The following is a 115,343-nucleotide window of genomic DNA, read 5'->3' as shown; positions in this document are numbered from 1 at the left end:
TTCCTCGACATGATGTATTTGCTCGAGCGACACATGCCCTCGCGTATGGTAACGACGGCGAATACTATTGATCCCAATTAAATAAAAATGCTCGGTTTCCAGTACATTTTCCATGGCACCAAAAAAAAGTTGATAACGTGCAAAAGGGCTAAAAACACGGTTCCATAAATGATATAGCGGAATATCATGATTCCCCGGCACAACGATATAAGGCAGCTTTAAGCTTTCTAAAAATTGCTTACATGCATAAAACTGACGATAACGCGCACGTTGGGTCAAGTCTCCACTGGCAACCACGGCCTCGATACGCTGTTCACGACAAAATTGCTGAATAGCGCGCATACACTCTGGCTTTTCAGTGCCGAAATGCAGATCAGACAGATGCAGTATCATGTGGCACCCGTATCTTTAAGGCTTGTTTTTGCACTCGAATTTTAAGCGGCGGTTTCATTTCTACAATCTCACCATCCACAGCAACGGTCATTTTTTTTCGTTGGGTATGTATGGTGACTTCATCAGCGGCAAAACTATACACATCTGGTGCATTGTCGATATTGCCACGGATCAATTGCCATAAAATTTTAAATAACGTTTTCTTATCACTTTTTGCGACCACCACACCTGCAACTTTACCTGCCTCTGCATCCTTAGCAATTTGCAAGTTTAAATCGGCCAATTGCAATTGATTATTGCCAAAAAAGATCAAGGGCGTTTTGACTGGATAAATATGATGATCCACTTCTATTTCCAATTTCAGCTCTTTACGATCTCGAATCAGCACATCCAAACCTGAGGTATAAGCATGCAATGGGAAACGCCCAAACTTTTGATTATAAAATTCTCTTTTTTGTATAAATAAAGGATACAAGCCCAAACTGGCATTATTTAAATAGATATGTTCATTGATTTGCGCCACGTGCACCTGTCGATTATTGCCTGTCGCAATCACCTGTGCCGCTTGAATTAAATCGAGAGGAATATTGAGTACCCGCGCCACATAATTAAATGTGCCCAAAGGTAAGACCCCCATAGGAATATCGGTATGCATCAACTGATGAGCAACAGCATTTAAGGTTCCATCACCACCTGCAGCAACCACAACACCCAAATTATCAGGGTCTTGATGGCGTGCAAATACCTTGCTCATTAAAGTATCAAAACTCGCTTCCTGCCCAAGCTCAAATGACTGTATTTCGAAATTATGATCGGATAATATCCGCACAAGCTCCTCGTAGACTTCATCTTTATTTGCAGCATGAAATCCTGATTTTTTATTATAGATAATAGATAAAGGCTTGGCTTGTTTAATCACTTTTTATACATCTTGGCCGCTTAGTATTGTATTTTGTCGAATTTAACAGCAAATAATAGCGCCTTTATGTAAAAATCGAATTACCACCATTTATTTAATCAATAATAATTCTCAAATATCAATTACATGCAACTTTTTGTTTTTATTAAAAATAACTATATAAAATATTGTCCATCACGTTAATAAATAAAGTTAAAATTCACCATATAACATGTTAAGTTATTGTATTTTATCTATATTTAATATAAATAGCATTAACTACCAAAAAAAATCTACCACTTCTTTAGTCTTATTTTTTTTATGATTTTATGCTTTAATACAGCCACTTTTTTTTTCATCTTTTATCTGCATGATGTATCCCATGATGCAGATTATACTTTGTACGGTTAGTACATTTTTGAGATAGGCCTCACCATGACCCAAGTGAACGCACCAGAATTCGTTCGTCACCCTAAGCTCATTGCTTGGGTGGAAGAAATTGCCAAATTAACCAAACCAGCAAAAATCGAATGGTGTGACGGTAGCGCAGAAGAATATCAACGTTATATCGACTTGATGATCGCTAACGGCACTATGCAAGAACTTAACCAAGAAAAACATCCTGGTTCTTACCTTGCTAATTCTGATCCTTCTGACGTTGCTCGTGTTGAAGGTCGTACTTACATCTGTTCTGAAAAACAAGAAGATGCAGGCGCAACAAACAACTGGGAAGCTCCAGCTGAAATGCGTGCTCGTCTGAATGGTTTATTTGACGGTTCAATGAAAGGCCGTACTTTGTACGTAGTTCCTTTCTCTATGGGTCCTTTAGGTTCTCATATTGCTCACATCGGTATCGAACTTACTGATTCTCCTTACGTTGCTGTAAGCATGTCTAAAATGGCTCGTATGGGTAAAGCTGTTTATGACGTACTTGGTACTGACGGTGACTTCATTCCTTGCGTACACACTGTTGGTGCTCCGCTTGAAGAAGGTCAAAAAGACGTTGCTTGGCCTTGCAACCCTGAAAAATACATCGTTCATTATCCAGAAACTCGTGAAATCTGGTCTTACGGTTCTGGTTACGGCGGTAACGCATTGTTGGGTAAAAAATGCCTAGCTTTACGTATTGCATCTTCTATGGGTCGTCAACAAGGTTGGTTAGCTGAACATATGCTCATCCTTGGCGTGACTAACCCACAAGGCGAAAAACACTACATCGCAGCTGCATTCCCTTCTGCTTGTGGTAAAACAAACTTCGCAATGTTGATTCCACCAGCGGGTTACGAAGGTTGGAAAATTGAAACTGTAGGTGACGATATTGCTTGGATCAAACCAGGTGAAGATGGTCGTTTATATGCAATCAACCCTGAAGCTGGTTTCTTCGGTGTAGCACCTGGTACAAATACCAAGACTAACCCGAACTGTATGGCGACTCTTCATAAAGACGTAATCTATACCAACGTTGCTGTAACTGACGAAGGTGAAGTATGGTGGGAAGGTCTGACTAAAGAAGCGCCTGCTAACTTGACTAACTGGAAAGGTCAACCACACACCGGCGAAGAAAAAGCAGCTCATCCAAATGCTCGTTTCACTGTTTCAGCTGGTCAATGTCCTTCTATTGATGCTGACTGGGAAAATCCAGCAGGTGTTCCAATTTCTGCGTTCATCTTCGGTGGTCGTCGTGCAGACACAGTGCCTCTAATTTCAGAAGCATTTGACTGGGTTGACGGTGTTTACAAAGCTGCAACTATGGGCTCTGAAACAACTGCTGCTGCTGTTGGTCAACAAGGTATCGTTCGTCGTGACCCATTCGCAATGCTTCCATTTGCGGGTTACAACATGGCTGACTACTTCTCTCACTGGTTAGAACTTGGTGAAGAAGTTGCTGCTAAAGCTAAAGCTGCTGGCAATAAACTTCCTGGTATCTACAACGTGAACTGGTTCCGTCGTGATGCTGAAGGTAACTTTGTATGGCCTGGTTTCGGTCAAAACATGCGTGTTCTTGAGTGGATCATTGACCGTTGTGAAGGTCGTGCAGACGCTGTTGAAACACCTATCGGCCTTGTTCCAACATACGAACAATTGAACTGGACTGGTTCAGACTTCACTAAAGAGCAATTCGAGCTTGTAACTTCTCAAGATAAAGATCAATGGATCAAAGAACTTGAAAGCCACACTGAATTGTTCAACAAACTTGGTGATCGCTTACCAAAAGCACTTAAAGTACGTCAAGACGAACTTTTAGAAGCTGTAAAAAAATCTGCTTAATCGGCCTTTAATTTCCCTCCATTAAAAGAGGGATTAAGAAAGATTTAAAAGACCGCCTTGCGCGGTCTTTTTTATATCAACTAAGCCACATCTTGAGCTTTTTGCTTTATTCGTATTGCCATTAAGTACTCGTCCAAAACATCAACTTCAGATGCACTGAATTGCAAATATAAGTTTGTGCGTCTTTGCAAAATATCTTCAGAGCTTCTCGCCCACTCATGCTCAACCAAATAATCTACTTCTTGAGCATACAAGCCATGCCCGAAGTTTTGCCCAAGCTCATCAATCGAAGTTAAATGATTCAGCAAAATCCAGACACGTGTTCCATAAGCATGCGCCCAACGACTTGCTAGACTGCTTGAAACACCTTTAACATTTTGTTGGATTTCAACTATCAACTGCTCGATTGATTCTAAATTTTCCGCACCAGGCAATGCTGTATTAGCAGTCCAAGGCTTGGATCGATGATGAAAAACAGTTTTAAGCTGATCTAGCGCCGCTTCTGCGAGTTTTCGATAGGTGGTGAGCTTGCCACCAAAAATTGATAGCAATGCTGCACCTTCTACATCTGTCAGTGCCAAAGTATAATCTCGCGTGACTGCTGCTGGATTATCTGATTCATCATCACACAGCGGACGCACACCTGAATAGGTTGAAATTATGTCCGTTTGCGTCAATTGAGTTTTAAAGTGATCATTTGACACATCAAGCAAGTAATCGATTTCTTCTTGGCTTATCTTTACTCGATTTGGGTCTGCATGATATTCACGATCTGTCGTGCCGATCAAGGTATATTGTTCTAAATATGGGATCGCAAAAACAATGCGATGATCATCATTTTGCATAATAAAAGCTTTATCACCATCAAAGAGCTTTGGAACAATGATATGGCTACCTTGTATCAGCCGTATACCATAAGGTGACTCTTGCTTTAAACCCTGTTTTATAAAGTCAGCAACCCAAGGACCTGCCGCATTCACCAATACTTTAGCCTGCGCATTTTGCAAACCCTTAGCATTTTTTAAACACACCTGCCAAATGCCACCTTTACTATATGCATTTAAACATTCTGTTCGAGTCAGAATCTGTGCACCATGTTCTCGTGCTTGTATTGCATTGAGTACAACCAAGCGTGCATCATCCACAACGCAGTCGGAATATTCAAACCCTCGAGTAAATCTGGGTGCTAAAGGACTAACTTTCACATCAAATTCAATACCATTGGAGCCAGCAAGCTGTTCTCGCTTACCCAAATAATCATAAAAGAATAATCCAGTCCGAATTAGCCAAGCCGGACGTAAGTGCGGTTCATGTGGCATGATAAAACGCATAGGTCGAATAATATGAGGGGCTTTTTTTAGGAGAACCTCGCGTTCTGCGAGTGCTTCACGTACCAAACGAAATTCTTTATGTTCTAAATAGCGCAGACCACCATGAATTAACTTGCTGCTTGCAGATGAAGTATGGCTCGCGAGATCGTCTTTTTCGCAGAGCAAAACACTTAACCCCCGCCCCGCTGCATCACAGGCAATACCAACACCATTGATTCCACCACCAATGACCACCATGTCATATATTGATTGTTGTTGTGTATTCATCGCTCCCTCCCGCTATGCCTTTTTTATTCAACAATTCATCGTTTTCTTTGCTTTATTATTTTTCTCATTGATCATCATTTTTTGATCAAGACACCTATTTTAGTCACAACATCCTGACACTGAGTTTTTGTATCCTTTATTAAATGAGAAGTTATATTTTAAATGTACGTTTAAAAGACTGCTGGCTCAAGCATGAAATTAATCATTTTAATGTCCAAACCCTTATTCAAAGCAAAATTCATGACAAGCCGTTGATTTGTACACTTTTTCAACAAAACCTCTTTTTTAGTTTACATTTCATGCTTTTCGATACGCATAAGATATTTTCACACAATAAAAAAAGATGGATTTTAAAATGACGGAAGAAATTGTTACTCAATCAAATTTAGATACAAAGACCCGAGTGAAATCCATTCTCGGTGGTTCAGCCGGTAATCTTGTTGAATGGTACGATTGGTATGTCTATGCAGCATTCACCCTCTATTTCGCCCATGCTTTTTTCCCTCAGGGCAGCCAGACTGCACAGCTTCTCCAAGCTGCGGCCATCTTTGCAGTCGGTTTCCTCATGCGACCCATTGGTGCATGGATTATGGGGATCTATTCAGACAAAAAAGGTCGAAAGTCAGGTTTAACCCTCTCCGTCACACTCATGTGTATCGGCTCATTGATGATTGCCATTTCTCCAACGCATGACCAAATTGGTATTTTGGCGCCGATTATTCTTGTGGTTGCACGACTAATTCAAGGTTTAAGTGTCGGCGGTGAATATGGCGCTAGTGCGACCTACCTCAGTGAAATGGCTGACCGCGACCGTCGTGGTTTTTTTTCAAGCTTTCAGTATGTGACACTGATTGCAGGTCAGTTGACTGCACTGTGCGTACTACTTATTTTGCAATGGGTGCTGACCGAAGAACAATTGCATGATTGGGGCTGGCGTATTCCATTCTTTATCGGTGCGTGTTTAGCGGTAGTGGTTTTCCGTATTCGACGTGGCCTACTAGAAACCCAGTCCTTCAAAAATGCACAAGAGCAAAAGGACCAGCCTGAATCAGGCTTATTTTCTCTATTTAAGCATTATCCGAAAGAAGCATTCACGGTGTTATTTTTAACAGCTGGGGGTACATTGGCTTTTTATACCTACACCACCTATTTGCAAAAATATCTGGTCAATACCTCTGGCTTTAGTAAACCTGAGGCCACGCAAATCACCACTTTAGCACTGTTTATTTTTATGTGCTTACAACCACTAGCAGGTGGTCTATCCGATAAAATTGGTCGTAAGCCTCTAATGATCGCCTTCGGGATCTTAGGGGTGCTGTTCACCTATGTTCTATTTAGTGCCTTAGGACAAACTCAAGATTATTGGACTGCATTTTGGCTCTGTCTCGCAGGTCTAGTGATTGTCACGGGATACACCTCGATCAATGCGGTTGTAAAAGCAGAAATGTTCCCTGCGCATATTCGCGCATTGGGTGTTGCACTGCCTTATGCTCTTGCAAATACCATCTTTGGTGGTACGGCAGAATTCTTCGCGCTGAGTTTTAAAGAAGCTGGTCACGAGTCATGGTTCTTTATCTATGTGACCATCATGATTTTTATTTCGTTATTGGTCTACGTCTTTATGAAAGACACCAAACACCATTCCAAAATTCAGGAGCATTGATCAGGGTTATTTGAAGATGAGTTATTGATCAATCTGATCAAAAACAGCATGTTTTCCCCATCAAAGCCTCAGTCTATGAGGCTTTGTTTTTTTCATTTAGTCGTGAAAAATGTATCTGGTCAAAAATATCGCATTTTATAGACTAAAGTCGCATGATTTTCTGCGACAACAGGAGTATAAATTAAATAAATATAGTTCCATCTCCCATTTCGACAAAATATATTGATTTAAACTTTTCCCAAAGAGTTTAAATGGATATGTTTTGCATTCATTCCTTGGAGAATGATGTGTCAAACTCATCTGAGCCTGTTGTTCCTGAACAATTGGATAGAAAAACTCGTGTCAAATCTATCCTCGGCGGATCTGCCGGCAACCTCGTTGAATGGTACGACTGGTATGTCTACGCTGCCTTTACCCTTTACTTTGCACCGCAATTTTTCCCTGATGGTGACAATACTGTAAAACTCTTACAAGCGGCTGCAGTCTTTGCACTCGGTTTCTTAATGCGTCCAATCGGCGCATGGGTCATGGGTATTTATGCTGACCGTAAAGGTCGTAAAGCAGGTTTAACGCTGTCTGTATCGTTGATGTGTGTCGGCTCACTGATGATCGCATGTGCACCAACCTACGATTCTGTAGGGATGCTCGCACCCGCTATTCTACTTTTAGCGCGTTTACTCCAAGGCTTAAGTGTTGGTGGTGAATATGGCTCTAGTGCGACCTATTTGACTGAAATGGCAGGTAAAAACCATCGTGGTTTCTTCTCAAGTTTCCAATATGTCACACTGATTTCAGGTCAGCTATTGGCTCTTTGCGTTTTAATTATCTTACAACGCAATTTCTCAGAACAAGCTTTAACTGAATGGGGCTGGCGTGTTCCGTTCTTCATCGGTGCATTACTCGCTATTGTGGTGTTCTGGATTCGTCGCGGTTTAGTTGAAACTCAATCCTCTAAAGAAGCTCAAGAACAAGCTAAAAATGGTGGTCCAAAATCAGGTGCTTTAGCGTTATTTACCAAATACCCTAAACAAGCCTTCACTGTGATCATGTTGACTGCCGGTGGTACTTTAGCGTTCAACACTTTTACCACATATTTACAAAAATATTTGGTCAACACGTCTGGCTTTGAAAAAACCACAGCAACTGAAATTACCACTGCTGCAATTTTCATCTTCATGCTTTTACAACCTGCTGTCGGTGCGCTTTCAGATAAAATTGGTCGTAAGCCAATTATGATCGCCTTTGGTGTGCTTGGTGTGCTGTTTACCATTCCTATTTTCAATGGTATCGGTTCAACTACCAGCCCAACCACAGCATTTATGCTTTGCATGAGCGGTATGGTGATTGTCACTGGTTATACTGCGATTAATGCCGTAGTAAAAGCAGAGTTGTTCCCTGCACACATCCGTGCCCTAGGTGTTGCATTGCCTTATGCCATTGCAAATACACTCTTTGGTGGTACCGCAGAACTTGTAGCTTTGAGCTTCAAAAATGCAGGCCATGAAAACTACTTCTTCTACTACATTACATTCATGATTGGTTTATCTTTAATTACCTATGTCTTCATGAAAGATACTAAAAAACATAGCATGATCACTGACGATTAATTCGCTCAGCCCTGCTATTCCACTTAAGCTCATCAAAGCCTATTTTGATGAGCTTTTTTTATCTCCATTTCCATCTACTCATCGTTTCGGCTGCATCAAAGATTTAATCAAACTTCTTTGGCTTTCTTTGTTTTCGCCATCGAGTCGACAGACGGACTATGGCATACTGAGCATACAAATAAAGACGGCGAATGAATGATGAAAAATATTTACAAAGTTTTAAGTTTGAGTATTGTTGCAATGTCGATGGCTGCTTGCCAAAGCACTCCACGTGCTTTTAATGGTCAAACGGGCTTTCAAATAGAGTCCAAATCTGCAGATAGCGCAACACTTGCATATACTTTAGCGGGTCGCCAAAACCAACAACTGGATGCCAATAAATTACAACGTGCTTGCCAAAAAGTATTAAATACGCAAAAGACCTATAAATTACAAATCTTAAGCGTGAACGAAATTGCAAATCCTGCTTTGGAAAATACCCAGTACGGCCGTCAAATTGGTAATACACGTGCGAACTTCGGTCTATCAAATACTCCTGATCTACGTAACTCTGAAAACTTAGGCGCGCGTGATGCACTCGATGCTCGCCCTGCAACCTTACGTGTGGTTCGCTATACTTGTTCTTAATCAAATTTGCTGTTCAAAAGACAAAAATAAGACGCTTAAAGCGTCTTATTTTTTATGGGTTCAATATTTATAGGGTTTTATAAAAACTCACATTTCGAAACTCAGGTGATTCATCCAAATCAGGCCATGTTGTTGCGCTACGTTCATCGAGTTTTTCATATTTAGGATGACTAAAGTTTTTCACACGACTGTCTGCCACCCACACCTCTGGAGCAAACTTTAAAAATTCATCCAAAAAGAAACGATTGCATTGGTCATACAGCACATCGGCAGCCAATAAAATATCGACTTGTTCGGCTTTATACAGATCGTCCAAATATTCAAGTTCAAGATTATTCAGCTCTGCATTGGCACGGCAGGCATCTAGGCTTACTTGGTCGATGTCACAGCAGATCACGCGTTTCGCCCCTGCCATTTTCGCGGCAATCGCCACCACGCCTGAACCTGCACCAAAGTCTAACACCACTTTATCTTTGACATGATGCGGCTCTGCCAATAACCACTGCGCCATCGCAAGACCAGAAGCCCAGCAGAAAATCCAATACGGTGTGTCACTCCATATACGGCGAATGACTTCATCATCCAATTTATCGGTTGGAAATACAGGCGGTATCAACCATAAAGAAATGGGGGTTTCAGGCAACTGTTGTGCATGTAATTCACAATGCGGAATGACTTCATGCAGTGCTTTCAGTAAATGTTCAGGGGCTTTGGGGAATTGGAAAGTACAGCTCATTGGAATTTTATTTTTCGAATATGCAGAGTTTTAGTGTCATAAAAGCCTAAATTAAGATCGGAAGTTCCCTCTCCTTTTAAAGGAGAGGGTTAGGGAGAGGATTATTTATAAAAAAGCACCCTCACCCCAACCCTCTCCCACAGGGAGAGGGAGCAACATAGAATCAATTTGAGACGATCAGTTCCCTATACTTTTAGGAGATGAGAAGCACTGCTTCGCAAGAGAGAGGTCTAAAGATTAACCCAACGCTTTTTCAGCAGCTTCAACAGTTTGACGAATCAACGTTGTAATGGTCATAGGACCTACACCACCCGGAACAGGTGTATAAGCAGAAGCAACTTCTTCAATACCCACCAATTGGATATCACCTACACCGCCGCCATCACGTGGATGAAAGCCAGCATCAACAACCACTGCACCTGGTTTGATCCAATCTTTTTGAATCAATTCAGCTTTACCTACCGCACCCACAATAATGTCAGCTTGCTTAACAAAGTCAGCTAAGTTTTGAGTACGTGAGTGGCAAGTGGTCACTGTTGCATTCGCTTCAAGTAGCATCGCAGACATTGGTTTACCCAAAATTGCAGAACGACCCACAACAACCGCATGTTTCCCTGCGATTTCAATGTTGTTTTCTTTTAAAATGGTCATGATGCCTGCAGGAGTCGCTGAACCATATGCAGCTTCACCCATCGCCATACGGCCGAAACCTAAGCAGGTCACGCCATCTACGTCTTTTTCAAGAGAGATCGCATCGAAACAAGCACGCTCATCAATTTGAGCAGGTACGGGGTGTTGTAACAAAATACCGTGAACATCTGGATTTGCATTCAATTTTTCAATTTCAGCAAGCAATTGCTCAGTTGTGGTTTCTTTAGGAAGCTCAACTTTTAATGAATCCATACCAACACGGCGGCAAGCATTCCCTTTCATACGTACATAAGTTGCAGATGCACCATCGTCACCTACCAAAATAGTCGCAAGAATTGGGGTACGACCAGTTTTCTCTTTTAGCGCTTCTACGCGAGTCAACAAGTCAGCTTCAATTTTCTTCGCCAATGCACGACCATCTAAAACTAATGCCACGGCACTTCTCCAAGTGATGATATGAATCAATTTTGCACATAATACATGATTATTTTAAATTTTTTACCTTGTATGCTGCTTTTATGCTCATACAGATGAATCTGCTATTGTTTTTTTTTCAGAGCTTGCTAATATACGCATCAACAAGACATGGCGGGGTGGCAGAGTGGTCATGCAGCGGACTGCAACTCCGTGTACGCCGGTTCGATTCCGACCTCCGCCTCCAATCTTGTTAAGCCCGAGTGGTGAAATCGGTAGACACAGGGGATTTAAAATCCCCCGCCCACAAAGCGTGCCAGTTCGAGTCTGGCCTCGGGCACCATTATTCTATTGAAGATGGTGTAATAAAGAACCCAGCGATAAGCTGGTTTTTTTATGCCTAAAATTTAGCAACAGATGTTACGCACGTAAAAGTAATTTCACATTATTTACCGATATTTAAATCTACTCGACAGAGTCTTACATCTAGGGATTGAATAAAGGGATTAGCCTTCGGCTGGAGGTACTTTTGTTTCGGCAAAATGAGAAGCGAAGCTTCGCAAGGAAACCATCTTGCGGTGCAATGCACATCACCAACAAAACTCGTTCACTAGCGTCTACTTATTCAAAGTATTGCAAAAACATTTTTGATTAAAAACAACCCTGTCTCAAACACTTGCGGATGACCTTACCGCGTATCATTCTTTTATTTGAATCAAATTGTGCTTTTGATGTTACTGCGTCAAATCAGATAGGAATACAATAAAAAAGAGGGACATTGCCCTCCTTAATTATTTTAAAACACCCTACAAATACAGCGTGTTTTAAAAAAAAACTTTAGATCACTTCAACCACAATCTTACCCACATGCTCGCCTGTATCCATGGCTGCATGTGCTTCTTGAATTTGGTCAAACTTAAATGTTTTGTAAATCATTGGCAGGCATTCACCTTTAGACCATAACGGAACAACATTTTCCTGAATGCCTTTGGCAATCTCTGCTTTTTCTGCAGTATTACGCGCACGCATGGTTGAGCCTGTAATGGTCAAACGCTTCATCATGATTTGACCCAGTTTTACTTCTTTGGCTTTTGCACCACCTAAGAAGGCTATATAGACCAAACGACCATCACGACGTAATAGATTGAGGTTCTGCGCCAAATACGGTGCGCCAACGATATCTAAAATAACATCTACACCTTGCTCATTGGTCGCTTCATTAATCACTTGCTCAAAGTCTTGAGTCTTGTAGTTAATCGCATGCGTGATATCAGAGATCGCTGCCACTTTTTCATCTGAACCGACTGTTGCAAAGGTTTTCATACCTAAAGCATTACACAACATAATCGCTGTAGTACCAATACCGCTAGTACCGCCATGAATAAGTACCGTTTCACCTGCTTTGGCTTTACCCATTTGGAATACATTTGCCCAAACTGTAAAGAACGTTTCAGGAATGGCCGCTGCTTGAGTAAAGCTGACGCCTTCAGGAATACTCAAAGTTTGGCTTTCAGGTACAACACAATACTCAGCATAACCGCCACCATTGGTTAGACCACAGACTTTATCACCCACTTTAAACAAGGTGACATCGGCACCGACTGCAACCACTTCACCTGCCACTTCCAGACCCGGTACTGTTGTTACCCCTTTCGGCATTGGGTACAAGCCTTGGCGCTGTAAAATGTCTGGACGGTTAATACCAAAGGCATGCACTTTAACCAACACTTCATCCGCTTTCGCATCTGGGATGGCAACGCTTTCATACGCCAGTTTATCGACACCGCCCGGTTCAGTAATAATGACCTGCTGCATGCTTTGCTGTGACATTGTTTTTCCTTTTCAATTATTGACTATTCATCTATCTCTGCACTATTTGAACATAGAAAGCATACAGATTGAATAACAATGGACTTATGTATAATTGGCTGACTATTTAGCAAATTAATAATAGGCAGCACATGGTTCAGGTTGTTGAATATAACGAAGATAACGCCAGCGACTATGAATGGTTCGATGGTTTTGCCGTGATTCGTTTCTATGCAGACTGGTGCGCGCCCTGTGTGCAGAACTTCCCTGTATTTGAGCAGTGCGCAAGTCAAATGTCCGCACAGCATGCACAGCTCAAATTTGGCAAGGTAAATATTGATTCCTCACCGATACTAACCTTGCGCTATAACGTTTATGGACTACCTTCAACCTTAGTATTTTATCGCGGGCAAGTCATTCAACGTATTGCAGGTGTCAAATCACTGACTGAATTAACAGCCATCATTCAAGATGCTATGCAGTCACACTCAATACATGACTAAATAGATGTGCCTTTTATTTGGATGCAGCCTCATTCGGCAGACGGACAAACTTCATTAGCGTATTACGCACCAATGGCAACACGATCAAAATGAGCGGAAAGGCCATCATCCACGACATGCTCCATGCGCGCAGCCAAATGCCAAGAAAGCCTTCAACTAAGCCTTTATTCATCAGCATGTTAAAGCAGGAAATTGAACCGCTCATAATGCCGGACAAGATTAAGGGCATCAGCCAAGTCATGTGTTTGGGATGAAATTTTGGGAGTTGATTCATCTGTAAATACCTATTATTCGTCTTGGGCTGCATTCTGGGCTTTTACTGTTTGTTTTAGTGTTTTCATAAACTGGCCGAAATGCGGCATGAAATCTCTAAATAAAGGATGGTCTTTATTTTCCAGCAAAGTTTCACCAAACAGTTTCAGACCCACGGCAAAGGCTTTGGTTTTTTCATCATCTAACAATTGTGCTTTGATCAAATGCTCTAGCACCTTAAACATGTCATCATGGTTGTAAGCATTAAACTGCAAAGCTTCGGTATAGGTCGAAGGATTGCCCTGCGCATCAGCAATGTGTTTGAGCGTGATTTCATATTGATGCTGTTTCATTGTGTCACCTCCATACGGCTGATTTCGACTGCCGCCTGATCGATTTTTTCTGCAATGGCATACACCTGTTCAGGTGTCAGTTCACAGTGCTGAATTTTGATGCGCAGTGATGCTTTTAAGTTTTCCATCGCACGTTTGATGTCGACGTATTGTTCATTGTTATGAATCTGCTTACGGGTATCAAAACGACACAGAATTTTCTCTACTGTGGCTTTTTCGGTATCCAGATGCGCTAAGCCTGACTGCGTAACGCTGTATTGTTTACGGTCTTCCGCATTTAGTTCTGCGTGTATGTATTGCTGTTCTTCTAAGTAATTCAGCGTTGGGTAAATTGTCCCTGTGCTTGGGCTGTAACCGCCGCCTACGATTGCACCAACATCTTTAATAATGTCGTAGCTGAATTTAGGCGCTTGGGAAATAAGATGCAGCACCAATAGTTTCATGTGCCCTGCTTCAAACAAGCGTTTTCGGGTTTTGACTGGACTATCGCTACTGTCGAGAAGGTCTGAATTTGACATTGCGAAGATACAACTTAAGATTAATTAAGATATATCTTAAATTAAGTTTACCTAATTTTCAACCATCCCCATTTAGTACTAAATGGTTAAATTTACAAACAGCTATGACACACTCAATAAAATTTAAATCTTTTTTGACCGATAACCTCAGAATTGCTTAATACTAAATTTAAATACTCTTTCAATTCACTTTCACTTTGTGAAAATAAAAACTGCTCCGATAAATTAAACTGCAATCGGTTCAAATATTGCTCATAAGATTTTGTGACATTAAAGTAACTGCCCAATTCAATAGCTCCAAGAATTGTCATTCCCGGTTTATCATAATTAGGAAATGATCTAGCTTTCACCAATTTTTCCATATGACTAGAGCATATAGCTGCTATACATAAATTTGGACTAATGGGAAAATAAATTTCTATGCCTTTTGATCCAAATCCAATATCAGGATCGCCAAAAACTGGATTAATAGTGTAATTACGTAATACTATTGGTGCGTCACCAATACAAAACCCTGCATCAAAAGAATTTAATAAAAACCACTTTTTATCCAACATACAAGGAAGCAATTCTTTAGATAAAGTTAAAAGATTCATAGTTGTTATTTGTGCAACTCTTGTATTTACATCATCAAATGAAAAATTTTTGACCTCTGGAATACCAAATCCTTTTAATTTTTCAACCATTTTCATAATCAAATCTTTAACTGATTCTCTATGACTCTTAGTTCTTAAATATTGGATACAAATATATTCACTCAAAAATATTTTTTCATCCGTTGACAAGACATTCAGATTTTTATTTTCACTAATTCTATTTAGGATATTATTAATTTTGGGTTCCACTTTTGTTCCAAAATAATCCTCAAGAGTAATAGCCTCTCCATCTATTTCAATATTATAAAAATATCTCTCACTAGCGACATTTTTAATATTTGAGAGATAGATTTTTTTTCTAATTTTATCTAGAACATAAATTTGGTCTTTCTTGCCACTTTTAAAATTTCTTAAAATACATTGCGGAACATAATGCTGTATCGTTGCAACACCATTTATCTTCATAATATTTACTTTTTAATTTTAATACTCATTATAACAATAAAAAGACCCGCTTTTCAGCGGGTCTTTTTTAAAATCAGTACAGTCTTAAAGACGAACCAACTCAACAATTTTCTCAGCTACATCTTCAGCAGTTTCATCTACGTAGCTTACATCTGTACCTTCTGCAACATCAGTCACTACCACTACGCCTGTTTGACGAAGCAATGCAACTTGAGCAACATCTAGACCAGCTTTAGCAATCGCAACCACACCTTGTTGAATCAACAAGCTTTCAATCGCTTGCGCATTTTCAAGTGCTTTCGCAGTTACAGTAACCGCAGCAGGTTTTTGACCTAAACGTGCAGCACGCGCTTCAGCAGTTACAGGCTCGTTGTGTGCAGTCCATTCCACTGCAGACTCAACCATACCCGCACCAACAGTTACGTTGCTTAAACGGTCAATAAAGATGAATGAACCTGTGTAACGGCTGTCTTGGTAACGGTCAAATACCACTGGCGCATCAAACTCGATGGTTACATCAGCAATTGAGTTCAACTCAAGCTCAGACACTTCCATTTTTTCCAATGTGTTTACATTGGTACGGTAGTTGATTTTCGCAACTTTCGCAGGAATAGTTTGAGTACCAAACTTCACGTTATACAGTTTGCCAACCACTAAAGGCGCATCTGTCATCCATACCACAGAGGCACGTGCAGAACGTGAAATTAACGGCTGTTCACCCGCTTTTACCAACACGTTACCACGTGAAATATCAATTTCATCATTCAGTGTTAAAGTCACCGCTTGACCTGCAACAGCATGGTCCAAGTTACCATCAAAAGTCACGATTTCTTTAACCGTAGAAGACTTACCAGATGGTAATGCAGTAATGGTATCGCCAACTTTCACTTCACCAAGTGCGATCGTACCGCAGAAACCACGGAAGTCGAGGTTCGGACGGTTGACATACTGAACAGGGAAACGGAATTCGTGCTTGCTTGTATCATGCGAAATTTCAACAGTTTCCAAAGTCTCCATTAAAGTCTGACCTTGGTACCACGGCGTATTTGGTGATTTGTTTACAACGTTATCACCATTCAACGCAGAAATTGGCGTGAAGATAATGTTCGCAGGTTTACGATCGCCCAGTTGGTTAACGAACTCGTTGTACTCCGCTTGAATTTCATTGAAGCGCGCTTCAGAGAATTCAACCAAGTCCATTTTGTTCACTGCAACCACGATATTACGAATACCTAAAAGGCTCGCAATAAATGAGTGACGACGAGTCTGGGTTTGAACGCCATAACGCGCATCAATCAAGATGATCGCAAGGTCGGCAGTCGACGCACCAGTTGCCATGTTACGTGTGTACTGCTCATGCCCTGGGGTGTCAGCAATAATGAACTTACGTTTTTCAGTAGAGAAATAACGGTAAGCCACGTCAATGGTAATACCCTGCTCACGTTCCGCTTGTAGACCATCTACAAGTAAAGCCAAGTCAGGTGCATCACCCGTAGTACCGACTTTTTTAGAGTCACGTGTTACGGCTTGCAATTGATCTTCATAAATCAATTTTGAATCGTAAAGTAAACGACCAATTAAAGTCGATTTACCATCATCCACGTTACCGCAAGTGAGGAAACGTAGAAGGTCTTTATTTTCGTGTTGTTTTAAATACGCCAAGATGTCTTGGCTAATTAAATCTGATTGATGAGACATTGCTCAAAGCTCCACATATTCTTTTGAAATCGGTTTCTGAATCTTTTTAATCCCTCTAAATCTCCCTTTAAGAAAGGGAGACTTTGCTCCGTTCTTTCTCGGGAGTTCCCCCTCTTTAGTAAAGAGGGTGAGCAGCACTGCTGCGCAAGGGAGATTTCTTAAGATTCTTAGAAGTAACCTTCCTGCTTTTTCTTTTCCATCGAACCTGCTTCATCATGGTCGATCATACGACCTTGACGTTCAGATGTGGTGGCTAAAAGCATCTCTTGGATAATTTCCGGTAAAGTTGTTGCAGTTGATTCAACCGCACCTGTCAGTGGGTAACAACCTAAAGTACGGAAACGCACCGATTTCATTTGTGGCACTTCACCTTCGTTCAAACGCATACGCTCATCATCAACCATGATCAGAGTACCGTTACGCTCAACCACTGGACGTTCAGCAGCCAAGTACAAAGGAACCAATTTAATATTTTCGAGGTAGATGTATTGCCAAATATCCAACTCAGTCCAGTTAGACAATGGGAACACACGAATACTTTCGCCTTTGTTCACTTTACCGTTGTAAAGATTCCAAAGTTCAGGACGTTGGTTTTTAGGGTCCCAACGGTGTTTAGTATCACGGAATGAGTAAACGCGCTCTTTGGCACGAGATTTCTCTTCGTCACGGCGCGCACCACCGAAAGCCGCATCAAACTGATATTTATCAAGTGCTTGTTTTAAGCCTTGAGTTTTCATGATATCAGTATATTTTGAGCTACCGTAATCGAACGGATTCACGCCTGCGTCTTTACCTTCTTTGTTTTGATGCACGATCAAATCAAAGCCATGCTCTTTTGCCATGTTGTCACGGAAAGTAATCATGTCTTTAAATTTCCAACCCGTGTCTACATGCAGTAGTGGGAATGGAAGTTTGGCAGGATAGAATGCTTTTAAAGCAAGATGCAGCATGACCGCTGAATCTTTACCGATTGAATACAGCATGACTGGGTTTTCGAACTCAGCAGCAACTTCACGGATGATATGAATACTCTCAGCTTCAAGCTGTTTAAGATGAGTAAGTCTTTCCTCATTTAATGACATGGACAACACCAGCTTAGAATATGTGTACTTATTACACTTTTAAAGATATATATACATTATAGTGATTAAGCTTTCATAACGATTGCTTGTTTTGTGATATTGATATTCTTATTCGTCATATACAAATTGTCTGATACTGCTTATCAATTTTAATTAATTTAATACGATAGACTTATCAATTTCATTATTATTCTAGTCCGAGATCCGTAAGTCTACGCAATTTTTTATCAATTAACTAATCGCTAAATCCTCTAAATAATCGGTATTCAAACTCGCTCAAACTACCTAAAGTAGCTATATCGCTCTCCAATAGTTATTGATATGCCATATAGTCACTATACGCTTGAAACCTTAAAGTCGCTGATTGAAGCCGCAGGTCTTGCTGGCTATATTTATCAGCATTCTTCACACATGCTCGTGCTCCAAGAAGCCTTGAATGATGACGGCAGCCCGCTGAATAACTTTATACAGCATGAGCTGAGTGCTGACCAAATTGGCCTTCAGTTCGGCCTACGACTTTTGGACAATAAACTCGAATTTTTGATTGGGGTGACTCACAGTAACCAAGATCGCGGCTACGAAATTGGCGCTGGCAATTTAAAAGCCGATCAACGTGCATTTAATCTGCTCTATGCTTTTTATAATTTCCCCAAAGCATTTCACTTAATCCACTTCCCGCTCGCAGCCAATAGCACCCAGTTAGAGGAAGAGATCGAAAAGCAACTGTTTCAACTTGAAAGCATGGGCTTTTTAGACACCGCGATTAAAACCAATCCGATGGGCGAGCAAGTGAAGTGGATGAAAACCTTTATTGTTCAAGCGGCATTAGATATGAAAGTACGGATTCAAACTTCATTGTTATAAAAAGGGTTAAAGCTTACTAAAAAGCGCTCTATTGAACGCCAGTTCAAATCTTCATATGACATCGAAAGTCACGGCAAAGCCCTCAGCACTGCCGTGACGCTTATAAATTTACATTTCCTAACATTGTTTTCTGTGCCGTTTAACAGGCCATTTCTCTCCCTTGAGCACGACCACTTATATATATCTGCAATTAGACTGAAAATTTGATTGATCACAATGACTTAAATCTTAAATGGGTAAAGCAGAAATACTATTAACTTTAGATTTAGATAATCCTGACTTAATTGATCAACTATTTTTAAAGAAAAACTTAGTAATAGCTCACATAAAAGCCGACTTTTTGTTAATCTGATCTGTAATTTTTTTACACAATTTCGACAGATAATGTTATTTTATTTACTGAAAAAAAATTCAGCCAGAATTATTTTTTTGATTTTTTATAAGCATAAATATAGAGATAAATATAATGTGGGAATTGTTTACTCACCCGTCTAACATCGTGTTTAGCATCAGTCTCTGCTTAATGTTCTTGTTTGGACTTTTTGAGATTGTGTTAACAATTTTAGGGGGTGGTTCTCAAGGCTTCTTAGATCAATTCCTACCTGAGGATGTTGGTCATAATGCAGAGCTAGGTGTAGATGCCGATGCAGGTATCGTGACACGTGTGCTCGATTGGTTGTATTTGGGTCGTATTCCACTGTTTGTATGGCTCATCATTTTCTTATGTGTCTATAGTTTGTTGGGCTTTGCTATTCAAGCCATCGTTAACCAAATGACCAGTATGATGTTCAGTGCATGGATTATTGCACCAGCCTGTATTTTTCTGTGCATGCCCTTCGTACGTTTTAGCGCAATGCTCATTGCCCGTATTTTACCCCAAGATGAAACCACTGCCATTTATAGTGATGAATTGATCGGTAGAACGGCCACGATCATTTTGGGTGATGCACGACCCCAGTCTCCTGCTCAAGCCAAAGTCAAAGATCAACACGGATTGACCCATTATATTTTGGTTGAACCTGAACAAGATGAAATTTTCAGCCAAGGTCAATCAGTGGTTTTAACCCAAAAAACAAATGTAGGCTTTCAAGCCACCATGCTCTAAATTTTGAATGAATTGATGCTCGATCAGTTCTTCAAACAACATATAAATACATTTAACGCGTCATACGTTCAGCAAATCTCGAAGTCATGATGAGTCAACAAAATACTGATTTTTAAACCAAACTTGTTAGCACTTTAGAGGGTTAACTTGAACTACAACAAAAGAGATAAACGTCCATGTTAGACATTATTCCAAGCGGTATCCTTGTTTCAGTCGGGATAATTTTTGCCGCACTTATTTTTATTGGTTTTATTATTGCTCGACTTTATCGTCGCTCAAGTAAAGAGATTTCATTTGTGCGTACAGGCTTCGGCGGTGAAAAAGTGATTTTAGGTGGCGGTGCTATTGTGCTTCCTGTGCTACATGAAATTATCCCAGTCAATATGAACACCCTACGTCTTGAAGTACGCCGTGCAGATGACCAAGCGCTGATTACACGTGACCGTATGCGTGTCGATGTGATGGCGGAGTTCTATGTCCGTGTGAAACCAACCGCAGATTCGATTGCTACCGCAGCACAAACGTTAGGTCAAAAGACCATGTCGCCAAATGAGCTTAAAAATTTGGTCGAAGGTAAATTCGTTGACTCTCTACGTGCAGTTGCCGCAGAAATGGCGATGGAAGAATTGCATGAAAAACGTGTCGACTTCGTTCAAAAAGTTCAGCAAGTGGTGTCTGAAGATTTACATAAAAACGGTTTGGAACTTGAAACCGTTTCATTAACTGGTTTAGACCAAACTGGCTTTAAATACTTTAACCCACAAAATGCGTTCGATGCTGAAGGTTTAACTAAACTGACAGAAACCATTGAAGACCGTCGTCGTAAACGTAATGCGATTGAACAAGATGCAGATCTTGCAATTAAGACCAAGAACTTAGAAGCAGAACAAGCACGTCTACAAATTTTGCGTGAAGAAGAATATGCAAAACTGCAACAAGAACGTGAAATTTCAATCCGTCGTGCAGAACAGCTTGCAGAAATTGCATCACAAGAAGCTGCTAAAAAACGTGAAGCCGAAGAAGCGCGTATTGCTGCTGAACGTGAAGTTGACTTAAAGCGTATTACTGCTGCACGTGACGTTGAAAATCAAAATATTCAAAAGTCACAAATTATTCAGCAAGCCCAAGTGGAACAAAAGAAAACCATTGAACTCGCTGAGCAAGACCGTGCAATTGCCATTGCTGAAAAATCTCGTGCTGAATCTGAAGCTAAGGCACATGCCGATCAAGCCCGTGCTCAAGCGGTAAAAGCCGAAGAAGAAGTGATTACCGTTCGTCAAATCCAACAAGCTGAACGTCAAAAAGCTGTTGAATTGGTCTCTGCGAAAGAAAAAGCGGAAAAAGATGCGATTGCCATTACTGTCGCGGCTGAAGCAGGTAAACAAGCAGCAGCAGATGATGCAGAAGCGATTCGTATTGCAGCTGAAGCCGAAGCTGAAAAAGTTCGTTTAAAAGCAAAAGGTGAAGCTGACGCAAAAGTTCTCTTGGCTCAAGCGATGGAAAAACAATACCAAGTTGATGCTGAAGGTACACGTGCAGTGAACGAAGCAAACAACGTACTGTCATCTGAACAGGTTGAAATGCAAATTCGTTTAGCGATGCTGAAATACTTACCAGAAATCATTCGCGAAAGTGTTAAACCAATGGAAAACATTGATGACATTAAGATTTTGCAAGTAAATGGTCTAAATGGTGGTCATGCAGGTTCTTGCCAAGGTGATGCTCACCACGAAGGCAGCGGCAATGTTGCCTTATCAGACCAAGTGGTGAATAGTGCCTTACGCTACCGCAGCCAGGCCCCACTGATTGATAGCTTGATGAGTGAGCTTGGTATCCAAGGTGGCGATATTAACGGTTTAACTCAGAGCTTAAACAAAAAAGCTGGTTAATTCGTTTTACACGCTAAAAAAACCGCAGCTTAATCCTGCGGTTTTTTTTATTGAGATCATCGACAAGGAAGACTTACGAGAGCTTAAATAATTCGTTCAGTACCAAATCATGACTGTAAAATGACGAAATACTGGATCACAACAAAGTGCAAACCAAATCACACTTTTAAGAATAACCCTTCCCCTGCAATCTTGCTACAATCTTCAAATTCATCATATTCTGCTTAGCTGTACTTGCTAAAACGTGCAGCAAAATATGCGATGAAAACATTTACGAATGATAATACGCTCAGTGCAAGTATAAATATGACTTCTTCCTTAAATGCCGTTACTTCCCTACGCCCCTTTAAAAAATTAATAGGTCTAATGACCTGCTTCGGTTTGGTCTTTTCAGGCTGTAGCAGTGCTGAAACGGTACGTATTACCCACCATCCTATACAAGATTTGGTCAAGCAATATGCATCAGCCAATTCTGTACATCAAACCCTGACCAATAATACACAAAAGCCAAGTACTCCTGAACGTATGCGCATTATGCATATCGACTTAGATTATGTATATGATGTCAATCAGGCTCAACAAGAACAAAATATCCGCGCATTGATTGAACGTATCCGTCACATTGAAGCCAATATGATTTTTCTACAGGCTTTTGCAGACCCTGATGCCAATGGTTCGGCTGATGCGGTGTATTTTAAAAATCGCTATATCCCAATGCGCTCAGATTTATTTCAACGTGTTTTGCATGAGATACGACAGCAGACTCAAGTAAAAACCGTATATGCATGGCTGCCTTTAATTGCGTGGGAGTTTCCGAAACAATACCCGTTGCAATATGTAAAAAGCCAAAGTGAAAAAAAAGGTTATATTCGGATATCACCCTTTGACCCGAAAAACCAACAATACACAGCAGAAATTTTTCTAGACTTTATTCAGCAAAATAAAGTAGATGGCATTATTTATCATGACGATATCACTCTCAATGATTTTGAGGATAATAGTGCAGCAGCGCTTCAGACCTACAAAACATGGGGCTTCGATCAACAATTGATTGGACAGCCAAAGCATGCGCAGCAACTTGAATTTTCACGCTACAAAACCGCCTATTTAGACCAATTTGCTGAAGGCATTAGTCAGATTTTAAAACAGCAACAACCTGAATTACATTTTGCTCGCAATATGTATGCTGAAGCTGTGCTGAACCCGAACAGTGAAAAATGGTTTAGCCAGTCCAATGCCAGCACGTATCAACATTATGATTACAACGCCATCATGGCCATGCCCTATATGGAAAAGGCAAATGACCATCGTCAGTTTTATTTAAACTTGATCGAGCGTGCCAAAAAATATGACCCCAATTTGAGCCGTACCATTTTTGAACTTCAAGTGACCGATTGGAATCATCAAAAACCTATTTCCAATCAGGAACTGACTGACACCATCCGTTTACTGGAACAGCATGGTGTGCAACATATTGGGTATTATCCAGATGATTTCGTGCAAAATCATCCAGATGTACAGCAAATAAAAAAGGCATTTGCACCTGCCCTAGCTAAGGACTGATACCAATGCCTACATCATCAGATTTAGAATCTTAGATCTAATAAAGAACGCCTGATTAGCTGTTGATTTTATAGTGTTCTAATTGACCATCATCCGTATAGTGCAAAGTGATATTTTTTGATTCTCGCATCGTGGCTATATCACTGGCTTTTACGTGAAAGCTTTTCGCCAAATCTTCATCTTGAGCATTCTCTGGCGCCTTTCTACGATCTTCCCCATGAAAACGCATCCAGTTATAACTTGCCCAAACAAATAGACAGCAAATAAAGATTCCGATTGAGAAAATCAATTTCATGATCGTTAGACTGGTCATCGGTTGGGACTGATCCATAACCTGTGAATACACCACCGTGCCTTCAAACCACCAAAACACTAGGGTTAATAGCGGTAAAAATAACCACATCCAAAGCATCCAACCGACTGCCATCAGACCATAGCCTGCTGACTTACGTTTGACGTATTCAGGTTTATCAATATATTCAGGTAATTCAAGCAATGATTCATCTTGAATAATTTTAAAATCTGAATCTGCAACCGGCTTCTGATTTTGTAAATTAACTTGGTTCATTGTTTTCCTCCCCTCTAAATCCACGGTCTGGACTGACCCAACGCGCACGCTTTTGGGTTTTAAAAATAGTCTTTGGCAAAGCAACGACCGTGGTCAGCATGGCTAAGATCCAGAAAAATAAGGGATACCAAATCACCCAAAAATAATTTCGCAGTAAGCGTTTTTTGTCGTAAGCGCGATCGATCCATAAACTCACGAGGAACTGGAATAAACAGGTCACGCCTAAAATCACTCCATACCATTGAGGTAAAAGTGATTGAATCGCCCACTCACCCGGTAATGAAAAAAATAGACCATAAAAATACAAGACAAAAATACTGAACATGACATATGCCCAGATCACGCTAATGATAGATTCGAATGCAATCGGCCACATCCGACGTAAACGCCATTTAAATATTTTAGGTAAATAGGCAAATAGTACTTCGATGCCGCCTTGAGCCCAACGTAAACGTTGTTTCCAAAGTCCATTAAATGTTTCTGGCATATAGATATAGCAAAGGGCTTGCGGTACATAGTGCAAATCCCAATGATCAAACTGCAAACGCCATGACACATCAATATCTTCTGTTATCATGTCATCACGCCAATAACCAATGCGGTCTAGTGCCTTTTTTCTGAAACCTGCAATTGCACCTGATACTGTAAAAATACGACCATAAGTTCTTTGAGAGCGCTTGATTAAGCCAATAATCGAAGAAAATTCACCGACCTGAATTTTACCCAAGATGCTTGAACGGTTCACAATACGTGGATTACCGGTTACAGCGCCCACGCGTGGAAAACTGGTCAGATGATGCATCATCCAAAGTGCCGAATGCGGATGCAGCAATGCGTCACCATCTATACAGATCAAGTATTCAAATTGGCTGACCATCGCGCCTGCACGTAATGCATACGCTTTACCCTGATTCTCAGCCAAATGCACCACACGCAATTTAGGATATTCGAGTACCAATTGATCTAGAATTTCAGCGGTTCGATCTTTGCTGCCATCATTCACCGCTATCACTTCAAAATTTGGATATTGGCTCTGCATCGCATATCGAATCGTGTCTCGTACCTGTGCTTCTTCATTAAAGCAAGGCACAATGATGCTACAGCCTTGCTCAGTTGGCACGGGAAGTTCAGGTTGTTTCCATTCACGCTTTAAGTAGAACCACACGCCTCCAGCAATCCAAATCCACGCCATAAACAAGGGATATAGGAAAGCAAAGGCAAAAAACAGATCGTTAAAACTCAGTTCCCATTCTTGCATTACTGACCTCCTTGTATATACGGATCACGGTAAGTCAGTGGACTGCCATTCAAGCTGATGCTTTGATATAGGTGATGTTGAACGCGTTCGCCATCCTGAAGCTGATAATTATTCAGTCCGATTTTTTGAACCGATGCTGCGCGTAAAGCCTGATAGTTTTGCTGATACTGTGTCCAATCTTTCTCGCTCATATTTGGATTGATATCCAAACTGACAATCAAACGTTGCTTTTGCTCTGTATTCAAAGTCTTCAATGCGGACATAAAAGCTTTAAAACTTTGCGGATGCTGACCCGGGTTAATACTTAAATACAGAAAGTCCGATGCTGTTTGTGCACGAGTCACCAACGGTTTTAATCCAGAAAATTGATGTCCAGTTAAATTCACTTTAAGTGCAGTTTGGTTATCATTACTAATATTGGAATAAAAATGCGCTTGCGCCTTACTACGCTCTTTAATTGCAATAATTTTTTGCACTTGCTCGGTACATGCGGTTGACCACTGTGCTGAATGAATTGCACAGTCCAAGCTGTTACCGGTGTTAATAATTAAACCTTCAAGCGAACTATTGTTTTTCAATAGATCTGCCGTTAGGTCTGCTAGATTAATCCCCTGCTGTAGCTCCAAACTGATTGGAAGCTGTGCATAGACTCGATTACCAATTCGTGTACGAGCTTGCCATACGGTACGATTCAGTAAATCTTGCTGCATCGGCAGTTTTGAATTTGGGAAAAATAAGGCATCAATTTTACCGTCACCATCATGATCAACTGCGGCATTTAAAAGCAATGTATTAGTTTTTAACGCATTGACCTGATCTAATAATCTCCCTAATTTCTGATCTGATTGCTCATCCGTTGGCGCTTGTAATTCAGTCAAATTAAAATTCAGGAATGTTTTACGTTGTTTATAAGGCGCACGAGCTTCAACGATAAAGTCTTCCATATTTTGGTGGATAAACTCTGGTGTTGGGTTATCCATAATCAAGGCACGCTGATAGGTATGCACTGAATCTGCCTGACTGACCACATTACCTAAGCTAAAGGACATGGGCAGTCCTGCTTGACGTGCATATCCCTCAATTTCCGGTGTAACTGCACCGTATGGCCAGAAGATTGCCATACTATGAATACCCAGTTGACGATCGAGTTCTTGTTTAGATTTCTTCAAATCTTGCACAATACGCTGCTCAAACTCAGCATCGGTTTCATAACGATTTTGAGCTGGAAAATACTGACGTGTAATCGCAGCAGGTTCCATATTTTTTTGTGGGTTTGCCAAAATACCATGATGCAGATCATCCGAATGCGATACAAATTCGGCATATCCCGACTTTTGCATTTCCCGCATTTGATCCCAATTCATCAAATTACCCACACCATAAGCTTCATAAGCATCTTTGGTATTGCCATTAATCCAACTTGTTGGAATAGCAAAAACTGCAGGAAATTGATATTGCTTTAACAATGGAAATACTTTGCTATAACTACTTAGCGCACCATCATCAAAGGTTAATAACAGCGCCTTTTCAGGTAGCTTTTTCTTTTGTAAGCGAGCCTGCATGACATCTTCTAAACGAATGGGTTGCCAACCTTCTCGTTTAATCCACGCAAAATATTGCCCAAGATTTTGCGTACTAATCGCATATACATCTCGATCACCACGTTTGGCAACATCATCTCGAACATCATGAAAGGTCAGCGTTACAAATTGGTTATGTGCGGTACTTTCTTCAAGTTCAGGCATCGCCAAATTTGCAGTTTTTGGCACATTATTGTCAGCAAAAAGATATGTCGTACTGATGGGCAAAGTCACAGCTAGAACTAAGCTTTGCTTCAACATGCAGTGTATTAATGTATTTTTCATTAGAAGCGCCCCTCAAATCCAACAACTGCATAGCTACGATCTTCATCTTTTCCGTCATACGGATGTGAACCCCAACCTATGCCGTAGTTCAATTTCCACGTGCGTGAGAGCTGCCAATCATGTTGATAATACAAATTATAAATCGGACGACTTGAGTAGCCTTTTTGTCCGAATGTACCGATAGTTGCTGCAAAGTGCTGGTTAAAATGACGTTCATAATCACGCCATGTCATCCAATCATGTTCCAATGTCACTTCAGCGCTATAGCTATGTTCAGGATTAAAATAAGGCACATCAACCGAATCATTTTTTCCGTAATAACCACGCAGTGTTGCCGCAGAAATATGATGCGGGGATTGTTGGAATTGTTGTTTAAAGTATCCAGAGAGTTCTTGGCGTAGATTTCCATCATCAATATCGGTCAATTGATAACTTGCGCCTGCCTTACGTGATTCATTTTGTTGCCAGTTCAGTGCAAAACGATAAGCCTGCCCTTCATGATCCTGTGCCAAAGATTGCAATGGAATATCCGCTTGGCTGTCATAACCTAGTGCATAGCTCCAATGATCATTCAGCCAATGTGACCAATCAAATTGCACACCAAAACGGTCGCCATCGGTGCTTTGAGAGAATAATGCAGATGCAGCTTTACGATCCGAAGCCCACTCTAAACCCATGCCAATCCTTTGGTCTTTTAATTTGCCAGACTCATACTTCGACCAACGATTGCTATGGTCTGCAAAGAGTCGATAATTATCGTAAAACCATGGGCTATTGATACGCGTCCAGTTTTCCTGTTCACGTGAACCTTTCAGGCGATTTTGTACACGAGGATCATCAGACTCACTTTTCGCAAAGGTACTTTGATGTTGAATTGACGCACGATTCCGATCATCCAATTCTTTTTTACTTTGTTTTACGCCCGTATCATCACCGACATGGCTGACCATATATTGATTGAGTTCACGCCAAGCTTGAATTTGACTCAAGGCTTGGAAATTCTGCATGCGGTTAATTTGCGTTCCCTGTGAAATGGGCTCCAAGCTATTCTGCTGTGCCAAAGTGTGCTGGGATTGCTCTGGTTTTTCACGCCAACGTTGAATTAATGCCAAATTATTTTGATACCCGATATTGCCGGGAGCCTTTGCGGTTAAGTCATTAAAGTAACGTTCAGCTTTTTCATGTTCATTGCGATAAGCATAGTTCAATCCCTTCAACGCAATAAATTCAGTACGATCATCGTGTGGCGCCTTATCCACCCCTTTCGCATTACTATAAACAAAGGTCGGCAACTGTTTGTCCATAGTGTCGATTAACTGATTGGCTTGTTTAAATTTTTCTTGTTCGATCAAGCTATAATACAAACCAGCATAGACGTTATAGTCAGCATAATTTTTTTCAGCAAATAAACTCTGATATAAAGGCTCAGCTTTTTCAGGTTGACGTAATTTTAAATAACTGTCTGCCAAAGCATGTCGTACATAAGCAGGCATTTCTTTAGCTGTTTGACCGGTTTTTTCTACTTGTGCCAGCGCCTGCTTTGAAGCATTACGTGCATTTAAGGCATAGATATATTCATAATAAAATTTACGTTTACTGGCTTCATCTGCAGGAAGTGACTCTTCATAAGCACTCATTTCAACCAGAACACGATCTAGTGGTTCAAATGCCGTTGCCCCACGCTTCATATCAAACGCATTTTTTGAGGCTTGAATGCCTTGTTGGATACGCTGTGAGAACTCATTCATCTTAAGCAAATGTTGCAACACTGGCTTAGAACTATTGAGTCCATTGGCCTGAATATAGCTTTGCGCAGTGGCAAAATCGCTATTTTGCAATAGAGCCAATATATACTGTTCTTGGGTATCAGTATTTGGCTGTTTTTCTAGCGCATATTTCGCTGCATTGAGAGATTCAGCAGGCATATCCAATAACCGATAGGCATAGGCCAATTGCGAAAGATAATCTGCACCAAGCGACTGTAAGTTGAGATTTGCCAGTTTTTGTTTTGCTTGATCTTTTTGACCTGATTCTGCCAGCAACACACCCTGCCAAATCAACCACTGTTCCGATTGATCCTGCTGATAAAATTTTTGTGCCCACTGTAAGGCTTGATCATATTGTTTAAGATCACGTAAAGCTTTGATGACACTGACTTTGCCATAATCTGGAAACGTATCTGGATTAATCTGCGCCAAGTAAGTCACATCTCTAGAGCTAAAGGTTGCATTTGCATAACGCAGGAGCGTGTAATCTGCAATGAGCTTCTGATTTTCAGGATGTTGCGCTAATAAAACTTGTAATTGGTTAAATCCCTGATCCAATTTACCGACACTGATATCCGCAACACTTTGTTCTCTTTGCTGATCAATATTATCAACTGCAAATACAACCGTAGGAAGGCTCGAAAAAATCGACAAGAAACATAGACGAGATAAATAAGATTTATAAATCATGATTATTCACGTTAGAAGAGTAATTATTCATCAAATTAAATTAATGTGATGTATTTCACATTATATCATATTTTGACCGATTAAATTTGGTTAATTATTCATACTAAAGTGTTAATAATGAATGAGAATATGCTAATTTTATAGATTTTCTTTACTATTCAACCACTATTATTAAATAAAAATAAAAAAACCCCTCATTTGAGGGGTTTTTATTAACAGAAACTTACCGTACTTAAGCAAGACCTTTAGACTTTAAAACTTCGTACATAGTCGAGCCTAATTCAGCAGGACTACGGGTATAGGCCATACCGGCTTTTTCAAAGGCAGCGAATTTCTCTTCTGCTGTGCCTTTACCACCCGAAATGATTGCGCCTGCATGTCCCATACGTTTACCTTTTGGTGCAGTCACACCCGCGATATAACCGACAACAGGCTTAGTTACATTCGACTGGATATATTCAGCCGCTTCTTCTTCTGCTGTACCACCAATCTCACCAATCATGATGATCGCTTCAGTTTGCGGGTCGTCTTGGAACAGCTTTAAGCAATCAATTTGGTTCATTCCCGGAATTGGATCTCCCCCAATACCGATACACGTCGACTGACCTAGACCCAGCTTCGTGGTTTGCGCTACAGCTTCATAGGTCAGAGTCCCTGAACGCGAGATAATGCCGATTTTACCCGGCTGATGAATATGCCCCGGCATAATACCGATCTTACATTCACCCGGAGTAATAATCCCTGGACAGTTCGGACCAATTAGACGTGCATTGTTACCATAGGTTTCTAGGTAACGTTTCGCTTTTAGCATATCAAGTGTCGGCACACCTTCCGTAATCACAACGATCAGCTCTACACCTGCATCTATAGATTCAATAATTGAATCTAGGACAAATGGTGCAGGTACATAAATCGAGGTTGCCGTTGCACCCGTTTCACGCACCGCTTCTTTCATGGTATTAAATACGGGTAGATTCAAATGTTGTGTGCCGCCTTTACCCGGAGTCACCCCACCGACCACTTTTGTGCCGTAAGCAATTGACTGTTCAGAATGGAATGTGCCGTTTTTACCGGTAAAACCTTGTACCAATACTTTGGTGTCTTTATTAACTAATACGCTCATGATCTCTACTCCCTTAGCCTTTTACCGCAGCAACAATTTTTTCTGCAGCATCAGCCAAGCCATTTGCAGAAATCAATTTCAAACCTGATTCATCAAGTAATTTTGCACCCAACTCTGCATTGTTCCCTTCTAAACGAACAACCACAGGTACAGCCACATTTACTTCTTGAACCGCTGCAATAATTGCTTCAGCAATCATGTCACAACGTACAATTCCGCCAAAAATATTAATTAATACACCCTGCACAGAACTATCCGCCAAAATGATTTTAAAGGCTTCAATTACGCGTTCTTTGGTCGCGCCGCCGCCGACATCTAGGAAGTTTGCAGGTTGACCACCATAGAGTTTAATAATGTCCATGGTTGCCATCGCTAGGCCAGCACCATTGACCATACAGCCAATATTGCCTTCTAAGGCAACATAGTTCAGATCAAATTCTGATGCTTTCAGCTCACGCTCATTTTCTTGCGTTTTATCGCGTAGTGCTGCGATTTCTGGTAAGCGATATAAAGCATTTGAGTCGATACCAATTTTTGCATCCACACATAAAATCTCGCCATTTTCACGTACGGATAACGGGTTAATTTCAAATAAAGCAAAATCATTTTCAATAAATGCTTGATAAGCCGCAGACATGATTTTGACAAATTGATTCACTTGACCATCTTTTAGGTTTAAAGCAAACGCCACTTCACGTGCTTGGAATGGTAACAATCCAACCAGAGGATCAACTTCAACTTTAATAATTTTTTCAGGCGTTTCTTCTGCAACTTTCTCAATTTCAACACCGCCTTCAGTCGATGCCATAAAGGTCACACGACGGCTAGAACGGTCAACTACAGCACCTAGGTACAATTCACGCTCTACAGGATAAACATCTTCGGATACCAAAATACCGCTGACGGGTTGACCTAATGCATCTGTTTGATAAGTGACTAAGCGTGAGCCGACCATTTGGTTCACATAATCAGTGGCTTCTTGTGCAGATTTTACGACTTTAACGCCGCCTGCTTTACCACGACCACCTGCATGCACTTGGGCTTTGAGTACCGCAAACTTACCACCCAGTTGCTCAAAAGCTTTGACTGCTTCTTCTGCGGTAGTTACAAATACGCCTTCTTGGACTGGCATACCATATTTTTTTAATAACGCTTTAGCTTGATATTCGTGTAGATTCATTGAACAACCTTTTACTCTTTCTTCGCTTTGTTATGACCCATTAAAGCCCAGACATCCGTCAAAGCAGCTTTAACCTTTTTAAATCTTAAAATATTTCTTATCTTTATTTTTAGATGATTATTCAAATTAAAACAACCATCTGAAACAAAAAAGAGCGGCCTAAGCCGCTCTTTTTACATCTTATTTACGTTTACGCTGAATCGCGTGAATTGCACGTCCATCGACTGCAAGTGCAGCTTCGTGAACGACTTCAGAGAATGTCGGGTGACCGAAAGTCATTAACTGTAGGTCTTCAACACTTGATACGAACTCAAGTGCGATCATACCTTGGTGTACGATATCAGACGCTGCAGGTCCAATCACGTGCATACCGAGTAGACGATCTGTCTTCGCATCAGCAACAAACTTAACAAAGCCTGCGTTTTCACCAGCAGCCATTGCACGACCATTTGCAGCGAAACCAAATTGACCTGTTTTAACTTCGTGGCCTTTTTCTTTCGCTTGCTCTTCTGTTAAACCAACCCACGCCGCTTCTGGGTGTGTGTAAATTACAGAGATGATAGTGTCATAGTTCACTTGAGCTGCATGACCGTGGATACGCTCAACAGCCATTACACCTTCTTCCATTGCTTTATGTGCAAGCATTGGACCACGTACCAAGTCACCAATTGCGTATACACCTTCAACTGAAGTTGCACACCAATCGTTTACTTCAACTAGACCGCGCTCAGTGAGTTTAATGCCTGAATCTTCAGCCAATAAACCTTCTGCATATGCTTTACGGCCCACACAAACGATCAATTTATCGAAAGTTTGAGTTTTGTCTTCGCCACCTTGAGTGTACTTAACAGTAACTTCACGGCCATTCACTTCTGTACCAGCAACTTTAGCGCCAACACGGATATCAAGACCTTGTTTAGTCAATACTTTTTGGTAGTCTTTTGCCAAAGCCTTATCAGCCATTGGCAAGAATGCATCCATTGCTTCAAATACAACAACTTCAGCACCTAGACGACGCCATACTGAACCAAGTTCAAGACCAATGACACCCGCGCCGATTACGCCAAGACGTTTAGGCACTTCTGGGAACTCAAGCGCACCAGTAGAGTCAACAATAATGTCTTGGTCTACAGGAGCAACTGGAATATTGACTGGCACAGAACCCGATGCAAGGATTACATATTTAGGTTCTAAAATTTGAGTTTCACCTTCGTGAGATACAAACTCAACTTTCTTACCTGCAAGTAATTTACCTGTACCTTTTAACCATTCGATACCATTGCCTTTAAGTAGGCCATCAATACCCATCGTCAATTGGTTAACAATTTTGTCTTTACGATCAAGCAGTTTTGCAAGATCAAATTTCACTTCACCAGTCGTAATACCGTGGTCATCTAAGTGATGAACAGTATCTTCATAGCGGTGAGATGAATCAAGTAATGCTTTAGATGGGATACAACCCACGTTTAAGCAAGTACCACCTAAAGATGGTTTACCTTTATGAATACGTTTTTCAATACAAGCTACTTTAAAGCCTAATTGAGCAGCGCGGATAGCAGCTTCATAACCACCAGGACCGCCACCAATAACAACTAAATCAAATTGAGACATGTGTATCTCCAAAAATGGGCTTAGAGGATCGCTCTAAGCCCATTGCATTATTCTGAAGTATTAAAGATCAAGGATTAGCTTAGCTGGTTCTTCTAACAATTCTTTGATTGTTACAAGGAAGCCTACTGCTTCTTTACCATCGATTAGACGGTGGTCATAAGAAAGCGCTAAGTACATCATTGGCAAGATTTCAACTTGACCATTTACAGCCATAGGACGTTCTTGGATTTTATGCATACCCAAAATCGCAGTTTGTGGCGTATTTAAGATAGGTGTAGAAAGCAAAGAACCGAAAGTACCACCATTAGTAATAGTGAATGTACCGCCAGTCATATCTTCGATACCCAATTTACCATCACGCGCTTTACCAGCGTATGCACGGATACCGTTTTCAACTTCAGCATAGTTCATGCGGTCAGTATCACGAAGAACTGGAACTACGAGACCACGGTCACTTGATACAGCAACACCGATGTCGTAGAAACCGTGGTAAACGATGTCATTGCCATCAATCGATGCGTTTACAGCTGGGTAGCGTTTAAGTGCTTCAGTTGCTGCTTTAACAAAGAATGACATGAAGCCAAGACGTGCACCATGACGCTTTTCAAAAGCATCTTTGTATTGCGCACGCATTTCCATGATTGGTTTCATGTTTACTTCGTTGAACGTAGTCAACATTGCAGTTTCTTGAGTTGCAGCAAGTAGACGTTCAGCAACACGCTTACGAAGACGAGTCATAGGAACACGTTTTTCGATACGTTCACCAACAGCAACGCTTAATGGCGCAGCAGCAGGAGCAGCTGGTTTAGCTTGATGGTTTGCAACATCTTCTTTAGTGATGCGACCGCCACGACCAGTGCCAGCAACGTCAGCAGCAGCAATGCCAGACTCAGTCAATGCTTTACGCACTGCAGGAGCTTGATCAGCAACAGGTTGAGCACGTTCAACAACAGGAGCAGCGCCCGCTTGAGTTTGCGCAGCAGCTTGTTCTACTTTCTCTTCTGATTGAACAGCTTGAGTTTGAGCAGCGCCAGAAGCAGCACCTTCTTCAAAAGTCGCAATCACCTCAGCAGAAAGAACTGTATCGCCTTCGTTTTTAACGATTGCAGAAATCGTACCGTCAGCAGGAGCTACAACTTCTAAAACAACTTTATCTGTTTCAATATCACAAATCACTTCGTCACGTGATACTGCTTCACCTGGTTGTTTGTGCCAAGTTGCAACTGTACCGTCAGCAACTGACTCTGGGAATACCGGTGCTTTAATTTCGGTTGCCATTATTAAGAATCTCCTGTTATTCAGCTACGATAGCTAAAGCATCATTTACGAGCTGAGCTTGTTGTTTTGCGTGCAAATATGGTGAACCACAAGCCGGTGCAGCAGAAGCTTCACGACCTGCATAACTAATACGAACTTGTTTGCCCGCTTTCATCACGTCGTCATAAAGACGCGGAGCGATGAATAACCATGCACCTTGGTTCTTCGGTTCTTCTTGAGCCCAAACCAATTCTTTAACGTTTGGATATTGTGCCAGAACTTCAGCAAGACGTGCTTCTGGATACGGATACAATTGTTCAATACGAACGATTGCTGTGTTGTTCAATTCTTTTTCACGACGTTTTTCAAGTAAGTCGTAGTAAACCTTACCACCACAAAGCACTAGACGAGTTACGTCTGACTTGTTGATATTGTCGATTTCATCGATCACAGTTTGGAATGAACCATTTGCAAGTTCTTCTAATGTAGAGGTTGCAAGTTTGTGACGAAGAAGAGACTTCGGTGAAGTCACGATCATTGGTTTACGGATTGGACGAAGTGCTTGACGACGCATCGCATGGTAAATCTGCGCTGGTGTAGTCGGTGTGATCACTTGCATGTTTTCTTCAGCACATAGCTGTAAGAAACGCTCTAAACGAGCTGATGAATGCTCAGGACCTTGACCCTCAAAGCCATGTGGAAGAAGCATAGTCAGACCGCATACACGTTCCCACTTAGTTTCGCCAGACGCGATGAACTGATCGATTACAACCTGTGCACAGTTTGCGAAGTCACCAAATTGCGCTTCCCAAATGACAAGGCTCTTTGGAAGAGTCGTTGCATAACCGTATTCGAATGCAAGAACCGCCATTTCTGACAATAATGAGTCATAAATAGCTGTACGTGGTTGGTTTTCTTTCAAGTTACATAATGGAATGTAAGTTGAACCATCTACTTGGTTATGAAGTTTTGCATGACGGTGTGAGAATGTACCACGACCAACGTCTTCACCTGTTAAACGAACAAGGAAACCTTCATCTAGAAGAGACGCGTAAGCTAATGTTTCAGCAGCACCCCAGTTCAATGGCATTTCACCAGTCTGCATTTTCAGACGGTCATCAATCACTTTTGCAACCTGACGTTGCATCACGAAGCCTTCTGGAAGCTCGCGCATTTTCGCACCAAGCTCTTTTAGACGTTCGATTGGGAAAGTGGTATCCCATTTGTCTGTGTATTCGTGGCCTAGGTAAGGTTTCCAGTCCACAAACATTTTTGTATTTGGCTCAAGTACCAACGCATTTGCAACGTGTTTACCTGCTTCAAGGTCAGAACGATACTGTTCAACCATTGCATCAGCAGAAGCGCGATCAATAACACCTTCTTGTACAAGCTTGTCAGCATAAAGCGTACGTGTAGTCGCTTTTTTATTGATGATTTGATACATCATTGGCTGAGTTGCAGCTGGCTCGTCGGCTTCGTTATGACCACGACGACGGTAGCAGAACATATCGATTACAACGTCTTTACGGAATGTATGACGGAAATCGTGTGCCAATTGAGAAACAAATAATACAGATTCAGGATCATCACCGTTCACATGGAAGATCGGTGCTTGGATCATTTTCGCGATGTCAGTACAGTATTCTGTAGAACGCGCATCACGTGGGTCAGACGTTGTGAAACCAACTTGGTTGTTCACGACGATATGAACTGTACCACCCACGGTATAACCGCGAGTTTGTGACATTTGGAAAGTTTCTTGGTTTACACCTTGACCTGCAAATGCAGCATCACCGTGAACGATGATTGGTAATACATCATCACCACCGATATCTTTACGACGTACTTGACGTGCGCGTACAGAACCTTCAACTACAGGTCCAACGATTTCTAAGTGTGATGGGTTAAACGCTAATGCCAAGTGAACTTCGCCACCCGGAGTCATTACGTTTGAAGAGAAACCTTGGTGGTATTTAACGTCACCAGAGCCTTTTTTATGAAGTGATTTACCTTCGAACTCACCAAATAGATCAGCCGGGTTTTTACCCATGATGTTTACAAGAAGGTTTAAACGGCCACGGTGAGGCATACCGATAACCACTTCTTTACAGCCTACTGAACCTGCGCGTTGAATAAGTTCATTCACCATAGGAATGAAAGATTCACCACCCTCAACACCGAAACGTTTCGCACCAACGAATTTGTTACCAAGATATTTTTCTAGGCCTTCAGCTGCAGTTAGACGTTCAAGGATATGTTTTTTCTGGTCTGCAGTGTAGCCAAATTGACCACGAGTACCTTCAAGGCGTTGTTGAATCCAACGTTTTTCTTTTGTATCAACAATGTGCATGTATTCAACACCAATCGAAGCGGTATAAGTTGCTTCCATTGCTTGAACCATTTCACCAAGTGTTGCTTCAGACTTACCGATTGCAAGGTTACCTGTATTAAACACAGTATCTAAGTCAGACTGAGTTAGACCGTGCGCAGCAAGATCTAGATCAGGCACGATTTCACGTTTTGCAAGACCAAGTGGATCTAATTTTGCGTTTTGATGACCACGGTTACGGTATGCAGCGATCAACTGTAATACACCGATTTGACGGCGTTCATGCTCAGAACTTACTGCACTTTGCACTACAGGCTGAACACGGCTTGAATTACGGCCTAATAATAGGAATTGCTCACGTACATTGCTGTGTGGTTGATCACCTTTCGGGAATTTATCGAAGTATTCACGCCAATCAGCCTCTACTGAGTCTGGAGCCGTTAGATACTGCTCATAAAGTTCTTCAATATACGCTGCACTGTCAGCGCTAAGTTCAGTGTCAAGACGCAGTGCGTCAGCAACTTCTTGCATTTGTGGACCCATTTCCTATTGCAAAACATTTCAGGATGCTTTTTAAGCGAACCCATGATTAGTAATGTCAAATTGGTAATATGACATTAGTCCCCATTAGGCTTAAGCCTTGAGGCGTTATCACTACATTAGGATTACCCAATGTGATTAATGAACAATAACGCCCTCAGCGGCATCATTACTCATTGAGAAATACCCGACCTAAATCGAGCAATTTTTGCAAATCATCTTAGAAAAAATAAATTTTTCGCAATTATCTTTTCTAAAACGACTTTATTAACATTTATATACCTTCTACAGCGCTTAAATTGTAGAAAAAATGTACCTAATTCAAAGTCATTTTTTACATATAGTGATACTCTAAATGCTAACACGTTCGAGCATTTTCAATTGATTTTTTTGACACATACCTCTCATAAATTAGCGAAATACACTGTTTGTATTTTCATCTATGATATGGTGCTACATATAAAATGATCTTTCAATTAAGACAAAAGTCTACGTTCGATTTTTACCTCATCTCATATACAAAAACAAAAGAGAGCTGACATTCCTATCCTCTCTCTTTTTACTACGTTACATAATAACATCTTCTAATCCTTTTGACAGACTTGAACGAGCGTTTCATCAATAAATAACCATTTATCTATCACTTTATACTTTTAATTCACTACGTTTCTATGAAATCCATTTATAGCACTCTGCAATGACAGCGAATAACTTTCACTATCATCATTTTTATATATGACAAAAAAAAGCGCACCCAATGGTGCGCTTCTTTTTACTGCTAAATCTATTAACCAAGATCTAAAAGCATATTACGGATGTGACCGATTGCTTTAGTTGGGTTAAGACCCTTAGGACATACAGATACACAGTTCATGATACCTTTACAACGGAACAATGAGAATGGGTCGTCAAGACGAGCCAAACGCTCTTGAGTTGCTGTATCACGAGAGTCAATGATGAAGCGATATGCGTTCAACAATGCTGAAGGACCCAAGAACTTGTCTGGGTTCCACCAGAATGATGGACATGAAGTTGAACAACATGCACAAAGAATACATTCGTACAAACCATCTAAATGTTCACGCTCTTCAGGAGACTGCAAACGCTCTTTTGGAGGCGCAGGCTGATTGTTGATTAGGAACGGATGGATTTTATTGTACTGATCGTAGAACTGATTCATATCTACAACCAAATCTTTAATTACTGGAAGACCTGGAAGTGGACGAATTGTGATCACTTCAGGTAAGTCGTTTAGGTTCCAAAGACACGCCAAACCATTTTTACCATTAATGTTTACACCATCAGAACCACAAATACCTTCACGACATGAACGACGGAATGTTAATGATTCGTCTTGAACTTTTAATGCTAGAAGTGCATCAAGCAACATACGATGCTTATCAGTCAACTCTAGTTTAAAAGTTTGCATGTACGGAGCTGCATCCTTATCAGGATCGTAGCGGTAGATATTAAATGTACGAGTACCTCTACTCATCTTACTTCTCCCAATTAGAATGTACGTGGTTTAGGCGGAATAGCATCTACAGATAAAGGCTTGTAACGTACTGGTTTGTACTCAAGACGGTTATCTACAGAGAACCATAAAGTGTGTTTCATCCACTCATCATCACGACGACCGTATGGGTAGTCAGCATGATCAGGTGGTAATTCAAAATCTACCACTGTATGCGCACCACGACATTCTTTACGTGCAGCCGCAGAAATCAGTGTCGCTTTCGCAACTTCATACAGGTTTTCAACTTCTAGAGCTTCAACACGCGCTGTGTTAAATACTTTAGATTTGTCTTTCAAGTGAATGTTACGTACACGTGGTTCGAGCGCAAGAATCTGTTTCACACCCTCTTCAAGAAGTGCAGATGTACGGAATACACCAGCGTGATCTTGAACGATGTCACGGATTGCATCTGCAACTTCTTGAGCATTTTCACCAGAAGTTGATTCATCAAGATGACGAACACGATTCAAAGTTTTTTCAAGAACAGTTGTAGGAAGCGGTGCATATTCATCACCGTGGTGTTTAGTTACATAGTCAACAATATGTTCACCAGCAGCTTTACCAAATACAACCAAGTCAAGCAATGAGTTTGTACCTAGACGGTTAGCACCGTGTACAGATACACATGAACATTCACCAATTGCATAGAAACCTTTCACTGGTTTAGTGAAATCACGGTCACCCGCATTGTGTGAGTACACACCAGTTTCTTTATTGTAGTTCGCAACCAAAGCTTCAGTTTCACGAGATACAGGAACAACCACTTGACCATGAATATTTGTAGGAATACCACCCATTTGGTAATGGATTGTAGGTACTACAGGAATTGGCTCTTTAGTGATGTCAACGTTCGCGAATTTCTTACCAATCTCAAATACAGATGGAAGACGTTTCATGATTGTTTCAGCACCAAGATGCGTCATATCAAGCAAGATGTAGTCTTTCTTAGGACCACAGCCACGACCTTCTTTAATTTCTTGGTCCATAGAACGTGATACAAAGTCACGAGGCGCCAAGTCTTTCAGTGTCGGAGCATAACGCTCCATGAAAGGCTCACCAGCATCGTTACGAAGGATCGCACCTTCACCACGACAACCTTCTGTCAACAATACGCCTGCGCCCGCAACACCTGTTGGGTGGAATTGCCAGAATTCCATATCTTGTAATGGAATACCTGCACGAGCTGCCATACCAAGACCGTCACCAGTATTAATATAAGCATTAGTAGATGCACGGTAAACACGACCAGCACCACCAGTAGCGAACAATGTTGCTTTACCTTGGAATACTGCAATTTTACCTGTTTCTTGGTCAATTGCTGTCACACCAAGCACATCACCCTCTTCATTACGGATCAAATCAAGTGCGATCCATTCAACGAAGAATTGAGTACCCATTTTCACGTTGCTTTGATAAAGCGTATGAAGAAGAGCGTGACCTGTACGGTCGGCAGCAGCACATGCACGTGGAACTGGTTTTTCACCATAGTTCGCAGCATGACCACCAAACGGACGTTGGTAAATTGTGCCGTCAGCGTTACGGTCAAATGGCATACCTAGGTGTTCAAGCTCATATACAACTTGAGGCGCTTCACGAGTCATAAACTCAATTGCGTCTTGGTCACCTAACCAGTCAGAACCTTTAACTGTATCGTAGAAGTGGTAGTGCCAGTTATCTTCTTGCATGTTACCAAGAGATGCACCAATACCACCCTGCGCTGCAACAGTGTGTGAACGAGTTGGGAATACTTTAGTCAGTACAGCAACTTTCAAACCAGCTTGAGCAAGTTGGTAAGAAGCACGCATACCTGAACCACCACCACCAACGATGACTGCATCGAAAGTTAGGTGTGGAATATTTGTGTAATCTTCTTTAGGGGTTATAGCGCCCATGATATTTTCCTATCAATTTGCCCAAAAAATCTGGATCGCCCAGATCGCGTATGCAAATACTGCAACAATTACTGCAGAAGTCAGCACTAAACGCAGACCGTTTGCTGAAGGACCCATTTGACGAGTAGTCACATAGTCAGTGAATACTTGCCACATACCAATCCAAGCATGCGCAACAAGAGATAAGACAGACAATAAAGATAAAATCTTCATTGGTGTTGTCATCATAAAGCCATACCATTGCTCAAAAGTGAATCCGCTATTGCAAAGGATCCAACCCAGCACAACAATAGTATAAACAGCCAATACAACGGCACTTACACGTTGGATAAACCAATCGCGCGAACCTGATCCTGTTAAACCTGTAGCACTTTTCATTAGAGAACAATCCATACAAATGCTGCAACAATACCGATTGCAGACAAGATCAATGAAATAGTAGCTGCGATACGACCACTTTGAAGTTCTTCAGCAACGCCAAGATCTGCAAATAGATGCTTGATACCACCAATAAGGTGATAAATTAAGCCGGCTACAAATACCCATACGACAAAACGCACAATAAAGCTATCAAACACAGCTTGAACTTGCGCAAAACCTTCAGGTGAAGATAAAGATTTGTCTAAAATCCAAAGAAGGACCGGTACGAGTAAAAATACGATAACACCTGATAGACGGTGTAAAATTGATGCAATAGCCACAGGGGATTTTAAGTTTACGTCTAAAACTTGACCCATGGACAAATTGACAGGTCTGTTGCTTTTCACAGCGGGCATCCTGTAAGTAAAAACTCCATCCGGAGTTTGTTGGAATTAATTCGTAGGAAAGCTAGCATAGTCAGACATTACAATATAATAAACTCTGCAGCTGTCTGATCTTATAAACGACAGGGAATTATAAAACGTGAACTTTCAAAACACAAACGAAGACAATTAGGAATTTTGCAAAATATCCTTAAATAAGAATCATTAACAATAACTTTTCTAAAAACAAATACCTTATTTATCTAAGAAAATCATACTATGTTGTTGGTTTTAATCAGTTAAATGTAAATCTCACTTATTGTTTTTGTGTGTATATGGCGATTTAAACTTTTAGACTAAAGATGAACAAATCTAAATCTTTCTTTTCCCATTACATTTTAAAATCTTCCAGCACATTCGCCAAGCCATAATTATAAAAATAAATGTGCATCATTTTCTCAAATGATAAAACTGAAAGATCATGAAACGAAATAAGTACTTAGTCTGTGCATAAAAATCTCAGCAACAGCAAATCTGTTTAATAAAACTCCATTTTTTACCTTTCCAATGACAAAAATGTTCATTTATTGATCTTTTAAAGGCGTTTAATTAACTATTTTTTAACCAAACGAACTTTTTTTTAAGTACGATTAAGTCGTTTTAATTATGAATAAGAAAAAAGCAATTTAGAGCCACAGATGTGTGTAAGTTACGAAAATTATAATAATTTAATGAAATAGCGGTCTTGTAATTCATATTTGTTTCAGAGTTTTTAAGAATTAAAAATTGCTTACAATTAAGGCAATAGGCTTTTTTTAATCTGCACCTCCCCTGCAATTTGACTTATTATACTGCGTCGGCACTGTGATTTTACTCATTTTTTAAGCGGATGAATTGTGCTTCATTTCAAGGAATGATCCTCAATTTATATCCATAAGTATAATTGACAAAATTTCAGTTCCCTCTAATCTTAGAGCAAATTTTTGATCTGTCTGATTCTCGCATTAAAAGATTAGTACTGAGTCAGATAAAACATTCACCAGGACAGGAGATCTATTGAATGTCTGAAGCAACTGGCAAAAAAGCCGTTTTACAGCTTGATGGCAAAGAAATTGACTTACCAATTTACAGTGGCACTCTAGGCCCAGATGTAATTGACGTTAAAGATGTATTGGCCGCAGGTCACTTTACTTTTGATCCTGGTTTTGTCTCAACGGCTGCTTGTGAATCTAAAATCACTTTCATTGACGGCGGTAAAGGTGTTCTTCTACACCGTGGCTACCCAATCGACCAGCTTGCTACTAAAGCAGACTACTTAGAAACTTGCTACCTTCTTTTGAACGGCGAGCTTCCTACTGCTGAACAAAAACAAGAATTCGATGCTAAAGTTCGTAACCACACTATGGTTCACGATCAAGTTGGCCGTTTCTTCAATGGTTTCCGTCGTGACGCTCACCCTATGGCGATCATGTGTGGTGTTGTTGGTGCGCTTTCTGCGTTCTATCACAACGGTTTCGATGTTGAAAACATTGACCACCGCGAAATCACTGCTATTCGCTTAATCGCTAAAGTTCCTACTTTAGCTGCTTGGACTTACAAATACACAGTAGGCCAACCATTCGTTTACCCACGTAACGACTTAAGCTACGCAGAAAACTTCTTGTACATGATGTTTGCTACTCCTGCAGACCGTGATTACAAAGTTGACCCTATTCTTGCTAAAGCAATGGACCGTATCTTCACGCTTCATGCTGACCACGAACAAAACGCGTCTACTTCTACAGTACGTCTTGCTGGTTCTACTGGCGCTAACCCATACGCATGTATCGCTGCGGGTATCGCGGCTCTATGGGGACCTGCTCACGGCGGCGCGAACGAAGCTGTTCTTAAGATGCTTGACGAAATCGGCACTGTAGAAAACGTTGCTCCGTTCATGGAAAAAGTGAAAACTAAAGAAGTTAAACTTATGGGCTTCGGTCACCGAGTTTACAAAAACTTCGATCCACGTGCGAAAGTAATGAAAGAGACTTGTGACGAAGTGTTAACTGCACTTGGTATCAACGATCCACAACTTGCTTTGGCTATGGAACTTGAACGTATTGCGCTTTCTGACGAATACTTCATCAAACGTAACCTATACCCTAACGTAGACTTCTACTCAGGTATCATCCTTAAAGCGATTGGTATCCCAACAGAAATGTTTACCGTAATCTTCGCTCTTGCACGTACTGTTGGTTGGATTAGCCACTGGTTAGAAATGCACAGCGCACCTTACAAAATCGGTCGTCCTCGTCAGCTTTACACTGGCGAAACTCAACGCGATATCCAAGGTCGTTAATTCGAAAGAATTGTGCGAATCTAAAAACCGTCCCTTTGGGGCGGTTTTTTTATGCAGCTAGATTTATTTTGCACTTTAAAAAAGACCCATCTGACTGATTTTCCAACTCAATCATTAGATAAAACGATGCATCACAAACTATAAAGTATGCTGTTTATTGCTGAGTGTATTTTAAATCGCCATTTTCTAGAAAGTCTCACACTGTTTCATCAGATAGCGTCATAAAAAAAGCCTAATTCCACGTAGAAATTAAGCTGTAAACAAAAGGTTTAAATATTGATGATGCTTTATTTTTGCTTATTGAGTTAGGCAACTTTTTAATAAACAATATTTTCTAAGCAACCGTCTCATAGTCTGCCAAGTCCATATGTTTAAGACGCAGCTTTAACTGTTTCAGTGACCACGGCCAAGCTGCGAAATTGCGCCCATTGGCATCTAAGTAATAACTCTTACAACCGCCACTATTAAAGACCGTAGTCTGTAAATGCGTCTGTACTTTTGCATTGTGATAGGCCAATACATTTGGCTTAATTTCAAGCCGTTGTATCTTCTCTTGTTTCATTTTTACCAAAGCATCAACGATATATCCAACCTGTGCTTCTGCAATCCCAATAAATGAGTCATAAACCAAAATATTTGGCCCAAGCACCAAGAAGGCATTAGGTACTTGCGCGATACTGGTACCCAAAAATGCTTCAGGAGAACTGTTTTTCCAAAGTTCTGACAATAACTCCCCTTTGGCATTTTTTACACGTTGTCCAATCGGCGGATGAGAAACTTCAAAACCCGTACCCCAAATAATGACATCGACTTCATGACGTTCACCATTTGCAGCAATAACAGTATTACCTTCTATTTCAACTAAACCATGTGGTACAAGTTCGACATTGGCTTGCTGCAAAGCAGGATAATAGTTATTGGCAAATAAAAGACGCTTACAACCAATAGAAAAGTTTGGTGTAACTTTTTCACGTAATTCAGCATCTTGAATTTGTGTTTTTAACAACTGACGACCCAAATAATTCACAGGCTCTAAAAGCGAAGGATTACGTAGTCCTAAATTAATACCATTTAATATACCGGCCACACTTTTGCGCCAAGTTTCTTGTACTGTTGGAAAGCGGGTAATGATGCCTTTCGCACGGTCATTCAGTGGCAAATCTGCTTTTGGCAATACCCATGGTGCGGTACGTTGAAACACCACCACATTTTTGGCAATAGGTTGAATCTGAGGAATAAACTGAATCGCAGATGCCCCCGTACCAATCACCGCAATACGTTTATCTTTTAAGTCATAGGCATGGTTCCATCGCGCAGAATGGAACATTTCACCTTCAAAGCTTTCAATACCTTTAATTTTTGGAATTTGAGGTTCAGTAATCGGCCCAGTGGAAAAAATTACCGTTCTCGCCGCATACTTACCTTTGCTCGTCTCCAATTGCCATTGCTTTAATTCCTCATTCCATTCCGCTGCAATCAATTCACAGTTGAACTGAATGTTGCGATAAAGCCCATGCTGCTCCGCAACATCTTCTAAATAATTCAGAATCTCAGGTTGCTTGGCAAATAAATGACTCCATTTATGACTCGGCGCAAATGAAAAAGAATACAACGCCGAAGGAACATCACATCCACAACCTGGATAGGTGTTGTCGCGCCATGTTCCTCCCACGCGATTAGCTTTTTCTAAAACCACATAATCGGTATAACCCCGTTCATTCATTTGATGAGCAGCAGCTAAACCTGATATCCCCGCACCAATCACAATGGTATCGTAGACACGCACTTGATTTTCTACGCTTGGTTTTTCTAGGTTAGGCTCTGACTCTGATTGGTCTTGTACTGCTTTTTTTGCTTTGGCAGAAGACGTTACAGTACGACGTACATTAGTTTGCGTTGTTGCCTTTTTAGTTTGAGTTTTCTCTTGATCTAATGCTTTTACATCTTCGTCATGTAATTGTGTCGGCATGTTCATGCTTTTGCTCCCGACTTTTTAATATAGTTGTTAAATAAGGGATAACCCACCCCCAATAAGCGGGTATAGGTTTGCGGGGATAGACGCTTTAACCACCAAAATAATTTGGCATCAGGTTGCGGAATGATATACAACTTCCCTGCATCTAAATTATTCAATGTCAAATTGACGACATCGTGGCTCGTCGTAAATGCATGATTCATCAGCAGTTGATCAGCTAAGCCTGAATATCGATTGGGCAAGCGACCATTTTTCATAATATTTGTTGGCACTAAGGTTGGGCATAGCACATTCACACGGATATTTGCCGATCTGAGCTCTGCCGATAAAGTTTCAGACAATGCCAACACACTCGACTTCGTCACGTTATATGCTGTCATTTCTGGTGCAGCAGTATATGCCGCAGCAGAAGCAACATTAATAATCGCGCCGCCTTGCTTATTTTGTTTCAGCTTGGGTACAAAATAATGGCAGCCATGCACCACCCCCCACAAATTGACATGCATGCACCACTGCCAGTCGTCTAAACTCAATTCATCAAATTTACCACCCAGCCCGACGCCTGCATTGTTGATCACCAAAGTCACAGCATGTCCCATCAACTGCTCAGCTTGCTCTGACAGTGCTTTAACTTCTTCAGCCTTACCTACATCACACTGCACTGCATAAGCATTTGATGAGGTCATGGATTGAATTTGCTCCACTGTTTCTTGTGCTGCCTCTAAATGAATATCGGCACAGACCACTGTTCCGCCACGACGAGCCAACTCCAAAGCGAAACTTCGCCCAATACCACTGCCTGCACCTGTGACCACCGCATAGGCGTTTTCACTTGGCTTGTTCTTTTTTCCAAATAGCCCCATGGTTTTGTCCTTTTATCGTTTTAATGCTGGTGTAAATTCTTTGACAAAATAAGGTGTTAACACGCCATCAACAGGGTTCAGCAAACGCTTTTTGTAATATTCAAGAAATGCAGAAGTGTCATGATCATTCGGGTGAAAACTTGGTCGTAGATAGTCAAAAATATGCCCGAGGCTGCTGCCATAAACACCATCTTTTAACCCAAAAATCAGTTGGAAACTGCGCGGAACATCTTTCCAGTAGCTTAGGCTAATCAAATTTGATGGCTTTCTGTAGAAAGGGACAATCGATGCACCAATTGAAATCAAACCCAAAATGGTAATTAATGCAGGGAAAAAGCCAGCAATACGTAAAGCATAATTACCTGATAATTCTTGATAAACATCATAGGCAATGTCTTTGTGTTCAGACTCTTCCAACATATGCCACATCCAAATGGCGCGCTGCTTTTCATCTATTGAATTAAAAAAGATTTCTTCATGATTCATCATGTATTCCGCAAGCACTGCGGTGAAATGCTCAATTGCTGCCATTAAGGATAACTTCATTGGCTGTGGCATACGTTCAAAACCATAGGCAAAGACGTAGTGTTCTAACTTTCTAAAAAATTGCACAGGCAGATTTCTTGCGCGATACGCTTCATTCATTTCTTCATGCATACGTGAATGAATAGCCTCTTGCCCAATCAACGACGTGACACGTTGTCTTAATACAGGATCTTGAATAAAGTCGCGATGATATCGAGCAGTATCAATCACCAAATCTTCGCCACGGGTTAAGAAAATAGATAAAGATGCAAAATAGGCACTGGCCAATTCTGCATTCATATAAAATTTTGGATCAATTTTTTCTGGTTCGAAATCAAATTTCATATGACGAATAGGAACAACGGCAGACTGTTTTGTTGGGTCAAAGACAGGGCCTGCAAATACGCGTGCTAAAGTTTTTTTTATCGGTTGAAAAGCGCTCATGGTTTTGCTCTCAATTTGGGTGTTTCCCCTTCATTGACTTCATGTCGATTAAAGTAAAAACACATAGATTGAGGATCAAATTAAGTGAGATAGATCACTAGGCCATTAGCAAAACCGACCTCTAGATTTGCAAAAATGCTCAAATATTTTCTTTGTCAGACAATCTTTAAAACATCGGTGTTGTATGGCTCAAAAGCTTGTCATTAAAGGTCATGGCGTATTTTGAGTGAGTGATGATTATTGGATTTTTTGCACTTCACCAGTCGCAGATTGATAGAGCCATTGATGATCAAACAGGCTGTCATCTAAATGATCTAGTTTAAAATTACCAATCGCCACAGCGTAGAATCCATTGCCCTGCTGCTTAAAATGTGTGATCTCTTGCATGAGTTCTTCAGTAAGTTGACCCATAATAAAGTCTGAAATCACTACCACATCGGCATGTACAAAATTCGGTTGTTTCAACATGTCCACGGCATGATTCATCGCAGGGATAATATCGGTTCCACCATGAAATGACTGCCCTAAAAAGTGAATGACATCATCCAAAGCGCTGTTACTCTGTAAATTCAGCGCGGTTAAATTGGTCGAGAAATTCACCAAATACATCGCTCGCTTTTCTTTTAGCGCTCGAATAGATAAATACAAACAAATCGCTTTGGAAATCAGTTCAGGTTGCCCATTCATTGAGCCACTGGTATCTAAGCAGACAATCATCGGGCCTTTTTGTCCGACTCGACGCTGTGTATGGCGTGGGTCTTCGATCACCCGTCCCTGTTGCTGCCCTTGTCGATTAAAACTCATCAGGTTAGATTCTAAATATTTCAAATCAAATAAAACTTGCAAGTCTGGATCGGCTAACAGCGCCAACTCGCTAGGTAAAGCCATACTGAGTTCTTGTGCCAATTTAATTCCAGTAATTTCCTCTTGCGCCATCGGGGTGTGAATAAGCTGCTGTGGCTCTTGTTCTAACTGAGCAGAAATCCGCTTACGTGGCATATTCGGCTGTGCGCTTCCGATCATTTGACATAAACGTTTAAGCGCCCGATCTTGCTCGAGATAATTCGCCCATTGCTCAAAGTTCTGTACATCATGCTCAGTTAATTGCCCTTTGGAATAGTCCAGAAAAATCCCTGTTTCAAACCCGACACTGTCATGGTGCTTGACCATTTTCGACAATGTCGCGAGAAAATCTTTGATTTCATCTAAAAAGGCATCTCGTTGTAAACGGAGCTGCTCAAACTCCCAATGTGCAATGGCTTCGGTCAATTTGCGCTGCCATTTGCCTTTGAATAGCTCAATGTGTAATTGACGCTGCTGCTTGGTCAGCAATGGCTGTTGGCTCTGTTGCCACATTTCAGTGAATTCTGGAATCCCTAAGGTTTGCATGAAGGCGGCATATTCAGTGTGGAATTGAACAAAATCGCCCTGTTCCCAATGCTTTATCGCAAGCCAATGTTCCAATTGCTGCTGGGCCGTTGCATAGGGATGCTGCTGATCTAAACTCGACTTTGCCTGAAAGACCCATTCCTGAATTTTTTGATCGAGCTTTTTTGCAACTTTATGATCATCCAACCAATGTTTTAAGCTGGATTGTTTTAATTCATCATAAAGTTGCGAACTTAATTCATCGAGTGCTGATTGGGTTTGTTGTCGTGACGGTTCTAATTGCGACATAACTGTTCCAAGCGCTCACAATCTTGCAACTGCAATTGATATCTTGCCAATTGCTGCTCAATAGATTGAAATAAATGTTGAATATCCTGTTCAGTGACAAAGACCGATTTAAACTGATGCTTTTGGCTGTTAAAGCGTTCCGTTAACAGATCCAATTCTGTTTGAAAATATGATTTGAGCCGTTGAACTTCGTGTAACAGCTCATATTGGCTTTGTGCTGAAAATGAGCTGCGTGGACTGCCTTTGGTATGTTTTATATACGGCGTCACCACTTCTTCTAAGCCGTAATAGCCACCTTTTAACGTACACACTCTTGAACCATTAAAATTACATACGATTCCACGCACTTCTTCACCGGTATCATCTAAGGCAAAGAAGTCCTTTTTCGTATCCATTTTATCTAGTTCGAGATACAACACTTTATCTTTATAGTGTCGATCTAGATTAGTCACTGCACGCAAGTAGTCAGTGCCATGAATTAAATAACTCTCATACACATCATCGGTATAATAAAAATGATTGAGCACCCGCTGTTCAAGTGCATCCTTCTCTGCCACATGCTGTTCGAATTGCAAACCGTAATTTAAGCCATTTTCAGCCAATACTTCATCTATCTGCTGCGAAACAAAGGCAATGTCTTCAGGCTGATTCCATAAGCAATGTTTTAAAATTAAAAAATCACTCAAAATCACCGATGGACGATCATTTAAAAATGCACAGGTTTTGACTAGATAAGCCACACGTTGCCAACGACGGTCAGAGACATAGACCACGTGATCTTCAAAGTTATGATTGAGTCGATTTTTAAGTTGATCAAACAGATTTAAAATCGATTCGGGTAATTCCACCTGATAAATCTGTTCCCGCCAATCTTGTAGCTCCGCTTTTGTTATTTTTAAGGTCGCATCGACTTCAACACTGACTTGACTCGGCTTGGCCTGTAACAGTGCATGAAAGTTTTCTGCAACAGCAATCGGTGGCACTTCTAAACGCAAAATAAAACGATCATACAAGGCATCTAAGCCTTGATTGGGTTCAGGAATTTCATTCGATGCACTAACCAAAACATTCAATGGAACTTTTTGGACAATGTCACCATTTTTAAAACTGCGCTCATTCACCAAGGTCAGTAAAGTATTTAAAATTGCAGGGCTGGCTTTCCAAATTTCATCTAAAAAAGCAAAATCTGCTCGTGGTAAATAATGTTCTGTTTTACGAATGTATTGATCTTCTTTTAAGGCTTTAATCGATACTGGGCCAAAAATTTCTTCCGGCGTACTGAAACGATTCATCAAATATTCAAAATAGTCATGGACTTCAAAAGCAGAAGCAATTCGACGCGAAATCAAACTTTTTGCTGTGCCGGGCAAACCATATAAAAAGGTATTCATACCCGCAACACCAGCCAACAAACTCAAAGCAATAATCTGCTCGCGTTCATACATATTTTTACTGATTTCAGAAATTAAAGTATTAATCCGTGCTTGCATCTGATTATCTGTTTGACCGAAAACTAAATTGTAACGCCCTAACCGATGTTTCGCTGTAGCAGATGCAAAAATATCGCTTTTTAAATACAGCGCAACAGCGTGATATTGTATTTTCAGGTTATAGTAAAACTACACATCCCTTTGGAACTCTAGAAACTTTTCATCATGTTGCCCTTCTTTCCTACACTCATCCGACTGTTAAAACTTGAAGGTTTTAAATATCGATCCCTCACGGCAGGTGAAATATCCATGTGTCAGAGTGTATTTGGGGATTTGATTCAATATGAGCAAGTGAAAGTGATGAATCACCCTTTTTTGCCTTGGCAATCTGCGCATGTGGTCATGGCGCCTCAGGGGTATATCCATGCACGAAATTTACTGTTTAAAGCGGACTATGCCAAAGCGTCTTTAGGATATCGTGCCCTGTTTATTCATGAGATGGCCCATGTTTATCAATACCAGCAGCAAATCAATGTTTTGGGTCGAGGCGCTGTGTTACAGATGGCGTATTTCTTCAGTTTTAAAAAATATAATCCTTACCGCTATACCCTCAAACCACACAAGGCATTTTTTGACTACAACATTGAGCAACAAGGTGACATTGCTCGTGACATCTATTTAAAGCGAATTAAAAATATTATTTTATATCCAGAACTTGTTCATCAAATTGAGCTGTAAAGCGTCAATGCTCTTTGACGAATATTTATAGATAAATTGAATATCGCCAGATCATTCTATTTCACGCTATTGCTCGACCATTGACGCTATTTTAAGTACAAAAAAACAGCATTAATATTTACTTTATGGCACATAAGCTCAGCTAGGCTTTTAAAAGCTATGAATACCTCTAGTATCTCGCTTAAATTCAGATAAAATAGGTTTACCTTATTTTTTTGCTTTGCATCAAAACAAGTGAATTATCATACGATGATGGTGTTTTGTTTTCGCCTTTCGGCAGTATTTTTCGTATCTAAATACACTCGCTGAATAATCACAATAATACAAATCAGTGTGTTAAGTGTATTCACCTATAGGAATAGGATTTAGTTGGAATGAATAGTTTTAAAATTGCACTTGCTCAGTTCTCTCCGCATATTGGTAATCTAGAATCAAACGCAGCAAAAATGCTTCAACAAGCCAATGCTGCAAAAGAACAGAACGCAGATATTATTGTTTTTCCTGAACTTTCTACAGTTGGTTATCCTGCTGAAGATTTATTATTACGTCCAAGTTTAAATAAACGTACACAGCAAGCTTTTGAACAATTGGCGAACGTTAAGGACATCGTTTTAGTCTTTGGTTTTGTGAATCAAACTGAAGATGGTCAGCGCTATAACTCTGCTGCTGTCATGAAAAATGGTCAAGTTCTCGGGATTTACAATAAACAAAATCTTCCAAACTATAGCGTTTTTGATGAAAAACGTTATTTCAGTGAGGGTCATCAACACCTTGTCTTTGAATATTTAGGTCATAAGTTTGGTGTGTTGATTTGCGAAGATGTTTGGGCTTTACCAACTGTTCAACAGCTTGCTCAGTTAAATGTTGAAACCGCTTTGGTGTTGAATGCTTCACCTTATGAAGTTGGTAAACCACAGCATCGCATTGAAACCATGGGTGCATTGACCAAACAATTGAACATCAATCTGGTTTACTGCAACCAAGTGGGCGGTCAAGATGACCTTGTCTTTGATGGCACAAGCTTTGTGATGAACAATTCAGGTGAAGTTGCGTTGCAAGCACCAAGTTTTGTTGAAGATCTATATATCGCAGAATACGATGCTGAACAAAAAGCCTTTAAAACAGGTGCAATCACGCCTGTATTAAATACCATGGCTGAAATCTACCAAAGCCTTGTGATCGCAACACGTGACTACGTACAACGTTCAGGCTTCCCTGGCGTGATTTTAGGTCTATCTGGTGGTATTGACTCAGCATTAACTTTAGCGATTGCTGCCGATGCGATTGGTGCAGATAAAGTTCAAGCGGTCATGATGCCATATACTTATACTGCACAAATCAGTGTTGAAGATGCGGCTGAACAAGCCAAGAATATGGGCGTAACTTTTGGTATTGCCGAAATCAATCCAATTGTGAATGGCTTTATGCAAACCTTATTCCCTTTCTTTGGCGCTGCACCGACTGATGCGACTGAAGAAAACCTACAAGCGCGTTCTCGTGGTACGTTGCTAATGGCCTTATCGAACAAGTTTGGCAATTTAGTCCTTTCTACAGGGAACAAGTCTGAATTATCTGTTGGTTACTGTACATTGTACGGTGACATGGTCGGTGGCTTTGCAGTTCTTAAAGACGTTTATAAAACGATTGTATTTGAACTAGCAAAATACCGTAACAGCATTTCAGAAACACCAGTGATCCCTGAACGTGTAATTACTCGTCCACCTTCTGCGGAACTTCGTCCAGATCAGAAAGACCAAGACTCATTACCTGAATATGAAGTATTGGATGCCATCTTGTATGCGTATATCGAAGAAGACATGAGCCAAGATGACATCATTGCCAAAGGTTTTGATGCTGAAGTCGTGAAAAAAGTCATCCGTTTGGTTGATCTAAACGAATACAAACGTCGCCAAGGCGCGATTGGTCCACGTATTAGCTCACGTGCATTTAGCCGTGAACGACGCTACCCAATCGTGAATGGTTGGAAACCGGGTATCTAATTACTCGATTCAAATTAAAAAAAGCCCAGTTCTATAACTGGGCTTTTTTATAGGCGCAAAATACGCAGCAGTAAGAATAAAAAATAATTGAGATGTGTATTTCAAAAATTAGGACATCAATTCATAACATCAAAGATTTGAGTTCTCTTTTATTTCTACATTAACATCGTAAATAGATTATTTTATTAGTGCTGTAATTATTTCAATCTATTTGACTTTTTCTAGGCACAAAAAAAGAGACCAAGCTGAGAGCTTGGTCTATAAAAATGGTGGCTATGACGAGACTTGAACTTGTGACCCCCGCATTATGAGTGCGGTGCTCTAACCAACTGAGCTACATAGCCGTAAACTGTGGTGGCATTATCTAGATTTCACACATTATCGTCAAGCATTTTTGTTTGCAATTGTTCAGAGTTTAAACAAGCAAAGTTCAAGATGTTACTATTTAAGCAAATTATGCTATTTTTAGCCCTATTTACTATATTTTTTGATTAAAAATTAGAGTTTTATCATGCAATTCAATTCGATAAAAAAAGCCTGTCTGACCCTCAGCCTTGCCGTCATGACCTTAACGGGCTGCCAAATCGTCTCACCTATTTTTGTTGACTATAATGGTGTGCGACGTGATGTGGCGACTTGGATTAATAAACAGCCTTTATTGAGCATGCAACAAAAGCGCAGCATGGCTCAACTTAGCCGAGCACAGCAACCCATCATTCGACTCGACTTCAATGATCAGGAGAAGTTAGTTAGTGTTGCGCGCGCCAATGAAGCTGCGATGTATTGTGCCAATCAGCATTTATCAGCACGACAGATTCAACGCCTACAAAAACAGATCTTCCCTGAAGATGCGTTGCATAAATTAAGCTTGCTTGAGCAACAAGCGTTGCATATTACCCTGACAGAGCAAGAAAAACAGTGTGATTGAAACCAAGTCCACTGATGGATGAATTCATCTAGGCTCAATTTTTTCAGCACCAAATTGTCTTACAATCTAGACATAGCTGCTTACATTATTGAGCATTTTTGCTATCGCTAAGCATGGTGAAAACAAGTCCATATTTTTGCAATATTTTTATTGCTAATTTCGCAATATCCCCATGAATTTACTTGGTTTTATTCCTAAATAAAAAAGCGTATGATGAAACTATGATCAATGTAAATAGCGCTTTTTTTCAGGTTTTTCCATCCAAATTCAATTGATCAGATAAGGAGAAATAAGATGGCTTTAAATAATATTTTAGTTCCAGTGGACGGTTCAGAAACTTCTTATGCTGCGGTGGCTAAAGCTGTCGAGTTTGCAAAAACTTTTGGCAGTAAAATTACTGTGGTTCAAGTACTGACGCTCGATCCATATATTGCTGCAGAGTATATTTCAGCAACACAAACCAATGATTTAATTGAACGTGCTCGTGCATCGATTTTAAATACACTTGAAGAAGCAAAAGCGAAATTTTCAACTGAAGGTGTCACTGTTGAAACTCGCTTACTTGAAGGTCAAGTGGTGCATACTGAACTGGTTAAAGCTGCAGAAGAAACACATGCGGACTTGATTATCATTGGTTCACATGGCCGTACAGGGATCAAAAAATTCTTCTTGGGCAGCGTAGCTCAAAGTGTACTAGGTGCTTCAGACATTCCTGTTTTGGTTGTGCGCAAATAAGCCATTAGATTTATAGCGTGAAATAAAAAGCCTTCTGATCCTAGAGGGCTTTTTTATTGACTGCGTCATCAATATAAAAAACGCTAAGTTTAAGGCAAGGATTTTTTAGGGTAACCATTGATATTGTTTCAATGAGATGCGTCCATTCACTACAAAGACATTTTCAGCTGCCAATTTCAATTGCTGGATATTTTCACCTTTTTCATTGCAACGCTGCGTGCTGATTTTTCCTTGCGCATTGACCACCCGATGCCATGGGATCGTTGATGTTGCATCTAGATGCTTGAGTACATAACCAACCAGTCGTGCATGCTTCGGTAAACCCGCTAATTTGGCAATTTGTCCGTAAGTGGCAATCTTCGCCTGTGGTATCAATTGAATGACCGACAAAATTTGCGTTGCCAATTCATCACTCTGCTTCATCTGATCTCCTTTGAGCCGCATAAAAAAAGAGAACCCGAAGGTTCTCTTTGATTAATACTTACTTTTGACAGATTAGTACAGTAATTGGTTGTGATCGATTAGATCTTGTAAAGTCACATCGGTATTTTTCAAAGTGAGTAATTCAACTTTATCACCAAATTTAGATCCTGTTCCATCACGATCAATGCTGATCACAGTGTTGCCCTTGCCATCAGATTTAACCGAAACAAACTGATCAATATTCGACTGATTGACATTTTGACCTTGTAACAAGGCTTTGATATTCACTTTATCGCCTACAGACGAATTAAAGTCATTCCAAGTATCATGTCCATTACCGCCCGTTGCATCGGCTTGATCCAATACTTTATAAATAACCGTATCAATGCCCGCTTTGGTGTTGAATTGATCATTGCCTACTTTATCTGTCACAGTGACTTCAATGGTTTCACCATTGGTTAATTAATTTTTAAATTCAACATCAAAATTCCCTGATAAATCCACTGTGCCTGCGCCAATGACTTTGCCATCTTGATCTTTTACTTCTACCGTTGTACCCGGCTCACCTTTACCATGGACATGTTCACCATCATCGGTGATCACCACATCTTTAGACGCGTCAGGTTTAGTCGTATCCTTAGAACCACCAGAATAATCAGATTCACCAACAATAGCTGCACCCAATAAACCAGCACCGGCTGCTCCCGCAATTCAGGGTAAAATTACATCCGTCAATGAATCGTTATAAAGCAGCAGTTTAATTTCTTCTAAAAGTTGATACTGAATAACATTCGCAATATCACCATTGGCTGTTGTAAATTTTGCCCAATACCATGTACCGTCTTCACCCTCAAATACCAAACTATTGTCTGGTGTCGCCTCACTAAAATAGTTTTGTACAGTAATCACTTCCCCATTTTTTTAAGGTGATTATTACGTCAGCACCATTCTTTGTAATTGAAGTAACATCCTCTTTCCGGATTTTGAGTACGATGACAGAATTTTCGATAAGCCCAACTTGATTGGATTCAACTTGATACAAAACTTTATGACTTTCTTTAGAAATGACAGAAATTTACGACATAGGTAAAACCTCATTTATTTGTATTAGGGCCGTTTTTATGTTTTTTTGGTTTTGTAATGAGTTATTGGTGATTAATAATTTCTTTAATTACAAATCATTAAAACCAATTTTTTTAATTGTGTGCGTTATATCATGCTTTGTGTATTTTTTTGCATAATTGTTTGAATATTTTAATATTTTTATCAATACATTTAGATTTTAGATCCATCTTTATGCAAGTAATAACAAACACTTATTTATGTGATGCAAGTCACAATAACACCAATGAATGACCAGTCATAATTCCCCCCCATTTTGATTTACCATGATGAAACATAACGATAAATAATAAAAGGAAATGCTCAAGCATTTCCTTTTTTAAGTCAAACAAAACAGTTTTAGAAGTTTTCAGGGTTCTCCAAACGACGAACTTCTTGCACTTTTTCTGGGTTATGTACAGCAGCAACACCATCATCCGCTTTGGTATCTATTAACGCTTCTGGGTTATAAACCGTAATGGTTTCATTACCATGGATATCTTCACCCACAATATATTGGAAGCCCTTTTTATTCATTTTATGGCACATTCTTTGGTACCAACCTTTAAAGCCTTTGGTTTCTTCATTCGGATTGTAATAAAAAGCATTCATCACAGCAGGTAAACCTAGACCACACACGAGCCCCGACATTAATACCGCAATAAATGTATATCCAATCAAAATACTACTGTATTCACTGAGTTCAGGAATATTGGCAACAGCGAGGATCAAAGCCAATGAAATGCCTCCACGAACCCCACCCCAGGATAAAATCGCAAGACTACCGTTATAGCTTTTTTTACGGAAACTCGGGAAAAATGCGAAAGATAAATAGTTTGCTGCAAAGCGCGATGCATGCAAAATAATAAACGCCACCATGCCGCCTAAAATCAAGCTGATACTTAAATCTAAGATAAATAACTCAAGACCGATCAGGGTAAATAAAAAGGAATTGATGATTCCTTCCACGGTATGCCAGAAATGATTCACTTCCCTGATTTCTCGCTCTTGAAGAATTTCTTTCCATTTATTCCCAACGATCAAACCACCAATAACACATGCGATTGGTGCAGATGCATGTGCGAATAAAGCGACTAGATAAGAACCACTTGCCAACAACGCTGTGGTTAAAATCAAGGATTCCATTTCATGTTTACCACGGAGTAAACGTAATATTCCTAAACCAAATGCCCAACCAATGATGACTGCGACAACAATTTCATATAACAGTGTTTCAAGCGTACCAATGACGGTAAAATGTTCACCTTGCAAAACATTGAGTAAGGTCATAAACACGGCAATACACATGGCATCATTAAAGAGCGATTCGCCTTCTAATTTCACCATCAAATGATGTGGCGCACGTACAGAACTTAATACACCTTTAACCCCAATTGGGTCAGTCGCACCTAAAGCAGCGCCTAATAATAACAACACCAATAAATCAACATGATGACCAATTAAGAACTGATAACCATATAAAGCAACACCAAAAAACACCGCACAAAGCACCAAGGCAATACTGGCCAAAATACTGATCGGCTTCCAATGCAAACGTAAATCGGAAACTTTAAATTTCAAGGCAGATGAGGTCAAAATAAAACAAATCACGCCATTAATTAAAAAGTCATAAAAGTCGATATGACGAACTGCCTCTTCAATATTGTGTAAATTAATCGTCACAAATTGATTGCCATTGAGCAAACTTGCGCCCCATTGCAAAATAAAGACAAAAATTGCAGAAACAATGGGAACACCTATGGCTTGTGGAAAGCCCAAGATACGTTTATTAAAAATCGTGGTTGCAATCGAAAGTGCAAAAATAACGGTAAAAACCTGTAGAAAAAAATAATTTCCCATTTCGTTCCCAATTTTGGTGCTGTGTCGCCTACAGAGTGAGATATAGGTATTTTGAAAATAAATACCAAATTATTTAGTATTTAAAAATAAAATATTCTAACGAATTTTATCTAAATTCCGTGTATCAATTCAGTTTTTTTCACATCTTTTATCAAGATCATTTAACATAGCAAGCCTGCATAAATTTTATGCATTTTCATCATCTACATGATTTCTCCTATGCATCAGACTATTAAAACTGTTTTTCGACTCTTTTTTGCTGCTGTGATTTTTATCATTACGGCGGCCCTGCTCCTCACTTGCTATAGCAAGTCACAGGAAATTTTACGTGCTGACCACTATTTTAGTCAGGCAAAAACGATCTCACTGGATTCAACACCCAAAGAACAATTGGTTTTGGTCTCCAATAATGAATCACCCGATCGTGCGATTTTTATCATGCTGGCGAATAATGGTTATCTTGCCAAAATGAATTGTGAAAACTATGCACAAGATATTTGTCTAGATGAATTTAATCAGCAACACACCCGACAAATTCAACACCTCGATTTGCTAAAAATCGGACAATTTCAATATATCCAAAATGTGAGTTTCACCAATAGCCGCACTGGACAAAAACAACAATTACGCTATAGCGATGCCCAATTAAAACAGTTCTATCAAAACGATATTTCAGGCCTTAAATATACTGTTTTTGGCGTAGCTTTATTTGCATTTGCCGCATTGTATGTCAGCTATCGTATTGTTCGAAACTTTAGATCATTTCTCAACAAATAAGCTTCAATCTATTTTTCAATGAAAAAAAGAGGATGTTTGCATCCCCTTTTTTTTGTTTTAAATGGCTTGATTAAAGGTATCGCAGCTATTGATATTGCCTGATTTTAATCCAGTCTGGAACCATTTCATACGTTGTTCGCTGGTGCCGTGCGTGAAGCTATCTGGGACCACTTGCCCTGTTGCACTTTTCTGTAAATAGTCATCACCAATCTTATGCGCAGCGTCCATCGCTTCTTCTACATCACCCTGCTCTAAAAATTGGGTACGCTGTTGATTATGATGCGCCCAAATACCCGCAAAGCAGTCTGCTTGCAGTTCTTGCATAACCGAATAACGATTACCCTCAGCTTTAGATGCTTGCGCACGGGCCTGCTGGACTTGCTCAGAAATGCCTAAAATCGTTTGGATATGATGTCCAACTTCATGGGCAACCACATAGGCTTGCGCAAAATCACCCGCCTGATCTTGGCGACTCAATTCTGTTTGATTTTGTTCACCCGTGATACCCATTTGCGTACGCATATCTTTAAAGAATGCAGTATCAATATAGACCTTCTGATCTGCTGGGCAATAAAAAGGCCCCATTGCCGCTTGTGCTGTACCACAACCTGAATTGACCACACCATTAAACATAACCAATTTAGGCGCTTTATACTGAGCATTTAACTGTTCTTGAAAGACTGTATTCCACGTATCTTCCGTATCAGCCAAAACAGTGCCAACAAAATCCATCGCTTCTTGTTGTTCCGGTGTTGGATTATCCAGACCTTTGACTTCAGCCATTTGCCCCTGTGATGTCACTTGTTTAGTCGCCTGATAAGCTTGCTGCGGATCGACACCAAAAAACTTCCACGCAACAAATGCCACAACCAAACCGAGAATACTGATCCCACCCGCTTTTGCACCGCCACCACCGCGACGGTCTTCTACGTTTGAACTAACTCTTCGACCTTTCCAGCGCATAGTGATCTTCCTTATATAAAATAGTTGATATCCGTGCGTTTACAGATTAATCCTTTTGCGACTTCGGCCATACTTTTTGAACTAAAGATACGACACACAGCACGATTAAACCTGCAATAAAACCTGTCACTAAATTGATTAAAGTCGGTGTTAATGCACCCACAATACTGCCGACTGTAGGAATATGTTCTGCATAATCTACAGAGCCTTCAATAAAATGGTGTAGCAAAGGTACACCATGGGTAATGATGCCACCACCCACTAAAAACATGGCAATCGTACCGACAATGGTCAATGTCTTCATCAACTTAGGTGCAAATGCTAACAAACCTTGTCCAACGGTCTTTTTCAATTGTGATGCTTGTTGAGTGAGATAAAGCCCTAAGTCATCAATTTTGACAATCATCGCGACAAAACCATAAACACCAACGGTCATTAAAATTGCAATCACCGAAAGCACCATGACCTTGGTCCCAAATGCCGCAGTTGCAACCGTACCCAATGAAATCACCACAATTTCAGCAGATAAAATAAAATCGGTCCGAATGGCACCTTTGACTTTTTCTTTTTCAAAAGTCACCAAATCTGTTTCAATATGGGTCATCTCTTCACGAGCAACTTCTTCTGTTTTGGCTTTTTTATGATGCAAACTATGCAGGACTTTTTCCACACCCTCATAGCATAAGAACAGACCACCAATCATCAAAAGCGGTGTAATCAACCAAGGCGCAACCACACTAATCAATAAAGCAGCCGGAACTAAAATTAATTTATTAACAAAAGAACCTTTGGCCACAGACCAAACAACTGGAAGTTCACGATCCGAACGGACACCACTAACTTGTTGTGCATTCAGTGCTAAATCATCTCCAAGGACACCCGCTGTTTTTTTGGCTGCCATCTTACTCATGACAGCAACATCATCCAGCACAGTTGCAATATCATCAAGTAAGATTAATAAGCTACTCGCCATTATTTTTATCCTTTAGGCATTTTTTAATATTCTAATTCTATTTAACGCTAAAATTGTATTTAGTTTTTTAATAATTAACAAAATATTCACCCATTTTTCAGTCAATTGTGCTGTGTCAGTAACAATCAAAAATAGAATGCCGTACAATGGGGACATTCTTTGAAAATCAGCCGTAGCTTTGACTACCACTTTGGAACAGATAATGAGTATTCAAGATAATCGTCCAGTGATTTTGACTGGCGACCGTCCGACTGGACAATTACATTTAGGTCATTTTGTAGGTTCTTTACGTTCACGTGTAGGTTTACAAGATTCGCATCATCAACATCTTCTTTTAGCTGATGCTCAAGCCTTAACTGATAATGCTGATAACTTCGAAAAAGTTCGTCGCAATATTATTGAAGTCGCAACCGATTATCTTGCTGTAGGAATTGACCCAACCAAAACCACGATTTGCGTTCAATCATGCTTACCAGCATTGAATGAATTGACCATGTTATATTTGAACTTTGTGACGGTTTCTCGCTTAGAGCGTAATCCAACTATCAAATCTGAGATTCAAATGCGTGGATTTGAGCGTGACATTCCTGCAGGTTTCTTATGCTACCCAGTGGCTCAAGCTGCCGATATTACAGCGTTTAAAGCATCTGTCGTTCCGGTGGGCGAAGACCAAATTCCAATGATTGAACAAACCAATGAAATTGTTCGTCGTTTAAACCGTCAAATTGGTCGTGACGTACTTCCTGAATGTAAAGCTTTACTCTCTAATGTAGGCCGTCTACCAGGTTTTGATGGCAAAGCAAAAATGTCTAAATCTTTGGGCAATACTATTGTGCTTGACGCGACTGATAAAGATATCAAGAAAGCTGTTAATGCAATGTATACCGACCCAAATCATTTACGTATTGAAGATCCGGGTCAAGTGGAAGGTAACGTCGTATTTACTTACCTTGATGCATTCGACCCTGATAAAGATGCTGTTGCAGAATTAAAAGAACACTATCGTCGTGGTGGCTTAGGCGATGGTACTGTGAAAAAGCGTCTTGAAGGTGTACTAAAAGAGCTGATCGGCCCGATCCGTGAACGCCGTTTAGAATTGCAAAAAGATCCTGACTACATCATGGATATTTTAAAAACTGGTACCGATAGATGCCGTGATATTACCCAACAAACGTTGGATGAGATTAAATCTGGACTGGGTGTATTCCACTTCTAAATTTAAAAAATTCTATAAAATTAAGCCTTTCCAATGTGAAAGGCTTTTTTATAGGCACTTTTTGTGAAGGTATTCACAAAATCTCCTTAGTTTTAACGTTAGGTAACATCACTTAACGTGAACACCAATGAAATGACTGACCGTTCACTCTATTATCTACTTATGTTTTAGGAATACCTAAATTCATAACATTTCTCCTTTACCGAACCTGTGAAAGCAGATTCGTTGTTATACGCAGTGAACACCCCAATCATTGCGTATTTTTTTGTCTGAAAATTGACAATTACCAATAGAAAAAAGTCCGCTATAAGCGGACTTTTCAATTAATACATCATTTTAAAAACAAATATAAATTAGTAATGAAATAAACGTTTATCTAATGGTAGTTCAATTCCAATTGACGCTCCACCATCATTACCATTTAAATCCGAGTCACTCACCCAACCATTAATTTTTAAAGGCATATCTGGACGTAAATAATGTATCCAAGTTAAGTCTAGAGCTTTCAATTCATCTTTTTCTGGAAATGCTGCATTGTTCAAAGCAGCACGTTCTGTTTCAGAAACTTTTGCAAAAAGTACACGACCATTTAGACGATTTAGTGGATCAATACGTATATTCCCACCCACTGAAACCATTTGAGCATCACCACCTAATGCATGACCAAGTGGATAGCCATGTTGATAGTATCCATCTGTGTAAATAGAGTGATTGTATGAAATGCCTTTGGCATCACCATTAGTTCGCGTATCAACCCATTCAGTATACAGTTGATAAGGCATATTATTTACACTTGAAGAATAATCAACACCTGCAAGATACATGCTTTTTGCCGGTAAACCACCTGCTTCATCTTCACCAATATATTGGCCGTAAAGACTAACTGGAACTTGCACAAGTGGTTGTAAATTCAAACGCGCATCAAAACCCGCGACTTGATTTGATGGATCAGCCTCACCTGTTCCACCATTATCTTTATTACCAATAAAGGCATCCCAAAGTGAACTAAAACTTTCGGGACGACCTTCGCCACCCCATTGTATAGAACGTGATGCTCCCAATTCCAAATATGGAGTAGGTTGTGCAGTTAGTCGAAGTCCAATGAGTTTTGCATCTGGGATAGCAGAATAATCATCTAACTGTCCAGCAAAAGCTTGATACTGCCAAGGGCCGATCCATGATAGCCATGGTGTTTCAAAAGCATTCTGTTGTGCACGCTGTGCAGTAACACCGTACACAGGACGACTCGCATCACCACGGATTAAACTACCGTCATGACCAGGCCCCCAATAAGTCGGAATCTGACCTGCAATTAACCATTGGTTCCAAAGCTTCCCGGCAATGTATGAGCCTTCCACATTTACATCTTGATCATTATTAATTTGCTGCTTATCTTCAGCATTTACACGTAAACGACCATCCCAATTTTCACCACCAACGTTGAGTTCAAGTGCACCTTGATATTGCGCTTTTTGATGATCACCAAAATTTTGCGGTAAATTATTTTTATCTGACTCTGCAAACAATTCTGCTTTTAATAATGCATTTTCGGCAGTCAATTTATTTTGAATACTTTGTAATACTTTTTGTTGTGCAGGTGTCATCACTTTTGCAGAAGTTAATGCTCGCTGTATTTCATCACCACTCATTGGCCATGTTGAGGTACTAATTTGAATAACGCCTTGCTGATTCAACCAATTCAAATCTGCGCGTAACTCTTCATTATTTAATACAATCCCCTGAGCAAAAACAGGAACTGATAATCCAAACAGTACAGCAGCATAGAGTGACTTTCTTAAATACATGCTCTTTTTCTCAAGTTTAATTCACAGCCCACCTTAGATTTTTCAACTCATTTATTCAAGGGTGAAACTGTATCTCCTTTTATTTTTTTCATCATTTAGGTAAAGATGTTCAATAAAAATACAAAATAAAAAACCCGCATTAAGCGGGTTTTTTATTTCAAAAACTAAATTAGTTTTTATGACGCATATGAGGGAATAAGATCACTTCACGAATACTTGCAGCATTCGCAAATAACATCACCAAACGGTCAATACCAATCCCCTCACCCGCTGTAGGAGGTAAGCCATATTCCAATGCTTCAATGAAGTCTGCATCGTAATGCATTGCTTCATCGTCACCCGCATCTTTTTCAGCAACTTGGGCTTGGAAACGTTCAGCTTGGTCAATCGGATCATTTAATTCTGAGAAACCATTTGCCAACTCACGACCACCGATGAAGAATTCAAAACGGTCCGTAATATGTGGATTTTCATCATTACGACGTGCCAATGGTGAAGTTTCCGCTGGGTATTCTGTGATGAATGTCGGTTGACGAAGTTCTGTTTCAACAGTTTCTTCAAATACGATGGTTTGAAGTTTGCCTAAACCAAAACCAGGTTTTACTTGCTCTTTCAGTTCATTTTTAACAAAGTTTGCAAGGAACTCACGATCAGATACATTTTCAGCAGTGAACGTTGGGTTGTGTTCAAGAATCGCATCAAACATCGAAATTTTCTTGAATGGACCTTTGAAGCTATACACTTCATCACCATAAGGCACATCAGTCGAACCTAATATGTCAATGGCCAATTTTTCAAGCATATTTTCTGTCAAAGCCATCAGGTCTTTGTAGTCTGCATATGCTTGGTAGAATTCAATCATGGTGAATTCTGGATTATGACGTGTTGATACACCCTCGTTACGGAAGTTACGGTTAATTTCGAACACGCGCTCAAAACCACCAACGACCAAACGTTTTAAGTAAAGCTCAGGCGCAATACGTAAAAATAAAGGCATATCTAATGCGTTGTGGTGAGTTTCGAATGGACGCGCAGATGCACCACCCGGAATCACATGCATCATTGGTGTTTCAACTTCCATGAAACGTTCATTGCTCAAATATGAACGAATACCTGACACCACTTTTGCACGAATTTCAAAAGTTTTACGTGTTTCTTCGTTCATGATGAGGTCTAAATAACGCTTACGGTATTTAACTTCAGTATCAGTCAAACCATGGAATTTGTCTGGAAGTGGACGGAGTGATTTGGTTAAAAGCTCAAAATGTTCAATATGAACATAAAGGTCACCTTTACCAGAACGACCAATATAACCTTTAATGGCAATAATATCGCCCAAATCGAGTGCTTTAATTGTTGCAAGAACATCAGCATCCAACTCTTTACGTGGTACATAAAGCTGGATACGACCAGTCATATCTTGGATTACGATGAATGAACCACGGTTCAACATCACACGACCAGCAACTTTTACATAAACCTTTTCGCCTGCTTCAATTTCTTCTTTTGATTTTTCAGCGAATTGATCTTGTAGGTCTTGTGCATAGTGTTCACGCTTAAATGTGTTAGGCCACGGGCTAACACCTGTTTCCTTGGCGTGCTCTTTGATGTGCTCTAACTTGGCATGACGCTGTGCAATTAAATCGTTTTCGGAAATAGCTTGTTCAGAAGTCGATTGAGCGTTATGTTGCGTCATCTCTGTCTCAAATAGTTAAAAAACGGAAGTTGCATAGCATAGCAGATTTCCTTTGAATTGAGCAGTAAGCAATGCGCGCATTTTTTTAATAAGTAGAAATTTATCGAAGTAAGATGTTTTAATCGTTATACCTTCAGGTAGACATAGAACCTACCTTACAGATGTGCAGTAGATAAAAATTAAATACTCAAGCTCGAAAACCTACATTTTAATGATATCAGATGATAACTAAAAGCTTTAAAAATACTTATAATTATCAATACATTAAAATATATATCAATAACTTAATTCAACCTTTTAATCTATTTTCTTTAAGACTAAAGTCTTTTAAATGCCTATAAATTAGACCAAAAGCTAAATTCTCTTTTTGACAATTCTATCTACAATGAAGTCATAAAATTGTTGAAAAATAAAATATTCAACACATCCAAAAATGTTTGAAAACAGTGTGTAGAAAAACAATGACTTCCTGCTTATCGAAAATTCTGTTTTTACATGGATTGGATTCTTCCCGTGAATCTACGAAGTTCCATGCCATCAATGCAAAACAAAAATTCTGCATTGAAGTGGACTATCGCAACTTAAATTTTCAAACTGTTGCGGATTTTTACCACGAGAGTATTGAAACCATTAAGCCCGATATCATCGTCGGGCATAGTCTCGGGGCATATTGGGCATTAAAAATGTCGCTGTTTCATCGTATTCCGTGTGTAATTGCCAACCCGAGTCTGCATCCAGACTTTCGCGACGACTACCCTGCAATTAATGAAATGGATTTGGATCACGATATTCCACAAATTGCATATATCGAACGTGGCGATGAAATCTTAGATATGTATGAAGCAGAACAACAACTCGAAGACTATATGCAAGTTCAAGTGATGGATGGCGGACATCATCGCCTTCAATGCCCTGAAAATATTAATGATTTAATCCAACATCTCGAATTAAATTACTTAAAAAATAAATCATAATATTAACATTAACCTTAAGCAGCAACGTCGCTTTTATCAGACATAAAAAAGCCTTGTCATAGACAAGGCTTTTTACATTTTAAAACTGACGCTTAAGCTGCATCTGCTTCAGGACGTGTTTTATCATCTAAAACAGACCAAATATTTAGTCCTAAATCTTTATGCAAGTCAGGCAAATCTAAGAAAATGCTTGCGCCTAAAACTTGGTGTTTACATTTTTCAGCCAATTGTTTCACTGCACGAAGCGTACCGCCCGTCGCCAATACATCATCCACAATAATTACTTTTTGTGATTCTATTTCAGCTGACATTTCAAGACGATCTAAACCGTATTCAAGGCTATAACCCACACCGACAACTGGTGGTGGTAATTTTCCGGCTTTACGTACCAACACCAAACCTTTGCCTGTACGCTGAGCAAGTAAGCTTGCCAAAACAAAACCACGCGCTTCAACTGCAATAAAGCTATCTACTTCTGCCAATTGCTCAGCTGGAATACTTGCAATTAGGGCATCAGTTAACGATTCGATGTTATTCATAAATAACGGCGTAAGGTCAAAGAAACAAATTCCTGGTTTTGGAAAATCTTGGACAGTACGAATGTTAGACCACAATGCCGCAGCAGTAGAATTACTCATAATAGGAGAAAATAAATTAAGGGAGGAATGTGTGAATTTTAACGCGATTTGAGAGAAAAGAACAGCTAACAACCCTCCAAAATGCATATTTAAAATACAGTGAATTCACATAAGCTATTGATTATTAATATTGTATTTATTTAAAAAATATCAAATATATATTTTCCTAATCATAAAATAAAAGATTTTAGAGATTTTTTCTGCAAGACTTTAGTCTATGAAGATAGAAAAAGCGGTATTTAGAACCCAATTCACGGAAATGTATTCGAATACACATATCAATAGGCATAAATATTGTCAGACAATTTTTCCCAGATCTGTGGTTTTGATGATATTTATTGTCCCTCACTGCCATTCTGCTTTTAATTTCACTCATTAAACTCTTAGCCACTTTACTTTATCGTTAGAACTGCGTAAAAATTTAACATAAGAGTCTACTGTATAAGGCTAATTAGCCTTAAGGTATAAACTTATACAGTTATGAAGTATTTACTGACTTAATTTTGTGTCAGTTTTTGGAGAATGGAATGAAAAAGTATCAGTGCATCGTTTGTGGATGGATTTATGACGAAGCAGAAGGCTGGCCACAAGACGGTATCGTGGCAGGAACGAAATGGGAAGATATCCCAGATGATTGGACTTGCCCAGACTGTGGCGTCTCAAAAGTAGATTTTGAAATGGTTGAAATCTAATAAATAGAATCTAAGGCCATCATCGTTATGGTCTTTTTTTTGTCTTTAAAAAATATGAAATGTGTTTGGAGTTGAGTATGCACCCTATTGTCATTATTGGTTCTGGTATGGCGGGATATGCCGTTGCACGTGAATTTCGAAAGTTAAATACTGAACTAGAACTTATTATGATCTGTGCGGATGATGCCATTAACTACGCTAAACCGACATTATCCAATGCGCTCGTTGGTAATAAAACTCCTGAGCAAATCCCTCTAGGGGATGCCGAAAAAATGTCGGCTCAACTCAATATGCAAATCATCAATAAGAGTTGGGTTAAATCCATTGATGCAGCAAAACATGAGCTTACTATTGAAAGCCAAAATGGAACTCAAACACAACTATATTCAAAACTCGTTTTAGCAGTCGGCGCAAATCCAATTCGCTTAGCTATTTCGGGTGATGGCAGTGAAGACATTCACGTCGTCAACAATTTAGATCACTACAAAGCTTTCCGTAAACAGCTTGCAGCACGTGAAGATAAACGTGTGGTGATTTTAGGGGCAGGCTTGATTGGCTGTGAATTTGCCAATGATCTCCAAAATACTGGGGCGAAAGTATCGGTGGTCGATTTAGCTCCGCAACCTTTGGGTCGCCTACTGCCGTCTCATGTTGCCGCTAAATTCCAAAGCAATTTAGAAGAAACGGGTATTCAATTCGTTTTAGGTACGACAGTCGACAAAGTGTCACGTATTGAAAATGGTGACTATCAAGTGAGCCTTGCAAATGGTCAAAGCTTAGTGGCAGATGTTGTGTTGTCTGCGATTGGTCTACAGCCTGAAATTAACTTGGCAAAACAAGCCGGCATTCACACCAGTCGTGGCGTATTAACCAATAAAGGCTTAGAAACCAACTTGGCAGATATCTATGCTGTCGGTGACTGTGCTGAAGTAAATGGTACCCTTCTTCCATACGTCATGCCGATCATGCAACAAGCACGTGCTTTGGCAAAAACCCTCAATGGTGAACATACCGCTGTGCATTATCCAGCTATGCCTGTAGCCGTTAAAACACCTGCAGCACCTTTAACTGTCCTTCCTGCGCCAATTGATGTAGAAACCCAATGGGAAACAGAAGAGCTTGAAGATGGCATGATTGCCCGTGCGATCGATCAAGATGGCGTATTACGTGGATTTGTACTGCTCGGTGCAACTGCTGGGAAGCAACGCTTAACTTTGACTAAGCAGGTTCCGGACTTGATTCCTGCTTCAGTTTAAGGTTTAAATACAAGGACGTCCTGATAATAATAGACGTCCTTTTTAAAGGAAAATAACAATGAATAGTGCCCTTCAGTTTAATATTTCACCTTATGCCTCTTTTATGCATGAAACTCGCGTAGAGTTAGGCAATGGCATTGAACTTCATGTCGAGGTGGGTGGTCATCCTGAAGATCCTGCAATCTTATTGATTATGGGACTCGGCGCACAAATGTTGTATTGGCCTGATTTCTTTTGTAAGTCCCTAATAGACCAAGGTTACCGAGTTATTCGCTTTGATAATCGCGATATTGGTCTGTCGAGTAAAATTCGTAACCCAGGCCCACGTCTTAACACCTTTAAACTGATGGGACGTTTTGCCTTAGGTCTAGAGAATCAAGGTGCGCCTTATGATCTATATGATATGGCAGACGATGTTGCACTGTTAATTGATCGTATGGGACTTGATAAAGTCCATATTTTAGGCGCTTCGATGGGCGGCATGATTGCTCAAATCGTGGCGGCACGCTATCCAGATAAAGTGCACAACTTAAGCTTACTTTTTACCAGTAACATCCAACCCTTACTTCCACCGCCATTTCCAAAGCAATTATTTAGTCTAATTGAAAAACCTGAATCTAACGATGAAGATGGCATTATTAACCATAGTCTGAAAGTTTTTAATATTATAGGCTCTCCAGGCTATATTAATCAGCTTGAAGCGATACAAACTGCACGTAAACTCTATAAACGGAGTTATTACCCAGCGGGTGTACTTCAACAGTTTTTAGCAATATTATGTACAGGTTCCCTGCTGCAGTTGGATAAACAAATTCAGCATAAAACCATTGTGGTTCATGGAGCTCGTGACCGTTTGCTGCCGCCAAGCCATGGTAAGGCCGTTGCAAAGGCTATTTCAGGTGCTAAATTTGAATTAATTGATGGAATGGGGCATGATATCCCACCGCATTTTATTCCATATCTTAGCGGTTTGTTTGCTGATCACTTTAAATCATAAATTAGGACACTATGGCTGCATTACCATCCTTAAGACAGCTGTCATATCTAGTAACACTGTCAGAAACGCTACACTTTACTGAAGCTGCGCGTCGTTCTTTTGTCACCCAGTCTACTTTGTCTGGCGGGATCATGGAACTTGAGCGTTTACTAGGTGGCGTATTGGTAGAACGCGACCGTCAAAACGTGCGTTTAACTCCTCTTGGCGAACAAGTTGTCGGACGAGCCCGAGTTCTATTGGCAGATGCGCAAGACCTAATGCGTTTAAGTCGTGAAATGAGCGAACCTCTAACGGGTGATTTACATCTAGGGGTCATTCCGACCATTGCGCCTTTCCTTCTTGCACCTTTACTTGATGAAGTGCATAAGCAGTTACCTAAAATTCAATTGCATTTACATGAAGCGCAAAGTGAAAAAATTGTTGAGAAACTCGAGCACGGTAATCTAGATATTGTATTACTTGCTCTTCCTTTCGATACACGTAGCTTGAAAGTTGCAGAAGTAAACAAAGAAAAATTGTTCTTGGTGTACAACAAAGCTGACCAAAATGCAGCTCAAGCGAAATCTTTAGACGACCTAGATTTATCTCGTTTAATGTTGCTTGAAGAAGGCCATTGCTTACGTGATCATGCTTTGAGTGCTTGTCCGATTGGTGAACGTAAAAATGACCATCGTTTAAAAGCAAGCTCATTGCCAACTTTGGTTGAAATGGTTTCCGCAGATTTAGGCTTTACCTTATTGCCTGAAATTGCAGTTCATACCAATATGATCAAAGCCAATGAAGATTTGGCTGTGAAAGAAATTGAAGCCAGTCCTACACGCACATTGGCATTGGTAACACGTAAGAGTACACCGCTTCAAAGTGAATTTGATGTATTGCTTCAAATCTTGCAGAAAATCACTAACAATCTACACTAATTAATCAGTGTAAAAATTAAAGAGAGCCCTGTGCTCTCTTTTTTTATTTAGCGGAAATGAATAATGCAGAAGTAATAATATTGAGATGAGTTTAAAATTGAAAATGAAAAAATACAGTATCTAAAAAAAGAATAGGCTAACCCAAATAGGTAGCCTGATAAGGTAATATATGACTTGATGTATATCTCAATTCATCGCCTCGACAATATCTTCACACTAGCCAGATAAGTAAGAAGATAAATACATCTTAGTAAAATATAACTTTCGTTAAAATCACTAGTTTCAGGTATTTTAGAGAAAGTACGTCTGATTCATTTTCAAAGGGCTTTTTTTTATAATTGTGTTTTGTGCTATAAAATAATCATTGATGAGAAATAAAACACATTATTTTAAATAGTCACTAATATTTATGTTTAAAATAACTAAGCAATAGGTGAATATTAACTCACATCAGAAACAGTTCAATTTATTAATTGTCAAAATACTGCTTTCACATTTCATTTATTATTTTCAATTCGAATCTAAATCTGATGATTATTTAACCAATACTCTAAAAATAAAAACGAAAAACCTATAAATCTTTGCATTCAACACAATGAAAAACACAGAAAACCGTACGATTAATTAAATTCCATTATATCACAATAACTTAATTATACTTTGATATCTAAATCACTACTTCTAGGTATATTTTTCTAATTCACTTTCATGCACATTATGGAAATACAATTTGATTAAAAATAATAAATGAGCGAAATGTATGATGAGTGAATTTTTATTACCAGTGCCCGTTTTGATCATTGATCATCAAGCAATGACTTCAAAAACAGTGCTGTTTAACATCTTAGGAAACCTCGGTTATCCTGAAGATCTCATCACATTTTCAGAAAACTTAGCAGATGCAGAACAACAAATTTTCAATCAATTACCCAATTTAATTTTTTTAGTGATCACTCAGCAGTCCGATATCGCTTTCATCCATAAAATCAAAAAGATCTATCCTTCGAGTAATCTCATCATTTTAGTCAATGAACAATCTACAGATTTAACCTTGCATGCCATTCAGTTAGGTGCAACCGCCTATATGTTGATTCAACAACCGTTGGAAGACACCTACAACCAATTGAAAACTATTTTAAGAGGTGGCGCTGCATTGCATCCAAGTTTTGCTAAATTTTTATTGAGTGAAACTTTTAGTCCGCAAAATGCAGCACCTAAACAGCTCAGTCTGAATCCAGCTGAATACCAAATTTTAGATATGATCAGCCATAGCGCGACTCAAGAGCAGATGGTCCGTGAGTTAAAACTTTCAACGTATCAAATTGATGGTTTTGTTAAAAATATCTACCGAAAAATTAGTAGCTATAGCTAAATTTAGTTCAGATAAATGATTCAAAAAACTTATAAATTAAAAAAATAAAGGGAGCATTGCTCCCTTTTACTTTTCTAACGCATTTATTTAAATGCTTCTATAAGCACATGCTGTGAATTGTGTGCTTCCTCACCCTCTTGAACATGCGTACGAATCCAACGCCCATCACTTTGGAGCAACCAAGCTTGCTGATTATCTTTTAAGTAATTCACTAAACCTAATTGATAAATACGCTTTTTCAAGGCTGGATCTTCAATTGGGAAACAGGCTTCCACGCGATTAAATAAATTACGATCCATCCAGTCTGCACTTGAACAGAAAATACGTGAATCACCATTATTACTGAAATAATACACTCGAGTATGTTCTAAAAAGCGTCCAACAATAGAGCGCACGCGAATATTTTCAGACAGCCCCGGTAAACCTGGACGCAAACAACAAATAGAACGAATAATTAAATCAATCTGTACACCTGCTTGTGACGCTTCGTACAGTTTATTGATCAACTGAACTTCTGTTAATGCATTAACCTTGACTATAATTTGCGCAGACTTGCCCGCTTTGGCATTGGCAATTTCATTATCAATATAATTGATGAGTTGAGTATGTAAGGTAAATGGTGCATGCAGCAGTTTTTTTAGCTTCGCCATTTTACCCATACCGGTCAATTCTTGGAAAATACGATGTACATCTTCACAGAGTTCTTTATCTGTAGTTAATAGACCGTAATCCGTGTAGATACGCGCATTTCCCGCATGATAGTTGCCCGTACCTAAATGCACATATCGCACCAATTTATTGTTTTCGCGGCGTACCACCAAAATCATTTTGGCATGAGTTTTATAGCCCACGATGCCATACACGACAACTGCGCCTGCTTCTTGTAATACATTAGCCACAGCAATGTTTGATTCTTCATCAAATCGTGCTCGAAGCTCAATTACAGCGGTGACCTCTTTACCATTACGTGCTGCTTCCGCTAAAACTTGCACAATCTCCGAATCTGCACCACTTCGATAAAGCGTTTGTTTAATAGCCAAAACTTGTGGATCACGTGCAGCTTCACGCAGTAAATTAATTACCGGTGCGAATGATTCAAAGGGATGGTGCAGCAAAATATCTTGTTTTTGCATCGCACTAAAAATGTTTTCAGATTTTTTGAGTACTTTCGGAATAACTGGAATATGCGCGTCATAACGTAGATGTGGACGTTTAAAGTTTGACAGTAAACGTGCAAGGTTAACCGGCCCATCCACTTTATACAGTTGCTCTTCTTCTAAATCAAACTCATCAAGCAAATATTCATAAATATGCTGCGGACAATTTTCTGTCACTTCCAAGCGAACGGCGCGACCAAAACGACGTGAATTCAACTCACCTTTGAGGGCTTTAGCCAAATCTTCAACATCTTCATTTAAAGCCAAATCGGCATTACGCGTCACGCGGAATTGGTAGCAACCCGTCGCCGTCATGCCGGGAAACAAATCAGAGACATGTTCATGAATAATTGCCGATAGCATCACATGATGCTCTTTGCCACCAGTTAATTCATCAGGAAGCCGAACGACACGTGGCAGCGAACGTGGTGCAGGTACAACGGCTAAGTCAATCTGACGGCCAAACGCATCCTTCCCTTCTAAAGTCACAATAAAATTCAACGACTTGTTGACCAAGCGAGGGAATGGATGTGCGGGATCTAAGCTAATTGGCGTTAAGACTGGAGCAACTTGCTCTTGAAAATATTTTTTCACCCATGCCGACTGTGCAGGGGTTAACTCACCACGACGTAAGAAGCAAATGTCTTCTTCACGCAGTTTGGGTAAAATTTCTTGATTTAAAATACGATACTGGCGCTCAATTGCCGCATGCGCTGTCGCAGAAATTTCATCTAATACTTGTTTTGGTGTTAAGCCATCTGGACTACGGCTTTCATTGCCTAAGTCTAGCTGTTCCATCATTCCCGCAACACGAATTTCAAAAAATTCGTCTAAGTTACGTGAAAAGATCAGCAAGAAATTCATGCGTTCAAGTAATGGATGTATCGGATCAACCGCTTGTTCGAGCACACGCAGATGAAAGTCGAGAATCGATAACTCTCGATTAATATAACGATCATTATAAGTATATTCAGTAGGTACTTGCGCGACTTCAGCTGCGGTATTCATTTCAAACCCATATTAAAAAATGTGTGCTGTACTCAGTTTAGTATGCTTCAAATTTGTGACAATTTCATAAAAAAAGCCCATAAAGATGAGCTTTTTGTTGTAATTCAAATCGCTACCATGCCATTTGACGGGTGTGTCGATTGTTATTAATCTGGGATATGGCTATAACGCATATATTTTTGGATCATGCGCTTACGATAATTTAGCTTACGATCTTGTCGATTTTCATCATAATATTTTGGATTAGGTAAAATAGCCGCAATAAACGCTGCTTGTTCTCGACTCAAACTCCGTGAACTTTTACCAAAATAGTGCTGTGTTGCAGCTTCTACGCCGTAAATGTTGTCCCCAAACTCAACCGAGTTGAGATATACCTCTAAAATGCGCTGCTTCGTCCACATGCGTTCCATCATCCATGTTGCAACGGCTTCCTGTCCTTTTCGGATAAATGAACGCTTATTATATAAAAATAAGTTTTTTGCCAATTGCTGAGAAATGGTCGATCCACCTGCAACCACTTTGCCTTTATCTTTATTACGTTCTAAGGCATTTTGCATGCCTTCCCAATCAAAACCTTTGTGTTGTAAAAACTTGCCATCTTCCGCGGCAACAACAGCATGTTTGACATAATCACTGATTTGGTCGTAATCACGCCATTCGTGTTTAATCGGTTTGGAGGGCTCAGACCAATAATCTAAACGCATCATCATCGTGGATTCCACAGGATGCGTACGCCACCACACCAGACTACCAAAGATCCAAAGCTGCACCAAAAGCACAAGACTGACAAGAATTAACAATGTACGAACAATAAAGGCTTTCATGTCAGTGTGTTACTCCAGAAATTCTGTTTTTTCATGTTAAGCTTATTTTTAAATATTTTGACACAGTACAAGAATAGCATGTCTGAACTCAGCCCTCCTGCTGTATCAACCCGTAAGCTGCAAATCCAACTGTGGTGGATCACGGCACTCTTAATTACCATCAATGTTGGACTCTTTGGCTGGCAAGTGTTGCATGGAATGAACGTAAGCCAACCCGACACACTGGATGCTTTGCATTGGGGTGCTGATTATGCACCTTTAACCTTTTTAGAGGAACCCATCCGCTTATTCAGCAGTATGTTTTTTCATTTTGGCCTGATTCACCTGATGTTGAATATGTGGGCTTTGTATATTTTTGGCAGTGTTGCCGAGCAAATGTTAGGTCGTTTCTACTTCCTTGGCCTGTATGTTTTAGGCGGACTGATGGGAAGTTTGTTGAGTGGGTATTTAACCATTCAAGACAGCTATGCTTTATTGGCCGAAGGTGCAGCCAATCAGCAGCTTTTCCCGAGTATTGGTGCAGGTGCATCGGGTGCAGTGATGGGACTGGGTGCAGCGTTGACGATTATTTCGCTGCTTCCGATGTTACCTAAACAACAATTTTATCTGGATAAAAAAACCTTATTGATGGTGATGGGCATTAACCTCGCGATGGGCTTTATGATTAGTGGAATTAATAATGCCGCGCATATTGGCGGCATGTTGATGGGGGCTGCGTTGGCTTTTATTTGGTATTTAGGACAAAAATTACATCAATCCCTAATCATTCAAATGATCGGTCTAATCGCCGCAGCTGTCGGATGCTACCTGTTTTATCTGCATTGCCAACAATTAATCCAACCGATTTTACCGCTTTGGGAACACTTTATCCTGCTGATGAAGCAATCTCTCTCAGCACGTTAAACAGTGGAATGAACCCTGTGGCTATCAACACAGATATGTTGAAAACACATCAAATCATGTCTAAACCTGAACTGCGCACTGGGTTCCTGCTCCACTCTTAACTTGCTCGGCTGTTAACCATCTCCACCCTTAACTATTTAGTTCACGTAAGCTTTCTAAGGGTGGGATGTCGCAAAGATAACTTAAGCGATAACGTCCAATCAATGTACAGACTAAGGTCATTACCAATGGGAGGATCAACCAAATTTCTGCATGTAACTGGATGACCAATTCCATTTTATAACTGACAATCGCGCTGATCACTTCAGCAAAAATACATGCCACAACACCCGAAATTAGCCCCATCAAACCGACTTCCAAACTGAGCATCGACTTTAATTTTTGCTTGGAACTGCCGAAGGAACGCAGTAATGCCACTTCTTTTTTGCGTTCATCCATAAATAAGTTCAAACATGCGATCAAGACCAAAATGCCTGAAATACTGACCAATAGCGCCAAGATAGTAATAATCTGAACCAATACGCTGACGATGCGTTTGATCTCATCCAAAATTAGACTAACATCAATAAACACGGTATTCGAAAACTGCTGAATCAGATCAATTAACTGACTTTTATCTTGCGGTGGAACATAGAAACTCCCCAAATAACTGCCTGCATTTTCATCCATAGTTTGGGGAGAAAAAATAAAGAAGAAGTTTGGACTAAAGCTTTCCCACTCTACACTGCGAAGGTTGATCACCTTGGCTTGCAAAATCCCTTCAGGAAGGCTAAAACTCAGTCGATCTCCAATTTGAATACCGAGCTCTTGTGCGGTTTTCACCTCTACCGATACTTCATTGACTTGTTGAAACTGCTGACTACCCGCGATGATCTGATTATCTTTTGGAAAAGTTGCAGCCTGTGTGAGATTCAATTCACGGCGTAATGAATTATTGCTTTTAATTAAAGCATCCGAAAAAGGGAGATCATTTTTGGCAACTAATCGTCCACGAATATTCGGGTACATCGGCGTCCCTTGCCAACCATGCAACTTAAGTTGTTGATTAAAATCCTGCAACTCAAATGGCGGTAATCCATAGACAAATTGGTTAGGTGTCCCTTGTGGCAATTGTTGTTGCCAACGTTCCAGTAAATCTGTACGTAATACCGCTAGAACCGTGATCAGACTCAGCCCCAATGCTAATGCGGTAATTTGAAATGCCGTTTGATACGGTGTGCGTATATACGCTGAGATTTTCGTTCCCCAACTTTTCAAGGCTTTCAAACTGAGCCAGACCATCATATATAGGCCAACACACAGGAAGATGATGGCGCAAATCAGCCACAGGGTGAGTTGTAAATTTTCAGTTAAAACCACACAAAACACCACCAAACTGAGTGTTCCGAAACTGAGCATCCAAAGCATGGAACGTACAGAACGCTCTTGTTGTCGTATCACGCGTGCCGGCGGTGTCCCTAATAATTGCCAAAGACTTGGAAGAACAAATCCTAATAACACAATCGCACTGGTGAATATTGCAATTGGGAGCGGACCAAGTAGCATAGACAGGGCTGAAAACTCTAATTGTAAATTAGGAATCAGCTGTAGCATGAGTTGCAATAAGCCATAGCCCAATCCCAGACCAATCATACTTCCAAACAGGATTGAAAGCCCGAGTACAACCAACAGTAAAGCCAGATAAGCACTTAATATTTGCTGTTTGGTCGATCCAATACAGCGCATCAGTGCAATGGCATCCTGATTTTGTTGGACATAGCGCTGACTGGTTAATGCGATGGCGATACCACAAAGTAGAATGGTTAAAATATTCGCCAGCTGTAAAAACGTTTCAAGATTGGCAATCGGTTTCATCAATCGGGTATTGCCTTCACTGGCATTTCTCAGTTTTAAACTGCTTTGAGCTGCATCTTGAACCTGAGCATTATTTGATTTAGCAGCACTGTCTTCGCTTTGATCACCAAATTTCTGCTTATACAGTTTTTCAAAGCGCTGGGTATTTTGTGCATCTCCTGCCATTAACAGGCGATATTCAATCCGACTCCCGACTTGGATGGCATTGGTTCTCGCCACCTCAGACTGCGCAATCATAACTGTCGGTGAAAAACCACTGAAACCGAGTTCCTGATTGGTGTCATGGATGATTTTGGCACTGACTTGAAAAGCAGCATCAGCAATATTGATCTGATCTCCAACCTTAACACCCAACAAATCCATGGCACGCGGACTTAACCAAACCTCACCTGCTTGTATGGAGCGGTTTAGTTTCGGTTCTGTTTCGATTTCACCTCTTAATGGAAATGCGGCATCAACGGCCTTGACATTGACCATGACAAATTGCTGATCAGTATGCGCCATGCTGCTAAATAGCGTGACATTCGATTGTTTTAATTGCAGTGCTTTGGCTTGTTGTTGCCACTCTTGTGGAATTGGTTCATTGGCTGTCAGCACCAAGTCTGCTGCCAACATTTCAGCAGCTTGTAGCGCTACAGCATTTTGAATTTGTACATTGCTAAACTTTAAAGCCGTGGTGGCACTGATCGCCAAGGTCAGTGCGATCAATAATAAATACACACCCGTGGTTTTAAAACTCAGCTGTAAGAGTGGTCGAAACAGTGCCAAAAGATTCATGCAGCATCTCCTGTTCGATGCTCAATCAATTGACCATTGACCAATTCAAAGTGGCGCTGACATTGACGGGCCAAATCGGCATCATGCGTCACCAATACCAAAGTGGTTCCCATTTCACGATTTAACTGAAATAACAGTTGTTCAATTTCCTGTGCCGTTGCACTGTCTAAATTACCTGTTGGTTCATCTGCAAAGATCAGATCGGGTTCACTCACCAAAGCACGGGCAATCGCAACCCGTTGCTGCTCACCACCCGATAAAACTTTAGGGGCTTGATGCGCTTGTCGTTCTAGTCCGACCTTTGCTAACAGTTTTAATGCTTTTTCTTCGGCAGCTTTGACCTGAAAATTTGCTTGTAACCGGAGTGGCAGCATGACATTTTCCAGTGCCGTTAAGTGTGGTAACAACTGGAAGGACTGAAAGACGAAACCAATATGGGCCAAACGGACTTGAGCACGCTGTTCTTCATTTAATAAATGAATGTCCTGACCACAGACCTGTAACTGTCCAGAACTGGCTTGATCTAAGGTCGCCAAAATCCCCAACAAGGTGGATTTACCTGAACCAGAACGACCGGTAATCGCAACCTGTTCCCCTGCAAAGATTTCAAGATCGAGGTGTTCAAAGATCGATAACTGTTTTTGTGGAAGTTGTATCTTTTGTGTCAATTGCTGTGCAGAAATAATCGCCTGTGGCATGATGTCAACATCTGTCGTGAATTGGGTCATATCTTCCCTATATGCAAAATCGCATTCAAAATAATCGTCTATTGAGTTACTTGCTGGCTATTGCACTGATGTTCTGCCCGATGCTGCTCTCTGCCAAAACCATTATGATTTTGGGCGATAGCTTAAGTGCAGGTTACGGTGTTTCAGTGCAGCAAGGTTGGGTCCACTTATTACAAAAACGTCTAGACCAACAGTATCCGAAACAACATAAAGTGGTCAATGCAAGTGTCAGCGGTGAAACCACCAGTGGAGCTTTGGCACGACTGCCTAAACTGTTGCAAACTCATCGTCCAGACCTTGTGGTGATTGAGTTAGGTGGTAATGATGGTTTACGCGGACAGCCCCCTGCACAAATTCAAAAAAATTTAGCGCAGCTGATTCAAAAAAGCCAACAGGCCAAATCGAAAGTGATTTTATTTGGAATGAAAATTCCACCGAATTATGGCAAGGCATATAGCCAAGCTTTTGAAAATAACTATCAAGTGTTGAGCCAACAGTACAAAGTCAAATTATTACCTTTCTTTATGCAAGGCGTGGCGGGGCATAAAAATTTGATGCAACAAGATCAAATTCACCCAAATGCCAAAGCGCAACCAATTTTGCTGAATAATGCTTATCCATTGATTAAAGCCAGCTTGTAAATTTAATTGGTGAAAATGGATTCGTTAAAAAAGGCGCTTCATTTGAGCGCCTTTTTTTAAATCTTGTATTTACTGTAATTTGCTTAGAAATCGTAGAAGCTCACTTCACCCGTTTCGAGTGAATACTCAGCGCCCACCACTTTTAATTTGCCTTGCGCAATTAAGTTTTCGAGGACTGCTGAACCATGACGCAGTTGATTTACTGATGCAAAAACGTTTGAACGTACTGCATGCATTGAAAGTTTTTCGAGGTCATCTTTCAATTCAGTTTGCATGAGTATTTCTACAGATGGACGAACGCGGTTCACAATCGACATCAAATTTGCTGATGGCGGTGTCGCAGGGTTAGTTAAAGCTTCAATCGTAGAATGAATCGCGCCACAGTGTGTATGACCCAATACAATGACCACAGGACATCCAAAACTTTCTGCTGCAAATTCCACGCTACCGACTTGAGACGGTGCCACAATATTACCTGCAACACGAATCACGAATAAATCGCCTAAGCCTTGGTCAAATACCATTTCAGCAGGAACACGTGAGTCTGAACACCCTAAAATAATCGCAAAAGGTTCTTGGCTTTCGGCCATTTCAGCACGTTGTTGATGCGTCAAAAGCTTTGGGTGATTCGTTTCACCGTCTACAAAACGTTGATTCCCTTTTTTTAAACGATCTAAAGCTTCTGCTGCTGTTAGCATGTTCTAATTACCCTTATCCGAAGTTGCAATATTTTAATCCCAGTCGAATCGATTGTCACTTGCAAAAACAATTGCTATGAATTTTTTCTAAGACGATGCTACTTGATAGAAAATGCTAGTCTACATTCATCAAAAAAAAATATTTTTTCTGTAATGGTTCACATTATTAAAACGCAAGTTTAACCACATCAAAAAAGCAATGGATGACAAAGGTCATTTTTAATTTACAATATATTTCATAAATATACGCTTTTGCTATTTCAGCCCATTCTGATAATAGTCATATAAATGATCTAAAAAATATATCGATTCGATTTAACTGGGGTAAACGTCAATGAAAGGACATCATTCACGCGTTTTTGGCTTTTTCAAGCTAGCAACAATTTGCTGTATGACGTTTACTGCCAACCATGCTTTGGCTGCAAATCCGTCTCCCATCAGCAAAAACCTGGCTGTACCCTCTATCGTGCAAAACTATTTGAGCCAAGAACGTAAAGCGGCTGGTTTAGTTACACATAGCGTTCAAGTCGGCAATGTGAATTGGAGTTATAGCGAAGGCGGTCAACGCTCTAAACCGACCATTTTGCTAATTCATGGTTTAGGCGGCACACGTGATAATTGGAATCGTGTTGCGCATTATTTAACACCGAACTATCACGTGATCATCCCCGACCTTCCGGCCAATGGCGATACCCATGTCCCTGTCGATTTTGATGTCTCAGTGCCGAATGTCACGGAACAACTACGCCAGTTTGTCCTTAAAATAGATATTGAAGATAAACTAAATGTTGCAGGTCACTCATTGGGTGGTTCCATTGCCACGGTATATGCCTCTCAATATCCTTTTGACACCCAAAGCTTATTTTTACTCAACAGCGCGGGCATTTATAAACAAGCCAATACCAGTTATACCCGTGACCCGTATAAACTTAAAAATTTAATTGTTTCAAAACCGGGTGATTTAGATGATGTTATGCATAAACTCATGCAAAATCCGCCCAATGTTCCGACACAGCTTAAAGAAGCGCAGGAGAATATCTTAATTGCGCGTGCGCCCTTCACCAGTAAAATGATCGATCAAGTCGTCACGCTCAATCGAATCTACACCCCTGAAACTTTTGCTCGTTTAACACGAACAGTGGAAGCCCCGACCCTGATCCTTTGGGGCAAACAAGATAAAATCTTTAATGTTGAAGTGGCTGGCGAACTCAAGTCGTTACTGAAACGTGCAGAAACCCCAGTGATTTTAAATAACGTCGGTCATATGCCAATCTTAGAAGCTGAACAACAAGTTGCAGACCATTACTTGCCTTTCCTTGCGAAAAGTCAAAAGTTTAAAAACCCTTTGGTAGATAAACTGATTCAGTTAAACTGAGCATTCGCCATTTTTAGATCCCCATGACTGGGACTTCAGGGAAAGTATGCAGAAAAACCCGATGATTGAGCAGTTGATTGACGCTCAACTGAACTTTTTAGATCAGAGCTTTTCACACAATGATACCGTAGCCACTGAATTCACCCATTTTTATCAATGGTTTCGTAAACAATCTTTGCAGCAGATTTGGAGCTTTGATCAAATCAATGCCTTGTTGCAGAAACAAATTTTAAATACCCCTGCAAGTCAATTCCTAATTGAGCAAATTGCTGAACATATCAAATTTGCACTGATTCACCCTGCAAATGACAGCACCACAATTGCCGAAATCATTCCAGTGTTGACCATCGATAAAATTGCACAATATGTGGCGAGTAAACAAGGACATCGTCAGCGTTTAATTCATACCATGGTCAACAATCCTGCATTTTCAGCCATGATCAGTCAGTTGATTCAACATGCGATACAAGATTATTTAGACAACTCAGTGATTGCAAAATCGGTACCCGGTGTTTCACGATTTATGAAAATGGGGAAATCGGTACTGGAAAATGTCACTGATACCAATTTAGATAATGCGGTCAGCAAATACTTGCAAAAGAATATTTTAAAGCTCAGTCAAATGAGTGAAACCGTGTTAAATCAGCACTTTGATGATCATAAGCTGTACCATTTTCAAGCCAATTTGTGGCATAAAATTAAAGCGCTGCCAGTTTCAGTATTAAAGAACTATGTTGAAGTTCAGGACTTGCCGCAAACAGTTGCCATGGGTCATGAAATTTGGGACTTTATGCGACAGTCTGAGTATATGAAACAGCAAGTGCATGATGGCGTATACGCTTGGTACGTGCGTAATGCAGAACGCTCTTTTGATTTATTGCTGCGTGATTTAAATATTGATGAAGCACTGATTCAGCATGAACTTCAAAACTTACTCAATCCTATCGTTCAGCAAATGATTGAGTCAGGATATATACGTGAGCGTTCCCGTCTGTATTTAGAACAGTTTTACTACTCAAGTGAAGCACTGAAAATTTTAAATATCCAAGCATAAAAAAAGCCGCGTTAAGCGGCTTTTCTTTTGGAACTACTTAGAATTGGTATTTCAAACTAGCATAGTAAGCACGACCCGGCTCGTTATATGTTTGGTTGACCGTTTTATCACGCAGTTTTTGCTCATCAAATAGGTTATTCACACCGATACGAGCACTTAAAGCCGCATTAAATTTATAACCAAAGTTAATGCCTGCAATGCCATAACTTTTCACGCTATCCATCGCCAAGCCATTTTTGCTTTCAAGACTGGTTTCTGCATATTGACGTGGTTTTTGACGACCATATTGGGTATAGACAAAGTTACTGTCTAATCGATCCGTGATGTTGTAGTTCAAAATAGAGTTTATTGTGTAATTTGGAATCACTGACAGTGGATTGCCAGTACGTTTATCTTCAGAGTTGATCATATAGGTGACGTTATTAGTCCACGTGATATCACCCCAGTCCAAAGAAATACTTCCTTCAACACCTTCAACCAAGGCTTCTGGCGTATTCATCCAACGCAGTACATTATATGTTGTTCCATTTACTTCTAGTTCTTCTAGACGTGTATCCCCAGCAACGATCTTATTTTTATAATCATTACGAAACCATGCAAAGCCTGCATTTACGATGTCTTTTTCAAACTGTACACCTAATTCTTTATTCACTGAAGTTTCAGGTTTGAGATCGCCATTACCTTGTAATAGACATTGGCTCAGCCCAATCGGACAGCCATTACCGCGAGTACTTAACAGATAACCTTCCGCATTTTGGTACATATTAGGTGCTTTATACGCCTTAGCCACACCACCTTTTAATGTCCAATAGTCGCCAAGCTTTTGCGTAATATTGAGACTTGGACTCCAGCTATCACCCGATTTACTATGATTATCATAGCGTAGTGCCAAAACGACATCGGTGCTCTCGCCCAAATTCATATTGTTTTCAATATAGGCCGACGCAATCCGTGAATCCATTTGTGAACGGTCACCTGAAGTCAGCACATCACCAAAACCGCCTGCGCCAGCTTGTGTATTAACCGTATCGGTAAAGTCATCTTCGACCCACTCAACGCCTAAAGTTAATACCTGTGGAACATACCATTGGAACGGCAGATTGGTTTCTGCATTAAGACGAACGGTTTCTAGATGTGACGTTTGTTTATTTTCAAGATTATTAATCTGTCCCTCTGTACTACCGCCTGTACCTTCAGGTAAGCGCTTATTTTTGGTTTTGTCATATTGCGCTATGATTTTACTGTCACCCCAACCCCACGTACCTTCATGGGTTAATGCAAAACTATCACGATAAATGGTATTGGTTTCTTCACCGATTAAAGCCGATAAAATTGGTGCTTTGTTTGGATCGGCTGGATCAAATACACTGTTTTGACTGTCGCCTGCAAAACGGTTGCCTTGGCGGCCAACACTTGCATCAAACATCAAGACTTGTTGATCATTCAACTGCCAAGCCAAGCGCCCAGCAATATCTTTATTCTCTACGCCTTCTCGACCCGCCATACGCGCGCCATTGTTCATTAAAGCATTAATATCCGCAGCATCTGAATCGGTTTTGTTATAACTACCGTATAAACGATATGAAAGGACATCTTTAAGAATTGGCCCGCTTAAGTTAAAGCTCTCACGGTGACTTGCGCCCTCTTTAGCATCTTCGGGCTGATTGGTAAAAACTTCCACAGAGCCATGCACTTCATTGGTCACTTTCTTGGTTTTAATATTGACCACACCACCCATCGCACCTGAACCATAACGCGCTGCTGCTGGACCACGCAGCACTTCAATCGACTCAATAGCATCTGCAGGTACCCAGTTCGAATCACCACGTGTATCACGCTCACCACGCCAGCCATAACGTACTGAGTTTCTCGAATTTACAGGCTTGCCATCAATTAAGATCAACGTGTTTTCAGGCCCCATTCCACGGATATCAATCTGACGGTTATTCCCTCGCTGGCCTGTGGCACTGTTACCAGTCAAATTTACACCCGGCATACGGCGCACATATTCTGAAATATCATTCACAACCGGCATTTTTTCTAAATCTTCTGCCGTAATTTTTGAAGCACCTAATGATTGTTTAACTTGTTCTGCTGCAGTAACAACAATGGTTTCCATCTTCGTTACGGATTCATCTGGTGCTTCAGTGTGCACATCTCCTGCATGCGTCAAACTTACCAAGGCACAGAGTATTGAAAGTGTAAGCGTTGATTTTAATAGTTGTTTGGTCATTGAGTGCTTCCAAATAAACGTATTTATGGAGAAATCTAGAATAATGTGTTGCACATTGTAACCACCACAAACAATATTGCAATTAATTTTAATAATCATTCTCATTTATATTTGTGATATAGCTTATCATTTTGATGTAAAACCCCTAGAAATATCTAAAAATCTTCGTTTTTTTGATTTAGACAATAAAAAAGCCGCAAGGTTGCGGCTTTTTATAAAAATACTGAACTTATTTGAAATAAGCACCTTCAGTATTACTGTGATCCGTTTGATCAACAACACGCATTAACTCAGGTACATGCTGCTTCAATGTTGTTTCAACACCTTGTTTCAAGGTTAAATCGATTGAAGAACAACCTTGGCAACCACCACCGAATTTAAGCACTGCAGTTAAACCATGTTCTGCATCTTCAACCACCTCTACCAATGCACAGTTACCACCATGACCTGCAAGTCCAGGGTTAATTTCTGACTGTAGAACATAAGTGATTCGCTCTTCTACAGAGGCATCTGGACCCACACGTGGCACTTTAGAGTTTGGCGCACGGAAAGTTAACTGACCACCAAAACGGTCTTTGTTATAGTCAATCACCGCATCCAAAAGATATGGAATAGACGGTGTGTCAATAAATGCAGGGAAATCTGGATAGTCTTGTTTATAGTCTGTAGGCACAACTTCTTCTGGTGCACTGTAAGCCATACAACATTCAGCACGTGGCGTACCCGGATTTTCCACAAAAACACGTACACCAATGCCCGGTGTATTTTGTTTATCCAAAAGATCTTTCAAATACTCTTGGGCATTTGGAGTGATCAATAGGTTTGGAATTTCTTCAGCAACTGCTGTGCTGTTGTTCTCAGTCGACATTACAATATTTCCTCAAGCTGAAGTCGCTATTTTAACTTAAGATGCGGGGCATTAGAAAAAAATCAACTAAAATTGTCGGAATTCTTCTGAAAGTTCACGCTTTAGGCAGATTTAATGGCATTATTGAGCATAAATTTTAACAAGTAGAATAGTCATATATGTTGGGCCTACCCTTTAACCACACCGTGACCATTATCCTGATTACGGTGGTGATTTCACTGATTGCATTTTCAAATCAGAAAGTGATGAATCGTTTGTTATTTTGGCCGCCAGCCCTCAGTCGTGGCGAGTATGACCGATTTATTAGCCATGGCTTTATTCATGCAGATGGCGCGCACCTATTGTTCAACATGATTACCTTATTTTTCTTTGGTAGCGTGATTGAAAGTTTTTATCGCCAATATTTCTTCGACATGGGCTTTGTATTGTTTTATTTAGGCGGTTTGATCGCTGCGATTATTCCGAGTTATTTAAAACATAAGCATGATACCCATTGGGCAAGTTTAGGGGCTTCTGGGGCGGTATCTGCAGTACTCTTTGCGTATATCTTGTTTGAACCGTGGAAACTGATTTTTGTATTCTTTATTCCTGTTCCTGCGATTATTTTTGCCGTGCTGTATGTGGCTTACAGTATCTGGTCAGGTAAACGTGGCAACAGTAACATTAACCACAGCGCGCACTTATGGGGCGCAGCTTATGGTGTGATCATGACGATCATTCTTGAACCGAAGCTTATTCCGCATTTCTTAAGTCAGTTACTAAATGTTCCTTTCTAACGTTAAGTCTAAAAAATCAGTCTGATTTAACCAGTAAAATGACAGCCTAAACCGTTTCAGTTTAGGCTTTTTTATTGTGCTGCGTTAAATCGAAATGTCCTTTAATTTTTTTCTTTAGCCAATTTCCCACATTTACAGCACCGCACTTTGAATATCGAGCTATACAATTTCACAGCAGATTGAAACGCTATCTACCCTTGCCCTGATTTAAACTGAAATGACACAGAATAAAAAAGGGAAAATTCCAATGAAAATAGTCCTGATGTTCTCAAGTTTGCTGTTGACCTGCGTGTTGAGTGCTTGTGCCATTCACACCCGTGAAGGCAGTATCGTGGTCGACCCAGATCGTAATTACTATCCTTATAAGTACCCAGATCGACATGGCGACTTTTGCCCGCCCGGACAGGCTAAAAAAGGCCGTTGTTGATTTGCAGTTATTGATTTAATGCCCTCTTCTTTTCAGCCTTCAAACCGAAGGCTTTTTCAATTCCGGCAATAAAATTTGAAGCTGTATATTCTACGAAAGTTCACAAAAGCACATGACAAATCATATAAATCTGGCACTTTATGCCACCCTATTTTTTAATTTGGCATAGATAATGTATACATCTGTATATTAATGACAAAATTAGCTGAGATATTTTGCATGTCGAGTTCAACTGAAGGTCTTCAATTTCCCATTTCGGCTTCAAACCAAAAGCCGAGTACATCTAAAACTGGTCGTGAAATTATCGCTGAAGCCTTAGCTGCAGTTGACCATCACTCTTCTGTACGTGCAAAACAAGAAAAAAACTGGCGTAAAAAATATCCTGAATATTTTAAAGCCTTGGTTGAACAAGGAATTCAATCATCTGAAGCTGCGATCAACATTGCTGAGCAAGGTTTAAATAAAGCGCATCACGTCTTTGAGTTTTATCGTAATCAAGAAAAGTATACGCTCAAAGATGCAGTAGCTTTGACTGCACATCCGCTGCATACCGTGAAATTAAAAGGTGAAAGTGACGCAGCGCCTGAGTGGTATGTGCCCTATCATGGTCAAAAACTTCAAGGTGAGGCTTTACTGGCTCAGATTCAAAAATGGCAAGATGCTGGCATCATTGAAGCCAGTCATGCAGACGCATTACGTGAAGCCATTGCACACCCAGAATGGTTCGATTTGTCAGATCGGACTATGGTGCTTTTTGGTGCTGCCTCCGAAGCTGGCCCTCTGACGTGGTTAGCAAAATGGAAAGCCAATATTGTGGCAATCGACCTCAATAATGAACGTGTTTGGGATCGAATCTTAAGCACGGTTCAGGCCGGTAATGCCACTTTATATGCACCAAGTCTCGACGCTGTGCATGAAGACACACCCATTCAAGAACTAAAACACAAATTGGGCGCCAATTTACTGACACACATTCCTGAAATTGCACAATGGCTTGCACAAAGTGAACATCAACTAGATCTGGCTGCAATTGCCTATTTAGATGGTGAAAAGCATGTTCGTGTTGCAATGGCAATGGACAGCATCATGGCCTATGTCAGCCAACAAAAAGCCGACACCAGCTTGATGTTTATGTGTACTCCGACCGATGTCTATGCGGTTCCAGAAGAGATTGTTACGGCAGCGCAAGCCAAATTCCAAAACCGTGCTTCTGCACAAAAACTATTGACACAAAGTATTGCCAAAGTCACAGGTCAGCATTTCTTTAAGCAAAATAATGAGCAAACCACCACAGCAGACAATGGAAAATCCTATGGTATTGCTGACTGTCTAGTGGTGGAACAAGGTCCAAACTACGCACTCGCAAAACGTATCCAACAATGGCGCGCAACTGTCGCACGTCAAAATGGTCAGCGGGTTAGTATCAATATTGCGCCATCCACCACGACCCGCTCAGTAACGAAGAACCCATTATTAAAGGCAGCATTTAATGGTGCGAGTTTATTTGATGTGGAATCCTTCCAACCTGAAACCACCAATGCACTCATGGCAGCTTTATGGATTCACGACTTGAGAAACCCTCAATCGGTTGCTAACCCTGAAACGGCGCTAGACCATCCATTAGAACTCATGATGCATGGTGCCAACCATGGTGGCTTATGGCGTGTGGCTTATTTGGCGCGTACTGCCTTACCTTTTGCAGCGCTGTATGGTTTTGCTGAAGAGAAATTACCCGTGAAAAAAGTATTGGGACTGTTTAAAAAAGCGTAACGGCATTGGTTCAAATAAGTGTTGAACTTTGCAAAGCTTCAACTCGCTAGTTTGATTGTTCTAATTCAGCTCTCAGTCATCCCATTAAAATCGGTGATGTCTGAGATAAAGCCAAAAAAAAAACGCTGCCGAAGCAGCGTTTTTTATATCTGGAATTTGAGTTACTTAGAACACTTTCAAGAATAACCAGTACAAGCAACCTGATAGACAGATCGTTGCAGGTAAAGTGAAGACCCAAGCCGATAGAATGGTCTTCACTGTTGCAAAGTTCAAACCTGACTTATTCGCAACCATGGTACCTGCAACCGCAGAGTTAAGTACGTGTGTAGTCGATACTGGCATACCAAAACCATCCGCAGCAGCAATCGTTGACATAGCAACAAGCTCGGCAGACATACCCTGACCATAGGTCATGTGGTTTTTACCAATACGCTCACCTACAGTCACGACAATACGTTTCCAACCCACCATGGTTCCAAGACCCAGTGCCAATGCAACAGCGACTTTTACCCATGTTGGAATGTACTGTAAGAAGGAGTCTAAGTGACTACGATATTCCTTCACAGTTTTTTGTTCAGCTTCTGCCATTGCTGGTAGTTGTTCAGCTTTATCTAGACGTTTAAAAGCAGTGGTACTGAGGTACATATCATTACGAATCGAAGATACTTCTTGTTCAGGAATATCTTTTAAGTCGCCATACTGTGCAACACGCTCACCTAAATGATCGGTCAAACTTGCCAAAGCTGGCACAACTTCTGGGCTGACTTCTTTGGTTTGAATGTATTTGGTGAGTACATCACGTGCCTTTGCATCAGGAATATCCTTATGCTCTGCGTAGATCGCAGTCGCAGTTTGAGCAGATAACTGATGGAAAGATTGAATATGTTGATTATCTAAGTTCTTATTCAATGAATAAGCCAATGGCACACATCCGATCAAAATCAGCATGATCAGACCCATACCTTTTTGACCATCATTTGAACCGTGCGCAAAACTTACACCTGTACAGGTAAAGATCAAAATTGCACGAATCAATGGTGGTGGCGGCTTATTGCCTTCTGGTGGTTGAAACAGTTCAAGCTGTTTGCGGAAAATACGCTTCACCAACAAGAAAACGAGAGCTGCAAATGCAAAACCAATCAGTGGCGAGAACAATAACGCCTTACCGACTTTAAGCACCTGCTCCATATCTACACCGCTCGCACCACCGCCTGCATTTAACAGGTAGTTCATGATGCCAACGCCAAGAATAGAACCAATCAAAGTATGCGAACTAGACGCAGGGATGCCTAAGAACCAAGTTCCTAAATTCCACAAAATCGCTGCGATCAACATAGCGAAAACCATGGCAAAGCCAGCACCTGAACCGACATTCATAATCAATTCAACAGGTAACAAGGCAATAATGCCGTAAGCGACTGCACCACTGGCAACCATTACGCCTAGGAAGTTACAGAAACCCGCCCACATTACCGCAACCGGTGCTGACAAGGCGTTGGTATAAATCACTGTTGCTACTGCATTTGCAGTGTCATGGAAACCATTTACAAATTCAAAGCCAAGTGCGATGAATAAGGCTGTGCCCAATAAAATCATTGAATAAAGACTTAAAGGCGGAACATGCGCTAAATCGGCAGTCACCTGAAAACCAATATAAATCAACGTTGAAATAATCACCGTTAAAAATACCGGCATAAAGAATTTCGGTGTAGGCACATGAACATTCGTGGACTTTTGAGGAGTCGACGTGTGCGCTGAATCTACGGGAGTTTGTTTAGAATTCATGCAGGCAGGAATAGAGGATTTTAAAATCCCCATATTGTTCAATTTAATTATGACAATTATATGACAAAGCGGTGTCATATAAAGCAATTTTTCATGCTTTATTTGTTTTTTTTAAGTGTTAAAAACCGACTTCCCTACTCTACTTTCATAAAGTAAATCAGTTATTTAATCTGCGTATTTAAACTTTATTTTCTTTGAAACCCAATATTTCAACTTATATTTCATCTGTCATGTTTTTTTGTCATTTTGCATAGCCCTAATGGATGTTTTTTAATCTTGCCTGAGCAATATGACAAATTCATGAAGCTTTCCATACATTTATATGAAATTGGAATATGAAATTATCAAGTTGCAATATTGCTCATTAATTCAACAAGCTAATAATTGCGCGCTGTGAAGATCATTGAATATCAATAAAACTGCAATGAATTCTGTTAATATATTTGCCGATTTTATATTCCATCGGATTGGGGTTATTTATGTCCACGCTTGCCACCCTAAAAGAGCTGCTCGCTCAACGGATTCTGATTATCGACGGTGCAATGGGCACCATGATTCAGCGTCATAAACTCGAAGAAGCTGACTACCGTGGTGAGCGTTTTGCAGATTGGGCATCTGACCTCAAAGGCAATAATGACCTATTGGTGTTGACTCAGCCGCAAATCATTCAAGGCATTCATGAAGCCTACCTCGATGCTGGCGCAGACATCATTGAAACCAACAGCTTTAACGGCACAAAAGTTTCAATGTCTGACTACCACATGGAAGATTTGGTATCAGAGATCAACCGTGAAGCAGCGCGTATTGCCAAAGCAGCTTGTGAAAAATACTCAACGCCTGAAAAACCGCGTTTTGTAGCAGGTGTGCTTGGCCCGACTTCACGTACTTGCTCGATCTCGCCAAATGTAAATGACCCAGCATTTCGTAACATTACTTTTGATGAGTTAAAAGAAAACTATATTGAAGCTGCGCATGCCCTGATTGAAGGCGGTGCGGATATTCTGCTCATCGAAACTGTATTCGATACCTTAAACTGTAAAGCTGCCATTTTTGCAGTGAAAGAAGTCTTCAACCAAATTGGCTACGAATTGCCATTGATGATTTCAGGCACGATTACCGATGCCTCTGGCCGAACTTTAACTGGCCAAACTGCTGAAGCGTTCTGGAACTCTGTGCGTCATGGTGACTTGTTGTCGATTGGCTTTAACTGTGCCCTAGGTGCAGATGCCATGCGTCCGCACGTCAAAACCATTGCTGACGTTGCTGATACTTTTGTTTCGGCGCATCCGAACGCTGGCTTACCAAATGCCTTCGGCGGTTATGATGAAACCCCTGAAGAAACAGCTGCCTTTATTAAAGAATTTGCAGAAAGTGGCTTGATTAACATCACTGGCGGCTGCTGCGGTACAACGCCGGATCACATCCGTGCTATTGCCAATGCCGTAAAAGACATTGCGCCGCGCCAAGTGCCAGAAACCAAACCCGCTTGCCGTTTAAGCGGTTTAGAGCCGTTCAACATTACAGAAGATTCGCTGTTTGTAAACGTCGGTGAACGTACCAACGTGACAGGTTCTAAAAAATTCCTACGTTTAATCCGTGAAGAAAACTTTGCCGAAGCTTTAGAAGTTGCACAGCAGCAAGTTGAAGCCGGTGCTCAGATTATCGACATCAACATGGATGAAGGCATGCTGGATTCAGAAGGCGCAATGGTGCACTTCCTGAATCTTGTAGCCTCTGAACCTGAAATTTCACGTGTGCCGATCATGATTGACTCATCTAAATGGGAAATCATTGAAGCAGGCTTAAAATGTGTACAAGGTAAAGCGGTTGTTAACTCGATTTCCTTAAAAGAAGGCTATGACGAGTTCGTTGCAAAAGCGCGTTTGTGCCGTCAGTATGGCGCTGCCGTAATTGTGATGGCCTTTGACGAAAATGGTCAGGCCGATACAGCTGCACGTAAAAAAGAAATCTGTAAGCGCTCTTATGACGTGTTAGTGAATGAAGTTGGCTTCCCTGCTGAAGACATCATTTTTGACCCGAACGTGTTTGCAGTGGCAACAGGTATCGAAGAACACAACAACTATGCTGTGGACTTTATTGAAGCAACAGGCTGGATCAAGCAAAACTTACCACATGCGATGATTTCAGGCGGTGTGTCTAACGTATCGTTCTCCTTCCGTGGTAACGAACCAGTCCGTGAAGCGATTCACTCTGTGTTCTTGTACCATGCCATTCAGCAAGGCATGACTATGGGTATCGTCAACGCAGGTCAAATGGCGATTTATGATGATATTGATGCTGAACTGAAAGCTGCGGTTGAAGATGTGATCTTGAACCAAAACCAAGGTGAAAGCCATCAAGAAGCTACAGAAAAGCTGCTTGAAGTTGCTGAAAAATACCGTGGTCAAGGTGCTGCGCAAAAACAAGTTGAAAACTTGGAATGGCGTGAACTTCCAGTTGAAAAACGTCTGGAACACGCTTTGGTTAAAGGCATCACCACATTCATTGATGAAGATACTGAAGAAGCACGTCTGAAAGCTAAACGTCCTTTAGATGTAATTGAAGGTCCGCTGATGGACGGCATGAATGTGGTAGGTGATTTGTTCGGTTCAGGCAAAATGTTCCTGCCGCAAGTCGTGAAATCTGCACGTGTCATGAAACAGGCTGTAGCTTGGCTCAACCCATTCATTGAAGCGGAAAAAACAGCTGGCCAATCTAAGGGTAAAGTCCTGATGGCAACTGTGAAGGGCGATGTGCATGACATCGGTAAAAATATCGTAGGCGTGGTGTTGGGCTGTAACGGCTATGACATTATCGACCTTGGGGTGATGGTGCCTTGCGAGAAGATTTTACAAACTGCGATTGATGAAAAAGTCGATATCATTGGCCTGTCTGGCCTGATTACGCCGTCACTGGATGAAATGGTTTTTGTTGCGAAAGAAATGCAGCGCAAAGGCTTTAATGTTCCATTGATGATTGGCGGTGCAACCACTTCTAAAGCGCATACGGCAGTGAAAATTGATCCACAATATTCAAATGATGCGGTGATTTATGTTGCCGATGCATCGCGTGCGGTGGGTGTAGCAACAACTTTACTTTCTAAAGAAATGAAGCCTAAATTTGTTGAAGACACACGTGCTGAATATGAAAAAGTCCGTGAGCGTATTGCCAATAAACAGCCAAAAGCTGCCAAGCTGACATATGCTGAATCTGTAGAAAATGGCTTAAAAATTGACTTTGCTGCCAATGCGCCTGTGAAGCCAAACTTTATTGGTACGCAAACGCTGACCAATTATCCATTGGAAACATTAGTTGAGTACTTTGACTGGACACCGTTCTTCATTTCTTGGAGTTTGGCAGGTAAATTCCCTGCTATCTTAACTGATGAAGTTGTAGGTGAAGCAGCAACTGACTTGTATGAACAAGCACAGACCATGCTAAAAGACATCATCGACAACAAACGTTTTGATGCTCGTGCTGTGTTTGGTATTTACCCTGCAAACCGTTCAGCAGCGGATTCGGTTGAAGTGTATAGCGAAGATGGTCAATCGGTTACACATACCTTCCATCACATTCGTCAACAGTCTGATAAAGTGACAGGTAAACCAAACTTGTCATTAGCGGACTTTATTGCGCCTAAAGGTGTTGCGGAAGATTACTTGGGTGGTTTCACGGTATCCATCTTTGGTGCGGAAGAAATGGCAAATGAGTACAAAGCTAAAGGCGATGACTACTCTGCAATTCTTGCACAATCTTTGGGTGACCGTTTTGCGGAAGCGTTTGCGGAGCATTTGCATGAGCGCATCCGTAAAGAGTTCTGGGGTAACCAAGCGTCTGAAACCTTAAGCAATGAAGAATTGATTAAAGAGAAGTATGTGGGCATCCGTCCTGCACCGGGCTACCCTGCTTGCCCTGAGCATTCAGAAAAAGCGCCATTGTTTGATTGGTTAGGTTCTACCGATAAAATTGGTACGCAATTGACTTCTAGCTTTGCAATGTGGCCGCCTTCATCTGTCAGCGGTTTCTACTATGCAAACCCTGAAAGCCAATACTTTAACGTGGGTAAAATCGCAGGCGATCAGCTTGAGGATTATGCAAAGCGTAAAGGCTGGACTTTGGATGAAGCGAAGCGTTGGTTAGCACCGAATTTGGATGATTCGGTTCAGTAATTAGTTTGAAAAAATCCCCTCGAATGAGGGGGTTTTTTATTTATAATCAAAAATCTTAAAAACACATAAACGAATTTTATAAAATTGAAAAAAATATTCTTACTTTTAGTTTTACCTTTTATTTCATCTTTTACTTTTGCAAAATGTAAAGATAGTAATGTTTATGATGAAATTGCCTGTTATGAAAAAGAATTAAAATCTAATAAAACCAAGCTCAACCAAACTTATCAAAAGCTTTATAACACTATGGATGAGGAAGGTAAGAAAATTTTAGAAACCTCTCAAAAGAATTGGTTGTTATATAAAAATAGTCATTGTGATGAACTCGTATCTTATCTATCTAGCAGTGTACAAGGTGCGGGATCTAAGCTAATCAATCTATCATGTAATGCCGATCTTATTGATCAACGAATTAAAGACTTAAAAGATTTACTTTAATTTTTAGGTAATCCCCCTAAATCCCCCTTTTACAAAGGGGGACTTTCGCGTATCGAATTCATTACGTGACAGCTCTTCGTTTTGTAAAGGAAGTTTGGGAGAGATTAATTGCTATAAATAAAACTAGTATTTAAAATACTTAAACCCATGAAAAATTTAAGATTGAAAAATGGCAATAATAAAAAGTTTAGATCTAGGAAGCCTAGAAAGTATCTGTAAAACTTTAGGTGAAACTAATAACGGGCTTTCAGGAACAGAAATCACCAAATATCTGACTGAATGTAATATCAAAGATCTTCAACTAAATTCAACAAAATGGAAACGTTTATATGATGCTCTATCCTCAAAACAAACTGAAGATCGCTGTTCTAATAATGTCTTAGCTTTTATTAAATATGTTATGCGCCCTTCACGTCATATCCATAGAAAAGAATGGTTTGAAAATATACGAACTGAATTGAATTATGTTTTGTCATTTGAAGGTTTTGAACTCACTGATAGTGGCGAACTCAAGCAAGCAGACAAAGTTCAAACTTTTGATGAAGCTGAAGCACGGGCGCAAAATTTAAGAAAAACTTTATTAGATAGAAAAATACATCCTGATGTCTTAGCGTTTTGTAGAGCAGAACTACTCGTAGATAATTATTTTCATGCAGTTTTTGAAGCAACTAAAAGTATTGCTGAAAAAATTAGAATCAAAACAAAACTAACCAGTGATGGTTCTGAATTAGTAGATCAAGCTTTTGCGTATAAAAATAAAGTTCCTTATTTAGCCTTAAATAGTTTAACTACACCAAGTCATCAGAGTGAACAAAACGGTTTTATGCATTTACTTAAAGGTATATTTGGAACATTTAGAAATACTACAGCTCATGCCCCTAAAATTACGTGGAATATAGATGAACAGGATGCTTTAGATATTTTATCAACTGTGTCCTTAATTCATAGAAAATTAGACAAAGTAGCTGAAGCTAAAAAAATGTATGAAGGACAAATATAATCCCTCCTAACCTTCCTTTTAAAAGGGAGGAACTACACGAATCCAAAACCATCATCTAATTCGCGTGAAGTCCCTCTTTCTTAAAGAGGGATTTAGGGAGATTTCTTAATAAAGTAAAGATAAATAGCTTACACTACTCCATCAATCTGTCCCATCACCTGCTCATTATCAAATCTCAGCACCTTTAGCCCAAGCTGAGTCAAAGCTTCATCCCTCACCCGATCCGCTTCTAACCCTTCATCCGTATAGTGCTGACTACCATCACACTCAATTACCAAATTTACAGCAGGACAGTAAAAGTCGACGATGTAATTCAAAATTGGCTTTTGTCTATAAAATTGCAAACCTAGTATTTGCTTATTGCGAAGCCGTGACCACAACAACTTTTCAGCATCAGTCATATTGTTACGCAGGTCGCGCGAGACTTGTTTTAAATTTTTATTGTAAGGTTTCATTTTTTATTCTCTTATTTTTGAATCTCCCCTACCCCCCTCTTTTTCAAAGAGGGGAACTTCACATAAACAAATAAATTACGTGACAGCTCCTCCCTTTATTAAAGGGAGTCTGGGAGGGATTTAATTTATCAGATATCCCCCCCTTTTCTAACTCTTCAATCTAAAACCGCCCTAGATTGTTTATTTCGCCACCTATAAGTGCAGCAGCAAAGATTTCACTGGTTAATATCTGTGCATTATTTCAGTTCAGGCAAGACATCCAGCTTTCATCTTTTGAAGACCACAAGATACACAAACAGGCTCCCAAAAATGTATCATTCGTCAATTTTCAGTTTCATTCTCGCACTAACATCTATCAATCAGATAAAAATACAAAATAATGAATTGCCCTGAATTAACTCAGAAATGGCGCTATTTGTTTTTCATTTTTTAAACAGATTCAAAAAACATAGTTTTTCACTTAATAATCATTCATTTAATTTTCTCATTGCAAATCACCATTGCACTGTTTTGGTGCATCATTATCACACTCATGCAAGCCTTTGCTTTATATCGAGTCTTCTACATTTTTTAGTTTTTTTAATCAAAATTTCCTTCACTCACTCCTCTTTTCGAAATTATTCCGCTCGATATACTGAACTTCTTTTCGTGAACTAGCGCACTAAACTGGAACACCTTATGCAAAATATAGATCTCCTCTTTCTCCTTCTTGGTGCAGTCTTGGTTCTTGCCATGCATGCTGGCTTTGCATTTTTAGAATTGGGTACAGTACGACATAAAAATCAGGTCAATGCGCTGAGTAAAATTTTGACTGACTTTTCTATTTCCGCAATTGCATACTTTTTTGTGGGTTATTACATCTCTTATGGTCAGCACTTTTTTCATATTGGGGACACTTTAGCAGCCGATCATGGCTACAACTTAATGCGTTGTTTCTTCCTGCTGACTTTTGCCGCAGCCATTCCAGCGATTATTTCAGGTGGTATTGCTGAACGTGCAAAAATGCGGACTCAAGCGATTGCCACATTATTATTGGTCGCTTTGGTCTATCCATTCTTTGAAGGCATGGCATGGAATGGTAATTTTGGGCTACAAGCATGGTTAGAACGCACATTTGGCGCAGCATTTCATGATTTTGCAGGTTCGGTCGTGGTACATGCGATGGGCGGTTGGATCGCTTTAGCTGCAGTACTTTTACTTGGCGCACGTCATGGACGCTATAAAAAAGACGGTCGTATCAGCGCTCACCCCCCTTCAAGTATTCCATTCCTTGCCTTAGGTTCTTGGATTTTAATCGTCGGCTGGTTTGGCTTCAACGTAATGAGTGCTCAACGCCTTGATGCGATTTCAGGATTAGTCGCGATTAACTCTCTCATGGCGATGGTCGGTGGCACATTGGCGGCAAACTTCATGGGTAAAAATGACCCCGGTTTCTTACATAACGGTCCCTTAGCAGGTTTGGTTGCAATCTGTGCAGGCTCAGATGTAGTTCATCCTGTCGGTGCGTTAATTATCGGCGCTATCGCAGGTCTGATCTTTGTCAAACTATTTACATACACTCAAAACAAACTCAAAGTCGATGATGTACTTGGCGTATGGCCACTACACGGTGTTTGTGGTGCTTTCGGTGGTATTGCAGTGGGTGTATTTGGACAAAAATGGTTGGGCGGTTTAGGCGGTATTTCAATGATCTCTCAATGTATCGGTACGCTGCTCGCGATCGTGATTGCATTGGCTGGTGGTTTTATCGTTTATGGTCTACTCAAAGTAACGATGGGTATTCGCCTAGATCAAGAAGAAGAATTCCGTGGTGCAGACTTAAGTATTCACCGTATTTCGGCAAACTCTGAAGAAAACATGTTCTAAACAACACAATCTAAAGCGGCATTTATGCCGCTTTTTTTTACCCTGAACTTCGCTTAAATCTTGAGTTTAAATCACCTTATTTTAGAAAATCTAAGACCTGATCCAAATGCTGAATTTTATTGGGAATGCTGTGCTGTTGTTCAGCACTTAAAGTATGAAAGCCTTCTAACAAAACAGCAGACATCCCTGCTTGGCTCGCACCATAAATATCATTGACAGGATGATCACCAATAAATAAACACTCGGTTTCCTTCACGCCCAACTCACGACAACTATGCTGAAATATTTCAACTTTGGGCTTACTGATCCCTGCACTTTCCGAGCTGATGATCTGATCAAAATACGATGCAAAACCCAGTCCATTTAAAATGTTCAGGCGTGTGGCATGTCCACCATTCGACACCACCGCCAGTTTATACTGCTGCTGTTTTAGTTGCTGCAGCAAGCTCAATGCTCCTGGCATCGCCACGGCAAACTGACCAAAGTGCTGAAACCAAAATTGTGTCAGCTCATCAAAATCGGGTTGATGTATCCAACTTAGCTCTGTTTGGAGGGCATAAGCGACAGATGCCCCAATACTCGGATGAGTAAGGAGTTCTTTTTTCGGATATCCCCCATTATCTATACGATTAATAATACGTTTAATCTGTACAAGGTCTACCTCCACCAGCGTCGACTGATAAGATTCGGCTAAATACTGCGTATAGGCCTGAACGCTGTGATCTCGGTGAGTCAAAGTATTATCTAAATCAAAAAGGACTGCACGTATGCTCATAAATCTTTATTACTGAGTTTTCAAAAACTTTAACACAATGCCCGTTTTGCTTTATGCATATTCTTCACTATCGATATCAATACAGTTCAAATAGCCGATTAAGTCTGATTTAAGTTTTGTGGTTTCAAATAGCAGCATTCAAACAAAATAATTTCAGCACATCACACGACTTATGCTCTCGAACCGTTCCATTTTATTACGACAAGCCCTGCTGCTCACACTCAGTTTGGTTGGCCTCCTTTATGTTTTCCCCGTCGGTGGTTCGCTCGACCAAGCTTTTATTCAGCCTTGGGTCGACCTACATGGTAGTTTTCCTCATCGTAATGATTGGGCACTTGCTGTGCTGAACCATCGCTATATCAAGAATATCGTCATAGGCGTTTATGTCCTGTATATCGCAGCATGGATATGCAGTTTTAAATATCCTCATCTGAAAGCACGTAAGTTTGAATTCGGTTATTTTATCGTAGTGGCTCTATTCAGCACGGCAATGATTGGTTTACTCAAATCACAATCTGCACATGCCTGCCCTTGGAATATGACCGTCGCCACAGCCCAAGGCTTTTCTTGGGATTTTTCAGCACGCCAAGGACACTGCTTCCCCGGTGGCCATGCTGCGACTGGTTTTGCCTTAATTACGGGATATTTTGTTTATCGAATACATCGACCTGCCCGTGCATATTTCTTTTTATCTGCTGGGCTGATTTTAGGCTTTGCTTTTGGCTGGGCGCAAATGATGCGGGGTGCACATTTTCTCAGTCATAATCTATGGACAGCATGGTTTATTTGGGCCTTTAACACAGTCATTTATACATTTGGCTATCGTTATCTACCCACAGAAAAAATCAAAACTGCCTATAAACACTTTGAATGGATATAGGCTTTATTCGCAAGGAGTAAATTAAAATAATTAGGAGTTTAAAGGTCTTAGCGGAATCTGAATCGTTACTTTCAACCCACCCAGCGTTTCACTTTTCGCAAAATCTAAACGTGCACCGATATGTTTTGCGGCTTTATCCACGATTGCCAGCCCTAAACCACTTCCAATTTCTTCATGATTATAAATTCGATAAAAGCGTTTACGAATTTGCTCATATAAAGCAGGGTCGATGCCAGGCCCGCTATCTTCAACCTGTACAACCGCCTGCCCCGCATGTTCAAAAACGGAGACATTAATCATACCCTGTGCAGGGGTATATTTGATGGCATTATCAATCAAATTAAAAATGATTGAATGTACGGTTGGCTCAAGACTATATAAGGCAATGCTCTGTTGTTGCTCCATGCCAAGGTCAATATCTTTTTGCATGGCCAAATGTACCAGTTGCTCGACACAATTGGTTGCGACTTGCTTAAGATCAAAATGTTGTTTGCGCTCAAGTTCAAAGACCGAGGCATCTTGTTTTGCCAAACTCAATAATTGACTGACCAAATGCTGAATACGAATTAAACCTTTACTCAAATTTTGTAGAGCGTCATCTTGTGGAAATTTTTGTAGCAAAATCTGCATTTGCAAATTCAGTGCGGTAATCGGGGTCCGTAACTCATGCGCTGCATCCGCAATAAACTGGCGCTGTTCCTGCTGCGACAACGAAATTCGTTCAAACAACTGGTTCATTTCAATAATAGTCGGTGCAATTTCCTCTGGATACGGCATTTGAGAGATTGGAGAAAGTTCAAAGGCATCCCGTTTTGCCAGTTCTTTTTTAAATTTTTCCAATGGGTTTAAACTGCGTTGAATCAACCATCCCAAAGCGATTAATGCAAAAGGTATAAAAACCAAATAGGGAATAAACATGCTACTGGCCAATTCAGCAGCTAGATGCTGTCGAACCGATTCTTGCTGACTGACCTGAATTTGCCGATCTGCGAGTGGCAAAATATAGGTATGCCACTCATCCTGTTGGGTTCTGTGGGTATAAAAACCGGCTTTGGGCTGAGGCGCGACCAATAATTTTAATTGATGGGTTTGATGCGCATTGGATTGATAGGTCCACACATCGACAAATAAATCTTCTTCGTGATAACGCTTATGTTGATCAAATTCGCTGCGAATGGGCTGCGGATCATGCTCTGCAACACGTTCCGCCAAATTTTGCATTTGCGCATCTAAAATTTCATTAATTTCTTCAAGTGCAATTCGATAAGCTGAAAACACCAAAAGACAGCCCAAAAGCATACTGAAAACAGACACATAAATAATTAGTCTCTTTTTCAGAGAATAAGGCTGCTGCATGGTCGATAATTCCTTTGCCTTAACCGAGTCGATAACCTAAACCACGAATGGTGCGAATAAAATCTTTGTCTAATTTTGTTCTGAGATGATGCACATACACTTCAATAGTATTACTGCTGATATCACTATCAAAATCGTAAAGCTTATCTTCTAAATTGGCTTTCGAAAAAATCTTATTCGGATGCGTCACCAGTGGAATCAATATGGCCCATTCACGGTTAGATAAATCGACATATTGCCCCTTATAGCGTGCAAGATGCTGCTCAATATCTAAAATCAATTCACCATGTTTTAAAATTTTCTGTGGTGCTTCGACTGAACTCAGCCCTGTGCGTCGAAGGAGCGCATGAATCCGTGCAAGTAATTCATCAAACTCATAAGGCTTAATCAGATAGTCATCTGCCCCATGGTTTAAACCATCTACACGATTTTGTAGTTGATCCCGTGCCGAGATGATTAATACCGGCAATTTGGGCTGCATTTGACGAATTTGTTTCAGGACTTGCATACCATCCATCATCGGCAAACCCAGATCTAGCAAGACGATATCAATCCCCCCTTGCATTATGAGCTTTAAGCCATCGATACCATTATTCACCCACTCGACTTCAAACTGTTGAAAGTTCAACAAGGTTTTTGTCGATTCGGCAATCATGAAATCATCTTCAATAATAAGTATTTTGTGCATGGCTTAAGTCCTGCGCTGTACTGAAGTACATTGTTGCAACATATTGTTTTTTTCATCAATCACTTGAGTCTGCACATCGAGCAAACTCAATAGCGATGGAAATAGATTATCCTGACTTAATTTTTGGCTTTTTTGTGCCATTAAACAAGTGTATTGCGCTGAATTATTTTTTTGCCACGCCGGTGAAAACCACATCAACATCGGCACATGGGTTTGCTGTGACGGTGCAATTGCGTATGGAGAACCGTGTAAATATAAGCCATGTTCACCTGTCGACTCGCCATGATCGGACAAATACCACAGTCCTGTTTGATAGTTGTTAGTCACTTTTAAGGTGTTAATCAATTCACTCAGCACATGGTCGGTATAGATAATACTGTTGTCATAACTATTTATTAATTCTGTAGAGCTACATCCCTGTATGGCATTGCTATTACAGGTTGGCTTAAATTTTTGAAACGCTGCGGTACTTCGTTTGAAATAAGCAGGGCCATGACTGCCCATTTGGTGTAATACAATTAAACGGGGTGTTGGATCTGCTTTGGGGATCGAAGCCAAATATGCCTTCAAACCATCCACCAAGATTTCATCATGACATTCGCCATCGGCATCACACCACTTTTTCTTCAGCGCTTCAGGAAATTCATATTTTTCAACACGTGTGCATGTACCCTTACAGCCTGAATTATTATCTAGCCACGTCACCTTATAGCCTGCACGCTGTGCAATATCGAGTAAACCTTCGCGATGACTTGCAAGCTGTTCGTCATATTCGGTTCTCGGCATACCCGAGAACATACAAGGAACAGACACAGCGGTTGCGGTGCCACATGAGCTGACTTGGCTAAAATTGATAATATTTTGCTGACTGAGTTCAGGATTGGTATTTTTAGCATAACCATTGAGTGAAAAACTTTCCGCGCGCGCAGTTTCACCAACCACTAAAACCATCAATTTTGGTAAGCTATTGGCGCTTAGGTTTTCAACCATATGTGCATCTTCACCATAGCTCAGCAATGGCAAATTCTGTTTCGGTGCTTTTTTGTGATAATAGGAAAATGTCGAAGCGATACTGTTTTGTGGTGAGAGCATGCCTTTTAAGTCACGATGCTCACGAAAGATCGCTGCATAATCAACAAAATAAACAAACAGCAAAGCACCCAAAAGGATGAGCGATAGCACTATATGTAGACCCTTTTTGGCTACGACCGTGCTTAGGGCTTCTTTATGCAGTGGCAAAAGCCAGATCAATAGCACTGGCAAAATAACCAGTCCAAAGACCCAGATAAAAAATTGTGGCGAGATTAAATCCTGCACTTCCTTTACATCTGTTTGCATCATGTTCTGCACTTGGTCAGATGTAATGGTCACGCCTAAACTATTGACGAAATAAGCACTCAAGGCACCAATGATCAGCAAAACACTCGCCAAAAGTTTTGAATTCCATCGCCATTGCAGTAGTTGCATCAGCACATTATAAAGTGCCACTACCACCAGTACGGTTGCCGCTAAAAATAGTCCGGCCTTCAGCCCCGTATAAGGTGTGAGCTGCTGGATTTGCTGATAAAACGCGAGGTTCAAAACCACCCCAAGCCATAAGGCAAGCACGAGGTTAAATTGACTTAAACTAAGTCTTGGAATTTTTTGCTGTATTTTAGCTATGACCTGAAGCATATTGGCATCAATTATTGATCTTTGATGCCCTAATCTAAAAATTCAAACTTAAAAATCACTTAAAACTGATCAAAACCAAGCAAGAAAAATCAAAAAAGGCGATGTAAAACATCGCCTTTTGAACAACTTAAATCAAAGTTTTAGAATTTAAATTCTAGACCTGTACCTAGAACAGGTTGTTTGCTTTCATCTGGACCTTGTTCAAGTGCTAAGTAACCTGCATAACCATAAGCTTTCACTTGTTTGCTAAATGCATAATCTGCACCTGCAATGAGTTGCTGAGCTTCGTAATCATCACCCACTTTATAGGTCGTAGTATTTTGACTATATTGTGCTTTTACTGTCCAAGCTTTTGCAGAAGGTAGATTGTATTCTGCACCGACTAACCAACCTTGAGCATCATCAATATTTGCTGCATTCTCTGCATTCGTGTTTGTGTCTTCTTTGCTTGAATATGGTGTTTTTTCTACTTCAGACGTTTGATATAAAGCTTTCAGTGCCAAACCACCCTCAAGATTTACACGACCGATCGCACGAACGGTATTTGCGGCAGCAAAAACTTTGGTACCTGTAACTTCAGGAGTTTGAGCATTTAAGATCCCTACACCACCAAAGTTCGATGGAATGGCTTTGTCATAGGCTAAACCTGCGACAACAACGGGGCTGTCATAGACAACAGACGCCGACCAAGCATCGCCAAGACCACGAACTGCAGTTTTTACTACACCTTTGTCGCTCTTGATTCCTGAAGATTCACCTGTTGCAAGCAATGCATTAACTTTAATTGCACCTTCCGCAATTTTAAATGCTGGTGATTCATAAACAACAACGTTATCGACACGATTTTCACCCGTCATGATGCCTGTAACATCAGCACGGTTACCCACGTAGTTGTTAAATGTATCCACCGGACTAGACAATTGTTTTAATGGTGTATCGTGTGCACCGACTTTCAATGTACCAAGTTTCGCATCTTTCAAACCAACGAAGCGGTTACGCTTAGACCAGTCATCGCCTTCGCCGTCTGAGTTAAATGCCCATTCAATTGCATAAACTGCGCTTAAACGGTCAGTCAGTTTTTCATCGCCCTTTAAACCCAAGAAAGAACTGTTTGAACTGATTTCAACGACATCTTTGTCTGAAACACCCGTTTTATTATCTTCAGGTAAATAATCAACTGACGCATCAATTTCACCGTAGAAGGTTGGTGCTGCAAAGGTTGACCCAGCCAAAAGGCTCAATGCGATAGCCGCTGCTAACTTAGTTTTCATCAAAAATTTTCCTTAAATTATTTTGTAACAGATATTACACACGGGAAACATATTACAAAATTATTAAAATAATATTTGCATTGCTCTTTTAGTGCTTTAGCTGATAAAAAACAACCAAAATCATGATTTAGAAGTGATTTTGGTCATTTTTTGATGCTTTTCCCCAAAATAGAATCGGGACTAAGCTCAATGCAGCCAAACCTGTGATCCAAAATAAATAAGTGCTATAACCCAACTGATCGGCCACTATGCCACTGATGCTATACAGCCCCCCACTCACCGTAGCCATAATGGCAACCTGAAATGTAAAGTCCGTTGCTGCAAATGCTTTACGACTATATTGCATCACCAAAGTCAGCATGATCACAAGCAGCATGGCTGAAATCATGTCTTCGGCAGCATTGATCCCATAGATCAGCCATTCATGGACGGGCCGTTTTGCCTCGAACTGCAAAGCCAGCCATGCATAGGCCAATAAACTGAATATTTTCAATACCGAATAGAAAACCAAGGCTTGCGCCCGAGAAATATACTTCAAGCTAAGACCAGCAAGCCCAGCCCCAATTAAAGCAGCCACTGCACCTAGCATGGTGACATACAGACCAATTTGACTAAAACTCAATCCTAAATCGACCATCAGTGGCTTAAGTAGTGGACCTGCTAGACCATCTGCAAGCTTAAAACTCAATAAGATCATGAGCCACAGTGTGAGGGTTTTAGTTTGGGTAAAATAAGCCAAATACTGGCGAATAGCATAGAATAAGCCTGAAGTATGTTTATGGTTGTTATCATTCTCTGGACTAGATTTTATGTTGATTGGTAGCTTTGAAGGTTCTCGATACATAAAAATAGGGATGGTATTGATGAACACCAATGCCGCTAAAAACAGAAATGTGGCTTGCCAATCCAACCAATCCAAGGCCCAAAGTACAGCACCACCGCCCACGATAAAGCCGAGTCTGGAACCAATCACCTGAAAGGTATTGCCCCAGTGCTGTTGGTCAGTTTTTAAAATATTGACGGCCAAGCCATCGGTTGCGACATCTTGAGTCGCACCAACCAAATTCATACTGAGTAAAGCCACAAAAAATAGCAGCAAATACATCGGTTCATTCAAGCTTTGGATCGGCAAAAAAGACAGGAAGACCAAGACCACCACGGACAACAACTGCATTGGAATAATCCAACTCCGATAGTGCCCTTTGGACCTTGAACCATGCCGATCAATCCACGGTGCCCAGAAAACTTTGATCGACCATGGCAGCATGAGTAATCCAAAGCCACCAATATGCGCCAAAGACACACCTTGCGCTCTTAAAATCACTGGTAAAGCATGTGTCATAAAACCGACAGGTAACCCTTGCGCCCAATATAAGGAAAACAGTAAAAGATAGAGCTGACGAAGCTGGATCATAAGTTCCTAAATATTGAGTGCACTGAAGTTACATTTAGAGTAGTCAAAATACGGCTATTTTGCCAATGATCTAAAAAAATCATCGACCTAAGATAAAGGTCAATGCTGATGCCCTACTTTTAAATGTGCATCACATCAAAAATGGATTTCACCTATATAAGAATATGCAATGAATCAAAAGACTCAATTATTTCCAGTTTTGCCCGATCAAGTTCCATCACGCGGCTCCCCCCTGAGCCGCGCAATATTTAAAACACTTTTTTTGGCACAAGGATGGAAATTTGACGGCGAATTTCCCAACCTTGCCAAAGCTGTAGCGATCATTTCTCCGCATACTTCTAATATAGATGCATGGCATGGTTTTCTTGCCTTGCTTGGAATCGGGATAAAAATAACCATTTTTGGTAAAAACACCCTTTTTGATACCCCCTTAAAACCACTTTTGGATTGGGTCGGCGTGATCCCTGTGCAGCGTGAAAACCCACATGGGCTTACGCGTGAAATTGCTGAGATTGTCCAAGCGACAGATCAAATTTGGATTGGAATGGCACCTGAGGGAACACGAAAAAAAGCCGATAAAATCCGCAGTGGTTTTTACTATATTGCCTATGAAGCACAGATACCTATTGTGATGTTTAGCTTTGATTATGCAAAGAAAACCATTCATTGCTTGGGTGTTTTTGAACCCAGTGGAGATTTTGAAACTGATCTCGAAAAAATTTTGAAGATTTATGATGGAAAATTTTCCCCGAAAAATCCCGAATGGTTGGCCTTGCCGTTACAAAAGCACTGGAAAAAGCCCTAGTCAAATGGCTATTTTTTTGATGTGATGTGCACTTTGTATATTTAACCATCAGATTTCACCCATGAAACTTTTGCAATACCTGATTCCTAGCCTCTTTGTATTGGCACTCACTGGCTGTGATTCTGCAACCAAAACGCCTGCAACCACGACACCTACACCTGCCAAAGCACGTGAACCGGTGATCGCGATTGCGCTCGGTGGTGGCGGTGCCAAAGGTTTTGCTCATATTGGTGTGCTTAAAGTGCTTGAATCGCACGGTATTAAACCTAAGATTGTGACTGGGACCAGTGCGGGTAGTTTTGTCGGCAGCTTGTATGCCAGCGGTAAAACACCATATCAAATGCAGCAATTGGCCCTGAACTTTAAAGAGTCTGATATTCGTGATTTAACCTTAAATAGCCAAGGCATTATTCAAGGGCAAAAACTGCAAGACTTTGTTAATAAAAACGTCGGCAATAAATCAATTGAACAATTTCCAAAGCGCTTTGCTGCTGTAGCCACCCGTTTGGATAATGGCAGTAAAACTGAATTTAACCGTGGTAATGCAGGCCAAGCGGTACGTGCATCGTGCAGCATTCCAAATGTATTTGTACCTGCAACCATTGCAGGGGTGAAATATGTCGATGGTGGCTTAGTCAGCCCAATTCCGGTGAAAACGGCGCGTGATATGGGTGCAGATATCGTGATTGCAGTTGATATCTCTGCGCGTCCTGACGGTAGCAAAGCCGTAAGCATGTTTGGTTTACTCGATCAAACCATTAACATCATGGGACAACAAAGTATTAATGAAGAACTGAAAAATGCTAATTTCGTGATTCAACCTAAAGTGGGACATATCGGCACACTCGATTTGAAGTCGAGCAATGCGACGATTTTAGAAGGTGAAAAAGCCGCACAGCTCAAAGTGAATAGCATTATTAAGGCGATCGACAATTTTAAACAGTCCCCTGCGGCCTTTAAACCAGCACCAAAAGCGAAAATATAATTCAACGATTTTTTTTATATTCATTGAGTTATACATCTGCTACATTGATATAGATACTGGTTCATCTATATCAATTCACCCTTATATAAGAGTAGATGTATGGAATTTATTTTAGAACCTTGGCACTGGTTTGTATTGGGCGTCGCTTTGATGCTTTTTGAACTAATTTTGCCGTCTTTTGCTGCGCTATGGTTTGGCGTTTCTGCAATTTTGGTTGGGATCTTATATTGGATCTTTCCATCCATGGACTTTAATGTCCAAATTGTGGTTTGGATTATTTTTGCCGTGCTCTGCACATTTTTGTGGTTCAAATTTATTAAGCCTTTATCCATTGATAAAACCAAAGCAGGTCTGTCCCGTGAAGCGACGATTGGCCAAGTGGGTATGGTGATTCAAACCCAGCTCAATCATGGCAGCGTTAAAGTTCGCTTCCCAATGCCTGTTTTAGGTTCAGACGAATGGCATTGCCGTACCCAAGATGCACTTCAAGTCGGCGACCGTGTTCGCGTGACCGATATTTTAGGCAATGATTTAGTCGTCCAACTGCACAGCAGCAACCACCCCACTGACAATCCATAAATAAGTGAGAAATGACATGTCTGGTGTTTCTATTGTTTTTTTAGCGCTCTTAGTTTTTGTAGCCGTCACCATTTTTAAAGGTGTCCGTATTGTTCCCCAAGGTTATAAATGGATTGTTCAGCGTTTAGGTAAATACCATACCACGCTCAATCCGGGGCTGAACTTTGTGATTCCGTATGTCGATGAAGTGGCTTATAAAGTGACAACCAAAGATATCGTGTTAGATATTCCCTCTCAGGAAGTGATCACTCGTGACAACGCGGTACTGCTGATGAATGCTGTGGCTTATATCAATTTAACCACGCCTGAAAAAGCAGTTTACGGTATTGAAAACTACACATGGGCGATTCAAAACTTAGTTCAAACCTCTTTGCGGTCTATTGTTGGTGAAATGGACCTCGATGATGCACTATCATCGCGTGATCATATTAAGGCTAAACTTAAAGCTGCTATTTCTGATGATATCTCTGACTGGGGTATTACGCTTAAAACTGTAGAAATTCAAGATATTAAACCTTCTCATACCATGCAAGCTGCGATGGAAGAGCAAGCGGCCGCTGAACGTCAACGTCGTGCGACAGTCACCAAGGCAGACGGTGAAAAACAAGCGGCTATTTTGGAAGCAGATGGTCGTTTAGAAGCCTCTCGTCGGGATGCAGAAGCTCAAGTGGTACTGGCAGAATCTTCTCAGCGTGCAATTGAAATGGTGAGTTCAGCCGTCGGTGATAAAGAAATTCCAGTTGCGTACTTACTGGGTGAACAATACGTCAAAGCCATGCAAGATATGGCTAAATCTAATAATGCCAAAACTGTGGTTTTACCTGCGGATGTACTGAATACGATTCGTGGTGTGATGGGACGTAATAACTAAATCTTCGCATTAATTAAAATGGGTCGTGATATACGGCCCATTTTTATGCCCAAAACAAAAAAGAAGGCAAAGTTTGTCAATTTATGTTTAAATTTCACGTTATTTTTTTGACGTTTTAGGACTTATCGTTCGATTTCACCTACTTGGCTTAGGCAAATCCCATTGAGTCCCCTAATTAAACGCAATTGTCCAACGCCAAAGCGGATACCGTATGAGCTCCCTGAATCCCACCCTAATTACCTTTCTCTTTTATATTGTCGCCATGGTCGTGATCGGTTTACTTGCATACCGTGCGACCAGTAACTTTTCTGACTACATTTTAGGTGGCCGCCGATTAGGGAGCTTTGTCACTGCCCTTTCTGCAGGTGCATCAGATATGAGTGGTTGGTTGCTCATGGGTCTTCCGGGGGCAATTTACCTTTCAGGTTTATCTGAAATGTGGATTGCAATTGGTCTGATCATTGGTGCTTGGCTCAACTGGTTACTTGTGGCAGGTCGTCTCCGTGTACATACCGAAGTTCAAAATAATGCTTTGACCCTACCTGACTATTTCTCAAATCGTTTTAACGATCAAAAGAAAATCTTACGTATCGTGTCAGCTGTGATTATTTTGATTTTCTTCGCAATTTACTGTGCTTCAGGCATGGTTGCAGGCGCTCGATTATTTGAAAGTATGTTTGGTATGTCGTATAGCACTGCGCTTTGGATCAGTGCCATTGCAACGGTGAGCTATGTGTTTATTGGTGGCTTCCTTGCTGTCAGTTGGACCGATACCATTCAAGCGGGCTTTATGATTTTTGCCTTGCTACTTACCCCTATCGTGGTCATGTTGTCATTCTCTGATTTAAGCCAGTTCACTCTGGCACTAGAAGCGGCACGCCCTCAAGCGATGAATGTATTTGCTGACTTAAGTTTTGTCGCAATCATGTCTTTATTGGCATGGGGCTTAGGCTATTTTGGTCAACCGCATATCTTAGTCCGCTTCATGGCAGCTGATTCTGTTAAATCGATTCCCAATGCACGCCGTATTGGTATGACATGGATGACGCTCTGCCTCGGTGGCGCAGTTGCAGCAGGCTTCTTCGGTATTGCTTATTTCCAACAGCATCCAGAACTGGCAGGTGTCGTTACAGCAAACCCTGAAACGGTCTTTATGGAATTGACTAAAATTCTATTTAACCCATGGGTTGCAGGTATCGTATTGGCTGCGATTTTAGCTGCAATCATGAGTACCCTCAGCTGTCAGCTTTTAGTCTGCTCAAGTACCTTAACTGAAGACTTTTATAAATCATTCTTACGCAAAAATGCTTCACAAAAAGAATTGGTTTGGGTCGGCCGTTTCATGGTATTAATGATTGCCTTGCTTGCGATCTATATGGCGGCTAATCCTGACTCTAAAGTCCTTGGTCTCGTCGCATATGCATGGGCAGGCTTTGGTGCTGCATTTGGCCCACTGATTATCATGTCATTGTTCTGGAAACGCATGACACTCAATGGTGCTTTAGCAGGTATGGTGGTCGGTGCGGTTATGGTTATTCTATGGAAAAACCTCTGGGGCGATACAGGCGTTTATGAAATTATACCGGGCTTCATCTGCTCACTCATTGCAATCATCATTGTGAGCTTAATGGGCAAAGCGCCATCTGCTGAAGTCACTGAAAAATTTGAAGAAGCAGATCGTATCTATAAAGAAAGTATTTAAGACCAATAGCACTTAAATTTAATTTCTAAGTTTTAATATCTGCAAAAAAGGACGCTAGGCGTCCTTTTTTCTTTTTTATCATATCATCCATTTAGCTATTCAGTAGATGGTTTATTGACTTCTGTTCCAAATATACAAAATATAAAAAAAGCCCACAACATATTACATGTGTGGGCTGAGGTCTTTTACTGCGTCATATTAACTTTGACGTTTTAATAAAAACTGCGTGATCTTGTGTAATTCTGCCGCATCTTCTGCAAAATAATCCAAAGCTTGAAGCGCTTGAGCATGTAATTCTTCTGCATAAGCTTGCGCTTGCTCGAGACCCATTAACGCAGGATATGTCGATTTATCCACTTGTTGATCTTTACCTGCTGTTTTACCCAATGCTTCAGTGTCAGCAATAATATCTAAAATATCATCTTGCACCTGAAAAGCTAAACCAATCGCTAGACCAAATTCGCGGAGTTTAGGAATAGCTTGGTCTGTACCATTAAATATCGTCACTGCCGCCATCATGATTGCAGCAGAAATTAAAGCACCAGTTTTATTTCGATGAATGTTTTCTAGTTCATCCTGACTGACATGCTTGCCTTCCGCTTGTAAGTCTAGGACTTGTCCATTGACCATTTTTGAAGTTGCAGTCGCTAAAATTTGCATTTGCTTCAAGATGATCGGCGCTTCAACGGCTGGGCCTTGATCAAAAAGACGGCTGCCTAAAACTTCAAAAGCCATCGATTGTAAAATATCGCCAGCAAGTAAAGCCGTATCTTCACCAAAAGCCACATGACAAGTTGGTTGACCACGACGAAGTAAATCATTGTCCATACACGGCAAATCATCGTGTGCCAATGAATAGCAATGAATAAATTCAATCGCCACCGCAGCACGGCGTACGGCTGCAAAATTGGTATTGGGTTTTAACGCTGCTGTTGCATAACAAAGTGCCGGTCGAACGCGTTTTCCACCCAACATCACAGCATGATACACCGCCCCTTTTAAGGGTTCTGGAATTGAAAATGCATCAAGCGCTGTCAGTAAATCCTGCTGAATACGCTGCTGCGCTTCTGTCAGGGCATGTGTGGAAACGTCTGTTAAAGAAGACACATTCACCTCAAATACTTTAAATATTTAACTGCTTCGTTCATTAGCAAATCGACTGCCAATGTTTTCTGTCAATTTTGACCTGTTGCATCATACTGCTTTCTCAAATCTTTCTCTATGTTACGGCCTAAATCTATGTGTTTTTCCCACAGTCTGATGGTTTTTTAAATGTCGTTTCCTCAAATAGCGCCACATTTTGTCCATCATTAAAACAGGTACAATTTTTCGAGCCTTTCTTGGCTTGATACAAAGCCTGATCAGCACGTGCCAATGTTTCAAAAAATGACTCTGTTCCATCCCACAAGGCCACTCCGCATGAGATACTCAGTTGTAAAGCCTTATCCGCATAATTCATCGAAGAAGCATAGATTTGCTCACAACATTGTTGTGCAATCGAACATGCAGTCGATATAGCCGTGCGTGGCAAAATCATTGCAAACTCTTCCCCACCCATGCGATATATTTGTGCATCTGCGAGTTGACTAATTTGCCCCCTTAAAAGCTGCGCACTTTTTCTTAAAACCTCATCGCCAAACGCATGGCCGTAGATATCATTGATTTGCTTAAAATTGTCTAAGTCGAGCATCATCAAACAAATTTCATTGGCTTGTTCGACCGCGAAGCTTTTTTGCCACTGAGAAAGGTCTAAATCAAAACCTCGTCGATTTCTTATCCCTGTCAGATAATCAAAATAAACTTTTTGTTCGAGTTGTTGGTTATGTTTCAACAACGATAATTCGACTTGCTTTAAATTTGTAATGTCCGCACAGCACAACAGTACATGTTCCAAATCCCCACTTTGTTGAAACTTTGGTTTGAGCGTGAACCAATAATGCCGTTCATTTTCACTATACATAAAGGGTTCAATGCTATCGTTCTCTAAACAGCGTAAATCAAACTCAGAACTTGTGGCTTTGGTTTTTTGCTGCATCACGGACACATGATTCAATACAATCTCTTGTAAGTCTGACTGAAATCGATGTTTAAATATTTGATTGGCGCATATCAGCTCAGCTGTCGCAGAAAATAACGCAGCAGGCATTGGCAACGCTTCTAATACAGCCAATTGTTCAGTAGGTAGATCCGATTTTATTAAGTCTTTTCTCTGTACACGACAAATTTCACAGAACCCTTATCCTATCAGGATTCTGCTTTCTTAAAATTGCCAAAATTTCCTTAAACTCTTCTTTTTTCCCAAAACCAATTAAACGCTGAATCGCCATTTGAACA

General features: G+C 40.5%; 97 protein-coding genes and 3 tRNA genes (1 of these 100 running past the window's edge). 41 read left to right on the top strand and 59 right to left on the bottom strand.

The features are described from left to right. Both FTU13_RS07715 and FTU13_RS07710 read right to left on the bottom strand, forming a co-directional pair. Positions 1-393: the start of a metallophosphoesterase gene (locus FTU13_RS07715; protein ID WP_180126596.1), read on the bottom strand. 393 nt of this gene lie to the left of the window's left edge; 393 of the gene's 786 nt are visible here — the first part of the coding sequence; its start codon is at positions 391-393; the stop codon falls past the left edge of the window. Further along, positions 374-1,312, bottom strand: a complete 939-nt coding sequence (locus tag FTU13_RS07710) for a diacylglycerol kinase family protein (protein ID WP_180024133.1) — start codon at positions 1,310-1,312, stop codon at positions 374-376. Before FTU13_RS07710 ends, FTU13_RS07715 begins: the two co-directional genes overlap by 20 nt. A gap of 414 nt (positions 1,313-1,726) precedes the next feature. On the opposite strand from FTU13_RS07710, the gene FTU13_RS07705 reads away from it, so the two are divergent. Then, entirely contained in the window at positions 1,727-3,559 is a 1,833-nt protein-coding gene (locus tag FTU13_RS07705) for a phosphoenolpyruvate carboxykinase (GTP) (protein ID WP_180007483.1), read from the top strand. 80 nt (positions 3,560-3,639) lie between these two features. On the opposite strand, the gene glpD is transcribed toward FTU13_RS07705, so the two are convergent. Then, positions 3,640-5,157: a glycerol-3-phosphate dehydrogenase gene (gene glpD, locus FTU13_RS07700; RefSeq protein WP_180126598.1), complete on the bottom strand. Its 1,518-nt coding sequence runs from the start codon at positions 5,155-5,157 to the stop codon at positions 3,640-3,642. Between the two features lie 343 nt (positions 5,158-5,500). Here glpD and FTU13_RS07695 point away from each other — a divergent pair, with 343 nt between their 5' ends. The 3 genes from FTU13_RS07695 to FTU13_RS07685 all read left to right on the top strand — a co-directional run bounded on the left by FTU13_RS07695 (position 5,501) and on the right by FTU13_RS07685 (position 9,054). Next, positions 5,501-6,820, top strand: a complete 1,320-nt coding sequence (locus FTU13_RS07695) for an MFS transporter (RefSeq protein ID WP_180126600.1) — start codon at positions 5,501-5,503, stop codon at positions 6,818-6,820. A gap of 287 nt (positions 6,821-7,107) precedes the next feature. Next, on the top strand, positions 7,108-8,427 hold the full coding sequence (locus tag FTU13_RS07690) for an MFS transporter (protein WP_078190125.1): 1,320 nt from the start codon (positions 7,108-7,110) through the stop codon (positions 8,425-8,427). A 198-nt stretch (positions 8,428-8,625) separates the two neighbouring features. Further along, positions 8,626-9,054, top strand: a complete 429-nt coding sequence (locus tag FTU13_RS07685; RefSeq protein WP_180049149.1) for a hypothetical protein — start codon at positions 8,626-8,628, stop codon at positions 9,052-9,054. A gap of 67 nt (positions 9,055-9,121) precedes the next feature. On the opposite strand, the gene FTU13_RS07680 is transcribed toward FTU13_RS07685, so the two are convergent. Further along, positions 9,122-9,790 (bottom strand): methyltransferase, encoded by a 669-nt coding sequence (locus FTU13_RS07680; protein WP_180121712.1) that lies wholly within the window; start codon positions 9,788-9,790, stop codon positions 9,122-9,124. 237 nt (positions 9,791-10,027) lie between these two features. Beyond that, a complete protein-coding gene (gene folD / locus FTU13_RS07675) occupies positions 10,028-10,876 on the bottom strand; it encodes a bifunctional methylenetetrahydrofolate dehydrogenase/methenyltetrahydrofolate cyclohydrolase FolD (RefSeq protein WP_078192972.1) in 849 nt (282 codons plus the stop codon). Positions 10,877-11,028: 152 nt separating this feature from the next. Here folD and FTU13_RS07670 point away from each other — a divergent pair. Continuing rightward, positions 11,029-11,102 (top strand) — tRNA-Cys (locus FTU13_RS07670). Positions 11,103-11,112: 10 nt separating this feature from the next. Beyond that, a tRNA-Leu gene (locus FTU13_RS07665) sits at positions 11,113-11,198 on the top strand. 494 nt (positions 11,199-11,692) lie between these two features. Here the strand turns inward: FTU13_RS07665 and FTU13_RS07660 are convergent. Continuing rightward, positions 11,693-12,685: an NAD(P)H-quinone oxidoreductase gene (locus FTU13_RS07660; RefSeq protein WP_180126602.1), complete on the bottom strand. Its 993-nt coding sequence runs from the start codon at positions 12,683-12,685 to the stop codon at positions 11,693-11,695. A gap of 131 nt (positions 12,686-12,816) precedes the next feature. On the opposite strand from FTU13_RS07660, the gene FTU13_RS07655 reads away from it, so the two are divergent. Then, a complete protein-coding gene (locus FTU13_RS07655; RefSeq protein WP_180115380.1) occupies positions 12,817-13,167 on the top strand; it encodes a co-chaperone YbbN in 351 nt (116 codons plus the stop codon). 13 nt (positions 13,168-13,180) lie between these two features. On the opposite strand, the gene FTU13_RS07650 is transcribed toward FTU13_RS07655, so the two are convergent. The 6 genes from FTU13_RS07650 to cysD all read right to left on the bottom strand — a co-directional run bounded on the left by FTU13_RS07650 (position 13,181) and on the right by cysD (position 18,131). Further along, entirely contained in the window at positions 13,181-13,441 is a 261-nt protein-coding gene (locus FTU13_RS07650; protein ID WP_180126604.1) for a DUF2798 domain-containing protein, read from the bottom strand. Positions 13,442-13,454: 13 nt separating this feature from the next. Further along, the gene (locus FTU13_RS07645) at positions 13,455-13,772 is read right to left on the bottom strand and encodes a DUF3861 domain-containing protein (RefSeq protein WP_180115382.1); all 318 of its coding nucleotides are present in this window, start codon (positions 13,770-13,772) and stop codon (positions 13,455-13,457) included. Next, positions 13,769-14,290, bottom strand: coding sequence for a PadR family transcriptional regulator (locus tag FTU13_RS07640; RefSeq protein WP_180126606.1), 522 nt, complete (start codon positions 14,288-14,290; stop codon positions 13,769-13,771). The genes FTU13_RS07645 and FTU13_RS07640 overlap by 4 nt, the downstream gene beginning before the upstream one ends. A 113-nt stretch (positions 14,291-14,403) precedes the next feature. Further along, positions 14,404-15,351 (bottom strand): DUF4238 domain-containing protein, encoded by a 948-nt coding sequence (locus FTU13_RS07635; RefSeq protein ID WP_180126608.1) that lies wholly within the window; start codon positions 15,349-15,351, stop codon positions 14,404-14,406. Positions 15,352-15,435: 84 nt separating this feature from the next. Then, on the bottom strand, positions 15,436-17,049 hold the full coding sequence (cysN, locus tag FTU13_RS07630) for a sulfate adenylyltransferase subunit CysN (protein WP_180126610.1): 1,614 nt from the start codon (positions 17,047-17,049) through the stop codon (positions 15,436-15,438). Between the two features lie 167 nt (positions 17,050-17,216). Then, on the bottom strand, positions 17,217-18,131 hold the full coding sequence (cysD, locus tag FTU13_RS07625) for a sulfate adenylyltransferase subunit CysD (RefSeq protein WP_078189893.1): 915 nt from the start codon (positions 18,129-18,131) through the stop codon (positions 17,217-17,219). Between the two features lie 321 nt (positions 18,132-18,452). On the opposite strand from cysD, the gene FTU13_RS07620 reads away from it, so the two are divergent. From FTU13_RS07620 to pgaB (FTU13_RS07605), 4 genes are all read left to right on the top strand, one after another. Beyond that, on the top strand, positions 18,453-18,995 hold the full coding sequence (locus tag FTU13_RS07620; RefSeq protein ID WP_111884395.1) for a hypothetical protein: 543 nt from the start codon (positions 18,453-18,455) through the stop codon (positions 18,993-18,995). Positions 18,996-19,461: 466 nt separating this feature from the next. After that, positions 19,462-20,100 carry a YqiJ family protein gene (locus FTU13_RS07615; RefSeq protein WP_180007473.1) on the top strand — a complete coding sequence of 213 codons (639 nt, stop codon included), beginning with the start codon at positions 19,462-19,464 and terminating at the stop codon, positions 20,098-20,100. Positions 20,101-20,276: 176 nt separating this feature from the next. Continuing rightward, positions 20,277-21,989 carry a flotillin family protein gene (locus FTU13_RS07610; protein WP_180024120.1) on the top strand — a complete coding sequence of 571 codons (1,713 nt, stop codon included), beginning with the start codon at positions 20,277-20,279 and terminating at the stop codon, positions 21,987-21,989. 306 nt (positions 21,990-22,295) lie between these two features. After that, a complete protein-coding gene (pgaB, locus tag FTU13_RS07605) occupies positions 22,296-23,552 on the top strand; it encodes a poly-beta-1,6-N-acetyl-D-glucosamine N-deacetylase PgaB (RefSeq protein ID WP_180126612.1) in 1,257 nt (418 codons plus the stop codon). 55 nt (positions 23,553-23,607) lie between these two features. Here the strand turns inward: pgaB (FTU13_RS07605) and pgaD are convergent, their stop codons facing one another. From pgaD to sdhC, 13 genes are all read right to left on the bottom strand, one after another. Then, entirely contained in the window at positions 23,608-24,120 is a 513-nt protein-coding gene (gene pgaD / locus FTU13_RS07600) for a poly-beta-1,6-N-acetyl-D-glucosamine biosynthesis protein PgaD (RefSeq protein WP_180126614.1), read from the bottom strand. After that, positions 24,107-25,378: a poly-beta-1,6-N-acetyl-D-glucosamine synthase gene (gene pgaC, locus FTU13_RS07595; protein WP_180126616.1), complete on the bottom strand. Its 1,272-nt coding sequence runs from the start codon at positions 25,376-25,378 to the stop codon at positions 24,107-24,109. The genes pgaD and pgaC overlap by 14 nt, the downstream gene beginning before the upstream one ends. Further along, positions 25,378-27,243, bottom strand: coding sequence for a poly-beta-1,6-N-acetyl-D-glucosamine N-deacetylase PgaB (gene pgaB, locus FTU13_RS07590; RefSeq protein ID WP_257226704.1), 1,866 nt, complete (start codon positions 27,241-27,243; stop codon positions 25,378-25,380). Before pgaB (FTU13_RS07590) ends, pgaC begins: the two co-directional genes overlap by 1 nt. Then, positions 27,243-29,699, bottom strand: a complete 2,457-nt coding sequence (gene pgaA, locus FTU13_RS07585; RefSeq protein WP_180126618.1) for a poly-beta-1,6 N-acetyl-D-glucosamine export porin PgaA — start codon at positions 29,697-29,699, stop codon at positions 27,243-27,245. Before pgaA ends, pgaB (FTU13_RS07590) begins: the two co-directional genes overlap by 1 nt. Positions 29,700-29,931: 232 nt before the next feature. Then, a complete protein-coding gene (gene sucD, locus FTU13_RS07580; protein ID WP_180102605.1) occupies positions 29,932-30,822 on the bottom strand; it encodes a succinate--CoA ligase subunit alpha in 891 nt (296 codons plus the stop codon). 13 nt (positions 30,823-30,835) lie between these two features. Further along, a complete protein-coding gene (sucC, locus tag FTU13_RS07575; RefSeq protein WP_180126619.1) occupies positions 30,836-32,002 on the bottom strand; it encodes an ADP-forming succinate--CoA ligase subunit beta in 1,167 nt (388 codons plus the stop codon). Between the two features lie 180 nt (positions 32,003-32,182). Continuing rightward, entirely contained in the window at positions 32,183-33,613 is a 1,431-nt protein-coding gene (lpdA, locus tag FTU13_RS07570; protein ID WP_078192989.1) for a dihydrolipoyl dehydrogenase, read from the bottom strand. Between the two features lie 60 nt (positions 33,614-33,673). Beyond that, the gene (gene odhB, locus FTU13_RS07565; RefSeq protein ID WP_111884404.1) at positions 33,674-34,891 is read right to left on the bottom strand and encodes a 2-oxoglutarate dehydrogenase complex dihydrolipoyllysine-residue succinyltransferase; all 1,218 of its coding nucleotides are present in this window, start codon (positions 34,889-34,891) and stop codon (positions 33,674-33,676) included. A 16-nt stretch (positions 34,892-34,907) separates the two neighbouring features. Then, the gene (locus tag FTU13_RS07560) at positions 34,908-37,730 is read right to left on the bottom strand and encodes a 2-oxoglutarate dehydrogenase E1 component (RefSeq protein ID WP_078193297.1); all 2,823 of its coding nucleotides are present in this window, start codon (positions 37,728-37,730) and stop codon (positions 34,908-34,910) included. 796 nt (positions 37,731-38,526) lie between these two features. Beyond that, the gene (locus tag FTU13_RS07555) at positions 38,527-39,234 is read right to left on the bottom strand and encodes a succinate dehydrogenase iron-sulfur subunit (RefSeq protein ID WP_078189905.1); all 708 of its coding nucleotides are present in this window, start codon (positions 39,232-39,234) and stop codon (positions 38,527-38,529) included. A gap of 14 nt (positions 39,235-39,248) precedes the next feature. Then, positions 39,249-41,147, bottom strand: coding sequence for a succinate dehydrogenase flavoprotein subunit (gene sdhA, locus FTU13_RS07550; protein ID WP_078192991.1), 1,899 nt, complete (start codon positions 41,145-41,147; stop codon positions 39,249-39,251). Between the two features lie 12 nt (positions 41,148-41,159). Beyond that, entirely contained in the window at positions 41,160-41,525 is a 366-nt protein-coding gene (gene sdhD / locus FTU13_RS07545) for a succinate dehydrogenase, hydrophobic membrane anchor protein (protein WP_078189907.1), read from the bottom strand. Continuing rightward, complete coding sequence (gene sdhC / locus FTU13_RS07540; protein WP_078192993.1) at positions 41,525-41,923, bottom strand: succinate dehydrogenase, cytochrome b556 subunit; 399 nt, start codon at positions 41,921-41,923, stop codon at positions 41,525-41,527. The genes sdhD and sdhC overlap by 1 nt, the downstream gene beginning before the upstream one ends. Before the next feature lie 1,027 nt (positions 41,924-42,950). Here sdhC and gltA point away from each other — a divergent pair. Continuing rightward, complete coding sequence (gene gltA, locus FTU13_RS07535; protein WP_078189909.1) at positions 42,951-44,228, top strand: citrate synthase; 1,278 nt, start codon at positions 42,951-42,953, stop codon at positions 44,226-44,228. Positions 44,229-44,562: 334 nt separating this feature from the next. Here gltA and FTU13_RS07530 read toward each other — a convergent pair whose 3' ends face one another. From FTU13_RS07530 to FTU13_RS07510, 5 genes are all read right to left on the bottom strand, one after another. Continuing rightward, positions 44,563-46,203, bottom strand: coding sequence for an NAD(P)/FAD-dependent oxidoreductase (locus FTU13_RS07530; RefSeq protein WP_180126621.1), 1,641 nt, complete (start codon positions 46,201-46,203; stop codon positions 44,563-44,565). Next, positions 46,200-47,066: an SDR family NAD(P)-dependent oxidoreductase gene (locus tag FTU13_RS07525; protein ID WP_180126623.1), complete on the bottom strand. Its 867-nt coding sequence runs from the start codon at positions 47,064-47,066 to the stop codon at positions 46,200-46,202. The genes FTU13_RS07530 and FTU13_RS07525 overlap by 4 nt, the downstream gene beginning before the upstream one ends. Positions 47,067-47,078: 12 nt before the next feature. Next, complete coding sequence (locus FTU13_RS07520; RefSeq protein WP_078192996.1) at positions 47,079-48,035, bottom strand: metal-dependent hydrolase; 957 nt, start codon at positions 48,033-48,035, stop codon at positions 47,079-47,081. 237 nt (positions 48,036-48,272) lie between these two features. Then, entirely contained in the window at positions 48,273-49,712 is a 1,440-nt protein-coding gene (locus tag FTU13_RS07515; RefSeq protein WP_180126624.1) for a VWA domain-containing protein, read from the bottom strand. After that, entirely contained in the window at positions 49,700-51,202 is a 1,503-nt protein-coding gene (locus tag FTU13_RS07510) for an AAA family ATPase (RefSeq protein WP_180126626.1), read from the bottom strand. Before FTU13_RS07510 ends, FTU13_RS07515 begins: the two co-directional genes overlap by 13 nt. A 162-nt stretch (positions 51,203-51,364) precedes the next feature. Here FTU13_RS07510 and FTU13_RS07505 point away from each other — a divergent pair, with 162 nt between their 5' ends. Continuing rightward, positions 51,365-51,880 (top strand): hypothetical protein, encoded by a 516-nt coding sequence (locus FTU13_RS07505; RefSeq protein WP_180126703.1) that lies wholly within the window; start codon positions 51,365-51,367, stop codon positions 51,878-51,880. A gap of 374 nt (positions 51,881-52,254) precedes the next feature. Further along, the gene (locus FTU13_RS07500) at positions 52,255-53,880 is read left to right on the top strand and encodes an NAD+ synthase (protein ID WP_180024107.1); all 1,626 of its coding nucleotides are present in this window, start codon (positions 52,255-52,257) and stop codon (positions 53,878-53,880) included. Positions 53,881-54,147: 267 nt separating this feature from the next. Here the strand turns inward: FTU13_RS07500 and FTU13_RS07495 are convergent. Next, positions 54,148-54,224: transfer RNA gene (locus FTU13_RS07495), tRNA-Met, on the bottom strand. Positions 54,225-54,391: 167 nt separating this feature from the next. On the opposite strand from FTU13_RS07495, the gene FTU13_RS07490 reads away from it, so the two are divergent. Together FTU13_RS07490 and FTU13_RS07485 are read left to right on the top strand one after the other, a co-directional pair. Then, positions 54,392-54,808 carry a hypothetical protein gene (locus tag FTU13_RS07490; RefSeq protein WP_180126628.1) on the top strand — a complete coding sequence of 139 codons (417 nt, stop codon included), beginning with the start codon at positions 54,392-54,394 and terminating at the stop codon, positions 54,806-54,808. 294 nt (positions 54,809-55,102) lie between these two features. After that, a complete protein-coding gene (locus tag FTU13_RS07485) occupies positions 55,103-55,543 on the top strand; it encodes a universal stress protein (RefSeq protein ID WP_078193002.1) in 441 nt (146 codons plus the stop codon). Positions 55,544-55,648: 105 nt separating this feature from the next. Here FTU13_RS07485 and FTU13_RS07480 read toward each other — a convergent pair whose 3' ends face one another. The 6 genes from FTU13_RS07480 to FTU13_RS07455 all read right to left on the bottom strand — a co-directional run bounded on the left by FTU13_RS07480 (position 55,649) and on the right by FTU13_RS07455 (position 58,927). Further along, positions 55,649-55,966 carry an MGMT family protein gene (locus tag FTU13_RS07480; protein WP_078193003.1) on the bottom strand — a complete coding sequence of 106 codons (318 nt, stop codon included), beginning with the start codon at positions 55,964-55,966 and terminating at the stop codon, positions 55,649-55,651. A 72-nt stretch (positions 55,967-56,038) separates the two neighbouring features. Then, positions 56,039-56,398 (bottom strand): type I secretion C-terminal target domain-containing protein, encoded by a 360-nt coding sequence (locus FTU13_RS07475; RefSeq protein WP_227591821.1) that lies wholly within the window; start codon positions 56,396-56,398, stop codon positions 56,039-56,041. A 30-nt stretch (positions 56,399-56,428) separates the two neighbouring features. Continuing rightward, on the bottom strand, positions 56,429-56,650 hold the full coding sequence (locus FTU13_RS07470) for an Ig-like domain-containing protein (protein ID WP_180126630.1): 222 nt from the start codon (positions 56,648-56,650) through the stop codon (positions 56,429-56,431). A gap of 27 nt (positions 56,651-56,677) precedes the next feature. Then, positions 56,678-56,875, bottom strand: coding sequence for a hypothetical protein (locus tag FTU13_RS07465; RefSeq protein ID WP_180126632.1), 198 nt, complete (start codon positions 56,873-56,875; stop codon positions 56,678-56,680). Beyond that, positions 56,850-57,032, bottom strand: coding sequence for a BapA prefix-like domain-containing protein (locus FTU13_RS17635; protein ID WP_373423853.1), 183 nt, complete (start codon positions 57,030-57,032; stop codon positions 56,850-56,852). Before FTU13_RS17635 ends, FTU13_RS07465 begins: the two co-directional genes overlap by 26 nt. Positions 57,033-57,427: 395 nt before the next feature. Beyond that, entirely contained in the window at positions 57,428-58,927 is a 1,500-nt protein-coding gene (locus tag FTU13_RS07455) for a sodium:proton antiporter (protein ID WP_180024104.1), read from the bottom strand. A 219-nt stretch (positions 58,928-59,146) separates the two neighbouring features. Here FTU13_RS07455 and FTU13_RS07450 point away from each other — a divergent pair, with 219 nt between their 5' ends. Continuing rightward, positions 59,147-59,704, top strand: coding sequence for a hypothetical protein (locus tag FTU13_RS07450; protein WP_180126634.1), 558 nt, complete (start codon positions 59,147-59,149; stop codon positions 59,702-59,704). Between the two features lie 57 nt (positions 59,705-59,761). Here FTU13_RS07450 and FTU13_RS07445 read toward each other — a convergent pair whose 3' ends face one another. Together FTU13_RS07445 and FTU13_RS07440 are read right to left on the bottom strand one after the other, a co-directional pair. Next, on the bottom strand, positions 59,762-60,667 hold the full coding sequence (locus tag FTU13_RS07445) for a neutral zinc metallopeptidase (protein WP_180126636.1): 906 nt from the start codon (positions 60,665-60,667) through the stop codon (positions 59,762-59,764). Between the two features lie 46 nt (positions 60,668-60,713). Then, complete coding sequence (locus tag FTU13_RS07440; protein ID WP_180126638.1) at positions 60,714-61,640, bottom strand: DUF808 domain-containing protein; 927 nt, start codon at positions 61,638-61,640, stop codon at positions 60,714-60,716. A gap of 202 nt (positions 61,641-61,842) precedes the next feature. On the opposite strand from FTU13_RS07440, the gene trpS reads away from it, so the two are divergent. Further along, positions 61,843-62,856 carry a tryptophan--tRNA ligase gene (gene trpS, locus FTU13_RS07435; protein WP_180126640.1) on the top strand — a complete coding sequence of 338 codons (1,014 nt, stop codon included), beginning with the start codon at positions 61,843-61,845 and terminating at the stop codon, positions 62,854-62,856. Between the two features lie 353 nt (positions 62,857-63,209). Here the strand turns inward: trpS and FTU13_RS07430 are convergent, their stop codons facing one another. Beyond that, complete coding sequence (locus FTU13_RS07430; RefSeq protein WP_180126641.1) at positions 63,210-64,661, bottom strand: capsule assembly Wzi family protein; 1,452 nt, start codon at positions 64,659-64,661, stop codon at positions 63,210-63,212. Between the two features lie 169 nt (positions 64,662-64,830). Further along, positions 64,831-66,357: a lysine--tRNA ligase gene (lysS, locus tag FTU13_RS07425; protein WP_180020646.1), complete on the bottom strand. Its 1,527-nt coding sequence runs from the start codon at positions 66,355-66,357 to the stop codon at positions 64,831-64,833. Positions 66,358-66,818: 461 nt separating this feature from the next. Between lysS and FTU13_RS07420 the strand changes: the two genes are divergently transcribed. Continuing rightward, positions 66,819-67,331: a YqiA/YcfP family alpha/beta fold hydrolase gene (locus FTU13_RS07420; protein WP_180126643.1), complete on the top strand. Its 513-nt coding sequence runs from the start codon at positions 66,819-66,821 to the stop codon at positions 67,329-67,331. 92 nt (positions 67,332-67,423) lie between these two features. Here the strand turns inward: FTU13_RS07420 and FTU13_RS07415 are convergent, their stop codons facing one another. Beyond that, positions 67,424-67,969: an adenine phosphoribosyltransferase gene (locus tag FTU13_RS07415; protein ID WP_078189930.1), complete on the bottom strand. Its 546-nt coding sequence runs from the start codon at positions 67,967-67,969 to the stop codon at positions 67,424-67,426. A 527-nt stretch (positions 67,970-68,496) separates the two neighbouring features. Here FTU13_RS07415 and rubA point away from each other — a divergent pair. The 5 genes from rubA (at position 68,497) to FTU13_RS07390 (ending at position 73,203) form a co-directional block, all read left to right on the top strand. Further along, positions 68,497-68,661: a rubredoxin RubA gene (gene rubA / locus FTU13_RS07410; protein WP_005179369.1), complete on the top strand. Its 165-nt coding sequence runs from the start codon at positions 68,497-68,499 to the stop codon at positions 68,659-68,661. Between the two features lie 77 nt (positions 68,662-68,738). After that, complete coding sequence (locus FTU13_RS07405) at positions 68,739-69,917, top strand: NAD(P)/FAD-dependent oxidoreductase (protein ID WP_180024096.1); 1,179 nt, start codon at positions 68,739-68,741, stop codon at positions 69,915-69,917. Positions 69,918-69,975: 58 nt separating this feature from the next. Next, the gene (gene estB, locus FTU13_RS07400; RefSeq protein ID WP_078189932.1) at positions 69,976-70,914 is read left to right on the top strand and encodes an esterase EstB; all 939 of its coding nucleotides are present in this window, start codon (positions 69,976-69,978) and stop codon (positions 70,912-70,914) included. Positions 70,915-70,925: 11 nt separating this feature from the next. Further along, positions 70,926-71,831, top strand: a complete 906-nt coding sequence (gene oxyR / locus FTU13_RS07395) for a LysR family transcriptional regulator OxyR (protein WP_180035348.1) — start codon at positions 70,926-70,928, stop codon at positions 71,829-71,831. Positions 71,832-72,591: 760 nt separating this feature from the next. Further along, a complete protein-coding gene (locus FTU13_RS07390) occupies positions 72,592-73,203 on the top strand; it encodes a response regulator transcription factor (protein WP_180126645.1) in 612 nt (203 codons plus the stop codon). An 83-nt stretch (positions 73,204-73,286) separates the two neighbouring features. Here FTU13_RS07390 and ppk1 read toward each other — a convergent pair whose 3' ends face one another. Both ppk1 and mtgA read right to left on the bottom strand, forming a co-directional pair. Continuing rightward, positions 73,287-75,368 (bottom strand): polyphosphate kinase 1, encoded by a 2,082-nt coding sequence (gene ppk1 / locus FTU13_RS07385; RefSeq protein ID WP_180126646.1) that lies wholly within the window; start codon positions 75,366-75,368, stop codon positions 73,287-73,289. A 146-nt stretch (positions 75,369-75,514) separates the two neighbouring features. Then, the gene (gene mtgA, locus FTU13_RS07380) at positions 75,515-76,192 is read right to left on the bottom strand and encodes a monofunctional biosynthetic peptidoglycan transglycosylase (protein ID WP_078193019.1); all 678 of its coding nucleotides are present in this window, start codon (positions 76,190-76,192) and stop codon (positions 75,515-75,517) included. 78 nt (positions 76,193-76,270) lie between these two features. Here mtgA and FTU13_RS07375 point away from each other — a divergent pair, with 78 nt between their 5' ends. Then, a complete protein-coding gene (locus tag FTU13_RS07375) occupies positions 76,271-77,095 on the top strand; it encodes a rhomboid family intramembrane serine protease (RefSeq protein WP_180126648.1) in 825 nt (274 codons plus the stop codon). A gap of 129 nt (positions 77,096-77,224) precedes the next feature. Here the strand turns inward: FTU13_RS07375 and FTU13_RS07370 are convergent, their stop codons facing one another. Both FTU13_RS07370 and FTU13_RS07365 read right to left on the bottom strand, forming a co-directional pair. After that, complete coding sequence (locus tag FTU13_RS07370; protein WP_180126650.1) at positions 77,225-79,726, bottom strand: ABC transporter permease; 2,502 nt, start codon at positions 79,724-79,726, stop codon at positions 77,225-77,227. After that, a complete protein-coding gene (locus FTU13_RS07365; RefSeq protein ID WP_180126652.1) occupies positions 79,723-80,454 on the bottom strand; it encodes an ABC transporter ATP-binding protein in 732 nt (243 codons plus the stop codon). The genes FTU13_RS07370 and FTU13_RS07365 overlap by 4 nt, the downstream gene beginning before the upstream one ends. A gap of 11 nt (positions 80,455-80,465) precedes the next feature. Between FTU13_RS07365 and FTU13_RS07360 the strand changes: the two genes are divergently transcribed. Then, positions 80,466-81,095: an arylesterase gene (locus tag FTU13_RS07360; protein ID WP_078189940.1), complete on the top strand. Its 630-nt coding sequence runs from the start codon at positions 80,466-80,468 to the stop codon at positions 81,093-81,095. Between the two features lie 83 nt (positions 81,096-81,178). Here FTU13_RS07360 and FTU13_RS07355 read toward each other — a convergent pair whose 3' ends face one another. Continuing rightward, complete coding sequence (locus FTU13_RS07355; RefSeq protein WP_111884438.1) at positions 81,179-81,793, bottom strand: carbonic anhydrase; 615 nt, start codon at positions 81,791-81,793, stop codon at positions 81,179-81,181. 334 nt (positions 81,794-82,127) lie between these two features. Here FTU13_RS07355 and FTU13_RS07350 point away from each other — a divergent pair, with 334 nt between their 5' ends. Both FTU13_RS07350 and FTU13_RS07345 read left to right on the top strand, forming a co-directional pair. Further along, on the top strand, positions 82,128-83,168 hold the full coding sequence (locus FTU13_RS07350; protein ID WP_373423849.1) for an alpha/beta fold hydrolase: 1,041 nt from the start codon (positions 82,128-82,130) through the stop codon (positions 83,166-83,168). A 46-nt stretch (positions 83,169-83,214) separates the two neighbouring features. Next, positions 83,215-84,222: a hypothetical protein gene (locus FTU13_RS07345; protein ID WP_180126653.1), complete on the top strand. Its 1,008-nt coding sequence runs from the start codon at positions 83,215-83,217 to the stop codon at positions 84,220-84,222. 37 nt (positions 84,223-84,259) lie between these two features. On the opposite strand, the gene FTU13_RS07340 is transcribed toward FTU13_RS07345, so the two are convergent. Both FTU13_RS07340 and nfuA read right to left on the bottom strand, forming a co-directional pair. Further along, positions 84,260-86,455, bottom strand: a complete 2,196-nt coding sequence (locus FTU13_RS07340) for a TonB-dependent siderophore receptor (RefSeq protein ID WP_180126655.1) — start codon at positions 86,453-86,455, stop codon at positions 84,260-84,262. A 229-nt stretch (positions 86,456-86,684) separates the two neighbouring features. Beyond that, positions 86,685-87,323 carry a Fe-S biogenesis protein NfuA gene (nfuA, locus tag FTU13_RS07335; protein WP_078189947.1) on the bottom strand — a complete coding sequence of 213 codons (639 nt, stop codon included), beginning with the start codon at positions 87,321-87,323 and terminating at the stop codon, positions 86,685-86,687. A gap of 158 nt (positions 87,324-87,481) precedes the next feature. Here nfuA and FTU13_RS07330 point away from each other — a divergent pair, with 158 nt between their 5' ends. The 3 genes from FTU13_RS07330 to FTU13_RS07320 all read left to right on the top strand — a co-directional run bounded on the left by FTU13_RS07330 (position 87,482) and on the right by FTU13_RS07320 (position 90,296). Beyond that, on the top strand, positions 87,482-88,099 hold the full coding sequence (locus FTU13_RS07330) for a rhomboid family intramembrane serine protease (protein ID WP_111884441.1): 618 nt from the start codon (positions 87,482-87,484) through the stop codon (positions 88,097-88,099). 247 nt (positions 88,100-88,346) lie between these two features. After that, positions 88,347-88,526, top strand: coding sequence for a hypothetical protein (locus tag FTU13_RS07325; RefSeq protein WP_180126657.1), 180 nt, complete (start codon positions 88,347-88,349; stop codon positions 88,524-88,526). A 219-nt stretch (positions 88,527-88,745) separates the two neighbouring features. Next, entirely contained in the window at positions 88,746-90,296 is a 1,551-nt protein-coding gene (locus FTU13_RS07320; protein WP_111884443.1) for a hypothetical protein, read from the top strand. A 165-nt stretch (positions 90,297-90,461) separates the two neighbouring features. Here the strand turns inward: FTU13_RS07320 and FTU13_RS07315 are convergent, their stop codons facing one another. Next, positions 90,462-92,081 (bottom strand): inorganic phosphate transporter, encoded by a 1,620-nt coding sequence (locus tag FTU13_RS07315; RefSeq protein ID WP_180102582.1) that lies wholly within the window; start codon positions 92,079-92,081, stop codon positions 90,462-90,464. Between the two features lie 479 nt (positions 92,082-92,560). Between FTU13_RS07315 and metH the strand changes: the two genes are divergently transcribed. The 3 genes from metH to FTU13_RS07300 all read left to right on the top strand — a co-directional run bounded on the left by metH (position 92,561) and on the right by FTU13_RS07300 (position 97,688). Continuing rightward, a complete protein-coding gene (gene metH / locus FTU13_RS07310) occupies positions 92,561-96,250 on the top strand; it encodes a methionine synthase (RefSeq protein ID WP_180126659.1) in 3,690 nt (1,229 codons plus the stop codon). An 84-nt stretch (positions 96,251-96,334) separates the two neighbouring features. After that, positions 96,335-96,688, top strand: a complete 354-nt coding sequence (locus FTU13_RS07305) for a lysozyme inhibitor LprI family protein (RefSeq protein WP_218955109.1) — start codon at positions 96,335-96,337, stop codon at positions 96,686-96,688. Positions 96,689-96,857: 169 nt separating this feature from the next. After that, positions 96,858-97,688 carry a TIGR02391 family protein gene (locus tag FTU13_RS07300; RefSeq protein ID WP_180115409.1) on the top strand — a complete coding sequence of 277 codons (831 nt, stop codon included), beginning with the start codon at positions 96,858-96,860 and terminating at the stop codon, positions 97,686-97,688. 128 nt (positions 97,689-97,816) lie between these two features. Here the strand turns inward: FTU13_RS07300 and FTU13_RS07295 are convergent, their stop codons facing one another. Next, positions 97,817-98,143 carry an endonuclease domain-containing protein gene (locus FTU13_RS07295; RefSeq protein WP_180126661.1) on the bottom strand — a complete coding sequence of 109 codons (327 nt, stop codon included), beginning with the start codon at positions 98,141-98,143 and terminating at the stop codon, positions 97,817-97,819. Between the two features lie 678 nt (positions 98,144-98,821). Here FTU13_RS07295 and FTU13_RS07290 point away from each other — a divergent pair. Further along, on the top strand, positions 98,822-100,009 hold the full coding sequence (locus FTU13_RS07290; RefSeq protein WP_078193036.1) for an ammonium transporter: 1,188 nt from the start codon (positions 98,822-98,824) through the stop codon (positions 100,007-100,009). Positions 100,010-100,085: 76 nt separating this feature from the next. On the opposite strand, the gene FTU13_RS07285 is transcribed toward FTU13_RS07290, so the two are convergent. Continuing rightward, positions 100,086-100,784 carry an HAD family hydrolase gene (locus FTU13_RS07285; RefSeq protein ID WP_180126663.1) on the bottom strand — a complete coding sequence of 233 codons (699 nt, stop codon included), beginning with the start codon at positions 100,782-100,784 and terminating at the stop codon, positions 100,086-100,088. Between the two features lie 172 nt (positions 100,785-100,956). Between FTU13_RS07285 and FTU13_RS07280 the strand changes: the two genes are divergently transcribed. Next, positions 100,957-101,664 (top strand): phosphatase PAP2 family protein, encoded by a 708-nt coding sequence (locus tag FTU13_RS07280; protein WP_180126665.1) that lies wholly within the window; start codon positions 100,957-100,959, stop codon positions 101,662-101,664. Positions 101,665-101,694: 30 nt separating this feature from the next. Here FTU13_RS07280 and FTU13_RS07275 read toward each other — a convergent pair whose 3' ends face one another. From FTU13_RS07275 to FTU13_RS07255, 5 genes are all read right to left on the bottom strand, one after another. After that, positions 101,695-103,020, bottom strand: a complete 1,326-nt coding sequence (locus FTU13_RS07275) for an ATP-binding protein (protein ID WP_180067013.1) — start codon at positions 103,018-103,020, stop codon at positions 101,695-101,697. Positions 103,021-103,039: 19 nt separating this feature from the next. After that, positions 103,040-103,708, bottom strand: a complete 669-nt coding sequence (locus FTU13_RS07270) for a response regulator transcription factor (RefSeq protein ID WP_180065317.1) — start codon at positions 103,706-103,708, stop codon at positions 103,040-103,042. Between the two features lie 3 nt (positions 103,709-103,711). Further along, the gene (locus FTU13_RS07265) at positions 103,712-105,382 is read right to left on the bottom strand and encodes a phosphoethanolamine transferase (RefSeq protein WP_180126667.1); all 1,671 of its coding nucleotides are present in this window, start codon (positions 105,380-105,382) and stop codon (positions 103,712-103,714) included. A gap of 140 nt (positions 105,383-105,522) precedes the next feature. After that, positions 105,523-106,653 (bottom strand): porin, encoded by a 1,131-nt coding sequence (locus tag FTU13_RS07260; protein WP_180126669.1) that lies wholly within the window; start codon positions 106,651-106,653, stop codon positions 105,523-105,525. A 127-nt stretch (positions 106,654-106,780) separates the two neighbouring features. After that, on the bottom strand, positions 106,781-108,067 hold the full coding sequence (locus FTU13_RS07255) for an MFS transporter (protein ID WP_180126670.1): 1,287 nt from the start codon (positions 108,065-108,067) through the stop codon (positions 106,781-106,783). A gap of 169 nt (positions 108,068-108,236) precedes the next feature. Here FTU13_RS07255 and FTU13_RS07250 point away from each other — a divergent pair, with 169 nt between their 5' ends. From FTU13_RS07250 to putP, 5 genes are all read left to right on the top strand, one after another. Next, on the top strand, positions 108,237-108,872 hold the full coding sequence (locus FTU13_RS07250; protein WP_180024073.1) for a 1-acyl-sn-glycerol-3-phosphate acyltransferase: 636 nt from the start codon (positions 108,237-108,239) through the stop codon (positions 108,870-108,872). A 61-nt stretch (positions 108,873-108,933) separates the two neighbouring features. After that, positions 108,934-109,857, top strand: a complete 924-nt coding sequence (locus FTU13_RS07245) for a patatin-like phospholipase family protein (protein WP_180024072.1) — start codon at positions 108,934-108,936, stop codon at positions 109,855-109,857. A gap of 99 nt (positions 109,858-109,956) precedes the next feature. After that, on the top strand, positions 109,957-110,436 hold the full coding sequence (locus tag FTU13_RS07240; protein WP_078189968.1) for an NfeD family protein: 480 nt from the start codon (positions 109,957-109,959) through the stop codon (positions 110,434-110,436). Between the two features lie 16 nt (positions 110,437-110,452). Beyond that, positions 110,453-111,307: an SPFH domain-containing protein gene (locus FTU13_RS07235; RefSeq protein WP_078189969.1), complete on the top strand. Its 855-nt coding sequence runs from the start codon at positions 110,453-110,455 to the stop codon at positions 111,305-111,307. A gap of 211 nt (positions 111,308-111,518) precedes the next feature. Continuing rightward, on the top strand, positions 111,519-113,009 hold the full coding sequence (putP, locus tag FTU13_RS07230; RefSeq protein WP_180126672.1) for a sodium/proline symporter PutP: 1,491 nt from the start codon (positions 111,519-111,521) through the stop codon (positions 113,007-113,009). Between the two features lie 198 nt (positions 113,010-113,207). Here putP and FTU13_RS07225 read toward each other — a convergent pair whose 3' ends face one another. Continuing rightward, on the bottom strand, positions 113,208-114,116 hold the full coding sequence (locus FTU13_RS07225) for a polyprenyl synthetase family protein (protein WP_078193048.1): 909 nt from the start codon (positions 114,114-114,116) through the stop codon (positions 113,208-113,210). Positions 114,117-114,246: 130 nt separating this feature from the next. Next, on the bottom strand, positions 114,247-115,155 hold the full coding sequence (locus FTU13_RS07220) for a GGDEF domain-containing protein (protein WP_180161103.1): 909 nt from the start codon (positions 115,153-115,155) through the stop codon (positions 114,247-114,249). Positions 115,156-115,343 lie beyond the last annotated feature (188 nt).

Source organism: Acinetobacter sp. YH12064, assembly GCF_013419735.1.
GTDB lineage: Bacteria > Pseudomonadota > Gammaproteobacteria > Pseudomonadales > Moraxellaceae > Acinetobacter > Acinetobacter amyesii.
This window is presented reverse-complemented; position numbering and strand designations above follow the sequence as displayed.

Bases quoted from the DNA above. Each gene is read 5' to 3' on its own strand.
- FTU13_RS07250 (WP_180024073.1), top strand. From the start codon at position 108,237: ATGAATCAAAAGACTCAATTATTTCCAGTTTTGCCCGATCAAGTTCCA.
- glpD (WP_180126598.1), bottom strand. From the start codon at position 5,157: ATGAATACACAACAACAATCAATATATGACATGGTGGTCATTGGTGGT.
- FTU13_RS07445 (WP_180126636.1), bottom strand. From the start codon at position 60,667: ATGCGCTGGAAAGGTCGAAGAGTTAGTTCAAACGTAGAAGACCGTCGC.
- sucC (WP_180126619.1), bottom strand. From the start codon at position 32,002: ATGAATCTACACGAATATCAAGCTAAAGCGTTATTAAAAAAATATGGT.
- FTU13_RS07650 (WP_180126604.1), bottom strand. From the start codon at position 13,441: ATGAATCAACTCCCAAAATTTCATCCCAAACACATGACTTGGCTGATG.
- FTU13_RS07515 (WP_180126624.1), bottom strand. From the start codon at position 49,712: ATGTCGCAATTAGAACCGTCACGACAACAAACCCAATCAGCACTCGAT.
- FTU13_RS07685 (WP_180049149.1), top strand. From the start codon at position 8,626: ATGAAAAATATTTACAAAGTTTTAAGTTTGAGTATTGTTGCAATGTCG.
- FTU13_RS07490 (WP_180126628.1), top strand. From the start codon at position 54,392: ATGCAATTCAATTCGATAAAAAAAGCCTGTCTGACCCTCAGCCTTGCC.
- pgaD (WP_180126614.1), bottom strand. From the start codon at position 24,120: ATGAACCAAGTTAATTTACAAAATCAGAAGCCGGTTGCAGATTCAGAT.
- FTU13_RS07455 (WP_180024104.1), bottom strand. From the start codon at position 58,927: ATGGGAAATTATTTTTTTCTACAGGTTTTTACCGTTATTTTTGCACTT.
- FTU13_RS07430 (WP_180126641.1), bottom strand. From the start codon at position 64,661: ATGTATTTAAGAAAGTCACTCTATGCTGCTGTACTGTTTGGATTATCA.
- FTU13_RS07480 (WP_078193003.1), bottom strand. From the start codon at position 55,966: ATGAAGCAGAGTGATGAATTGGCAACGCAAATTTTGTCGGTCATTCAA.
- FTU13_RS07365 (WP_180126652.1), bottom strand. From the start codon at position 80,454: ATGACCCAATTCACGACAGATGTTGACATCATGCCACAGGCGATTATT.
- FTU13_RS07635 (WP_180126608.1), bottom strand. From the start codon at position 15,351: ATGAAGATAAATGGTGTTGCAACGATACAGCATTATGTTCCGCAATGT.
- sdhC (WP_078192993.1), bottom strand. From the start codon at position 41,923: ATGCCCGCTGTGAAAAGCAACAGACCTGTCAATTTGTCCATGGGTCAA.
- cysN (WP_180126610.1), bottom strand. From the start codon at position 17,049: ATGTCTCATCAATCAGATTTAATTAGCCAAGACATCTTGGCGTATTTA.
- FTU13_RS07240 (WP_078189968.1), top strand. From the start codon at position 109,957: ATGGAATTTATTTTAGAACCTTGGCACTGGTTTGTATTGGGCGTCGCT.
- gltA (WP_078189909.1), top strand. From the start codon at position 42,951: ATGTCTGAAGCAACTGGCAAAAAAGCCGTTTTACAGCTTGATGGCAAA.
- FTU13_RS07340 (WP_180126655.1), bottom strand. From the start codon at position 86,455: ATGACCAAACAACTATTAAAATCAACGCTTACACTTTCAATACTCTGT.
- rubA (WP_005179369.1), top strand. From the start codon at position 68,497: ATGAAAAAGTATCAGTGCATCGTTTGTGGATGGATTTATGACGAAGCA.
- FTU13_RS07415 (WP_078189930.1), bottom strand. From the start codon at position 67,969: ATGAGTAATTCTACTGCTGCGGCATTGTGGTCTAACATTCGTACTGTC.
- trpS (WP_180126640.1), top strand. From the start codon at position 61,843: ATGAGTATTCAAGATAATCGTCCAGTGATTTTGACTGGCGACCGTCCG.
- FTU13_RS07265 (WP_180126667.1), bottom strand. From the start codon at position 105,382: ATGCTTCAGGTCATAGCTAAAATACAGCAAAAAATTCCAAGACTTAGT.
- FTU13_RS07555 (WP_078189905.1), bottom strand. From the start codon at position 39,234: ATGAGTAGAGGTACTCGTACATTTAATATCTACCGCTACGATCCTGAT.
- ppk1 (WP_180126646.1), bottom strand. From the start codon at position 75,368: ATGAATACCGCAGCTGAAGTCGCGCAAGTACCTACTGAATATACTTAT.
- FTU13_RS07405 (WP_180024096.1), top strand. From the start codon at position 68,739: ATGCACCCTATTGTCATTATTGGTTCTGGTATGGCGGGATATGCCGTT.
- FTU13_RS07680 (WP_180121712.1), bottom strand. From the start codon at position 9,790: ATGAGCTGTACTTTCCAATTCCCCAAAGCCCCTGAACATTTACTGAAA.
- pgaB (WP_257226704.1), bottom strand. From the start codon at position 27,243: ATGAAAAATACATTAATACACTGCATGTTGAAGCAAAGCTTAGTTCTA.
- FTU13_RS07355 (WP_111884438.1), bottom strand. From the start codon at position 81,793: ATGCTAACAGCAGCAGAAGCTTTAGATCGTTTAAAAAAAGGGAATCAA.
- sdhD (WP_078189907.1), bottom strand. From the start codon at position 41,525: ATGAAAAGTGCTACAGGTTTAACAGGATCAGGTTCGCGCGATTGGTTT.
- FTU13_RS07350 (WP_373423849.1), top strand. From the start codon at position 82,128: ATGAAAGGACATCATTCACGCGTTTTTGGCTTTTTCAAGCTAGCAACA.
- FTU13_RS07530 (WP_180126621.1), bottom strand. From the start codon at position 46,203: ATGAACATGCCGACACAATTACATGACGAAGATGTAAAAGCATTAGAT.
- FTU13_RS07260 (WP_180126669.1), bottom strand. From the start codon at position 106,653: ATGAAAACTAAGTTAGCAGCGGCTATCGCATTGAGCCTTTTGGCTGGG.
- FTU13_RS07290 (WP_078193036.1), top strand. From the start codon at position 98,822: ATGCAAAATATAGATCTCCTCTTTCTCCTTCTTGGTGCAGTCTTGGTT.
- FTU13_RS07325 (WP_180126657.1), top strand. From the start codon at position 88,347: ATGAAAATAGTCCTGATGTTCTCAAGTTTGCTGTTGACCTGCGTGTTG.
- FTU13_RS07320 (WP_111884443.1), top strand. From the start codon at position 88,746: ATGTCGAGTTCAACTGAAGGTCTTCAATTTCCCATTTCGGCTTCAAAC.
- FTU13_RS07440 (WP_180126638.1), bottom strand. From the start codon at position 61,640: ATGGCGAGTAGCTTATTAATCTTACTTGATGATATTGCAACTGTGCTG.
- putP (WP_180126672.1), top strand. From the start codon at position 111,519: ATGAGCTCCCTGAATCCCACCCTAATTACCTTTCTCTTTTATATTGTC.
- FTU13_RS07560 (WP_078193297.1), bottom strand. From the start codon at position 37,730: ATGCAAGAAGTTGCTGACGCACTGCGTCTTGACACTGAACTTAGCGCT.
- FTU13_RS07640 (WP_180126606.1), bottom strand. From the start codon at position 14,290: ATGTCAAATTCAGACCTTCTCGACAGTAGCGATAGTCCAGTCAAAACC.
- FTU13_RS07370 (WP_180126650.1), bottom strand. From the start codon at position 79,726: ATGAATCTTTTGGCACTGTTTCGACCACTCTTACAGCTGAGTTTTAAA.
- FTU13_RS07695 (WP_180126600.1), top strand. From the start codon at position 5,501: ATGGATTTTAAAATGACGGAAGAAATTGTTACTCAATCAAATTTAGAT.
- FTU13_RS07500 (WP_180024107.1), top strand. From the start codon at position 52,255: ATGAATAGTTTTAAAATTGCACTTGCTCAGTTCTCTCCGCATATTGGT.
- FTU13_RS07270 (WP_180065317.1), bottom strand. From the start codon at position 103,708: ATGCACAAAATACTTATTATTGAAGATGATTTCATGATTGCCGAATCG.
- FTU13_RS07330 (WP_111884441.1), top strand. From the start codon at position 87,482: ATGTTGGGCCTACCCTTTAACCACACCGTGACCATTATCCTGATTACG.
- nfuA (WP_078189947.1), bottom strand. From the start codon at position 87,323: ATGTCGACTGAGAACAACAGCACAGCAGTTGCTGAAGAAATTCCAAAC.
- pgaC (WP_180126616.1), bottom strand. From the start codon at position 25,378: ATGCAAGAATGGGAACTGAGTTTTAACGATCTGTTTTTTGCCTTTGCT.
- FTU13_RS07220 (WP_180161103.1), bottom strand. From the start codon at position 115,155: ATGCCTGCTGCGTTATTTTCTGCGACAGCTGAGCTGATATGCGCCAAT.
- FTU13_RS07525 (WP_180126623.1), bottom strand. From the start codon at position 47,066: ATGGGGCTATTTGGAAAAAAGAACAAGCCAAGTGAAAACGCCTATGCG.
- cysD (WP_078189893.1), bottom strand. From the start codon at position 18,131: ATGTCATTAAATGAGGAAAGACTTACTCATCTTAAACAGCTTGAAGCT.
- metH (WP_180126659.1), top strand. From the start codon at position 92,561: ATGTCCACGCTTGCCACCCTAAAAGAGCTGCTCGCTCAACGGATTCTG.
- FTU13_RS07255 (WP_180126670.1), bottom strand. From the start codon at position 108,067: ATGATCCAGCTTCGTCAGCTCTATCTTTTACTGTTTTCCTTATATTGG.
- FTU13_RS07620 (WP_111884395.1), top strand. From the start codon at position 18,453: ATGCCATATAGTCACTATACGCTTGAAACCTTAAAGTCGCTGATTGAA.
- odhB (WP_111884404.1), bottom strand. From the start codon at position 34,891: ATGGCAACCGAAATTAAAGCACCGGTATTCCCAGAGTCAGTTGCTGAC.
- FTU13_RS07485 (WP_078193002.1), top strand. From the start codon at position 55,103: ATGGCTTTAAATAATATTTTAGTTCCAGTGGACGGTTCAGAAACTTCT.
- estB (WP_078189932.1), top strand. From the start codon at position 69,976: ATGAATAGTGCCCTTCAGTTTAATATTTCACCTTATGCCTCTTTTATG.
- FTU13_RS07450 (WP_180126634.1), top strand. From the start codon at position 59,147: ATGCATCAGACTATTAAAACTGTTTTTCGACTCTTTTTTGCTGCTGTG.
- FTU13_RS07655 (WP_180115380.1), top strand. From the start codon at position 12,817: ATGGTTCAGGTTGTTGAATATAACGAAGATAACGCCAGCGACTATGAA.
- FTU13_RS07420 (WP_180126643.1), top strand. From the start codon at position 66,819: ATGACTTCCTGCTTATCGAAAATTCTGTTTTTACATGGATTGGATTCT.
- FTU13_RS07235 (WP_078189969.1), top strand. From the start codon at position 110,453: ATGTCTGGTGTTTCTATTGTTTTTTTAGCGCTCTTAGTTTTTGTAGCC.
- FTU13_RS07315 (WP_180102582.1), bottom strand. From the start codon at position 92,081: ATGAATTCTAAACAAACTCCCGTAGATTCAGCGCACACGTCGACTCCT.
- sdhA (WP_078192991.1), bottom strand. From the start codon at position 41,147: ATGGGCGCTATAACCCCTAAAGAAGATTACACAAATATTCCACACCTA.
- pgaB (WP_180126612.1), top strand. From the start codon at position 22,296: ATGACTTCTTCCTTAAATGCCGTTACTTCCCTACGCCCCTTTAAAAAA.
- oxyR (WP_180035348.1), top strand. From the start codon at position 70,926: ATGGCTGCATTACCATCCTTAAGACAGCTGTCATATCTAGTAACACTG.
- FTU13_RS07660 (WP_180126602.1), bottom strand. From the start codon at position 12,685: ATGTCACAGCAAAGCATGCAGCAGGTCATTATTACTGAACCGGGCGGT.
- FTU13_RS07510 (WP_180126626.1), bottom strand. From the start codon at position 51,202: ATGCAAGCACGGATTAATACTTTAATTTCTGAAATCAGTAAAAATATG.
- FTU13_RS07245 (WP_180024072.1), top strand. From the start codon at position 108,934: ATGAAACTTTTGCAATACCTGATTCCTAGCCTCTTTGTATTGGCACTC.
- lpdA (WP_078192989.1), bottom strand. From the start codon at position 33,613: ATGTCTCAATTTGATTTAGTTGTTATTGGTGGCGGTCCTGGTGGTTAT.
- FTU13_RS07280 (WP_180126665.1), top strand. From the start codon at position 100,957: ATGCTCTCGAACCGTTCCATTTTATTACGACAAGCCCTGCTGCTCACA.
- FTU13_RS07360 (WP_078189940.1), top strand. From the start codon at position 80,466: ATGCAAAATCGCATTCAAAATAATCGTCTATTGAGTTACTTGCTGGCT.
- FTU13_RS07300 (WP_180115409.1), top strand. From the start codon at position 96,858: ATGGCAATAATAAAAAGTTTAGATCTAGGAAGCCTAGAAAGTATCTGT.
- FTU13_RS07705 (WP_180007483.1), top strand. From the start codon at position 1,727: ATGACCCAAGTGAACGCACCAGAATTCGTTCGTCACCCTAAGCTCATT.
- FTU13_RS07615 (WP_180007473.1), top strand. From the start codon at position 19,462: ATGTGGGAATTGTTTACTCACCCGTCTAACATCGTGTTTAGCATCAGT.
- pgaA (WP_180126618.1), bottom strand. From the start codon at position 29,699: ATGATTTATAAATCTTATTTATCTCGTCTATGTTTCTTGTCGATTTTT.
- lysS (WP_180020646.1), bottom strand. From the start codon at position 66,357: ATGACGCAACATAACGCTCAATCGACTTCTGAACAAGCTATTTCCGAA.
- FTU13_RS07610 (WP_180024120.1), top strand. From the start codon at position 20,277: ATGTTAGACATTATTCCAAGCGGTATCCTTGTTTCAGTCGGGATAATT.
- FTU13_RS07390 (WP_180126645.1), top strand. From the start codon at position 72,592: ATGATGAGTGAATTTTTATTACCAGTGCCCGTTTTGATCATTGATCAT.
- FTU13_RS07645 (WP_180115382.1), bottom strand. From the start codon at position 13,772: ATGAAACAGCATCAATATGAAATCACGCTCAAACACATTGCTGATGCG.
- FTU13_RS07285 (WP_180126663.1), bottom strand. From the start codon at position 100,784: ATGAGCATACGTGCAGTCCTTTTTGATTTAGATAATACTTTGACTCAC.
- FTU13_RS07345 (WP_180126653.1), top strand. From the start codon at position 83,215: ATGCAGAAAAACCCGATGATTGAGCAGTTGATTGACGCTCAACTGAAC.
- sucD (WP_180102605.1), bottom strand. From the start codon at position 30,822: ATGAGCGTATTAGTTAATAAAGACACCAAAGTATTGGTACAAGGTTTT.
- FTU13_RS07520 (WP_078192996.1), bottom strand. From the start codon at position 48,035: ATGAGCGCTTTTCAACCGATAAAAAAAACTTTAGCACGCGTATTTGCA.
- FTU13_RS07295 (WP_180126661.1), bottom strand. From the start codon at position 98,143: ATGAAACCTTACAATAAAAATTTAAAACAAGTCTCGCGCGACCTGCGT.
- FTU13_RS07275 (WP_180067013.1), bottom strand. From the start codon at position 103,020: ATGCAGCAGCCTTATTCTCTGAAAAAGAGACTAATTATTTATGTGTCT.
- mtgA (WP_078193019.1), bottom strand. From the start codon at position 76,192: ATGAAAGCCTTTATTGTTCGTACATTGTTAATTCTTGTCAGTCTTGTG.
- FTU13_RS07375 (WP_180126648.1), top strand. From the start codon at position 76,271: ATGTCTGAACTCAGCCCTCCTGCTGTATCAACCCGTAAGCTGCAAATC.